The sequence below is a fragment of the Acinetobacter sp. Ver3 genome, assembly GCF_000632455.1.
GTDB lineage: Bacteria > Pseudomonadota > Gammaproteobacteria > Pseudomonadales > Moraxellaceae > Acinetobacter.
The window spans coordinates 57672-161693 of record NZ_JFYL01000001.1; the positions used below are offsets into that span (position 1 = coordinate 57672).

General features: G+C 38.6%; 99 protein-coding genes, 2 pseudogenes and 1 riboswitch (1 of these 102 cut by a window edge). Of the genes and pseudogenes, 40 read left to right on the forward strand and 61 right to left on the reverse strand.

What is annotated here, in order from left to right; genetic code table 11:
• The 8 genes from CL42_RS00295 to rpiA form a co-directional block, all read right to left on the reverse strand.
• Positions 1 to 243: the 5' portion of an MFS transporter gene (locus CL42_RS00295; protein ID WP_035263684.1), read on the reverse strand. 1050 nt of this gene lie to the left of the window's left edge; the window shows 243 of its 1293 coding nt (coding positions 1-243); the start codon lies at positions 241 to 243; the stop codon falls past the left edge of the window.
• A 216-nt stretch (positions 244 to 459) separates the two neighbouring features.
• Positions 460 to 813 carry a YnfA family protein gene (locus CL42_RS00300; protein WP_035263685.1) on the reverse strand — a complete coding sequence of 118 codons (354 nt, stop codon included), beginning with the start codon at positions 811 to 813 and terminating at the stop codon, positions 460 to 462.
• 61 nt (positions 814 to 874) lie between these two features.
• Entirely contained in the window at positions 875 to 3151 is a 2277-nt protein-coding gene (gene clpA / locus CL42_RS00305) for an ATP-dependent Clp protease ATP-binding subunit ClpA (RefSeq protein ID WP_035263687.1), read from the reverse strand.
• A 9-nt stretch (positions 3152 to 3160) separates the two neighbouring features.
• Positions 3161 to 3574 (reverse strand): ATP-dependent Clp protease adapter ClpS, encoded by a 414-nt coding sequence (clpS, locus tag CL42_RS00310; protein ID WP_035263688.1) that lies wholly within the window; start codon positions 3572 to 3574, stop codon positions 3161 to 3163.
• 16 nt (positions 3575 to 3590) lie between these two features.
• Positions 3591 to 4340 carry a DUF6776 family protein gene (locus CL42_RS00315; RefSeq protein ID WP_035263690.1) on the reverse strand — a complete coding sequence of 250 codons (750 nt, stop codon included), beginning with the start codon at positions 4338 to 4340 and terminating at the stop codon, positions 3591 to 3593.
• A gap of 76 nt (positions 4341 to 4416) precedes the next feature.
• Complete coding sequence (argC, locus tag CL42_RS00320) at positions 4417 to 5466, reverse strand: N-acetyl-gamma-glutamyl-phosphate reductase (protein ID WP_035263691.1); 1050 nt, start codon at positions 5464 to 5466, stop codon at positions 4417 to 4419.
• A gap of 646 nt (positions 5467 to 6112) precedes the next feature.
• Positions 6113 to 6796 carry a M48 family metallopeptidase gene (locus CL42_RS00325; protein ID WP_035263692.1) on the reverse strand — a complete coding sequence of 228 codons (684 nt, stop codon included), beginning with the start codon at positions 6794 to 6796 and terminating at the stop codon, positions 6113 to 6115.
• A 112-nt stretch (positions 6797 to 6908) separates the two neighbouring features.
• Positions 6909 to 7580: a ribose-5-phosphate isomerase RpiA gene (rpiA, locus tag CL42_RS00330; RefSeq protein ID WP_035263693.1), complete on the reverse strand. Its 672-nt coding sequence runs from the start codon at positions 7578 to 7580 to the stop codon at positions 6909 to 6911.
• A 104-nt stretch (positions 7581 to 7684) separates the two neighbouring features.
• Between rpiA and ilvA the strand changes: the two genes are divergently transcribed.
• The 4 genes from ilvA to CL42_RS00350 all read left to right on the forward strand — a co-directional run bounded on the left by ilvA (position 7685) and on the right by CL42_RS00350 (position 11798).
• Positions 7685 to 9223: a threonine ammonia-lyase, biosynthetic gene (gene ilvA, locus CL42_RS00335; RefSeq protein WP_035263694.1), complete on the forward strand. Its 1539-nt coding sequence runs from the start codon at positions 7685 to 7687 to the stop codon at positions 9221 to 9223.
• Between the two features lie 114 nt (positions 9224 to 9337).
• Positions 9338 to 9685, forward strand: coding sequence for a hypothetical protein (locus CL42_RS00340; RefSeq protein WP_035263696.1), 348 nt, complete (start codon positions 9338 to 9340; stop codon positions 9683 to 9685).
• Positions 9686 to 9792: 107 nt separating this feature from the next.
• Positions 9793 to 10449, forward strand: a complete 657-nt coding sequence (locus CL42_RS00345) for a potassium channel family protein (RefSeq protein ID WP_035263698.1) — start codon at positions 9793 to 9795, stop codon at positions 10447 to 10449.
• Entirely contained in the window at positions 10449 to 11798 is a 1350-nt protein-coding gene (locus CL42_RS00350) for a TrkH family potassium uptake protein (protein ID WP_035263851.1), read from the forward strand. The genes CL42_RS00345 and CL42_RS00350 overlap by 1 nt, the downstream gene beginning before the upstream one ends.
• A gap of 241 nt (positions 11799 to 12039) precedes the next feature.
• On the opposite strand, the gene CL42_RS00355 is transcribed toward CL42_RS00350, so the two are convergent.
• The gene (locus tag CL42_RS00355) at positions 12040 to 12363 is read right to left on the reverse strand and encodes a hypothetical protein (RefSeq protein WP_035263700.1); all 324 of its coding nucleotides are present in this window, start codon (positions 12361 to 12363) and stop codon (positions 12040 to 12042) included.
• Positions 12364 to 12549: 186 nt separating this feature from the next.
• Between CL42_RS00355 and CL42_RS00360 the strand changes: the two genes are divergently transcribed.
• From CL42_RS00360 to CL42_RS00380, 5 genes are all read left to right on the forward strand, one after another.
• Entirely contained in the window at positions 12550 to 13449 is a 900-nt protein-coding gene (locus CL42_RS00360) for a LysR substrate-binding domain-containing protein (protein WP_035263702.1), read from the forward strand.
• An 85-nt stretch (positions 13450 to 13534) separates the two neighbouring features.
• Positions 13535 to 14620: a tRNA (uridine(54)-C5)-methyltransferase TrmA gene (gene trmA / locus CL42_RS00365; protein WP_035263704.1), complete on the forward strand. Its 1086-nt coding sequence runs from the start codon at positions 13535 to 13537 to the stop codon at positions 14618 to 14620.
• 242 nt (positions 14621 to 14862) lie between these two features.
• Entirely contained in the window at positions 14863 to 15096 is a 234-nt protein-coding gene (locus CL42_RS00370) for a hypothetical protein (protein ID WP_035263705.1), read from the forward strand.
• Between the two features lie 114 nt (positions 15097 to 15210).
• The gene (locus tag CL42_RS00375) at positions 15211 to 15447 is read left to right on the forward strand and encodes a hypothetical protein (RefSeq protein ID WP_035263707.1); all 237 of its coding nucleotides are present in this window, start codon (positions 15211 to 15213) and stop codon (positions 15445 to 15447) included.
• A 147-nt stretch (positions 15448 to 15594) separates the two neighbouring features.
• Positions 15595 to 16182, forward strand: coding sequence for a lecithin retinol acyltransferase family protein (locus tag CL42_RS00380; RefSeq protein ID WP_051586486.1), 588 nt, complete (start codon positions 15595 to 15597; stop codon positions 16180 to 16182).
• A 218-nt stretch (positions 16183 to 16400) separates the two neighbouring features.
• Here CL42_RS00380 and CL42_RS00385 read toward each other — a convergent pair whose 3' ends face one another.
• Positions 16401 to 18122 (reverse strand): glutamine--tRNA ligase/YqeY domain fusion protein, encoded by a 1722-nt coding sequence (locus tag CL42_RS00385; RefSeq protein WP_035263709.1) that lies wholly within the window; start codon positions 18120 to 18122, stop codon positions 16401 to 16403.
• A 165-nt stretch (positions 18123 to 18287) separates the two neighbouring features.
• Between CL42_RS00385 and CL42_RS00390 the strand changes: the two genes are divergently transcribed.
• From CL42_RS00390 to nfsB, 4 genes are all read left to right on the forward strand, one after another.
• Complete coding sequence (locus tag CL42_RS00390) at positions 18288 to 18797, forward strand: peptidylprolyl isomerase (RefSeq protein WP_035263711.1); 510 nt, start codon at positions 18288 to 18290, stop codon at positions 18795 to 18797.
• Positions 18798 to 18914: 117 nt separating this feature from the next.
• Complete coding sequence (locus CL42_RS00395; RefSeq protein ID WP_035263713.1) at positions 18915 to 19646, forward strand: UDP-2,3-diacylglucosamine diphosphatase; 732 nt, start codon at positions 18915 to 18917, stop codon at positions 19644 to 19646.
• Positions 19647 to 19781: 135 nt separating this feature from the next.
• Entirely contained in the window at positions 19782 to 20201 is a 420-nt protein-coding gene (locus CL42_RS00400; RefSeq protein WP_035263715.1) for a hypothetical protein, read from the forward strand.
• Positions 20202 to 20314: 113 nt separating this feature from the next.
• On the forward strand, positions 20315 to 20968 hold the full coding sequence (nfsB, locus tag CL42_RS00405; RefSeq protein WP_035263717.1) for an oxygen-insensitive NAD(P)H nitroreductase: 654 nt from the start codon (positions 20315 to 20317) through the stop codon (positions 20966 to 20968).
• Positions 20969 to 21010: 42 nt separating this feature from the next.
• Here the strand turns inward: nfsB and CL42_RS00410 are convergent, their stop codons facing one another.
• From CL42_RS00410 to CL42_RS00440, 7 genes and pseudogenes are all read right to left on the reverse strand, one after another.
• Positions 21011 to 22255 (reverse strand): D-amino acid dehydrogenase, encoded by a 1245-nt coding sequence (locus CL42_RS00410; RefSeq protein WP_035263719.1) that lies wholly within the window; start codon positions 22253 to 22255, stop codon positions 21011 to 21013.
• Positions 22256 to 22394: 139 nt separating this feature from the next.
• Positions 22395 to 22483, reverse strand: a riboswitch (glycine riboswitch).
• A 396-nt stretch (positions 22484 to 22879) separates the two neighbouring features.
• Positions 22880 to 24014: pseudogene (gene rodA, locus CL42_RS00415) on the reverse strand (rod shape-determining protein RodA).
• 82 nt (positions 24015 to 24096) lie between these two features.
• Positions 24097 to 24822 carry a 2-C-methyl-D-erythritol 4-phosphate cytidylyltransferase gene (gene ispD / locus CL42_RS00420; RefSeq protein WP_035263723.1) on the reverse strand — a complete coding sequence of 242 codons (726 nt, stop codon included), beginning with the start codon at positions 24820 to 24822 and terminating at the stop codon, positions 24097 to 24099.
• Positions 24788 to 25177: a cell division protein FtsB gene (ftsB, locus tag CL42_RS00425; protein WP_035263725.1), complete on the reverse strand. Its 390-nt coding sequence runs from the start codon at positions 25175 to 25177 to the stop codon at positions 24788 to 24790. The genes ispD and ftsB overlap by 35 nt, the downstream gene beginning before the upstream one ends.
• Positions 25178 to 25442: 265 nt before the next feature.
• Positions 25443 to 26732, reverse strand: a complete 1290-nt coding sequence (eno, locus tag CL42_RS00430; protein WP_035263727.1) for a phosphopyruvate hydratase — start codon at positions 26730 to 26732, stop codon at positions 25443 to 25445.
• Positions 26733 to 26778: 46 nt separating this feature from the next.
• Positions 26779 to 27636: a 3-deoxy-8-phosphooctulonate synthase gene (kdsA, locus tag CL42_RS00435; protein WP_035263729.1), complete on the reverse strand. Its 858-nt coding sequence runs from the start codon at positions 27634 to 27636 to the stop codon at positions 26779 to 26781.
• 32 nt (positions 27637 to 27668) lie between these two features.
• On the reverse strand, positions 27669 to 29309 hold the full coding sequence (locus CL42_RS00440; RefSeq protein ID WP_035263731.1) for a CTP synthase: 1641 nt from the start codon (positions 29307 to 29309) through the stop codon (positions 27669 to 27671).
• A gap of 227 nt (positions 29310 to 29536) precedes the next feature.
• Here CL42_RS00440 and CL42_RS00445 point away from each other — a divergent pair, with 227 nt between their 5' ends.
• On the forward strand, positions 29537 to 29935 hold the full coding sequence (locus tag CL42_RS00445; RefSeq protein ID WP_035263733.1) for a hypothetical protein: 399 nt from the start codon (positions 29537 to 29539) through the stop codon (positions 29933 to 29935).
• A 95-nt stretch (positions 29936 to 30030) separates the two neighbouring features.
• Here CL42_RS00445 and CL42_RS00450 read toward each other — a convergent pair whose 3' ends face one another.
• The 3 genes from CL42_RS00450 to CL42_RS00460 all read right to left on the reverse strand — a co-directional run bounded on the left by CL42_RS00450 (position 30031) and on the right by CL42_RS00460 (position 33761).
• A complete protein-coding gene (locus tag CL42_RS00450; protein ID WP_035263734.1) occupies positions 30031 to 31131 on the reverse strand; it encodes a YheT family hydrolase in 1101 nt (366 codons plus the stop codon).
• Positions 31132 to 31182: 51 nt separating this feature from the next.
• A complete protein-coding gene (locus tag CL42_RS00455; protein ID WP_035263736.1) occupies positions 31183 to 31590 on the reverse strand; it encodes a nuclear transport factor 2 family protein in 408 nt (135 codons plus the stop codon).
• Positions 31591 to 31736: 146 nt separating this feature from the next.
• Entirely contained in the window at positions 31737 to 33761 is a 2025-nt protein-coding gene (locus CL42_RS00460; RefSeq protein WP_035263738.1) for an NADPH-dependent 2,4-dienoyl-CoA reductase, read from the reverse strand.
• Positions 33762 to 33899: 138 nt separating this feature from the next.
• On the opposite strand from CL42_RS00460, the gene CL42_RS00465 reads away from it, so the two are divergent.
• The 3 genes from CL42_RS00465 to CL42_RS00475 are packed head-to-tail and all read left to right on the forward strand — an operon-like array spanning position 33900 to position 36160.
• Positions 33900 to 34442 carry a PadR family transcriptional regulator gene (locus tag CL42_RS00465; protein ID WP_035263741.1) on the forward strand — a complete coding sequence of 181 codons (543 nt, stop codon included), beginning with the start codon at positions 33900 to 33902 and terminating at the stop codon, positions 34440 to 34442.
• An 11-nt stretch (positions 34443 to 34453) separates the two neighbouring features.
• Positions 34454 to 35380, forward strand: a complete 927-nt coding sequence (locus CL42_RS00470) for an alpha/beta fold hydrolase (protein ID WP_035263743.1) — start codon at positions 34454 to 34456, stop codon at positions 35378 to 35380.
• Positions 35381 to 35437: 57 nt separating this feature from the next.
• Entirely contained in the window at positions 35438 to 36160 is a 723-nt protein-coding gene (locus CL42_RS00475; protein WP_035263745.1) for an SIR2 family NAD-dependent protein deacylase, read from the forward strand.
• A gap of 9 nt (positions 36161 to 36169) precedes the next feature.
• On the opposite strand, the gene CL42_RS17185 is transcribed toward CL42_RS00475, so the two are convergent.
• The 4 genes from CL42_RS17185 to CL42_RS00485 all read right to left on the reverse strand — a co-directional run bounded on the left by CL42_RS17185 (position 36170) and on the right by CL42_RS00485 (position 38682).
• Positions 36170 to 36583 (reverse strand): hypothetical protein, encoded by a 414-nt coding sequence (locus CL42_RS17185; RefSeq protein ID WP_171076721.1) that lies wholly within the window; start codon positions 36581 to 36583, stop codon positions 36170 to 36172.
• Between the two features lie 12 nt (positions 36584 to 36595).
• Positions 36596 to 36838, reverse strand: coding sequence for a hypothetical protein (locus tag CL42_RS17190; protein WP_171076722.1), 243 nt, complete (start codon positions 36836 to 36838; stop codon positions 36596 to 36598).
• A gap of 54 nt (positions 36839 to 36892) precedes the next feature.
• Entirely contained in the window at positions 36893 to 37096 is a 204-nt protein-coding gene (locus CL42_RS17195; protein WP_171076723.1) for a hypothetical protein, read from the reverse strand.
• 128 nt (positions 37097 to 37224) lie between these two features.
• On the reverse strand, positions 37225 to 38682 hold the full coding sequence (locus CL42_RS00485; protein WP_035263747.1) for an aspartate ammonia-lyase: 1458 nt from the start codon (positions 38680 to 38682) through the stop codon (positions 37225 to 37227).
• A 368-nt stretch (positions 38683 to 39050) separates the two neighbouring features.
• Between CL42_RS00485 and putP the strand changes: the two genes are divergently transcribed.
• On the forward strand, positions 39051 to 40565 hold the full coding sequence (gene putP, locus CL42_RS00490) for a sodium/proline symporter PutP (RefSeq protein ID WP_035263749.1): 1515 nt from the start codon (positions 39051 to 39053) through the stop codon (positions 40563 to 40565).
• 45 nt (positions 40566 to 40610) lie between these two features.
• Here putP and CL42_RS00495 read toward each other — a convergent pair whose 3' ends face one another.
• Positions 40611 to 41102: an Lrp/AsnC ligand binding domain-containing protein gene (locus CL42_RS00495; protein WP_035263751.1), complete on the reverse strand. Its 492-nt coding sequence runs from the start codon at positions 41100 to 41102 to the stop codon at positions 40611 to 40613.
• Between the two features lie 200 nt (positions 41103 to 41302).
• On the opposite strand from CL42_RS00495, the pseudogene putA reads away from it, so the two are divergent.
• Positions 41303 to 44977 (forward strand): annotated as a pseudogene (gene putA / locus CL42_RS00500) (trifunctional transcriptional regulator/proline dehydrogenase/L-glutamate gamma-semialdehyde dehydrogenase); the annotation flags it as partial.
• 52 nt (positions 44978 to 45029) lie between these two features.
• Here putA and pepN read toward each other — a convergent pair.
• A complete protein-coding gene (pepN, locus tag CL42_RS00505; RefSeq protein WP_035263754.1) occupies positions 45030 to 47639 on the reverse strand; it encodes an aminopeptidase N in 2610 nt (869 codons plus the stop codon).
• A 304-nt stretch (positions 47640 to 47943) separates the two neighbouring features.
• On the opposite strand from pepN, the gene CL42_RS00510 reads away from it, so the two are divergent.
• The 3 genes from CL42_RS00510 to thiM all read left to right on the forward strand — a co-directional run bounded on the left by CL42_RS00510 (position 47944) and on the right by thiM (position 50449).
• Positions 47944 to 48207 (forward strand): hypothetical protein, encoded by a 264-nt coding sequence (locus tag CL42_RS00510; RefSeq protein WP_035263756.1) that lies wholly within the window; start codon positions 47944 to 47946, stop codon positions 48205 to 48207.
• Positions 48208 to 48406: 199 nt separating this feature from the next.
• Positions 48407 to 49567, forward strand: a complete 1161-nt coding sequence (locus CL42_RS00515; protein ID WP_035263758.1) for a hypothetical protein — start codon at positions 48407 to 48409, stop codon at positions 49565 to 49567.
• A 9-nt stretch (positions 49568 to 49576) separates the two neighbouring features.
• A complete protein-coding gene (gene thiM / locus CL42_RS00520; RefSeq protein ID WP_035263760.1) occupies positions 49577 to 50449 on the forward strand; it encodes a hydroxyethylthiazole kinase in 873 nt (290 codons plus the stop codon).
• Between the two features lie 34 nt (positions 50450 to 50483).
• On the opposite strand, the gene CL42_RS00525 is transcribed toward thiM, so the two are convergent.
• The 3 genes from CL42_RS00525 to CL42_RS00535 all read right to left on the reverse strand — a co-directional run bounded on the left by CL42_RS00525 (position 50484) and on the right by CL42_RS00535 (position 54776).
• Positions 50484 to 50852 carry a 5-carboxymethyl-2-hydroxymuconate Delta-isomerase gene (locus CL42_RS00525; RefSeq protein ID WP_035263762.1) on the reverse strand — a complete coding sequence of 123 codons (369 nt, stop codon included), beginning with the start codon at positions 50850 to 50852 and terminating at the stop codon, positions 50484 to 50486.
• Between the two features lie 52 nt (positions 50853 to 50904).
• Positions 50905 to 52620 (reverse strand): AAA family ATPase, encoded by a 1716-nt coding sequence (locus tag CL42_RS00530; RefSeq protein ID WP_035263764.1) that lies wholly within the window; start codon positions 52618 to 52620, stop codon positions 50905 to 50907.
• A gap of 113 nt (positions 52621 to 52733) precedes the next feature.
• The gene (locus tag CL42_RS00535; RefSeq protein ID WP_051586487.1) at positions 52734 to 54776 is read right to left on the reverse strand and encodes a hypothetical protein; all 2043 of its coding nucleotides are present in this window, start codon (positions 54774 to 54776) and stop codon (positions 52734 to 52736) included.
• 229 nt (positions 54777 to 55005) lie between these two features.
• Between CL42_RS00535 and CL42_RS00540 the strand changes: the two genes are divergently transcribed.
• From CL42_RS00540 to mdh, 3 genes are all read left to right on the forward strand, one after another.
• Entirely contained in the window at positions 55006 to 55836 is an 831-nt protein-coding gene (locus CL42_RS00540; RefSeq protein WP_035263766.1) for an SDR family oxidoreductase, read from the forward strand.
• Between the two features lie 39 nt (positions 55837 to 55875).
• Positions 55876 to 56853 carry an alpha/beta hydrolase gene (locus tag CL42_RS00545; protein WP_035263768.1) on the forward strand — a complete coding sequence of 326 codons (978 nt, stop codon included), beginning with the start codon at positions 55876 to 55878 and terminating at the stop codon, positions 56851 to 56853.
• Positions 56854 to 57159: 306 nt separating this feature from the next.
• A complete protein-coding gene (gene mdh / locus CL42_RS00550) occupies positions 57160 to 58332 on the forward strand; it encodes an iron-dependent methanol dehydrogenase (protein WP_035263769.1) in 1173 nt (390 codons plus the stop codon).
• A 202-nt stretch (positions 58333 to 58534) separates the two neighbouring features.
• Here the strand turns inward: mdh and CL42_RS00555 are convergent, their stop codons facing one another.
• Positions 58535 to 59710, reverse strand: coding sequence for a transcriptional regulator (locus CL42_RS00555; protein ID WP_035263771.1), 1176 nt, complete (start codon positions 59708 to 59710; stop codon positions 58535 to 58537).
• 204 nt (positions 59711 to 59914) lie between these two features.
• On the opposite strand from CL42_RS00555, the gene CL42_RS00560 reads away from it, so the two are divergent.
• A complete protein-coding gene (locus CL42_RS00560; RefSeq protein ID WP_035263774.1) occupies positions 59915 to 61426 on the forward strand; it encodes an aldehyde dehydrogenase family protein in 1512 nt (503 codons plus the stop codon).
• Positions 61427 to 61485: 59 nt separating this feature from the next.
• Here CL42_RS00560 and CL42_RS00565 read toward each other — a convergent pair whose 3' ends face one another.
• The 3 genes from CL42_RS00565 to CL42_RS00575 form a co-directional block, all read right to left on the reverse strand.
• Positions 61486 to 62538: an NAD(P)-dependent alcohol dehydrogenase gene (locus tag CL42_RS00565; protein WP_035263776.1), complete on the reverse strand. Its 1053-nt coding sequence runs from the start codon at positions 62536 to 62538 to the stop codon at positions 61486 to 61488.
• A gap of 101 nt (positions 62539 to 62639) precedes the next feature.
• Positions 62640 to 63242: a 2-hydroxychromene-2-carboxylate isomerase gene (locus CL42_RS00570; RefSeq protein ID WP_035263778.1), complete on the reverse strand. Its 603-nt coding sequence runs from the start codon at positions 63240 to 63242 to the stop codon at positions 62640 to 62642.
• Positions 63243 to 63264: 22 nt separating this feature from the next.
• Positions 63265 to 64035 (reverse strand): SDR family oxidoreductase, encoded by a 771-nt coding sequence (locus CL42_RS00575; protein ID WP_035263780.1) that lies wholly within the window; start codon positions 64033 to 64035, stop codon positions 63265 to 63267.
• Between the two features lie 86 nt (positions 64036 to 64121).
• Here CL42_RS00575 and CL42_RS00580 point away from each other — a divergent pair, with 86 nt between their 5' ends.
• The 3 genes from CL42_RS00580 to CL42_RS00590 all read left to right on the forward strand — a co-directional run bounded on the left by CL42_RS00580 (position 64122) and on the right by CL42_RS00590 (position 66200).
• Positions 64122 to 64694 carry a TetR/AcrR family transcriptional regulator gene (locus tag CL42_RS00580; protein ID WP_035263783.1) on the forward strand — a complete coding sequence of 191 codons (573 nt, stop codon included), beginning with the start codon at positions 64122 to 64124 and terminating at the stop codon, positions 64692 to 64694.
• A gap of 83 nt (positions 64695 to 64777) precedes the next feature.
• Entirely contained in the window at positions 64778 to 65479 is a 702-nt protein-coding gene (locus CL42_RS00585; protein WP_035263784.1) for a glutamine amidotransferase, read from the forward strand.
• Positions 65480 to 65573: 94 nt separating this feature from the next.
• Positions 65574 to 66200, forward strand: a complete 627-nt coding sequence (locus tag CL42_RS00590; protein WP_035263786.1) for a LysE family transporter — start codon at positions 65574 to 65576, stop codon at positions 66198 to 66200.
• 47 nt (positions 66201 to 66247) lie between these two features.
• On the opposite strand, the gene CL42_RS00595 is transcribed toward CL42_RS00590, so the two are convergent.
• Positions 66248 to 66835 (reverse strand): YceI family protein, encoded by a 588-nt coding sequence (locus CL42_RS00595; RefSeq protein ID WP_035263856.1) that lies wholly within the window; start codon positions 66833 to 66835, stop codon positions 66248 to 66250.
• A 312-nt stretch (positions 66836 to 67147) separates the two neighbouring features.
• Between CL42_RS00595 and CL42_RS17475 the strand changes: the two genes are divergently transcribed.
• Entirely contained in the window at positions 67148 to 67675 is a 528-nt protein-coding gene (locus tag CL42_RS17475; RefSeq protein ID WP_035263788.1) for a nuclear transport factor 2 family protein, read from the forward strand.
• 60 nt (positions 67676 to 67735) lie between these two features.
• Here the strand turns inward: CL42_RS17475 and CL42_RS00605 are convergent, their stop codons facing one another.
• Together CL42_RS00605 and tkt are read right to left on the reverse strand one after the other, a co-directional pair.
• On the reverse strand, positions 67736 to 67951 hold the full coding sequence (locus tag CL42_RS00605; protein WP_035263790.1) for a hypothetical protein: 216 nt from the start codon (positions 67949 to 67951) through the stop codon (positions 67736 to 67738).
• Between the two features lie 114 nt (positions 67952 to 68065).
• Entirely contained in the window at positions 68066 to 70054 is a 1989-nt protein-coding gene (tkt, locus tag CL42_RS00610; RefSeq protein WP_035263792.1) for a transketolase, read from the reverse strand.
• A 443-nt stretch (positions 70055 to 70497) separates the two neighbouring features.
• Here tkt and metK point away from each other — a divergent pair, with 443 nt between their 5' ends.
• Positions 70498 to 71664, forward strand: a complete 1167-nt coding sequence (gene metK / locus CL42_RS00615; RefSeq protein ID WP_035263794.1) for a methionine adenosyltransferase — start codon at positions 70498 to 70500, stop codon at positions 71662 to 71664.
• Positions 71665 to 71709: 45 nt separating this feature from the next.
• Here the strand turns inward: metK and CL42_RS00620 are convergent, their stop codons facing one another.
• Complete coding sequence (locus tag CL42_RS00620) at positions 71710 to 71952, reverse strand: hypothetical protein (protein ID WP_035263796.1); 243 nt, start codon at positions 71950 to 71952, stop codon at positions 71710 to 71712.
• Between the two features lie 307 nt (positions 71953 to 72259).
• Between CL42_RS00620 and CL42_RS00625 the strand changes: the two genes are divergently transcribed.
• Positions 72260 to 72469 (forward strand): hypothetical protein, encoded by a 210-nt coding sequence (locus CL42_RS00625; protein WP_035263798.1) that lies wholly within the window; start codon positions 72260 to 72262, stop codon positions 72467 to 72469.
• Here CL42_RS00625 and CL42_RS00630 read toward each other — a convergent pair.
• Together CL42_RS00630 and CL42_RS00635 are read right to left on the reverse strand one after the other, a co-directional pair.
• Positions 72413 to 73054: a LysE family transporter gene (locus tag CL42_RS00630; protein ID WP_035263800.1), complete on the reverse strand. Its 642-nt coding sequence runs from the start codon at positions 73052 to 73054 to the stop codon at positions 72413 to 72415. The genes CL42_RS00625 and CL42_RS00630 overlap by 57 nt on opposite strands.
• Positions 73055 to 73160: 106 nt before the next feature.
• The gene (locus CL42_RS00635; protein WP_035263802.1) at positions 73161 to 73745 is read right to left on the reverse strand and encodes an FxsA family protein; all 585 of its coding nucleotides are present in this window, start codon (positions 73743 to 73745) and stop codon (positions 73161 to 73163) included.
• A 122-nt stretch (positions 73746 to 73867) separates the two neighbouring features.
• Between CL42_RS00635 and ruvC the strand changes: the two genes are divergently transcribed.
• On the forward strand, positions 73868 to 74413 hold the full coding sequence (ruvC, locus tag CL42_RS00640; RefSeq protein WP_035263804.1) for a crossover junction endodeoxyribonuclease RuvC: 546 nt from the start codon (positions 73868 to 73870) through the stop codon (positions 74411 to 74413).
• Between the two features lie 23 nt (positions 74414 to 74436).
• Here the strand turns inward: ruvC and CL42_RS00645 are convergent, their stop codons facing one another.
• Both CL42_RS00645 and CL42_RS00650 read right to left on the reverse strand, forming a co-directional pair.
• On the reverse strand, positions 74437 to 74715 hold the full coding sequence (locus CL42_RS00645) for an acylphosphatase (RefSeq protein ID WP_035263805.1): 279 nt from the start codon (positions 74713 to 74715) through the stop codon (positions 74437 to 74439).
• Between the two features lie 15 nt (positions 74716 to 74730).
• Positions 74731 to 76242 (reverse strand): bifunctional ADP-dependent NAD(P)H-hydrate dehydratase/NAD(P)H-hydrate epimerase, encoded by a 1512-nt coding sequence (locus tag CL42_RS00650; protein ID WP_035263806.1) that lies wholly within the window; start codon positions 76240 to 76242, stop codon positions 74731 to 74733.
• A 19-nt stretch (positions 76243 to 76261) separates the two neighbouring features.
• Between CL42_RS00650 and queG the strand changes: the two genes are divergently transcribed.
• Positions 76262 to 77365 carry a tRNA epoxyqueuosine(34) reductase QueG gene (queG, locus tag CL42_RS00655; RefSeq protein WP_035263807.1) on the forward strand — a complete coding sequence of 368 codons (1104 nt, stop codon included), beginning with the start codon at positions 76262 to 76264 and terminating at the stop codon, positions 77363 to 77365.
• Positions 77366 to 77655: 290 nt separating this feature from the next.
• Positions 77656 to 78645: a biotin synthase BioB gene (gene bioB / locus CL42_RS00660; RefSeq protein ID WP_035263808.1), complete on the forward strand. Its 990-nt coding sequence runs from the start codon at positions 77656 to 77658 to the stop codon at positions 78643 to 78645.
• 47 nt (positions 78646 to 78692) lie between these two features.
• Here the strand turns inward: bioB and CL42_RS00665 are convergent, their stop codons facing one another.
• Positions 78693 to 78902 carry a hypothetical protein gene (locus tag CL42_RS00665; RefSeq protein WP_035263811.1) on the reverse strand — a complete coding sequence of 70 codons (210 nt, stop codon included), beginning with the start codon at positions 78900 to 78902 and terminating at the stop codon, positions 78693 to 78695.
• 196 nt (positions 78903 to 79098) lie between these two features.
• Here CL42_RS00665 and CL42_RS00670 point away from each other — a divergent pair, with 196 nt between their 5' ends.
• Positions 79099 to 80418 carry an acyl-CoA dehydrogenase family protein gene (locus CL42_RS00670; RefSeq protein ID WP_035263813.1) on the forward strand — a complete coding sequence of 440 codons (1320 nt, stop codon included), beginning with the start codon at positions 79099 to 79101 and terminating at the stop codon, positions 80416 to 80418.
• A gap of 161 nt (positions 80419 to 80579) precedes the next feature.
• Here the strand turns inward: CL42_RS00670 and CL42_RS00675 are convergent, their stop codons facing one another.
• On the reverse strand, positions 80580 to 81842 hold the full coding sequence (locus CL42_RS00675; protein WP_035263815.1) for an acyl-CoA dehydrogenase family protein: 1263 nt from the start codon (positions 81840 to 81842) through the stop codon (positions 80580 to 80582).
• 13 nt (positions 81843 to 81855) lie between these two features.
• The gene (locus CL42_RS00680) at positions 81856 to 83106 is read right to left on the reverse strand and encodes an SfnB family sulfur acquisition oxidoreductase (protein WP_051586488.1); all 1251 of its coding nucleotides are present in this window, start codon (positions 83104 to 83106) and stop codon (positions 81856 to 81858) included.
• 206 nt (positions 83107 to 83312) lie between these two features.
• On the opposite strand from CL42_RS00680, the gene CL42_RS00685 reads away from it, so the two are divergent.
• Positions 83313 to 84728, forward strand: a complete 1416-nt coding sequence (locus CL42_RS00685) for an LLM class flavin-dependent oxidoreductase (protein ID WP_035263817.1) — start codon at positions 83313 to 83315, stop codon at positions 84726 to 84728.
• Between the two features lie 49 nt (positions 84729 to 84777).
• Here the strand turns inward: CL42_RS00685 and CL42_RS00690 are convergent, their stop codons facing one another.
• The 5 genes from CL42_RS00690 to CL42_RS00710 form a co-directional block, all read right to left on the reverse strand.
• Complete coding sequence (locus CL42_RS00690) at positions 84778 to 85683, reverse strand: cation diffusion facilitator family transporter (RefSeq protein WP_035263822.1); 906 nt, start codon at positions 85681 to 85683, stop codon at positions 84778 to 84780.
• Between the two features lie 75 nt (positions 85684 to 85758).
• The gene (locus tag CL42_RS00695) at positions 85759 to 88902 is read right to left on the reverse strand and encodes an efflux RND transporter permease subunit (RefSeq protein WP_035263824.1); all 3144 of its coding nucleotides are present in this window, start codon (positions 88900 to 88902) and stop codon (positions 85759 to 85761) included.
• Complete coding sequence (locus CL42_RS00700; RefSeq protein ID WP_035263826.1) at positions 88892 to 90109, reverse strand: efflux RND transporter periplasmic adaptor subunit; 1218 nt, start codon at positions 90107 to 90109, stop codon at positions 88892 to 88894. Before CL42_RS00700 ends, CL42_RS00695 begins: the two co-directional genes overlap by 11 nt.
• Position 90110: 1 nt before the next feature.
• Positions 90111 to 91430: a TolC family protein gene (locus CL42_RS00705; RefSeq protein ID WP_035263828.1), complete on the reverse strand. Its 1320-nt coding sequence runs from the start codon at positions 91428 to 91430 to the stop codon at positions 90111 to 90113.
• Between the two features lie 46 nt (positions 91431 to 91476).
• Entirely contained in the window at positions 91477 to 91914 is a 438-nt protein-coding gene (locus CL42_RS00710; protein WP_081403212.1) for a cation efflux protein, CzcI-like, read from the reverse strand.
• A gap of 240 nt (positions 91915 to 92154) precedes the next feature.
• Between CL42_RS00710 and CL42_RS00715 the strand changes: the two genes are divergently transcribed.
• Positions 92155 to 93099 carry an ABC transporter permease gene (locus CL42_RS00715; protein WP_035263861.1) on the forward strand — a complete coding sequence of 315 codons (945 nt, stop codon included), beginning with the start codon at positions 92155 to 92157 and terminating at the stop codon, positions 93097 to 93099.
• Positions 93099 to 93992 carry an ABC transporter ATP-binding protein gene (locus CL42_RS00720; RefSeq protein ID WP_035263830.1) on the forward strand — a complete coding sequence of 298 codons (894 nt, stop codon included), beginning with the start codon at positions 93099 to 93101 and terminating at the stop codon, positions 93990 to 93992. The genes CL42_RS00715 and CL42_RS00720 overlap by 1 nt, the downstream gene beginning before the upstream one ends.
• 91 nt (positions 93993 to 94083) lie before the next feature.
• Here the strand turns inward: CL42_RS00720 and CL42_RS00725 are convergent, their stop codons facing one another.
• The 10 genes from CL42_RS00725 to CL42_RS00765 all read right to left on the reverse strand — a co-directional run bounded on the left by CL42_RS00725 (position 94084) and on the right by CL42_RS00765 (position 102884).
• On the reverse strand, positions 94084 to 94788 hold the full coding sequence (locus CL42_RS00725; RefSeq protein ID WP_035263831.1) for an ABC transporter ATP-binding protein: 705 nt from the start codon (positions 94786 to 94788) through the stop codon (positions 94084 to 94086).
• The gene (locus CL42_RS00730) at positions 94781 to 95992 is read right to left on the reverse strand and encodes an ABC transporter permease (protein WP_035263833.1); all 1212 of its coding nucleotides are present in this window, start codon (positions 95990 to 95992) and stop codon (positions 94781 to 94783) included. The genes CL42_RS00725 and CL42_RS00730 overlap by 8 nt, the downstream gene beginning before the upstream one ends.
• A gap of 2 nt (positions 95993 to 95994) precedes the next feature.
• The gene (locus tag CL42_RS00735) at positions 95995 to 97164 is read right to left on the reverse strand and encodes an efflux RND transporter periplasmic adaptor subunit (protein ID WP_035263863.1); all 1170 of its coding nucleotides are present in this window, start codon (positions 97162 to 97164) and stop codon (positions 95995 to 95997) included.
• Between the two features lie 20 nt (positions 97165 to 97184).
• Complete coding sequence (locus CL42_RS00740; protein ID WP_035263835.1) at positions 97185 to 97433, reverse strand: TIGR03643 family protein; 249 nt, start codon at positions 97431 to 97433, stop codon at positions 97185 to 97187.
• A 271-nt stretch (positions 97434 to 97704) separates the two neighbouring features.
• The gene (locus CL42_RS00745; RefSeq protein WP_035263837.1) at positions 97705 to 98721 is read right to left on the reverse strand and encodes an ABC transporter substrate-binding protein; all 1017 of its coding nucleotides are present in this window, start codon (positions 98719 to 98721) and stop codon (positions 97705 to 97707) included.
• Positions 98718 to 100526 carry an allophanate hydrolase gene (gene atzF / locus CL42_RS00750; protein WP_035263839.1) on the reverse strand — a complete coding sequence of 603 codons (1809 nt, stop codon included), beginning with the start codon at positions 100524 to 100526 and terminating at the stop codon, positions 98718 to 98720. Before atzF ends, CL42_RS00745 begins: the two co-directional genes overlap by 4 nt.
• 11 nt (positions 100527 to 100537) lie before the next feature.
• Positions 100538 to 100981, reverse strand: a complete 444-nt coding sequence (locus CL42_RS00755; protein WP_035263841.1) for a CopG family ribbon-helix-helix protein — start codon at positions 100979 to 100981, stop codon at positions 100538 to 100540.
• Positions 100974 to 101099, reverse strand: a complete 126-nt coding sequence (locus CL42_RS17630; RefSeq protein WP_265596978.1) for a hypothetical protein — start codon at positions 101097 to 101099, stop codon at positions 100974 to 100976. Before CL42_RS17630 ends, CL42_RS00755 begins: the two co-directional genes overlap by 8 nt.
• 253 nt (positions 101100 to 101352) lie before the next feature.
• Positions 101353 to 101985 carry an NAD(P)H-dependent oxidoreductase gene (locus CL42_RS00760; RefSeq protein WP_035263843.1) on the reverse strand — a complete coding sequence of 211 codons (633 nt, stop codon included), beginning with the start codon at positions 101983 to 101985 and terminating at the stop codon, positions 101353 to 101355.
• 41 nt (positions 101986 to 102026) lie between these two features.
• The gene (locus CL42_RS00765; protein WP_035263845.1) at positions 102027 to 102884 is read right to left on the reverse strand and encodes an SDR family oxidoreductase; all 858 of its coding nucleotides are present in this window, start codon (positions 102882 to 102884) and stop codon (positions 102027 to 102029) included.
• Between the two features lie 128 nt (positions 102885 to 103012).
• Here CL42_RS00765 and CL42_RS00770 point away from each other — a divergent pair, with 128 nt between their 5' ends.
• Entirely contained in the window at positions 103013 to 103390 is a 378-nt protein-coding gene (locus CL42_RS00770; protein ID WP_051586490.1) for a winged helix-turn-helix transcriptional regulator, read from the forward strand.
• Here CL42_RS00770 and CL42_RS17695 read toward each other — a convergent pair whose 3' ends face one another.
• Together CL42_RS17695 and CL42_RS00775 are read right to left on the reverse strand one after the other, a co-directional pair.
• Positions 103391 to 103510, reverse strand: a complete 120-nt coding sequence (locus CL42_RS17695) for a type II toxin-antitoxin system RelE family toxin (RefSeq protein WP_416202001.1) — start codon at positions 103508 to 103510, stop codon at positions 103391 to 103393.
• A 108-nt stretch (positions 103511 to 103618) separates the two neighbouring features.
• Positions 103619 to 103825 (reverse strand): hypothetical protein, encoded by a 207-nt coding sequence (locus CL42_RS00775; RefSeq protein ID WP_228133215.1) that lies wholly within the window; start codon positions 103823 to 103825, stop codon positions 103619 to 103621.
• Positions 103826 to 104022: the final 197 nt, after the last annotated feature.

A 104022-nucleotide genomic window follows, 5' to 3' on the forward strand; every position in this document is an offset into this window, starting at 1 on the left:
TGCAATTCGACCAAAAAGCCAACTACCGATAGGTCTCATAAAAAAGCTTGCTGCAAATACACCCCACACATAGATGGCTTGGGTAGAACTATCCATATCTGGCGCAGTTAAAGCTTGGGTAAAATATACAGCAAATACTGCATATATATAAAAATCAAACCATTCAACTAAATTACCAGAAGCTGCACCAATAATTCCTTTGATACGGCTGGTTTTTTCTTGCTTGGAATATATTGTAGACAAATGAAAAATCCTTATTCTAATTACATCGTTTATTGTCGAATAATGATGAAACTCTGAAGTATTTCAAAATTTCAGGCAGAAAATATATGCCTATTTCATGCCAATTTAAAAAGCCTTTATGTAAATTTTATTAAATAGGCTTATAAATTTTTCTCAAATATATTTAAGGTCGATTTATTATTAATTTAATTAAAACAGACTTCCTCCTATGACAACTCACCGAATAAAGCCTTGTGGCTGTAAAATGATAATCAGCGCCCCGAAAACAACCACTCCGCCACCAATGATATCCCATTTAGTAAGATCCATTTGATCCACAAACTTTAACCACAACAATGCCGAACAAATATAAATACCTCCATATGCAGCATATATTCGACCTGATGCTGCTGGGTGCAAAGTCAATAACCACACAAAAGCAGCGAGTGCGACAGCAGTGAGGAACCACAACCATTGTGAACGCCCTTGATTTAGGATCAAATATGGAAAGTAACACCCTAATATTTCCATCAGTGCTGTTAGAAAAAATAAAGCTGTCGTAGATATTACTTTTGTAACTTGTATGTCCATACTTTCACCCAAAAATTAAAGCCCGTTTAAATAAACGGGCTTTAATACAATTAATAACACACTATGCTGGTTCAGCTGCAGAATCTTCAAATACTTCCAACTTTAATCCAACAGCTTTGCCATCTTCTTTTTTAACTGTTACTGCTACATTACCGCCGTTTTCAGCCAGCTCACCAAATAAAATCATTTCAGCAAGCGGCTTTTTCAAATGCTCTTGAATCAAACGCTGCATTGGACGAGCACCCATCAGACGATCATAACCGTTTTCACTTAACCAATCTCGTGCAGACTGATCTACTTCTAAAACAACTTTTTTGTCATCAAGTTGAGCTTGAAGTTCTGTAAGGAATTTATCTACTACAGAATCGATTACTGTCGTAGGTAGAGCTTTAAATTGAATAACCCCATCTAAGCGGTTTCTAAACTCTGGTGTAAATGCCTTCTTCATTGCTTCCTGATTATCACGACTATTATCTTGCTCTGTAAAACCAATACTTGTACGGGAAATACTTTCAGCGCCAATATTCGTTGTTAACACTATAATGACATTTCTAAAGTCTGACTTACGACCATTATTATCAGTTAATGAACCATGATCCATGACTTGCAGCAATAAATTAAACACATCAGGATGTGCCTTTTCAATCTCATCCAATAACAATACACAATGTGGATTTTTATGTATTGCGTCAGTCAGTAAGCCACCTTGATCAAAACCAACATAACCTGGAGGTGCACCAATTAAACGTGAAACCGCATGGCGTTCCATATATTCAGACATATCAAATCTGACTAGTTCAACACCGAGTAGTTTTGCAAGTTGTTTTGTTACCTCAGTTTTACCTACACCAGTAGGTCCTGCAAATACAAAACTACCAACTGGCTTATCTGGTGCTTTAAGCCCAGCTCGTGACAATTTAATTGCAGAGGATAATGCGGTAATCGCCTCATCTTGACCAAATACAACTCGTTTAAGATCACGCTCTAAGTGCTCAAGTACAGATTTATCATCTTTAGACACAGTTTTAGGTGGAATTCGTGCAATTTTCGAAACAATATCTTCAATATTTTCAACTGTAATCAAAGTGTTATCTTGATCAGCTCTCAAACGTCGTTGTGCCCCTGCTTCATCTATTACGTCAATCGCTTTATCTGGGAGGAAGCGATCATTGATAAATTTAGCCGATAACTCAACTGCAGAAACAAGAGCTGCATCATCATATTGAACTTTATGAAATTCTTCAAATTTAGACTTGAGTCCACGAAGAATATCAATTGTTTCATTAATTGATGGCTCATTAACATCAATTTTTTGGAAACGGCGTGATAATGCATGATCTTTTTCAAAAACTTGACGATATTCTTGAAACGTTGTTGAGCCAATGCAACGTAAAGTACCATTTGCCAATGCAGGTTTGATTAAATTCGATGCATCCATAGTGCTACCCATACTTGAGCCTGCACCAATGATCATATGAATTTCATCTATAAACAAAATTGCTTCGGGCTTCTTCTTTAGGGCATTTAACAATTGCTTTAATCGTTTCTCAAAGTCACCACGGTATTTTGTACCTGCAACAAGTGCACCGATATCCAAACTATAGACTTCCGCATTCAGCAGTGGCTTTGGTGCTTTATTGTTAACAATCAGCCAAGCCAAACCTTCTGCTATGGATGTTTTACCCACACCTGGATCACCCACCAAAAGCGGATTGTTTTTACGACGTCGACATAGAATTTGAGCTGCACGCTCAATTTCTTTTTCACGACCAATCAAAGGATCGGTTTTACCCTTTAAAGCTTCTGCATTGAGATTTAGGGTATAAAGTTCTAATGGACCTGCATTTGCTGAGGCTGAGTTTTCACCATCTAAGTCATCCGTTTCTTCTTCAGCTGGAACATCTTCCTTACGCGCACCGTGTGAAAGATATTGAGTTAAAGTAAGACGATTGATTTGGTGGCGTTTTAGCAAATAAACCGCAAATGAATCTCTTTCTGAGTACATTGCAACCAGTACATCTGCACCTTCAACTGTCCGATCTCCACCACTAGACTGAACATGGAAAATTGCACGTTGCAATATACGATCAAAGCTTTCTGTAGGATGAGGCGCTTGCTCAGCATTATCGCCTAATTTAGGCGTATGTTGCTCTACATACTCTTCAAGTTCTTTACGCAAACTGACAATTTCTGCACCGCAGGCTTTTAGTGCATTCACGGCAGAATCATTATCTAAAAGTGCGAGTAACAAATGTTCAACTGTAAGAAACTCATGTCTCTTTTGACGAGCCATGCTAACAGCCAAACGCAGTGATACTTCTAATTGACGACTGAGCATGTGATCCCCTTATTCTTGTGGCTCGATCTGGCAAAGCAATGGATGACTTTGAGAGCGCGCATAATTGTTGACTTGATTCGCCTTGGTTTCAGCAATGTCTCTAGGATAGACACCTGCGATACCTTTCCCTTGATAATGTACTGTTAGCATTACTTCGGTAGCTTGGTCAAGATTCAATGCAAAGTATTGTTGTAAAATTTCAATTACAAAATCCATTGGCGTGTAATCATCATTCAACAATACCACATTGTATAAGGGAGGTCGCTTAAATTGCGGTGGTGCTGTTGCTACAGCTAAATCGCCATCGGCTTCATCATTTTGTGCATCACTCAATCGTGGATTGAAGTGCCAATCCACCAATCCAGATTGTTGAAATGATAATTTAATGTCATTGAGACATTTATGACGTTTATTACTTCGCATAGCACTCTATAATCTATTATTGAGAATTTGCCGCAGCTTGCGGTACTTCAGCTGCAAATGCAGCAGTTGATTCGATTGCTTCACCACGTTGCCAACTAAAGCGCTTGGTTTGAGCACTTGAGCCTTTTACACGGATTTCAATAAATTGGGGCGTAAAGCCTTTTGGCATGGTCCAACGACCAGTTAATCGCTGATAATGGTCGAAATTGAATGATTTTTCTGAAATTGGAACAACCAAGACTTCCGTACCTTGAATTAATCTGATTTCAATTTCACCAGATGCTTTACGTTTATTCGGACTGACTTGAACTAAATCAACCTGATATTCATATACATTTTCTGGAAGCGACTTAACAGCTAAATTTTGCACAGTTAAACTCAATCCACCACGTTGTCTCAGCACTTCTCGGAAAATCGCACTCTGACCTTCAATTTGAAGTTTTTCAGCGTTGGCTTGATTTAATGCAGCATACATATCGTTTGAGTTAGTTACAGCAACATCACGTTCTTGAACTGAGGTATTTAATTTCTTATTCAGCTCAGATAATTCTTTTTTTTGTTTTTCGACAACTTCAACCAATTGTTCCGCGTCAGCATCATAACCAACTACAGTTAGACCTTGACGATGACCAACCGTATAGCCCAGAAGTAAACTGCCTGCACATAAGATGATCCCACCCGCCATAAGGGGTTTATTCGATTGAAAAAAACCGATATTTTTTTCATCTTTATGCTGTGACGTATTATTTGATTCTGAGTTTTGCATCGTCATCTCTAATTTATAAAATCAAAACACACATTTAACTGCAAAGTTAAATGTGTGTGAAGTCAAAAAAGGTTTTTTATGGTAATAAACCAATCACGTTAAGGCCTGCATTTTCCGCAAATTCAAACATTAAATTCATGTTTTGAACAGCTTGTCCTGCTGCACCTTTCACCAAGTTATCTTGGGCAACTAAAATGACTAACTTTGTTGGTTGTGGTTTATACAACGCAATACGTAAATCATTTGATCCACGAACAGAACGAGTTTCTGGTGAACTTCCTGCCGGCATAACATCAACAAACTGCTCGTTTTGGTAGAACTGTTCGTAAATTGTTTGCAAATCGGCTTGCTGACCTGCTTCTGTTAAGTCGATATATATTGTAGATAACATGCCACGAATCATCGGCACCAAATGTGGAACAAAAAGGATATTGTCAAATACACCTTTCTGTCCTGATATATTTTCAAGCGCTTCAACAATTTCAGGATGATGGCGATGCCCTGCTACACCGTAGGCTTTGAAGTTATCAGCATTTTCAGTATAGATCATGCCTAAACTTGCTTTGCGTCCAGCTCCAGATACACCAGATTTTGCATCAATAATAATACTTTCAGGTTTTACCAATACTTCTGAAGATCTCAGTACAGGCGCCAAACCAATTTGAACTGTCGTTGGATAACAACCAGGATTACCAATCACTTGGGCTTGTTTAATTTTTTCACGATTGAGCTCAGAAAGCCCATACACTGAATTTTTAAGTAGATCTGGACAAGCATGCTCCATACCGTACCATTTTTCAAATTGCGCTAAATCCTGCAAACGAAAGTCAGCGGCTAAATCGATTACTTTTGTATTCGCTGCTACTAATTCTTCAGCGTGTTTCATCGCTACACCATGTGGTGTTGCAAAAAACACAACATCGCATGACTTTAATAAATCTAAGCTTAAATCTGAAAACTCTAGATCGGTATGACCACGTAAACTTGGAAATATATCATCGACACGACGACCAGCCTCAGTACGAGAAGTCAGTGCTTTCACTTGAACATTTGGGTGTCGCAGCAAAAGACGCAAAAGTTCAACGCCTGTATATCCTGTACCACCAACAATACCAACTGAAATCACGATATCCACCTCTAAATGACTGTATTCGTTACAGGCAGTAGTATGACAGGAACTTGTGACTTTCTGAACCCTTTCATATGGGAATGCTGTTATTTTGTAAGTTTAATAATTTAGATGGCTCTGTTAAGCATCTAATAAAGTCTATCATGTGACTTCATTGATTTTCTTGCCAACTCAAATAGCATAAATACAGCGCAAATATGAACCCTGGGAGAGCAAGAAATACGATCGGATCCTGTTTCACAACAAAAGGAGTTACCCCCCATACCGAACATAACCCTCCACTCACGGAAAGCAATTTAGAAATCCTTTTTTGATTTATCCATAAAGTTGCCATGATCGATAATATCAACCACGCTATAGCCCCGCCAAAAAGCGATAAATAGTTCGTCCAATGATAGTGAATAGTATTACTCGGGTTCAGTAGAATATACATGAGGATGCTATAAAGCATTAAAGCAGGTACAGACAAAATTAGAATCAAAAAACACACACCAATTCGTCTTATGAGCATATTAGAGACAAACTAACCAAACAGAGCAATCATGATAGCCAAAATTTAGAATACCAGTCGCCAGATCAGACTAATTGACTAGCGCTAAACAATTGATTTTTTAATATCGACAAAGCAATCCCAGCATAAAAATTAATTATGCATCCACCAATATGGCAACGGCGTTATTTTTAATTTTTTTCGGTTAAGTTTAAAATCTGGATCATACTTCGCCACTTCCTCCCAAAACTGAGCACTATGATCAAAATGCTTTGTATGTGCTAATTCATGCACACAAACATAGCGTGTTATTTCCTGAGGAAAAAGTACCAAAGCACTATTCAACATAATGTCATGACGTGCTGTACAACTTCCCCACCGCGTTTTTGGCTGACGAATCTTACAGCCATGATAAGCTAAACCACACTGATCAGATACTTGAGCCAGATATACAGGCAGATGCTGTTTAGCATAATCAATAACAAAGGCTTTTAAATATTGTTCAGGCTGACGATCACTCACACACAGCTCATTCATCACTGAATCAAACTTATAGTTGAATTTCTGCTGAATATATTGAATTTGAATAGGATTTTCTAAATTAAATAACTGTAAAGATAAAGGTAAAACGCGATCAATCTGTTGAATTTTACTTTGTTGTGCCTGCCAAGTTTGAACAATCCAAGCTTCTGAATCTTGAACAAACTGTTGTATTTGTTTATGGGTACAAAACCATGGCGCAGTCACACAAATTGACGTTCCATCTATACGTAGACGTAGTCTTTTCGATCGAATACTTTTGGTGATTTCAATATCAGGAAGGTCGGATAAAGTCATTGTTATTCTTTAATTATTAAATCCCCATCCCCCCCCTTTAAGAAAGGGGGAAGAAAAGCCCTTCTATTTAAAAGAGGGAGTTTGGGGAGACCAGCTCGTCAAGGAGTTAAAATTAAACTGCTGTACGCTCTTCAATACCATTGTTGGTCGCAACAATCGCAATGTCTGCTTTATTCAAAGCAAAGATACCGTTGCATACCACACCAGGAATATCATTCAATGTTTTTTCAAGCTCAAGTGCATTTAAGATATTTAAGTTATGCACGTCTAAAATCACGTTACCATTGTCGGTCACTACACCTTCACGGTACGCTGGGTCGCCACCTAAAGAGACAATTTTACGTGCAACAGCAGAACGTGCCATTGGAATCACCTCAACAGGAAGTGGAAAATCACGCCCCAACTGATCTACCCATTTAGAATCATCTACGATACAGACGAATTTTTTTGCAATCGATGCCACGATTTTTTCACGTGTCAATGCCGCACCACCACCTTTGATCATGTGCATATGACGATCAATCTCATCTGCACCATCTACATATGCATCAAGACCACCCACTGAGTTCATATCTACCACTTCAATACCCAGCTTCTTCAAACGCTGCGCAGTCGCTTCCGAACTTGCAACTGCAGCTTCTAATTGAAGTTCAGGAAGTAAATCAATCAAAAAGTTAACAGTACTGCCTGTGCCTACGCCTAAAATGCCCCCTTTCGGTAAGTGTTTTAAAGCTGCTTGTGCTGCTGCTTGTTTTTTCTCATCTTGGGTTGCATATAGACTCATGACTTCACTCAACTAATTTGGACTTTTGCAGTTATTTTAAACCGCTAAGCCTTATGGTTTGTTACAATAAGCGCCTATTTTAAACTGTTAGATGGAAAATTAACATGCTGTCTCGTTTGGTTCGACAAATTTTACAAGCAACGGTATACGACGTTGCTATCGAAACCCCACTCGAAGCGGCACCACGAATTAGTGAACGTCTTAATAATAATATTCGTTTTAAACGTGAAGACCTACAACCCGTATTCTCTTTCAAACTCCGCGGTGCCTACAACAGAATCAGCCAACTTCCTAAAGCTCAACTAGAACGAGGTGTCATTACCGCTTCTGCTGGTAACCATGCTCAAGGTGTAGCTCTCTCAGGAAAAAAATTAGGAATTCGCGCGATTATTGTGATGCCTAAGACAACACCAGACATTAAAGTCCAAGCAGTAAAGCGCTTAGGTGGCGAGGTCGTACTTCATGGTGATTCTTTTGACATCGCAAATAAATACGCAATTCAACGTGCGCAAGATGAAGGAATGACTTTTATTCCGCCTTATGACGATGAACTCGTTATGGCTGGTCAAGGTACAATTGCCAATGAAATTTTACGTCAATGGCGAGATGTGGATTATGTATTCGTTGCCGTTGGGGGTGGCGGTTTGATTGCAGGTGTTGCTGCTTACCTTGGTGATGTTGCACCGCATGTAAAAGTTATTCCTGTGGAATATGATGAGTCAGCTTGTTTAAAAGCCGCTTTAGAAGCAAATGAACGTGTGATTCTGCCTTCAGTTGGTTTATTCGCGGATGGTACAGCCGTGGCGCAAATCGGTGAAAAACCTTTTGAAGTGATTCGTCTGCAAAAATCTGACAATTCAGGTCCAATCGTAGAACCAGAAGTTGTTCTTGTGAATACTGATGAAATATGCGCAGCAATTAAAGACACCTATGATGAATGCCGTAGTATTGTTGAGCCGTCAGGTGCGATGGCACTTGCAGGGATTAAAAAATATGTGGCTGAGCACGGCTTAGAAGGTAAAAACATCGTTTCAATTGTATGCGGTGCAAATATGAACTTTGACCGTTTACGTTATATTGCAGAACGAACTGAATTAGGTGAACGTAAAGAAGCTATTTTTGCTGTCACGATTCCTGAACAAAAAGGTGCATTCCTCAATTTCTGTCGTGCCCTTCAAGGTCGAAATATTACTGAATTCAACTACCGTTCAAGTAGTGCGACTGCAGCGCAAGTATTTGTTGGAATTAGTTTAAAGAGCGGCGAAAAAGAACGTCAAGAAATCTTCGAGACATTAAAGTTTCAGTACGATGTGGATGACTTATCTGATGATGAAGTAGCCAAATTACATATTCGCTACCTGATCGGTGGTCATGCTGATATTGAAAATGAACGTTTATTCCGCGTTGAATTTCCTGAACGTCCGGGTGCATTATTAACATTCTTGGAACGTCTTGGTCCAACGCATAACATTACCTTGTTCCATTACCGTAACCACGGTGCAGCAGAAGGTCGTGTATTGGTCGGTCTTGAAGCGGAAGATGCACAACAAAACCCTGATGGTTTAGTTGAAACATTAGAAAGTATCAATTATCCATACGAAGAAATTACCAATAATCTTGGTTATCAACGTTTCCTTAAATAAAATCAATACAGCCTGTCATTTTTGACAGGCTTTTTTAATTTAATAATTGATATACAATTAAATCGAAAGATAGAAAAAACAATCACTTTAAATTTTTAGATATTAAGATAAATCATGCAAATATGGTTCAGTTTTGTAGTTATTCCTTTTCTCATGTGGATCATCTTTTCCGCAATTCTGTTTATTTCGAAATATCTATATCCTGAAGTTACCACCTTAAGCAAATTCCTCGAAGTTTTTATTTTTTTAGGTTATGCAGCACTCCCCTATATCATGTTGGGATTAGCACCTATTTATCGCTATCGCATGACCTTGGTTTATATGATGGCAATTGTGATCACAACAAGTTTCGTTCATGCTAACTTTATGATTGATCATATTCATTTAACTTATATTTACTTAGCACTTTCATGGACATTGATTTCAATCACGATTTACTATTTTTATAGTGATCACAAATAATCCTCAACAAATGAATTGAATCAACTCAGATCAACAAGATAAACTCACTCAAAGCGAAATTAAAATCAAATCATCACTTTCTGATCTTTAAAATTTTAGGATATTCAATGGCGCTATTTGCAGTAATTGGCTTAGGCAGCTTTGGTGGTACAGTTGCATTAGAACTCACTCAATTAAAACATGATGTAATTGGAATCGATACTGAAAAAAAATACGTTGAAAATATCTCTGATAACATCAGTCATGCTGTCATCGCCGATGCCACAGATGAACATGTACTTCGAGAACTGAATGTACAGAATTGCGATGCCGTCGTTGTCGCAATTGGAGAAGATATTGAGGCCAGTATTCTATGTGTCCTCAACCTCAAAAACTTAGGCGTAGAAAAAATCCTAGTAAAAGCAAAATCGAAAGCCCATCATATGATTTTGACGCATCTCGGTATTGGTCAAATTATTCATCCAGAAGAAGACATGGGTATTCGCGTTGCACAATCATTAAGCTATCCAATGGTTAGACGCTATATGGCGTTGAATGATGACCGTTATATTGTCAAAGTGGAAGTGGGTGAAAAACTACAAGGTGTAGAATTTAAAGACATCATGGAGCACAGCGACGGCGTACAAACATTATTATTACAACGTGGCACACATGTAATTTATGACATTGCACCTGGTACATTGCTGCAAAAAAATGACATTTTAATTGTTGAAGGTCCTGTCAATCTTTTACGTAAACTCTCATCGAGATTTATTTCGAAATGATGAAATTTTATGATCAATTGATCAATAAAAAAACGCAAAGTATTAATTTGAGTCCACCTAGTTTGCTCGCTTTGGGCTTTCTCAGTTTTATTATCATTGGAACATTACTACTAAAGCTTCCCTTTGCACACGAAGGAAATGTCTCTTGGCTAGAAGCCTTATTTACCGCCACATCCGCAGTGACAATTACGGGACTTTCTGTGGTCAATATTGGCGAAGCATATACGACTTTTGGTCAGTTCATCATTATGCTACTCATCCAATGTGGTGGCTTAGGATTCATGACCTTCGCAATTTTGGCTGCTTTAAGCCTTTCTACTAAACTTGGTTTAAAGCAACAAGTGATGGCTCAAGAAACAATTGGTCAAACCAGTTTAGCAAGGGCCTCTTTCACTGTTAAAGCCGTCTTATTGTATTCTCTATTTTTCGAAGGGATTGGAACATTCATCCTGACATTTACGTGGCTTCAATACTACGATTTTAGTGATGCTCTGTTTTATGCAGCCTTTTATAGTATCTCAGCATTTAATAATGGTGGTTTCTCTCTTTTTCCAGACAGCTTAATGAGTTTTTCAGGCCAATATGCTGTAACTCTGACCATCAGTATGTTGTATATCATTGGTGGAATAGGTTTTGTGGTACTTATGGATATCAAACGCGCTCATAAGTGGAAAAAACTCTCAACCAACAGCAAACTGATTCTTTCTACTATCGCGGGACTCAATCTATTTGCCTTTATTATGATTTGGTGCTTAGAAGCAAATAATCCATTGACCCTCGCCCCAATGTCAATTGGAGACCAAGCATTAAATGCTTGGTTTCATGCCACAGTACCACGATCCTCTGGATTTAATAGTATTGATATGGCCAGTATGAGTGATCCAGCAACCTTGGTGACTATGCTATTAATGTTTATTGGAGGCGGATCTTTAAGTACTGCTGGTGGTATTAAAGTAGGTACATTTATTATTGTTGTATTGAGTGTGATCACGTTTTTGAGACGAGCTGACGAAGTCACTGTTTTTAAACACTCGATTCCCGCAACGGTCACCTATAAAGCTCTTGCGGTCATTAGCATAACTGCTATGCTCATTTTCATTGGTTTCTTTACGCTGTTAATTTTAGAGCCTAATAAACGTTTTCTAGATTTACTATTTGAAGCTGTTTCCGCGGCTTGTACAGTCGGATTATCTAGAGGTATTACTTCAGAATTACAACCTGCAAGTTTATATATGCTCATGATACTGATGTTTGCGGGTCGTCTCGGTCCTTTGACATTAGCATATTTAATTGCAACCCCTAAAAAAAGCAGGTTGAGTCATCCTAATGCTGAAATCCAAGTGGGTTAAATAGAATTCACTTGGATCTAAGGTGAAGTTGATCGATAAAACACGAACCAATCCAAAAGTAGATCAGATGTTTATAGCCATAAGTGCATTTTATGATAGCCGTGATTTATTAATTCAAAGCATTGAACTTATCATGAATTAACACAAACTTAGAACTTTGCAATCAATATCAAAATACAATGAAATTAAAAGACTCAAGGAAACCCCAAGTCTTTTCACCATATGCGTGTGATTAAAAAAATTATGATTGGAAACCAATATAACGATTGAGGTTTTCGACACCCAATGCAACTTTATAAATTTTAAACTGAGCTAAATCAGAACGTGTAATCTCAGTAAACACATCCGAGTTTTCATCATCTGCATGAATTTCATCTACTGTGCGAGGCATAGTTGCTTCAAATTCATCCGAAATAAATTCAAATCCCAAGTCCATGGCAACAAACAATGTATGCTCACAAGGTTGAATATATTGCTCTTCATTCCAGTCGATAACAGCATGTTGACAATGCGGGCACTGTACATTTTCTTGAGGATCTTGAAGTTCAATTGTTGTATAAGCCATGTCAACCTTAAGTATTACGCGCTATAAAACATAAGTTTAACCATTGCTTTTAGATTTTTAAATAGCCCTGTTTATTCATTACTACATATAGCAACCTTAGATTTTTGAGAAAACACAGCAACTCAATTGACTATTCAGAACAATAATGTATTTTTTAACAAAACGTCGCATATATGGAATGAATCCATGCTTTCAGATTTAGATGATTTTTATTGCTTTGCCCTTGTTGTCGAACATGGTGGTTTTAGCGCTGCCGAACGAGCAACCGACATTCCCAAATCAAAATTGAGTCGACGTGTTTATAATTTAGAAGAAAATCTCGGTGTAAGGCTTATTCAACGTAGTTCACGTCATTTTGCTGTCACTGATATTGGAATGAACATTTATCGCCATGCGCAAGTAATGATGAATGCTGCCCAATCTGCTCATGATTTGGTAGATCATTTAAGTGAACAACCAAGAGGCTTAATTCGTGTTAGTTTACCCGTATCAATTGCTCAGCATGAAATGACCAAAATACTGCCAAATTTCCTTAAGCAGTATCCTGAAATCAAAGTTCAATTGATGGTTACTAATCGACGTGTCGATATCATCAATGAAGGAATTGATTTAGCGCTTCGTGTTCGCTCAAGTTTGGATGATGACCCAAGTTTGGTCATTCGAAAATTTGAAAATATTGAACAACATCTTTTCGCCAGTCAGGCTTATCTTAATGAATTTGGATCTATCAAAAAGCCTGAAGAACTCTCAAATCATCGAATATTAAGTATGGTTGATGAACATACTGATCAACAACTCGTTCTACATGATTCAAACAACAAATCGATTAAAGTCAAAGTGAGTCCAGTCGTGATGGGCTCTGATCTACTTATGCTTGCACAACTTGCAAGTGACAATTGTGGGGTAGCATTACTCCCAGACAGTATTGTTGAAGATTATATTAAAGATGGGCGTCTTGTTAAGGTTCTGCCTAACTGGAATGCACCACACGGTATTTTTCATGTGGTTTACCCTTCTCGCCGTGGTTTATTACCAGCTGTACGTGTGTTCATCGACTACTTAGTTGAGCACCTCACCAAAAGATAGTCACAACAGCACAAAGATTTAGAAGAATGTTGGCTTATTATTTGCTACCATTCACTCTGCTTTGTGCTAGTTTTTTTAGATTTTTATGACTTCTATTTATCAACAACAACTTGATGCAAAAATTGAACGTATCCGCAATCAATTTGCTGAATATCAACCACCTGAACTAGAAGTTTTTTCATCTCCTGAAAAACATTTCCGTATGCGAGCTGAGTTCCGTATTTGGCATACAGAAGATGATATGTTTTATGCCATGTTTGAACGCGCGGAAGATGGTATTCAAAAGAAAGTTGTACGTGTTGATGAGTTTCCAATCGCGGATAAATCTATTAATGATTTAATGCCAGTTCTCCTGTCTGAACTAAAATCAAATGCAGTGCTCTCTAAGCGTCTGTTTGAAGTACATTTTCTTTCTACGTTGAACGGTGAAATGCTGGTTTCATTGATTTATCGTTGTCCGCTTGATCAAGACTGGGAACAACTAGCAAAAAATTTATCTTCAAAACTCAATATTAAGATTATTGGTCGCAGCCGTGGTCAAAAAATTGTATTGACGGATGAATATGTAGTTGAAGAATTACAAGTATTTGACCGTAAATTCAAATATAAGCAAATTGAAAGTAGCTTCACGCAACCTAATGCGCAAGTTTGTCAAAAAATGCTGGAGTGGGCATGTAATGCAGCTCAAACCAGTGATAAAGATCTTTTAGAGCTTTATTGCGGTAATGGTAATTTTACCCTTCCATTATCGCTAAAGTTTAATCGCGTTCTAGCAACGGAACTGGCTAAATCATCAGTTTATGCAGCGCAATGGAATATTGAGCAAAATCAAATTAATAATATTCAAGTTGCTCGCCTTTCAGCTGAAGATTTTACCTTAGCATTCAATGCAGAACGTGAGTTTAGACGTTTACAAGAAGCCAATATTGATATTCAAAGTTATGACTTCGATACTGTATTTGTAGATCCACCTCGTGCAGGCATTGATGATGATACCTTGAAGCTGCTTCAACGCTTTAAACGTATTATTTATATTTCATGCAATCCAGATACTTTGCACGACAATTTAAAGATGTTATCGGAAACTCATAAAATCACTAAATTTGCGCTGTTCGATCAATTTCCTTATACCCACCATGTCGAGTCAGGCGTTCTTTTAGAGAAAATTTAAACAATTTATTTCTTACTAAATGGACAGTTCTTACACTGTCCATTTTTTATGCTTTTTGAATTTCACTTAAAAATCATATAAATAAAGAAAAATCTAATTTTTCAATGTCATAATTTCGTTAAACTTTAGGTTTATCATCGAAATATTTATTTTAAAATGTGCCTTAAATCACGATTACAAACTTGCATTAAATTTTAAATCGACTATATTTCGACCTATCTTTGGTTGCAAATGAAGGCTCTATGAGTTTTTGGCAAAAGCTGTTTTCATCAGATTCGCAGCAGAACGAGCATAAAAATCAAATTGCTTGTGTTGAAAATGATTGTTCATGTAAGACTAACGATCAGTTGATCGAGGCTTTACAAAAGGCATCAGATGAAGATGTAATCCGCGGAATCAAAAAAGTTCTTATTTCGCGTGGCTATTCAAAAAAAGATCTTACTGATTTATTGAGTAACAAAATCACCCTTCAGTAAAGAAAAAAAGCACTGCATAGACAGTGCTTTTTTTATGATAAATTTTCTGTTCAATTTAAAAATGTTCAATTAAGATAAGCTCATAGGATAATTAAAAATACATTTGGGGATTCAATGAAAAATATTCTATTCATTATTTTAGGGGCGACTTTCATATCGCTTAGTGGTTGTAATAAGCTACCTTCAGCATGTGAGGAAGTTTGGGGCAACATTGAAAAATTAGCGAAAGAGAGCGGTATTCCTCAAACTGCCATAGATCGTCAAAAAAACGAGTTTGAAGAGCAAATTAAACAGCTTCCTAAAGAAGATGCAATTAAAAATTGTGAAGCACAAAATGCTTTCTTCTCATAACTTCATTTGAGTTGAATAAAAAATTTAGGCACCTTTTTTAGAGTGCTTATATTGTATTTATACCTCATTATTTATTTCCAATTGGGTTATACTGTGGACTCTCTTTCAATAAATGTACATCTGTAAAGTTATTGGAATATTTTATAAATGCGGCATAAACACGTCAAAACATTCCCTCTTGGTGCTCACTTAATTGTTAAGCATTTTGGTTATTCACATCATGGTATTTATGTGGGTAAGGGTCGTGTTATTCATTATTCAGGTTTTGCTCATCTCTTTAAAAAACATCCGATCGAAATTACATCTCTGCAAAAATTTGCACATGGCAAAAAAATTACGATTCGGCATTATAGCACCCCCAAATATTCAGGTCGTGCTGTCGTAAGACGAATGCGCTCTCGAATGCATGAAAATAACTATCATCTCATTATTAATAATTGTGAACACTTATGTTCTTGGGCGATCACGGGCATCGAAAGTAGCCCACAAGTCATCAAAATGATGAATAGACTCACCACTATTGGTTATATCAGCTCACTCATGAGCTACTTAAATAGTCTTCTTTTAACTTTAGCAACCACCTGTTTTGCTTTGGTATTTTATATTAAGAAAAAGTTAAATGATCAGCGCAAACTGAAAGGCCCTGTGTATATCGCTTTACAGCAACATCAGAAACTAAAGCAAAAAAAAGCCCCGCTTAAGCAGGGTTTCGAGGAAAACAAAGTTTCAAATTAACCTTTCGGTTGAATTAAATATGCGCTTGAAAATCTAAATAGTCAAATATATATTTGAAATATAATGTTATTTTAGTTTTTATTTATAACTTATTAAATTATTCTTAAATACTCACCTTTATCTAATCATGTGAATTTAATCACAAAAATTATTTATTAACCTAAATTTGAATAAAAAAAAGCCTGAATCAATCAGGCTTTTTTTGATATTACCAAACTTTATTTTGCAGGCTTAAAACTATCTTTTAAATCCAAAATACGGTTAAAGACAGGTTTTTCAACAGTATGATCAAATTGATCAGCGACAAAATAACCTTCACGTTCGAATTGGAATCGATCTTCAGGTTTCGCTTGAGCTAAAGCAGGCTCAATTACCGCTTGAACAATTTTTAGAGAATCTGGATTTAAATTCGCTAAGAAATCATCGTCCGCATCAGGTGCGGCTTCAGTAAATAGACGATCATAAATACGAACTTCAGCAGGAATCCCTTTATTTGCAGATACCCAATGAATAACACCTTTGACTTTACGACCTTCTGGATTCTTACCTAAAGTATGCGGATCGATAGAGCATTTCAGTTCAACAACTTCGCCATTTTCATCCTTAATCACTTCATCACATTTAATCACATAAGCATGACGTAAACGGACTTCACCACCAGGAATTAAGCGTTTAAACCCTTTAGGCGGCTCTTCCTCAAAATCTTTACGATCAATATACAATTCAGAAGTCAGTGGAATTACACGATCACCCATATCAACATTTGGATGGCGTGCGTGTGTTAAATCCATATCCTCTGGAAGGTTGGTCAATGTCACTTTAAGAGGATTCAATACCGCCATACCACGTGCAGCAGTATTTTCTAATGATTGTCGAATGCAGAATTCAAGCATTGCAACATCGACAATACCATCAGTTTTAGATACGCCCACACGCTTACAGAAATCACGTAAGCCTTCTGGAGTAAAGCCACGACGACGCATTCCCACGACTGTAGGCATACGTGGATCATTCCAACCATTGACGTAACCACCTTCGACCAGCTTACGTAATTTACGTTTTGAGGTGATGGTGTAATCAACATTCAAACGGCTTGATTCGTACTGGCGTGGAACTGCTGGAGAATTTACCTTAGCGACAACCCAATCATAGAACGGGCGATGGTCTTGGAATTCAAGCGTACATAACGAGTGCGTAATGCCTTCAATCGCATCAGACAAAGGATGAGCATAGTCATACATTGGATAGATTTTCCACGTATCGCCTGTTTGATGATGCTCAGAATGTAAAACACGGTAAAGAATTGGATCACGCATATGTACGTTCGGTGATGCCATATCAATCTTGGCACGAAGTACTGCTTGGCCTTCTCCAAGCTCACCATTACGCATTTGTTCAAAACGTGCTAAGTTTTCTTCAACCGTTGCATCACGTTGCGGAGAATTTTTACCTGGTTCTACAAAATTTCCACGATTCAGCTTAATTTCTTCAGGAGATTGCAAATCGACATATGCATCACCTTGTTTAATTAATTGAATCGCCCATTGATACAATTGATCAAAGTAACTTGATGCGTAGCGTGGTTCACCATTCCAGTCGAAACCGAGCCATTTAACATCGTTCGCAATACCATCTACATATTCTTGTTCTTCTGCATCTGGATTTGTATCGTCAAAACGAAGATTACATAAACCAGAAAATTCTTCTGCAATACCAAAATTCAGGCAAATCGCTTTAACATGTCCAATGTGTAAATAACCATTAGGCTCTGGTGGAAAGCGCGTCACGACTTTATCTGTACGCCCTGCTGCAAGATCTTCTGTAATTACTTGACGTACAAAGTCTAAGCCCGGTTGTTGTTCTTGCTGCGCAGCATCGACTGATGGATTGTTAGTCGTCGGGGTATTTGGCAGGGATGAAACAACATCATTCGGCTTCATAGTTGATAAATCACTTCTATAAGATAAAATAGGATAATTAAAACGCTATCTTCATATTATTAACAAAGAAAATAACGTTTTTGCTTGCCTTGTAGTTTACAGTTTGCTTATGCTTCTCTCAACCACAAACCCATGGCTTTTTGTCCATGATCAGGAGATTATAGAATGAGTTTTCCTCAAGTCGAATTAAACACCAATAAAGGACGTATTGTTCTAGAGCTTAACTCTGAAAAAGCACCTAAAACTGTTGCTAACTTTTTAGAGTACGTTCGTGATGGTTTTTATGATGGCGTAATTTTCCACCGTGTAATTGACGGTTTCATGATCCAAGGCGGTGGCATGGATGAAAACTTCAAAGAAAAAGCAACTCGCGATTCTATTGAAAATGAAGCTGACAACGGTTTAAGCAATGACGAAGGTACGATTGCCATGGCACGTACTCAAGCTCCTCACTCAGCATCTGCACAATTCTTCATTAACGTGAAAAACAATGCTTTCCTTAACCATACGGGTAAAACAGCTCAAGGCTGGGGTTATGCAGTATTTGGTAAAGTTGTAGAAGGTATGGACGTTGTTAATGAAATCAAAGGCGTTCGCACTGGTAACCGTGGCTACCACGCTGACGTTCCACTAGAAAACGTTGTGATCGAATCTGCTAAAATTATCTCTGAATAAAAAACCTACCCCTTAACTTATTAAGTTTTCAAGCACTGCTTTAAAACGAATATCATGTTCAAGGGATTGTTTCCCCATCTAAAGTTGATGGGGATGTAGGCAAATAAGGAATATTAAGTGACCTATCTGTTTATTTCAGATTTACACCTGTCACCTGAACACCCTCGACTCGTTCGAGGGTTTTTAGATTTATTAGATCATTATCAAGACCAGCAAACCCAACTCTATATTTTAGGTGATTGGTTTAATGCATGGATTGGTGATGACTATACAGCTCCTTGGCTCGATGAAATCGTTGAACGCTTAAAAAGATTTACTGCTCAGGGAAATCAAGTTTTATTTTCTGTCGGCAATCGTGATTTTGCGCTGAATCAAATTTTTTTAAATAAATTTGGTGGCATCTTATTGTCCGAAGTCTCTAACTTAAAAATAAATGACGTCCAAATTCGTATAGAACATGGTGATTCACTATGTACAGACGATGTCGCCTATCAACGTTTTAAAAAAATAATCAGAAATCCACTCATCATTTGGATACTGCGGAATACCCCACTTTCTTTTCGTACTCAACTTGCAAATGGATTTAGAAAAAAAAGCCACGAATCAAAAGAATTTAAATCTTATGATGTCATGGATGTAAATCAAGATGCTGTCCACGATGCATTGAAAGAAGTTGATTTACTAATTCATGGTCATACGCATCGCCCTCAAATCCATATCTCTCAAGATAAAAGAAGAATTGTTTTAGGCGACTGGCGTTTGGATCAAGCTCAAATTTTGGAAATTAATCAATCGAAATTCTCTAAGCAGTCAATCAATGATCTGACACTGAAAACATGGTCTTATTAGTTCCTCTATTTTTATAATGATCTCATCAACCTTTAAATTGAAATTTCACTCAATGTTTGAATATTAATCAGTATGTTTTGCTTTAAGTTTTTTTGCATATGATAATAACGACTCAATTCAATTCGTGAGTTTGTCATGTCTAATTTCAGCAATATTACTGTTCAACACCATGAAGATGATAAAGTGTCATTATTAATCGATGGTAAAGCAATCTCTGAACGTTATGATGTACGCCTAGATGCCACAATTATTGATGAACTCAAAAATCTTGCTGATGGCGCCGCATTGACAATCTTTGAACAATTTATATTTTCCCATCAAGATCTCAACTTTGAGCATTCATATCAATATGTGACTAACATCGTAAACCATAATAACGATTACGAATTGATCACCCACCTTGTCTACAAAATTAAGGCCGCAGACCAAGCACCGATCGAACATAATATCAGCAAGAATGGTCAACCTATGACTGAAGAAGATGTGCGCGCATTTATCAACCAACAAATTGCAATGTCATTAGAAAAATATACTGATTTAAAATATGCCTATTGATTTAAAGACAAGTCAGATTTTTCATATCATTTAGCATCAACTATAGAAAATATTTAAGTTCAGAGTCATTTAAAATTTTTAGATGAATATATTGTGAATAATCGGAGGATAATATGGATTTGTTAAACATCTCCCAATCTCGCTACACCACCAAAGCATACGATTCTTCAAAAAAGATCCCTCAAGAAAAGTTTGAAAAATTATTGGAATCTTTAAGGCTCGCACCTTCATCTATCAATATTCAACCGTGGCATTTCTTTGTCATCGAAACTGATGAAGCCAAACAGCGCATTGCTAAAGCACTGGTTGGTAAGTATGTTTATAATGCACCCAAAGTCCTTGAATCTTCACACACAATTCTGTTTTGTACGCATAAAGACATTACAGACTCTCATCTAGATCGATTATTAAATCAAGATGAAATCAGTGGTCGTTTTAAAGATGACCAAGCAAAACAAGCTCAAAAAGATACGCGCTTAGGCTATGTTGATTATTATCGCAACGAAAAAGGCGATATCCAGCGCTGGTCTGAAAATCAAACTTTTATTGCACTTGGGCAAACCTTATTTGCTGCAGGTTTAGAAGGTATCGATGCCACTCCAATTGGAGGATTCGATGAAAAAATTATCGCTGAAGAGTTAAATCTTGACGCAAAAGGCCTGATTCCATCAGTGCTATTGGCACTTGGTTATCGAAGTGAAAAAGATTTTAATGCCAAATTACCTAAATCTCGTTTGAATGCAGATCAAGTTTTCACTCGACTATAAATGTATTTGCCACAATAGTTTTCACGCTATTGTGGCTTTTCATTAAGCCGCTATTTTCTGTGAAATTTCTAAACAGATCATTGCAGCAGTTGCAGCTGACAGCGTCCAACCCAGATGCCCATGACCGGTATTATAAAAGACTCTCGGATGCTTCCCTTGTCTTACCACTGGCATCATATTCGGCATCATCGGTCTTAATCCAGCCCAAGGGACACAATGCTCAGTTGAAATATCAAAATTACGATTCACCCAATGAACCAAAGGTTGTATGCGATCCATACGGATGTCTCGGTTATAGCCATTAAATTCTGCAGTACCAGCAATTCTTAAACGATCTCGACCTAATCTCGACGTCACAATTTTTGCACTTTCATCCAATAAACTTACCCATGGTGCATGTTGTTGGCTATGTTCATCATTCAACTGAACTGTAATCGAGTACCCTTTCACTGGATAAACATTGACACGATCTCCAGCCTGTTGTGCTAAATGATAGCTTCCAACTCCACCACAAATGACCATTGCATCAGCTTGAATAAATCCATCGGGTATATCTCTACTTTTAGGATCACAAGCGCGATATTTAGCTGAAACTTGTTCTGTTGAATGATCCAGATTTAAATCTTCAACTTCTACACCGTATAAAAATTTCCCACCTTTATTCGCCACCACTTGGGCTAAATGCGTGGTGTATTTGTGTATATCTCCTGTGGCATCGTCAGGACAATAAAAACCACCGTAATATTCTCCCTTCAAACTTGGTTCAATACTGTGAATTTCTCCATTTGTAACAGCGTGACGCTCTAATCCACCTTTGCATAACAAATCATTCACTTTTATTGCTACATCATAATCCTGCTGATTATGATAAAAGTGCAAAATTCCACGCTTTTCCAAATCGAATTGAATATTTTCTTTCTGTGCAATTTCGAATAGCCGTTTTCTTGCCAATAATGCCAGCCTTACCGTTTCTTGTGTGTTGGCTTCGTAATGCTTGATATTACCCATAAATTCAATCAGCCAAGCGTATTTATGCAAATCAAAAGATGGGTTGAGTAATAATGGTGCATCTTTTTGGGTCATCCACTTGATACCCTTCAGTACCGTTGCTTTCTGATTCCACACCTCTGCATTACATGCAGAGAGTTGACCTCCATTCGCAAATGAAGTCTCCATTGCTGGGTATAAGTTTTTATCAAGAATCGTGACTTGATAACCAAGTTCTAACAATTCGTAGGCAGTGGTTATTCCTGTAATGCCAGCACCAATCACCATAATATGTGACATAAAAGCTCCTTGAAAATTTTATATTTTCAATGCCCCATCTGTCACGGTACCTGAGAGCTTCGGAAATCTTCATAACATATGATTATTTCCATCCCCTTCGGTGAGTCTAAACATCATTAGACTTCTCTCCAGATGATTGAGAATAATTACAGTCCTTTTGCCTGAGAGATTCCGGGGTCGTTGCTCCTTCGGCGGATCTACAGAAGACCTCTCTCCTGCAATATTCGTTTAATTCTTATTCAGCAATTAATATGCCATAGTTAATTTTTTTATACATCTACGAAAATCAATTTTAAAAAATATTTTTATACAAATGGATAACCAAGTTTAAGACAACAGCTAAGACAGGAATTTTTAGCTTGGGAAACGTTACAAAGATCATTGTTTAGCTCAAATTTTCTCAACCATCGATAAAATTTAGTTATTACAAAAAAATGAGGAAATAAGTTAATTTTTTTAGTAGTTACTCTCTCAAATAGCATAGATCAACCTCCATCTACACTTTCATCTTCTTCAGCATAAAAGTGTAATGACTGATTAGAGCAATCATTGAAGCTCAAAGTTTCAATAGATGTGAGAGTAAGCAGAATGTGAGTTGAAAATTTGCTGTCAACCCCAGATGTTTTAGCGATGAGTATGTATAGACATTACAATGCCCATACCTGCAAGCGTTGCAATGACTGCCGTACCACCATAACTCATGAGTGGTAATGGATCACCCGTTACTGGAAGTATTCCACTCACCATTCCACTGTTCAAAAACACAAAGAAAAAGAAAGTTAAACCTGCCGCACCCGCATAAAGACGTCCAAAATTATGGAAGCTGTTCATGGAAATAATCAAACAACGAATAATGATCGCAGCAAAAATAACAAATAATACGAACACACCAAAAAAGCCAAATTCCTCTGCATAAGCAGACATAATAAAGTCTGTATGATGTTCGGGGAGATAACCTAAATGAGACTGTGTTCCTTCATTAAAACCTTTACCAAATAGTCCACCAGAACCAATCGCAATTTTAGACTGAATGATATTCCACCCTGCACCTAGCGGATCTGATTCAGGATCAAATAAAGTTAAAATTCGCTTTTTTTGGTATTCCTGTAGAAAGAAATTCCATAATAATGGTGCAACCACTGCAAACCCAGCGACCACAGCCCCAATCAAACGCCAAGAAATACCACTTAAAAAAATGACAAAAATTCCGGGAATAATTAATCCAATGTTTAAGTCAGGCTGTAATGCGACTAAAACAAAAGGAATCATCATCAGAAATAATGCAAAGAGAATATGCATCAATTTGGGTGGTAAAGTCCGCAGACTGAAAAACCAAGCCATCATGAGTGGCATCGTAAATTTCATAAATTCACTGGGCTGCACACTCCCTAATCCAGGAATAGAAATCCAGCGTTTTGCGCCTAAGCGGACATCACCAATTAGCAATACCAAAAGCAGAAGCACAATCGAAAATGCATACAGATAAGGACTGACAATTTGATAAACTTTTGGAGGAATTTGTGCACAAATAAACAGCAAAATAAAACCGATACCAAAACTGGTCGCCTGACGAATCACCATGTTTGAATCATGATTGGTTGCACTATAAACAACCATGAGTCCAAAAGCTGCGTTTAATATCAAAACCAAGTAACCATGGATCTAAATGTAATTTAGTCCAACGTGACGAATCATGTTTGATTGTTCGTCCATCTCTCAAGGCATGACGCAAAAAACGGTACTGTTGTGAAGGTATCATTGGCTGAATTGCATATTCTAAGTGGCGTTATTATAAGACAATGTTTTGGCTATTTAAGCAAAGTCCCAAACATAAAACTAAATTATTTCGAGTCAGACTGTGACTGAAGAATCAGACGAGCAAGTTCTAAATCTTCAGGATAAGTAATTTTAATATTATCAGATCGTCCAATCACCACATCTACTGGATGATGAGCATATTCAAGCGCACTCGCTTCATCCGTGATTGTGATCTTGTGAGTTAATGCATGTTCAATCGAGGTTTTTAGCAATTTAATGGTCGACAATTGTGGAGTTTGTGCTTGCCACAATGCACTTCGATCAACAGTTTTTTCAATTGCACTCGACTGATCTACTCTTTTTAAAGTATCACGTACAGGCGTTGCTAAAATTGCGCTATGCTTAGATTCGATAACATGGCGAATCAAAGATTCTAAATTACTCAAGCTCACACAAGGTCGAGCAGCATCATGCACAAACACCAGATCATTTTCATCTGCAATATTGGTTAAATACTTTAAACCATTAAGTACAGAATCAACCCTCTCCTGACCACCTAAGCAGAAATGAAGGATTTCGGATTTAGCAAATTGAAGTGTCTGAGCAAATTTATCATGCTCTGAGATGGCCAATACATAGCCAGCAATAGGCAATTGAGCAATACGTTCCACAGTATGCTCAAGTACAGTTTTATTCTGGATAATTTGATATTGCTTTAACGCTGATTTGGAAAATCGACTACCAGAACCTGCTGCCGGAATAATAGCCCATAATTTACGGTTGTTCAGATTCAGGTTGTCTAGACTCATTGGTTCTTAAATCTACGTTAGCATTTGGGTCGATGTAAATCGGCTTGTAATTCGTACTGATGGTACTCATTTGAATAAAAGTTTCATGAGGCTTAATTAAGCCAAGATCTAAACGTGCATGTTCTTCAATCGCCTCAACACCATTTTTAAGATCATACACTTCAGCAGCCAGAATACGATTACGCTCTTTTAACTCTTCATTTGTTTCAGCTTGTTGATTCATTTGCTGAAGTAGCGCCTGATGAGGGAAATATCCTCCTTCACCGAGCCAAAAGCGATATTGAAAGATGGCAATTAAAATTATTGCCACCAGCAAAATCACTTTACTTGAAGTAGTTTTAAAGACGTCTAACATTATATTTGAGGCTTAGTTAACATCATGAAATTAGAGCACTAATATACCCTAAAACAAAGAAAGGTAGTATGTGTAACTGTGTTAAATATGCAAATGTTAAACAAATTCACATTGATTGATTTCTTTTAAAAATACTTACTGATAAATATCAAAAGTTATTGAATATTCAAGAGTCATTATATTTACACTTTTTATTTCATAGCTTAATAACAAAAAAACCACTCTTTAAAGAGTGGTTTTTTAAAATTCAAAATAATCTAAACGATTAATTTAAACCTTTAAACTCAGCTTTACCGCGGTAAATAGCATTCGTCAATTCTTCGATACGAAGCAATTGGTTGTATTTCGCTACACGGTCAGAACGGCAAAGTGAACCAGTTTTGATTTGACCAGCACCAGTACCTACTGCAAGATCCGCAATTGTAGAATCTTCAGTTTCGCCAGAACGGTGAGAAATCACTGTAGAGTAACCATTTGCTTTAGCAAGATAGATCGCATCTAAAGTTTCAGTCAACGTACCGATTTGGTTATACTTAATCAGGATAGAGTTACCAACTTTTTCGTTGATACCACGTTGAAGGATTTTAGGATTTGTAACAAACAAATCATCACCAACCAATTGAATCTTGTCGCCAAGAATCGAAGTTAGGTAAGACCAACCTTCCCAATCAGATTCATCTAAACCATCTTCAATAGAGATAATTGGATATTGGTTTACGAGACCTGCAAGGTAGTCAGAGAATTGGTTGTTTGTGAATGCTTTATTGCCTTCACCAGCAAGGATGTACTGACCATCTTTATAGAATTCTGAAGATGCACAGTCAAGCGCAAGCATAATGTCAGAACCCGCTTTGTAGCCAGTTTTTTCAATTGCTTCAAGAATAACTGTAATTGCTTCTTCGTTTGAACGTAAGTTCGGCGCGAAACCACCTTCATCACCAACAGCAGTATTTAAACCTTGTTTCTTTAAAACTGATTTTAAAGAATGGAAGATTTCTGCGCCTGCGCGAAGTGCTTCAGAGAATGAAGTGAAGCCAACTGGCTCAATCATGAACTCTTGGATATCAACGTTGTTGTCCGCATGTGAACCACCGTTTAAGATGTTCATCATTGGAACAGGCATTGTTAAAATGCTGTTGTTACGAAGGTCTGCGATGTATTGGAAAAGAGGAGTTTTCTTTTCGTCAGCAGCAGCACGCGCAGCAGCCAAAGACACTGCCAAAGTTGCGTTCGCACCTAATTTTTCTTTGTTTTCAGTTCCGTCTAAAGTGATCATCGTATTATCGATGTCTTTTTGTTCGAATACTGATTTACCCACTAACGCGTCACGGATTAACGTGTTTACGTTGTTCACAGCTGTTTTAACACCTTTACCTAAGTAACGTGCTTTATCGCCATCACGAAGTTCTAAAGCTTCACGAGAACCAGTTGAAGCACCAGATGGTGCACATGCACGGCCAACTACGCCAGATGCTAAGATAACGTCTGCTTCGATGGTTGGGTTACCACGAGAGTCCAAAATTTCACGTGCACGAATGTCAACGATTTGGCTCATGAACAATTCCTCAGTTGATTAATAAAACGATGCGTCTAACGCTGCATCAGTGTGTATCTAATTTTTTGAAACCTTTAACCAAGGTATCCAATTCTTTAAGCTGAGCTAAGAATGGCTCAAGTTGAGACATTCGAAGAGCGCAAGGTCCATCACATTTTGCTTTTTCTGGATCAGGATGTCCTTCCAGAAAAAGACCTGCTAGACCTGTAGCCATACCCGCACGCGCTAATGTCGTAATTTGTGCGCGACGACCACCTGCTGAATCTGCACGACCACCTGGGGTTTGAAGTGCATGTGTCACATCAAAGAAGACTGGCACATTCATTTCTTTCATGATGTCGAAACCAAGCATATCGACAACTAAGTTGTTGTAACCAAATGCTGAGCCACGCTCACATAAAATCAGCTTGTCATTCCCGGCTTCCAAACATTTATGCAAGATATGACGCATTTCATGCGGTGCTAAGAATTGCGCTTTTTTGATATTGATAATGGCTTGAGTTTTTGCCATTGCCTCAACAAGATCTGTTTGACGGCTGAGGAAAGCAGGTAATTGAATGATGTCAGCCACTTCAGCCACAGGTGCTGCTTGATATGGTTCATGAACATCTGTAATGATGGGTACATTAAAATGTTTTTTAATGTCAGCTAACCACTCAATTCCTTTTTCAAGACCAGGTCCGCGGAAAGAATTTAAGCTCGAACGATTTGCTTTATCAAAGCTTGCTTTGAAAACATATGGAATATCCAAACGTTTGCAAATATCAACATAAGTTTCTGCAATTTCAAAAGCTAAATCTTTTGATTCAAGTACATTCATTCCGCCGAATAATACAAATGGCAAATGATTTGCCATTTGTATATCGCCTAAACGTACAATTTCTTGTGCTTTTAATTGTGACATTTAAACTTCCTAGTTATGTCCTAAGACATTCATTATTTCGATTTTTGATACTGTTTTTTAGCAGCATCAATAAAACCAGCAAATAATGGATGACCATCACGTGGAGAACTTGTAAATTCCGGGTGGAATTGTACAGCAATAAACCAAGGATGTTGAGGAATTTCAACAGTTTCAACTAAACGTTGGATTGGTGAATAACCAGAAATTTTCATACCTTTTTCTTCTAAAGTAGGAATATAACGATTATTCATTTCGTAACGATGGCGATGACGTTCAATAATTTCTACTGAACCATACACTTCTGCAGTTTTAGTGCCTTCAACCAATTCTGATTTTTGAGCGCCAAGACGCATTGTTCCACCAAGATCAGAATCTACAGAACGTTGTTGTACTTCACCACGTTCGTCTAACCATTCCGTAATCAAACCAATTAAAGGCGATTTAGTTGAACGGTTAAATTCAGTTGAAGTTGCATCTACGATACCAGCAACATTACGTGCGTATTCAATGACCGCAAGTTGCATACCCAAGCAAATACCAAGGAATGGAATTCCATTCTCACGTGCGAATTTAATCGCTTGCATCTTACCTTCAGTACCGCGCTCGCCAAAACCACCAGGAACTAAGATTGCGTCAGCATCTTTCAACACTTCCGCTACATCTTGGCTTTCTAGTTCTTCAGCATTGACATAATCAATTTGAACTTTAACGCGGTTTTGGATACCCGCATGTAAAAGTGCTTCGTTCACAGATTTATAAGCATCTGGAAGTTCAACATATTTACCCACCATCGCAACACGAACAGTGTACTCAGGGTTTAATAATGCTTCTACGACATTATCCCAATCTGAAAGATCGGCTTCTGGTAAATCGTTATAACCAAAACGCTCGCAAATTAAATCATCAACGTCTTGTTCATAGAACGTACGTGGAATTTCGTAAATTGTGCGTGCATCTTTACACACCACAACTGCACGAGCTTCTACGTTCGTGAACAACGCAATTTTACGCTTTGTATCAGCATCAACATCGTGTTCAGTACGACAGATCAAAATATCTGGTTGAATACCGATTGAGAGTAATTCTTTCACTGAGTGCTGAGTTGGTTTTGTTTTCAACTCTGCAGCTGACTTGATATATGGCAACAACGTTAAATGCATCAGCATTGTGCGTTTGTGACCAAGTTCAACCATTAACTGACGAACAGATTCCATGAATGGGAGAGATTCAATGTCACCTACTGTACCGCCAATCTCAACAATAGCAACGTCATAGCCTTCGCCAGCGCGAAGAACACGTTCTTTAATATTGTCTGTAATGTGTGGAATAACTTGAACTGTTCCACCAAGGTAATCACCGCGACGCTCTTTATTTAAAACGTCTTGGTACACGCGACCAGATGTAAAGTTATTAAGCTTGGTCATTTTCGCACGACGCAAGAAACGTTCGTAATAACCCAAGTCTAAGTCAGTTTCCGCACCATCCTCTGTGACAAAAACTTCACCATGTTGGAACGGGCTCATCGTCCCTGGATCGACATTAATATATGGATCCATTTTCACCATGGTTACTTTTAATCCACGGGCTTCTAAAAGTGCAGCAACTGAAGCAGCTGAAATACCTTTACCTAGTGATGAAACAACACCACCAGTAACGAAAATAAAATGGGTCATTGGGTTTCTCGTACAATCGAGCCTAAATCGGCCTGCAATGTTGCGCAATTTTACTTTACTCTGTACCTATAAAGCAAAGTCAATCCGCATCAATTCAAAGAACAATAAACAATTGGTTATTCTATCATCATTTCCAATAAAGATTCACGCACACTTTCAGTGATTTTCATCTGTTAATTTGCTGTTATACTACGTCAGTCGATCTAGCTAGTTTGTTTTGAGCAACTATGAATAAAAAACTTTTAATCGGTGGTGCAATCTTATCTGCACTCCTCGTTACTGCATGTGTAAAAAAAGAAGCGCCTAAGGAAGAAGAACAGGAACAAACTGTTGAAACAACTGAACAGGCAGAACAAATTGAGAACATAGAGATTTCTGAACCTGAAATCGAACCTGAGCCACCAACTCAAGTTGAAATTGAGCATCAGGAAACAAACAATACGTCAGCGACTATTCGTCGTGAATATCGTGATGCTCCTGCACAAACGAATCCTGCGCCAGCACCAACTGTTGAAAATGTAGAACGCCCTACACCTTCTCCAAGTGCATCAACAGGTGGTTCTCAATCTGAAGATGATGCTGTTGCCGCTGCTATTGCTGCTGCTACCCCTGCTTTAGAAAACTAATTTTCGAATTAAAAAACCGAGTGACAAGACTCGGTTTTTTTATGTCAACATGAATGAAAGTCAAATTGTTATTCATTTATAAACAACAAAAATTGTCAGGCTTTCTCTAATTCTAAAAAAAATTCTGCAATTAATTTGTGTGCCCAAGATTCTGGATTTTTATTACCTTCATAGAAACAGCAATGGCTTCCTTTTTTTGTGGTCACTACTGCCATGTTCGGCATATGTTGAATCACTTCTTTATAAGGCTCTAAATTGCGGATATGGCATACTGGATCGTCTTCCGAATTTAAAATCATCAACGGCACTCTAATCTTCTCAAAGACATAGATGGGATTTGTCGCTTTACAATATGCGTCATAATTTTCAAATCCAGCGAACTGATAATATGTTTTTTCAAAATCAAATAAATCTTTAGCAACACTCAGTTGCTTTAAACTTTCTAAATTTCGCCAATGTTGCTCATAAGGTTTTAAAAAATGTGCATTTAACTTTTTTGCCATCAAACGGCTATAAAAAGGATGAACATTTGAAAAACCAGTTTCCGTATTGTATCCAGGACAAAGTGCGAAAGCCGCTTGAATTGGTGTGGAGCTTTCTTCCTCACCTAAATATCTAACCAATAATCCAGTTCCTGCTGAAGACCCAACTGCATACAATTTAGAATATGGTAAGCGCTGTTGAATATGTTCAATCTGCTCTCTTAGATCTTGCGTGTTTCCAAAAAGATTAATTTTAGGAACTGAAAGTGGTAGACCTGCATGCCCTCGTCTTAAACACAATGCGATACGCCAACCAGTTACTTGATGTAAGTCTCTGACCAATTCTCTCATACTGGCTGGGCTTCCAGTAATGGTATGCAGCACTAAAATAGTAGGTGTTTCCGCAGGCAGATGCATACCATACCAAGCAATACCCGTCGTTCCCCCATCAGACATTGTTAACTGTTCAATGAAGTCATATTCTAATTTTACGGTTTTCTTTCGAATTTTATCAAAATACACCAAGTGAGCATGCGTATTCGAGAGCCACGGCGTTGGTCTATATTTATAATGCAAACGTTTCAAGTTTGAAATCACATGCGCTAACTCACCTTGCGGATTAAAATAGATTGAAGGTATAGCTGCACCAGTAAAATGATCAAGTTGGGTTTGAGTGAATTCCTGCACCCACTTGAAACGCTGATTAAGATTCATACAGACTCCGAATTTACTTACTCCAATTCATAAGCCAAAAACATGCCTAATTTATTTTGGTAGAAATTGAGCCATACGTTGGCCCATTTGCAACGCCAAAGCTTCTAAACCACTTTTAGGCCGAATCATCACCTCAAAGTCAATAATTTGACCTTGCTCATTAAACTGGATCATATCAATGCCTTTTAATGTTTTTTCACCCACATTTGCGGAAAATTCAAGCACAACACTGAGCCCATCTGCTGTATAGAACTCACGGTGATAACGAAAATTTTCAAAGATCTCAATCACATTGGTCAAAATAAAAGTAACAACTTGTTTGCCTGGATAAGGCTTAAATGCGACGGGTGATTTAAATACGACTTCTTCAGACAAAAGCTCATTCAATAGACTTAAATCACGCGTTTCAAGCATATGGTGCCAACGTTGAATAGATTTTTGTGTGGTTTCGAGTGTCATTTTTATGTCCTTTTTGTTGTATCAGTCCAATCTTTTAGAAGAAAAGGGAGAATACTGCGTCAAGGAGAGGTCTCATTCAATTAAGTACCCTCTCCAAATCCTCTTCTTGCACTTTCATCTAGAATACAGGAGAGAAATTTTCTGGCTTAAATCTTGGCAGCCAATTCAGCGCCTTGACGAATCGCACGTTTTGCATCTAGCTCACCCGCCTCTTTCGCCCCACCAATTAAATGAACTTTTTTACCTACCTGCTCGAGTTGATCAAACATAGCCGTATATGATTCTTGACCTGCACAAATCACCACATGATCCACGTCTAATACGGTAGTTTGTTCATTGATTGTGATATGTAAACCTTGGTCATCAATCTTGTTATACGTTGCACCTGGAATCATTTTTACTTCGCGATTTTTTAATCCAGTACGATGAATCCAACCCGTCGTTTTACCCAAGCCTGCACCAACTGAAGTGGCTTTACGTTGTAATAAGTAGATTTCACGTGATGGCTGTTCTACTTGAGCAGGTTTTAAACCTCCTACATTAGAATATGATGTATCAATTCCCCATTCATCATAAAATTTTTGAGGATTCAAGCTTCCACTTTCCCCCTCATGGGTTAGATACTCAGCAGTATCAAAACCAATACCACCAGCACCAATAATCGCAACACGCTGTCCGACTGGTTTTTTCTCTCTTAAAACTTCGATATAAGACAACACTTTTGGATGATCAATTCCTTCAATATCTAAATGTCGAGGTGTCACACCTGTAGCGACTACAATTTCATCAAACTGATCTGTATTGAGCTCTTCAAAAGTTGCAGTATGGTTAAGTTTTAATTGAATTAAAGGCTGCAACTCAATTTTTCGCTTAAAGTAACGCAATGTCTCATAAAACTCCTCCTTTCCTGGAATCGTTTTTGCAATATTAAATTGCCCCCCAATTTGATCGGCTGCTTCAAAAATGGTGACCTGATGACCACGGTCAGCTGCATAAGTAGCAAAACTCAATCCTGCAGGACCTGCACCAATGACAGCAATTTTTTTAGGCGTATGGGTTTCTTTAAAAATGAGTTCAGTTTCATGGCATGCACGTGGATTAACCAAGCATGACGCAATTCTGAGTGAAAAAATATGATCCAAACACGCTTGGTTACAGCCAATACACGTGTTGATTTCGTCACTTCTACCCTGTTCAGCTTTTAGTACAAATTCTGCATCTGCAAGCATTGGGCGAGCCATAGAAATCATATCTGCATGACCTGAAGCTAACACGTGTTCAGCCATTTCAGGGGTATTGATACGATTTGAGGTAATCAATGGAATCTTAACTTCACCTTTTAGCTTTTCTGTCACCCATGTAAATGCTGCTCGAGGTACTTTCGTTGCAATCGTGGGTATACGCGCTTCATGCCAACCAATACCTGTATTAATGATAGTCGCGCCGGCTTTCTCAATTTCTTTTGCAAGATGGATGACCTCCTCAAGCGTTGAACCGCCCTCAACCAAGTCGAGCATCGAAAGTCTATAAATGATAATAAAGTTTTCACCCACCTCTGCACGGGTACGTTTTACAATTTCAATCGGCAAACGAATGCGGTTTTCATAACTCCCACCCCATTCGTCATCACGGTGATTGGTACGTGCTGCGATAAACTCATTGATGAGGTAACCTTCAGACCCCATAATCTCAACACCATCATAACCTGCATATTGAGCCAGCTTTGCACAGTTGGCAAAATCATCAATGGTTTGATGAACTTCAGCCGAGCTTAAAGCATGAGGTTTAACTGGATTAATTGGTGCCTGAATTGCTGATGGTGCAACATTTTCAGGCTGATATGAATATCGACCAGTATGCAAAATCTGCATTGCAATCTTACCACCAGCATCATGTACCGCTTGCGTAATGATTTTATGTTTCTCAGCTTTAGCAATCGAGTCTAATTTTGACCCTCCAGCAAAAGTCACACCAGCATCGTTGGGTGAAATTCCCCCCGTCACGATAAGACCGACCTGTCCTTGAGCACGCTCAGCATAAAATGCGGCCATACGTTCATAGCCACCTTCAACCTCTTCTAAACCTACGTGCATTGAACCCATCAATACACGATTTTTTAAAGTGGTAAAACCTAAATCTAGTGGTGCAAGTAAGTTTGGATAATTTGACATTCTGACCTCATGGCTCGCGTTTGCTTGCTATTATTGTGTGCTTCATGCAACTTGTTGCATAAATATATATTCTAATTTTGCTTTTTATGCAACATGTTGCATAATAAAGTTGATTCAAGATTTTACGATATATGATTTATGTCTTTAGCACATGTTTTGTTGACCAGTCTCATTGAAAAACCAAGTACAGGTATTGAACTTGCGCGTCGCTTTGACCGTTCTATGGGATTCTTTTGGAATGCAACTCATCAACAAATCTATCGTGAACTCAATGCTATGCAAAAAAAAGGTTGGATTTCGACTATTGATGAAGGTGATCCCAACTCGAGAAAGAAAAAATATAAAGTTGATGCTCTAGGTCGAACTGAACTTGCCAATTGGATGGTACAGCATAGTGAGCCTGCCCAACTCAGAGAAGAATTGATGGTGCGTTTAAGAGCTGAAGCACAACTAGGTGGTAATAATGTGTTGAAAGAATTGGAATCTCATTTAGAGATTCATAAAAATAAGTTAAAAATATATCAAGCGATTTACGATAAAGATTTTGCTAATAAAGATAATGATGACCGTACACTCTATATTCACAAAATGATTCTTCAATTAGGCATTGAATTAGAGCAAGGTTGGATCAGTTGGTTAGAACGTGTAATTCCACAATTGAAAATAATGAATACAAAATAAAGGATATATCTATGCCATTTTATACTATGCAAGATGACGAAAAATTATATGTTCGTGAAATTGGTCAAGGTGAACCTGTTTTGGTGCTATCTGGTTTAGGAATGCAAAGTTGGCAATGGATTCCTTTTTTTGCATTTAATTTAAAGAAATATAAATTCATTATTCCTGACTGGCGGGGTTTTGGTGGGTCTAAGCATTGTAAAATTCCAGATACTGATGCTATTTCAAGTCACTGGAACGATATTCAGGCATTGATCAGTCAACGCCCTAGACAACAATATAGAGTGATTGCTTATTCTATGGGGGCAACTACTGCCATGCATGGTATGCAATATGGTCAATTTGCTGATCAAATCCAAGCATACTTGCATATTGATCAAACCTCTAAAATACCTTCTGATGAAACTTGGAGTTTCGGGCTATTGGGCGATCGCTATCCAGAGTTCAAAAAGCTACTCATCGAACTTTCTTCTTTTTTACATCAACATGAAAATTATCAAAACCTGAGTGAATTACCTACTCACTTAAGCCGCGAATTAGTCGAGCTTTGGGTTAAATTTTTATCTTTACAAGATAATCATCAATTGAGCGCTAAAATTTTTAAAACAACACTCAATCAACCGAAAATTCAAAAGTTAATCCTCCCTATGCAACGTCTCGACTATATGCGTTGGTACATTGACAACTATCTAAAGCATAAAGAAGATTACAGAGCGGCGATCTCAAAGTTAGAATGTCCAGCAACTTTTTTTATCGGCGCTAAATCCGCACTCTATCCAGCGCAAGGGCAAAAGCTCATTGCTGAATCGGTTAAAAATCATCGTATCGTACTGTTTGAGCGCTCAGGGCATACGCCTTTGATCAATGAACCCATTAAATTCGCACAAGAAATTTCTAAATTTCTGAATCAAACTATATTAGCTCTAATGAATATTTGAATATTAAGTTGATCCAGACGTCATACGTGGGCATAAAATCAATAGGATGGAGATTGGATGAATCAGTCTAAAACAAAGCTTGTGATTTTTTCGGGTGCTGGTATGAGTGCTGAAAGTGGTATCAATACATTTCGAGATAGCGATGGACTTTGGGAAAACCATCGCATAGAAGATGTCGCAACGCCCGAAGCTTGGCGTAACAATCCTGTTTTAGTACAGCGCTTTTACAATGAACGGCGAAAAAAAATTTTAGCATCTGAACCTAATGCAGCACATCTTGCGATTGCAGCACTTGAACAACATTATGATGTACATGTGATCACGCAGAATATTGATGACTTACATGAACGAGCTGGAAGCAAAAAAGTACTACATCTCCATGGAAATATAAGACTGGCAAAAACCTCAGGGCCAGATGCTCAATTCACAGACAAATTTTACACAATTGAAGGTACTGAACTGGATATTTCTCGTGACTTCTGTGACGCTGGATATCCGCTTCGTCCACATGTCGTATGGTTTGGTGAATCCGTTCCCGCTTTTGAAGAAGCAGAAGTGATTTGCCAGCAAGCTGAAATCTTTGTTGTGATTGGAACAAGCTTAGCTGTTTATCCTGTTGCAAGCTTAGTACACAGTATTTCACCAAGCTGTGATGCGTATTATATCGACCCTAAAGCCGATCTCGGCCGTGTGCCACAACACTATACATGTATCTCAAAATCAGCAACCGAAGGAATGCAAGATTTGGCTAAACTTCTTTCTTCAGTTCAGCCAAATTGAGGCATGGGCTTATTTGAGTTTATCAAAATAAGGTTTTAACCATCGATATAACAAGAAGCCAATTAAGACAATCAAATAAAAAGGCCAAATCATTAATAAAAACACCAAAAGATCGAGCACAAATTGCCAGCCATATTTGATGCTATTCCAAGCACGCTGAATAAAGTGATCACCATTTAATCGCGCCACTGCATCAATATCAATATCAACCCTTTCTCGGACCAGTGTTGGTTGATTCAGTTGTAAACTGATCGTACTGAATTTAACACGGTCTTGAACTTCGAGTTGAGTGAGCCGTGTGATTTCATTCAAATGAGCTGGTCGTGCTTGACTTGAAATAGTCTGTGCTTGATTCATTTTTTCTTGAAGAAGCTTCAATTCAAAACGTTGTGCACTATAGCGTTGCTGATTCAGAAAAAACATTAAAGGTAAAAGTTAATTAACAACATGTGGGGCACGCTCACTCGGTACACGTAGCACCATAAAAGATATAGGTTCAACTTTTTCAAATACTTTTACTTTACCTTCTGAAATATTCTGACGTTTAAGATCAACCACATTGAAATCAATATCTTTTCTTTCAATAAATCCGCCTGCTTGAAGGGTTATTTTTTCAATCTCTAAACTGCTTTTCACCACATCTTTAACGGTAAAGTTAACTTGCGCCTCTCGAACCATACGACGAGTAAAATCAACCGAATTAACCTCTTGATTTAATATGACCTCAGGTTTTTACTCCTGGACGGGCAAAGTATTTGGTTCAGCCGCTTCTTGCATATCAACTTGCGTATCAGCAGTGTTTTCTTGAACTGCTTCAGCAGAGTGTTCCTCTATTTTTTTGAACAGGATGCCAGCATCATCGAACACAGCAGCGTGCTTATTACTATTCTTTTCATTCATTTTCTCTAAATTATAATGTTTGTATTGATGGCTCAAAATTTTAATTATTATAAACATTCAATTAAGAAATTATACTTAAAAGTTTCAATGAAAATGGCATACCTCATTGAATGAAATATGCCATCAATTCATATTCAATTGACTTTCAGATTCTACCTACTCTATTAGCTTACTTTGTCCATGTTCATATCATCGACAACATGACCAGCGATCTCAGACACTAAATTTTCAAAAGAGAAAATTTGATTTAACTGCTCTTGCGTCAAAAGATTCTGCTCAATGACAACTTGCTGAATGGTTTTATTTTCTGCAAGACAAACCTTCCCAATTTCATCACATTTGGCATGACCTAAGATCGGATCTAATAATGTGACGATACCAACACTTCGCATCACTGCATCGTAACAAGACTGTTCATTTGCAGTAATACCTTGAATACACTTGTTTTCCAGTGTTTGCATTGCTTGAATTAATAAATTGGTTGATTCATTTATGGTCAGTGCAATTACAGGTTCCATGACATTTAATTGTAATTGCCCCGCTTCAGCTGCCATGGTCACTGTCAAATCATTACCAATGACTTTAAAAGCAATTTGATTCACTACTTCAGGAATAACTGGATTGATTTTCGCAGGCATAATGGATGAGCCAGCTTGTAATTCAGGTAATCTAATTTCAGCTAATCCCGTACGAGGCCCTGAACTTAATAAGCGCAGGTCATTACAAATTTTTGAGAGCTTGACGGCTAAACGCTTTAAAGTACTTGATAGAATAATAAATACGCCACAATCACTGGTGGCTTCAACATAGTCTTCAGCACCTTGTAATTTCAATCCAGTAATTTGAGAAAGCGTTTGAACCACTTCTAGTGCATATCCATGAGGTGTGTTCACACCCGTTCCAATCGCAGTCGCACCCAAATTTATTTCTAGCAGTAAATGACGCATCTTTTGGATGAGGCGATAGTCTTCTTTTAATAGCGTCGCAAATGCACGAAACTCTTGTCCGAGTGTCATGGGTACAGCATCTTGGAGTTGAGTTCGCCCCATTTTAATTACGTGTTGAAATTCAGATGCTTTGATCTCAATAGCAGCGATTAATGAGCGAACTTGAGACAATAAATCTTCTAAACTGTAATATGTTGCTAGTCTCAATGCAGTTGGATAAACATCATTGGTCGATTGCGATTTATTCACATGGTCGTTTGGATGAATTACATCATATTGACCTTTAGGCAAGCCGAGATGCTCGAGTGCAAGGTTAGCCACCACTTCATTACTATTCATATTAATAGAAGTTCCAGCCCCACCCTGATAAATATCAATTGGAAATGATGATTTCCAACTTTCAGGCTGCTCAATCAGTTGATCACAAGCCCATTGAATCGCTTGGCTGACATCTTGACTCAATTTGGAAAATTTTAAATTTGTCTGTGCTGATGCTTTTTTTACCTGTGCCAATGCACGAATAAAATGTATGTTTTCACCTATTTGTTGATGCGAAATCTGAAAATTCTCCATCGCACGCAGGGTATGAATCCCATAGTAACGATCGAAAGGAACCGCTTTTTCACCGAGCAGATCATGCTCTATTCTTGTTTTATCAAATTGAACCGTAGACACTTTTATTACTCAACAATAATGCACCATTATCGTGCAATATCGATAATAGGCTTCATGCTTATTTTCACTATTGATTTAATACTTCTTTATGCAATAAAAAATTACAACTTCGCTGTTTAAGTGACAAATGTAACTTTATGTTAAAAATAATCATTTATAGAATTGTTTTAAACCTCAAAGTAAACTTTTTTGAAAAAATAGTCTTTGTAACCAAAATTACATTCAGTTTCACTAAACAACTATAAATCTCACTCAAATGTAACAGAGCGTAATTTTCAAAACGTGCTTGAATCAGCTCCTCGAATAATTCGATTAAAAATTCATCTCGGAAAGATGGTCATTTAGGACAGACAAAGGATGGCATAGCAATGAGCCAATTAAATCCTACGCTAATCACATTTATTTTTTATATTGTGGCGATGCTTGGCATTGGGCTTTATGCCTACAAAGCCACGAATAATTTTGATGATTATATTTTAGGTGGTCGGAGTTTAGGCAGTGTCGTCACTGCATTATCCGCAGGTGCATCAGATATGAGTGGCTGGTTACTCATGGGCCTACCTGGTGCAATTTATCTCTCAGGTTTATCCGAAGCTTGGATTGCCATTGGTTTAATTATCGGTGCTTGGTTGAACTGGCTGTTGGTCGCGGGTCGTCTACGTGTTCATACCGAAATACAACATAACGCATTGACTCTCCCCGACTATTTCACCAGCCGCTTTGGTGATCGGAAAAAAGTTCTTCGTATCATCTCAGCTTTTGTAATTTTGATTTTCTTTGCAATTTATTGTGCCTCTGGCATGGTCGCAGGTGCACGTTTATTTGAAAGCCTATTTGGTTGGGATTACAACACAGCCCTGTGGATTGGAGCAGTAGCAACGATTAGTTATGTCTGTATTGGTGGTTTTTTAGCCATCAGTTGGACAGATACATTCCAAGCAGGCCTGATGATCTTTGCGCTTTTACTTGCTCCAGTAATGACTTATTTAGCCATTGGTGAAAATGCTCAGCAAGTTAGTGTCATTGTGGAATCCGCACACCCATTAGCGAATAATTTACTTTCAGATCTCAGCACTGTAGCAATTTTATCTTCAATGGCATGGGGACTTGGCTACTTTGGTCAACCACATATTCTTGTGCGCTTTATGGCAGCAGATTCCGTGAAGTCTATTCCAGCAGCACGTCGAATTGGAATGACATGGATGATTCTATGTCTTGGTGGTGCAGTCGCTGTCGGTTATTTCGGAATCGCTTACTTTGATACGTTTCCTCAACTCAGTGCTGCAGTCAATGCAAATCCTGAAACTGTTTTTATGGAATTAACTAAAATTTTATTTAATCCATGGGTTGCAGGAGTGATTCTTGCAGCGATTCTTGCTGCAGTAATGAGTACCCTAAGCTGCCAACTATTGGTATGCTCTACCACGCTTACAGAAGACTTATACAAAGCATTTATTCGTAAATCTGCCTCACAAACCGAGCTGGTTTGGGTAGGTCGTTTGATGGTATTAATCGTTGCGATTATGGCGATCTTCCTTGCAATGAATCCGAACAGCAAGGTACTCGGTTTAGTTGCTTATGCATGGGCTGGCTTTGGTGCAGCATTTGGACCACTGATTATCCTTTCTCTCTTCTGGAAGCGAATGACCATCAATGGTGCATTGGCAGGTATGATTGTTGGTGCTGTTACCGTCATTGTATGGAAAAACACCATGGCTGATACTGGCGTCTATGAAATCATTCCTGGCTTTATTTTATCTTGGGTGAGTATTATGGTGGTGAGTTTATTAGGCCGCCCGCCAGCGCAAGATGTGACTGACCGTTTTGATGAAGCTCAACAGAAATATGAAATTGAAATGCAAGAAATCAAAAATGGAAGGTAATGAGAAATAAAAAATTAAGGGGCTTATAGCCCCTTTCTTATACATTTACTTTTTAAATGTTTGCTTAAGTTGCACTTGCGAAGATTCCTTAATAACTTCCATCACTGGATAGCTACGGGTTTCTTTGATGCCAGGCAGTTGCCATAAAACCTGTCCAGAGATCTTACGAAACTCTTCCATGTTGGCGCAACGAATTTTAACTACAAAATCAAACCCACCGCTGATCATGTGACATTCAACAATTTCAGGGTAACTTCTGACTGCATCAGAAAATTCTTCTAATACATTTGGAGTTGTTTTATCTAATAAAATTTCGACAAATACCACAAAACTTCGATTCAGCAGATCTGGATTTAACTTGGCTTCATAACCTGTAATATATCCATCTTTGGTTAGTTTTTGTACTCGAGCAAGCGCTGCTGTGGGAGAAAGATTGACCATTTCAGCAAGTTTTATATTTGATAGACGCCCATCTTTTTGCAAGATATCTAAAATTTTTAAATCTGTACGATCCAAGGTCATCATTTGAGTCTGCATGCGAATTATTCTCTAAATTTAACTCTAATTATAGTGAGTTATGCACCATATTTTCTGTAATTATAAATTAAATAAACCTTAAAGATAAATCTATTTCATTGTCACAGGACGCTGGCGTATATCTCATGGAACAACTTAGCTCACCCCTTTCTCGCCCAATAGACATTCAAGACATTACTGAATTTAAAGATAAATCAGATCTAGAATTAGAAATAAATCGTGCATGGCGCCGTGATGAATCTGAATGTGTCGAAACACTTCTCGAACAGACCGAGATTGATCAAGAAATTTCAGACAAAATTTATCAATTAGCCTTCAATTTAGCGCATTCATTACGTGAACGTAAAGGGTCAGCGGGCAAAGCAGGCATTGTACAGGGTTTATTACAAGAATTTTCATTATCTTCACAAGAAGGTATTGCGCTCATGTGTTTAGCTGAAGCGCTGTTACGTATCCCTGATAAAGCAACACGTGACTTATTGATCAAAGACAAAATCAACCAAGGTAATTGGAAAGATCATTTAGGTCAAAGCAGCCTAATGTTTGTAAACGCGGCAGCATGGGGCTTAATGTTAACTGGTAAGTTAATGGAAACACCTAAAGCAAATAGTCTATCTGGTCTTCTCACAGGCATCTTGGCACGAAGTGGTCGTGGCATTATTCGTAAAGCCGTTGATGTTGCTATGCGTATGATGGGTGAACAGTTTGTGACAGGTGAAACCATTGATGAGGCGTTAAATAATGCCGAACGATTAGAAGAACAAGGCTTTCGTTACTCATATGATATGTTAGGTGAAGCAGCGCTTACAGATCATGATGCAGAGCGCTATTATCAAGATTATACAAATGCGATTCATGCGATTGGTAAGGCATCATCCAACAAAGATGTTTACGAAGGCCCTGGGATCTCAATCAAACTTTCGGCGCTTCATTCACGTTATCAACGCTCGCAAATTGACCGTGTACACGATGAGCTTTATCACAAAGTCTTTAATTTAGCGGTTCTAGCGAAACAATATGATATTGGTCTAAATATCGATGCTGAAGAAACTGATCGGCTGGAAATTTCATTGGAACTTCTTGAACGCTTATGTTTCGAACCAAAATTGAATGGCTGGAAAGGCATTGGATTTGTGATTCAAGCTTATCAAAAAAGATGTTTTTACGTGGTCGATTACATCATTGATTTAGCTAAGCGTAGTCAAAAACGTTTAATGATTCGTTTAGTCAAAGGCGCCTATTGGGACAGTGAAATTAAGAAAGCACAAGTTGAAGGCATGACCGATTATCCTGTCTTTACTCGAAAAGTGCACACAGATTTATCTTATATTGCATGTGCTCGCAAACTTTTAGCCGAACCAGACTTTATTTATCCACAATTCGCAACACATAATGCACAAACCTTAGCCACTATTTATCATTTGGCAAATCCTGAACAATATTATAAGGGACAATACGAATTCCAATGTTTACATGGCATGGGTGAACCACTTTATGAACAAGTCGTCGGTTCTAAAGCAGATGATAAACTTGGCGTACCTTGCCGAATTTATGCACCTGTCGGAAATCACGAAACCCTTTTGGCTTATTTGGTTAGACGATTGCTTGAAAATGGGGCAAACACGTCTTTTGTAAATCGTATTGCTGATAAAACACTCAAAATTGATGAGTTGATTGAAAATCCACATCAAACCATTGATGTCACAAGTCGAATCGAAGGCAAAGTTGGATTAAAGCACCCTGCTATTCCATATCCGAAACATTTATATGCTGATCATCGCCCTAACTCTCTTGGAATTGATCTTGCAAATGACCAAGACCTTGAACATTTGAATCATACTTATCAACAATGGTCTAAAGTTCAAATTAAAGCCACCCCAATGGGTCTGAGATTAGATGAATCCGTACACGATACAGAGTCAATGGCAATTCTCAATCCTGCGAACCATCAAGATATTGTCGGTGAAGTGACGGAGACTCATGCCATGCAAGTGGAAATGGCGTTAGTTAATGCGACTGAAGCACAGCAGGATTGGCAAAATTTAGAAAAAGATCAACGTGCAGAATATTTAATTACAGCATCCAATGTGATGGAGTCTCGACTTGAAGAGCTAATGGTTCTGCTCAGTCGCGAAAGCGGTAAAACATTTGCCAATGCGATTGCTGAAGTACGCGAAGCAGTAGATTTCTTACGCTACTACGCAGCACAAGTGAAAGATCTAGAACACAAAGCCGTTATTCAACCCTTAGGTACAGTACTGTGTATTAGTCCTTGGAACTTCCCATTGGCAATTTTTACAGGTCAAATCGCGGCGGCACTTGTAACAGGGAATACTGTAATCGCCAAACCAGCGGAGCAGACTCCTTTAATTGCCTCAATTGCAGTTCAGATTCTTTGGGAATCTGGCGTACCACAATCTGTCTTACAACTCTTGCCAGGACGTGGTGAAACAGTGGGTGCACAACTCAGTAGTGATCATCGTATTCAAGGCATTATGTTTACAGGGTCCACTGAGGTTGCGAAAATTTTGCAGAAAACCGTTTCAAAACGACTGAATCAATTTGGTCAATCAATACCTCTCATTGCAGAGACTGGCGGTCAAAATGCCATGATCGTAGATTCTTCTGCCCTGACTGAACAAGTGGTATTAGATGTTGTCAGCTCAGCATTTGATAGTGCAGGTCAACGTTGTTCAGCACTGCGAATTTTATGTGTTCAAGAAGATAATGCGCATACCGTGATCAAAATGCTCAAAGGTGCGATGAAGCAATTGCGTGTGGGTATTCCAAGTTTATTAAAAACTGATATCGGTCCTGTAATTGATCGCGAAGCAAAACAAACCATTGATCAACATATCAATAAAATGAAATCTTTGGGTTATCCTGTTCAACAACTCATGCGGGATCAGGATGATTCCCACCTCAATCAAGGCACATTTGTTAAGCCGACTTTGATTGAGTTACCACATTTAGATGATCTTGAACGTGAAGTTTTTGGTCCAGTACTGCATGTCATTACTTATAAATATGGCGAACTTGATCGACTTATTGATCAAATCAATGCCAAAGGCTATGGTTTGACTATGGGCTTACACACGCGTATCGATGAAACCATACAAACCGTAATTTCAAAAGCAGAAGTTGGAAATCTCTATATTAACCGCAACATTGTAGGTGCTGTTGTGGGTGTACAACCCTTCGGTGGAGAAGGTTTATCTGGTACAGGTCCAAAAGCTGGTGGACCAATGTACATTTATCGATTAATGCATGAATGTACACATAAAAAAATTGCACAACCTTATGCAACGAGCCAAGGCGTTGAATTGACTGAACATCAAAATTTATTGAATCAATATAAAGATTGGGTCAATAAGTCATTTCCGCATTATCAAATGAAGGCGTTGCAACCAAGTTGTGTCGGACATAGCTATGAATTACAAGGACCAACAGGTGAAAGTAATCAATATGTTGTGTTACCGAGACATCGTGTTTTAAGCTTGGCAGATCAAGAAATAGATCAGATTCATCAACTTCATGCCATTCTCGCGGTTGGCTCTCAGCCAACTGTTCTAGGTGAGAATACGTTTGTTTTAAAATACTTACCGTCTATGCCTAAAGAAGTCGCTCAACGTATCGCCATCATTGCTGATATTGAGACAGGTAGTTTTGATGCAATTCTACATCATGGCACCAAAAATCAACTGTTAAAATTGCAAGATAAAGTGGCTCAGCGACAAGGTCCGATCATCGGAATTACACATCTAGAGCCTAGTAATTATGACATTCCTTTAGAACGCTTCTTTATTGAACGTGCAATTAGTATTAATACCGCAGCTGCAGGTGGTAATGCAAGTCTAATGACCATGCAAGCTTGATTCTGTTGAGTCAAAAAAAACCAGTGCATTGCACTGGTTTTTTATTTGTGATTTAAACAGCAAGCATACTATTTAAAGTTTCCGATACATTTTTAGATTTCACGATAGGTTTCAATGCTTCGAGTTTCGCTTTGACTTCGGCTTGTTGAGGTTGGGCTAACGTGTACCAACGTGACAAAAGTTGTAACAAACGTGAGCCTACAATCGGATTCTTTTCATCCAAATATTGAGCCAACTGAATAATGTGATCTACCCCAAAACTCCAAGTATTCACAGGGTTTGAATTTAAACCACCAGTTACAGCACGGATTCGATTAGGTACTTTAAGATCGTAATCAGCATGTGATGTCAGTTTTTGAATCGTCTCTGCTGTCGCTTTCGGATGAGCTGCTTGGATCATAAACCACTGATCCATTGATAGAGCTTCATCTTTAAAACGCGCATAGAAATCTTCTAAAATCTCAACAGCTTGCGGTGCATCATTCCACACTAATACTTTTAAAGCACCTAAACGTTCAGACATATTACGTGTTTGACGATACTGTTGCTCAGCTAAGTCAAATGCAGCTTCATCTCCTTGACGCGCAATAAAAGAAAGCATGATGTTCTTTAAAGCACGTGTACCCATAGCTTGGGAAAAATCTGACTGTGTTGCTGGATCTAAGGATAAATAGGTCTCTTTAGCAAAATCACCTAAACGGCGAGACAAAGTATCTAATAGAGCATTACGCTTTTCATAGATCGCTGTCGGTTGATAATCGTGGTCAATACGGCTACCCAAATAACCTTCACTCGGAACATCAAATAAACGTGAAGCTAACAGCGGATCTTGCTGAATTACTCTAGGTAGCGTTTTTAACATTGCTTCAATATATATATCAGCAGGTTGGTCATTTAATAAGATGCGCTCAAGCAATGTTTGCGTCGCTTGCCACTGATTAAAGCCATTGGTTTCGTACTGTAATAAGAACGCAAGCTGTTCATCAGTATAATTAAACTCTAAATTCACGGGTGCAGAGAAATTTCGTAATAGTGAAATTACAGGCACCTTCACCACATTTTTAAACTCGATCGTTGCTTCATCATTCGTGAATAAGTAAACACCATCTTTGACTTGATCTTCAACCAAAGCCGAGCATTCAAGTTGAAGTTGCTCACCAGTGTGTTCATCAAACAAAGCCAAAGCGACAGGAATTGGAACCGCTTTTAAGTTTGGATATTTTGGATGTGGTTTTAAACTTTGCTTAAAATTCAAACGATAAGTTTTCTGCTCAGCATCATACTCACCTTTGGCTTCAAGCTTAGGTGTACCCGGTTGGTTATACCAAGTTAAAAATCCTGATAAATCCACACCAGAACCTGCTGATAATGCAGCAACCCAATCTTCCACAGTCACAGCTTGACCATCATGGCGACGGAAATACTCATCCGTTCCTTTACGGAATTTTTCTTTACCTAATAAAGTCGCCATCATGCGGTTAATTTCTGCACCTTTTTCATACACAGTCGCTGTATAGAAGTTATTAATTTCTACGAAATGATCTGGACGTGGAGGATGAGACAATGGGCCTGAATCCTCAGGGAATTGATGCGCTTTAAGCACTGCCACATCATCAATTCGTTGAACAGCAGCAGACTGCAAATCCTCAGAAAAAGATTGATCACGGAAAACGGTTAAACCTTCTTTCAGACAAAGTTGGAACCAGTCTCGGCAAGTAATACGATTACCCGTCCAGTTATGGAAATATTCATGAGCGATAACAGATTGAACACGCATAATCGCAGCATCAGTCGTGTATTCTTCATCAGCTAAAACACATGATGTGTTAAAAATATTAAGCCCTTTGTTTTCCATTGCACCCATATTGAATGCACTGGTCGCGACAATCATATAATTGTCTAAATCATAAGGTAATCCATAGTGTTCTTCATCCCAACGCATAGAATGTTTAAGTGCTTCCATGGCAATATGGCACTTCGGAATATCTTTTTCTTCAGCATAAATTTCTAGAGCTACGTCACGACCTTCAGACGTGACGTAACGATCTTTTAATACCGCTAAGTCTCCAATGACACATGCAAAGAGATAGGCTGGTTTCTTGGTTGGATCTTGCCAAATGGTATAATGACGTCCTTCGCCCACTTCACCCGCTTCAATTAAATTACCATTCGCCAGTAGGACTGGAAATTTCTTATCCGCTTCGACACGTGTTGTGAAAACAGACAGCACATCTGGACGGTCTGGATAGAACGTAATTTTACGAAAGCCTTCTGGTTCGTTCTGTGTAACAAACAGATCAGATGCTGCTTGGTATAAACCTTCAAGTTGTGTGTTTGATTCAGGATGAATTTTAACGACTGTAACGATGCATGCATCATCAGGTACAGCTTTAATCACCAATTGTTCATCATCTAGATAATATTGCGAAGAATTTAACTCTTGACCATTCAGTGTAATTGACTTCAACTCAAGATCACGACCAAGCAAAACCAAATCACCTTCAGTCTGACGTTGCATTTTTAGTGTGCCTGTCACCATCGTATGATCGTCATAGACTTGGATATTTAAATCAATCGAATCCACGACAAATGCTGGCTTCTGATAATCTTTCAAAAAAATCGTTTGATCTGCTTCGATCACTGGATTTGCCGCGATATTCATAACTCGTCCTATAAGCTGTTCTTTACAGCGATTATGCTTTTATGTGAAGTCAATTGATCATAGGTCAAAATTGACGAATTGTCTGTGTTTGACGCTCTATTTAATATGGGTCTATTCATGTTTTTTTCAATTTAATTTATTTGTATTAACAACAGTTTGTTTCTTTATCACCCACTTCAATTATCTTGTCTATACACAATAGAAATGTAACAAAAATTCACTTCTTTATTTTCAAGCATAATTATTGCTTCAGTTTAAGAGCGGTAATCATCAAAAAACTTATAAATCATAAATGAGGTCAAATATGCTCATCAGGGACCACATAGTCAGAGTAGAAAACATCAAAACCATGCAGATGATGGATGCTGCTAAAATTGATCATCGCGTGATTGCAGCATTTTTAACCAGTGAGGGAATGCCTATTGAAACATCAGAAGTCACAGCTGTATTGAAAAACTATGATGCACTCGGAATCAAGAGATTATCTCAAAAGAAATCTCAGGTACTGATCCAAGCTAAAATGCAACATTTTTCCGATTCAGAGCTCCCTTGCCCTTTAACCTATTAAATCCTCTATCTAGGTCGATCTAACACTTGAGGAAATGATTTTCCTGTTCGATCTATTCATATATTTCACATAAGCAGGCATTCACCTGCTTATTTTATTGATCGCAACACCAGTCAGATTTGTTTTCAATACTGACTCAATCAAGCGATGTTGAACAATCGTGTGTATAATTCTTTCATCTTGAAATTAAAGTGCTGCCATGTTGCAAATTCTCCAAAAAAATGCTGATGAAAGTAGTTTCTGTCCACTTTGTCAGGCCAGTATGTACTTTATTGAAGCAGAAGAATTTGATAAAGAAATCCTATTCCATCAATGTTCCCATTGCCACCATCAAGTCTTTCAAGATGAAAACCGCAACTGCCATTGTGAGCGCTGCACAGCAAAACGAAAGAAATTGATGCAGGAAACTCGCATTCAAGAACAACGTAAGATTGCATCGAAGAATAAAGACATACAAGAACTCGATTTGCATCAACTGAGCTTTATGCACAAGTTGTTTTTACTCTCAATATTAGATCAACAAGTCCATGAGCATACCCAACATCAAGAATTCATCGATTGGGAAAATATTAAATATCATACCATTACCCCAAGTTATTTATTTCAAAATCATTTGATGAAACAACTTTTGAAAGACAATATTCTTGTCCCACGTGACTTTTCGAGTGAACTCAGTCAATACTATATTAATGTCCGTCTTGACGGCTATTCTGAGCCGAGCTTGTTTAGTATTACTCAAGCGTTACGTCAGCTCTTTTATGAAAATCTGAGCCAAGGTGTACCATTTAAAAATAGTGATGAAGTCAAAAGTGCACTCTATACTCTGTTGTACCAAGAAATTATTCAATTTGCGCAATACTACTGTCGTACTTGGGGCGTTCAAATTGCTGGAAATCAGAGTTTTCAAACCTTTTGTTTTAGATTATTAGACTCTCTTGCTGTGGGTCAAATCTATTATTTAGTTCAAACTGCGCTTGAGTATTTGCACCATCAGAAAGCACTCCAAGCCCGTAATGAAAATTTTATCAATACCAACCTTTTAAAAAAGACCTTACAGCAATATCGTGAACGTTCTTTAGCTGAAAAATGGGAAACCTCAACACTGCCAAGGCTACCTAACTTACCTTTAAGTAAAATGAGCGAAATCTTATTTTTTCATTTTCTAGGCTATGATGAATCAATCTTTTTTCAACCTGTTTGGCGATCGTGGAGTAAAATCGAGCCACGTTTAAATTTCTACTCACAAAAACGTTGTATGAATTGTGGCTCGAATGAACTTACTGTGGATTATGACGCAGATGACTATGTCAGTTTAATTTGTCGTAATTGCAATCACCAAGACCACTATTTTACACGCTAGCGAACGACTATGAATCATCCAGAAAACTTGATAGCAAATGCTCCAAAAGATATTGAGGTTCAAACCCAAGAGATTCTTAAACAGGTCATTGAAGCATGGCATCTGTTAAAAACCACTCGACCTTTAGTGCATTGTATGACCAATCAGGTTGCTGCCAACTATGTCGCAAATGTACTGTTAGCTGCTGGTGCTTCACCTGCCATGATTGATAATCCTTTTGAAGCTGAAAGTTTCGTGGGTATTAGTCAAGCTTTAAGTATCAATTTAGGGACACCTCATACAGAACAAGTTGCCGCAATGAAAATTGCCACAGAAACTGCTCACAAAAAAAATATACCTTGGGTATTAGATCCTGTTGGCTATAGTGCTGTTTTGCCATGGCGTACTGAAATTACAAATGATCTATTGCGGTTTAAACCTACCATTATCCGAGGTAATGCTTCAGAAATTGGGAGCTTAGCAGGACAACAAAATCAATCTAAGGGTGTAGACAGTACCCTCGATAGCGCTGCCGTAGTAGAACAGGCAAAAACTTTATTAGATTTCTCTGAATGTATCGCAATTTCGGGCGAATCTGATTTTATTCTTTCTAAGTCATATAGATGTATGGTTAAAATTAATGGAGGTTCGTATTTACAGCCAAAAGTTACCGCTACAGGATGCGCCTTAGGTGCATTAATTGCAGCTTATGCTGGCGTAACAAACCCAACCATTGCATGTATTGCTGCCCATGTACACTTTGCTATCGCAGGAAAACTCGCTTATACGCAGGCTCAAACTGTCGGAAGTTTTAATGTCGCTTTTATCGATGAACTCTATAGCTATTCGGCTGAAAAAATTCAAAACAGTGCAGATATCGAAATACTGACTTTTGCTGCATAACAAAAGGCTGAAGATCACTTCAGCCTTTTTTGTCTTACTTCTGAACTCTACCTTTACGATAATGCTCTTTTGGCATTTCCGCTAACTCAATGATCAATTGAACCGTTAAGCCTTGAGCATGATAACCATTAAAGCTATGAAGATACTCATTTAAGCGATCTGAAATAAGATTCTTTTGCTCTTCATTACGCCCCGTCATAATCCCTAAACGAACATGAATATAGGCTTGAGGCTCTTCGCCAAAACCAATCAGAAAATCACTATTAGCACGAATACGTGATTTGATATCAGAAGGATGCCCCACTAGACCTGTATCAAATAAAGCGTGGTTTAAGCCTAAAAGTAACGCTTGCGCATCTAAATTTTGAATATTATCCGAATACTCAACGATCATCTGTGGCATCTTAATTCCCTTTGCTTGTGTGTTAAAAAATCAATTTCAAATGCGTAACTCATTATTCAATGAATAATAAGGCTAATCTCACTTGGTCATAGCCCATACGCGGATTGGTATTTTCCACGATCGGACGCAACTTGATCGCACCATCTTCACCGAAATGTTCAGGACTCTGTCTTTTAAGTAATTTTTTATAGATTTTACGTACTTGTTCAACGACTTCATCCCCAGGATGAGCAACCGAGATATCTAACCCCTGCTCACGATGGAGTTTGCCTAAGTGGTTAATAATGGTTGCTGGCGTTAAACCACGCTCAACCGCAATATCCTGAATTTCATAACCATTTTCAAAGAGTTCGCGAGTTTCATCGAGAGTCGCGGTGGCATAATTGGCTTTGCCTGCATTTTTGGCAATTTTTTTCTCATTACGACTAATCTCAAGCTCATTGAGTGTGCCACCACAGTGCCGAATAAATGCCTTATGTTGCGCTTCTAAATCAGCATCACCAAAATGCGCTTCTGCTTCATCAGAGAGTTCTTGAAATCTTCGGTCGGCTTTAATTGCTAAACTGTCTAATTCTAATGCTTGCTCATTGAAGCCGAGCAACCTCAGACCATCAATAGATTTCAAACGAGATAAGGCGACATAGCCCTGACCCTTTTCAAAGGTATTCGCCAAATTGATTTCCGCCGCCGATAAAGTCATCCCTTGAGACTTATGAATAGTAATCGCCCAAGCTAACCGCAAAGGAACTTGGGAAAAACTCGCGATTGTCTTTCCTGCATCATTATCAACAGACCAGGTTTCAGGTTCAACCACCAGAACAATGCCGTCTGTTAATTTCACTTTAGGTAATACCCCGTGATCATCTACTTCTTCAAAGCCAATGACTTCACCAAGGCTGCCATTGATATAACCCACATCAAAATTGTTTTTTACAAACATGACTTTGGCATGTTTCTTTAAGGTCAATTCTTCTGGTGCACGTACGGAAGATTTTAATGTCTCTATTAATTTTTCATTACCATCCATTTGTGCACAAAATTGATGACCATCCCCATCAATCTCATTTAAATGACGGTAATTAATGGCATCAACATCCATATTATGGGTATACAAACGTGTAAATGTTTCACCAATATCTTGCTCACGCGTTTGTTGTAAAGCTTGAATATGCTCGGCTTGAATATTTTGTGCACGGATTGCATTCAAAATATCATTCAAGGCTGAGTCATCTTGTCGATGTTGTTCAGTTAAATAACAAACACGAAATTTCGCTTCTACCCAAGCCTGGGACATAAAACAGAATTTATCTCGATTTTTTTCGTCATTGCGTCCGACTGGTGGTAACTGGAAGAAATCTCCGGCGGCAATCACCTGTATGCCACCAAATGCTTCATCAGACTCTTTAAAAAACTTAAGCACTTGATTAACTAAATTAAGCTGCTTCGCATGTAGCATCGAAATCTCATCGATGATCAATACCTGCGCATTTTCTAAATGCTCTTTGAGATATTTACGCTCTTTCATGCGCTTTAGATCATCATCTGATAAAAAATCTTTGATCCCGATCCCCGCCCACGTATGAATGGTCATCCCATTCATGTGTGTGGCTGCAATGCCTGTAGATGCGGTAATGGCGACTGAAACTTTTCGTGCCTTAAGATAATTAATATATTGATTAAGCGTATACGTTTTTCCTGCACCCGCAGAACCTGTCAAAAAGACATTTTCTCCTGCTTTCATTAACTTCAGTGCAGTTTCTTGTTTCATATGTGCTTAACCTAATTTGAACGCTCATAGCCTAACGACATTTCATCAAAAAGTTAAGCCAAAAATCAGCCTTGTGATCATGTTAACGCTTGAATACGTCAATTTAAGGCGCATCAGCTGTTGATTTGTTCAGGATCTCCAAAATTCCAAATCAACATTTCATTGACTTGATGTACAAACTCTTTAGCTTCCCTCACAACCTTAGGATCAGCAACTTCGTTATTGGGCAAACGCAGTTGGTCAAAATGCAACTGATCGAATTTAAAAAAACACCCGAGTGTCAAATGCTGTGAGGGATCATGTAAATTTGACATATGGAACGCCACATATTCACCATCAATAATTCTTTGGGTATAAGATAAAGCTAGACAATGTTTATAATTTACAGACTCTTGAATAATTTGCTCTAATTCATTCAACTCCTCAAATTTCCAATTCTCTGTATACATAACTGCTTGCGGTGATACTCGTTTCCAATGACTCTCAGCATGTCGCAATTTCAAAGTCGTCAATGTATCAACATAATGTAAATGTTGATGCCAACGTATTGCTTGCTGATACCATGCAGACCAAGTCATGTTTTTCGCAATGGTTCGATCTTGTTGAAAAAAATCAATGAGATAATCTGCGATATAAGAGTCAAAAATACTATTGCTGCGGTTATATTGAGAATTTGGATGCTTAAAGCGCTGCCTAAACTCATCTAGATTGATATGATACTGCTGCATTAAGAAATGAAAATGCGTTTGATGTTGTGTTGAGGGCTCAATAAATTTGATGATTTCATCAGGCAGATCTTTAACTAAGTCATTTAAAAACAACATATAAGACTGCATCACTTGAGAAATACGTTTAAAGACATATTTCACTGAACTCAATCCTTGCTGATCCAATGACCATAACAAGTCCAACCATTCCTTGAGATATAAAATAGAAGCCGTGAGTGGCTGTGATTTTTTAAAATCTTGAGCATTTTGTGCCTCATTCAATGCATATGAATGATGCTCAGCAGATAGTTCAAACCATGCTTGTTGCTGTGAAATACGTAAACACTCAGAAATAAATAAACGACCGATAACCTGTTCAAAATATTGAATCGAGAGTTGTATGACATGCGGATGTACTTTAGAGCAATCCACAAAACTTAAAGCGGTGACGGCCAATCGAATATTCGGATCTTTTAAATTTTCACTTACCCAGTCGATGACAAGATAATCTTGTTTAAATAACCAATTCACTGCTCTTTTGTGTATAAACAGTGGCGACTGTTGCGCTATATCTTCTACCCAATACTGCACATCTTTATTTAAAAAATTTTGTTTATTGAAAATATCTTGATACTGCCAATACCCTCGTTTGATCCAACGTGTAAAACCTAATAAATGCGGTGTTTGCTCGTTATGCTGTTTGAGTAAATTGAAATCAGGCTCTAAGTCTACCAATTGAGATAAGCTAAATTGTTCTTCGAAAGAAATTTGTGCCATACGATATAACCGTTTTGGCAACATTAATTCTGCTGAAGTGCTTAACCGATCGTATACTGGGATCAATTTTTGCACTGCAAGAAAATTATCTCCCATGACTGAATTGACCAAGCACAGATGTTTAAAATTCAGTTCAACTTCCAAAGGTATTTCAGCACCAAATCGACTGAAATTCAGCAAATGAGGTTCATCATAATACTCACTTTGCATCATGATTCGATCTAACTGCATCGCTTGCTGATCGGTCAAATTATAAAGGCATTGTTCAACACGATTTTCTCCATCGACCCATTTAAAGACTTCTTCTACCAACATTTGACGAAATAACTGCACTTTCGTTTTTAAATATAGAGAATGATGTGAGGCCTTATGATTAAAGATAAAACAAAAATCATTGAACATAAAATCCGCAATTTTTTGAATCTCGACATTTGCGTGGGATGTATAAAATTGAATTTTATAATCATAGATACACTCAACTGTGAGCAGTCCATCTGCGATAACTAAGCTATTATTTTCCTGATCAATTACGAATAAATTTTCAGGCGTAATCGTCCATAGATATAACCACTGATCCTGAAATACGGCTTTGAGTGTATCGCAATGATCAATTAATGCCTGTGCAGTATATTGATGACGTTGCTTTGGATTTTGCGGAGGACACGCCAGCATACAGTTTGCCTAAATATGAAAGACTGGAAGATTTTTAAAAATAACAACGATATAACCACATTATTCTATCTTAAAATGAGTTGTGCTATTCAGATTCTGTAACTTTTGTATGAGTCACATTAGCAGTTCGTATCATGCAGCAATTATATGAAAATTTCTTGAAAGTAGGTTTGACTCACTGCTCTGACTGTATTAAAACAATCTCATACTAAGAACTTTAGAGACAATAATGAAAACAGTGGTGATTACAGGTGCAAATACAGGAATTGGATTAGCGACAGCAAAAAAATTTGTTGAAGATGGTCATCACGTCGTGCTTGCTTGTCGTAATTTGGATAAAGCTCAGAAAGCTAAAGCAGAAATCAGCACCAAAGGTCATGGTCAAATTGATATTGTAGAATTAGATTTAAATGATTTAAATCAAGTCAAATCTGCAGCACAAACTTTAAAAGAAAAATATTCACAGATTGATATTTTGGTCAACAATGCAGGTCTGATGACGCCTAAACTAGAAGAAACGGCTAATGGTTTTGAAAAACAAATAGGTGTCAATTATCTAGGACATTTTGTGTGGACAATACAATTGTTACCTTTACTTCAAAACGCGCCTTCAGGCCGTATCATTCATCTTGCATCCATGATGCATGTTCTGGGTAAAATTAACACACATCAATTTAAATTTCATTCTGTTAAAAAGTATAACGGTGTACTCAGCTATGGAAATAGTAAATTAGCAAATTTACTATTTAGTCATGCCTTAGCTGAAAAGCTCAGAGGCACATCTATCACCAGTAATGCAATTCATCCAGGTGGTGTGGATTCCGAAATTTATCGCGAGCTTCCTAACTATCAATATCGCGCTTTAAAATTGTTCTTAATCTCAACCAACAAACCAGCAAATCTTATTCATCAAATTGCGTTATCACCTGAATGGTCTAAGAAAACAGGTCAATACAAAAGTTTGCAAACACCAGCTTTTCAATCTGCACATGCGAAAAATCGTAGTTTAGCTCAGCGATTGTTTGACGAGACAGAACAACTTTTAAAAGAATATTTATAATCAACCTAAACAGTTTTGAATCAGGGAATGAATCAATAGATGATCGAAAAAAAGAGTGCTGAGACCACGCTACACTACCAACCCGACATTTTAGGTGAAAAATTTGAGCAACATATTTTCAAATTTTCGCCTGATTATGATGGTGAGGTTATTGCAACATTAGTACGTCGTCCATCAGATATTCCATCAACTAAAGCTGTGCTGTATATCCATGGCTTTATTGATTATTTCTTCCAACAAGAAATGGCGAAAAAATTTAATGCCCAAGGTTTTCATTTTTACGCCATTGACCTTAGAAAATACGGTAGATCACTACTTCCGCATCAAAAACCTTATTTTGTGAAAGACCTAACCGAATATGATGAAGATATTCATGCCGCATTGAATGCAATTCAAAGTGAGGGGAATGAATCGGTATTATTATGCGGTCATTCTACAGGCGGTTTAACTGCCACTTATTTTTCAATTCGACACCCTGATCATCCGTTGATTAAAGCAATCTGGGCCAACAGTCCATTTTATGATTTCAATATGAATGTCTTGAAAAAGAAATATGCGCTTCCAATGATTGCAAAATTAGCTCAGCAATTTCCGTTGATGCAATTACCAAGTGAATTAAATAAATTTTACGTGAAGAGTTTGCACGAAAATTTAAATGGCGAATGGAGTTTTGATCTCAAGCTTAAACCTAAAACCTACACCAAAGTGTATTTGAGTTTTATCGGTGCTGTTGTGAAAGCACAACAGAAAATCCAATCTGGTCCTAAAATTTCAGTTCCGCTTCTTGTTATGCACTCAAGTCGCACGACCAATCCCAAGAAATATAACATTGATGCTCAGACCTCTGATGTGATTTTAGATGTAAAAACGATCGAAAAATATGCAAAAGCATTTCAAGGTGATGTCACTGTAATGACAATTAAAGATGGTCTGCATGATTTGGTTCTTTCAAAAAAACTGGTTCGTCAGCAAGTATATGACCAACTCTTCGCTTGGCTTGCTTCAAAAAATCTCTAAATTCTGTTCATCTAAGACCTCATTTTACTGGTCTTGATTGTTAATGTGTATTGATCAAGTTGAATGGACTTTCTCTTGGTCATACAATATTTCTATTCTTCGACCTTCCCATCTCTTCACAGACCTTTGCGACCAATCTCCTTTTCACCCATTTGAAATATTATTTCTTGCTTTCTGTTTCTTGTTTTGAGCCATGGAGAAATTGGGTTGGTATTTGGTAGGTACACATCTTCTCAAGCGTGTCCAATACTGCAAACACGGTAAATATCGCCGAACACAACAATAAATGGTAAAAGGAATCTCACCATGGCTTTTAAAAATATTGCAGACCAAACAAACGGGTTTTATATCCCTTGTGTTTCACTTTTCGGACCAGGTAGTGCTAAAGAAGTTGGAAGCAAAGCTCAAAATTTGGGCGCTAAAAAAGCACTGATTGTGACTGATGCAGGTTTATACAAATTTGGTGTCGCAGATATCATCGCTGGCTATTTAAAAGAAGCGCAAGTGGAGAGCTACATATTTGCAGGTGCTGAGCCTAATCCGACTGATATTAATGTTCACGATGGTGTGGAAGCCTACAATAATAATGCTTGTGATTTTATTATTTCTTTAGGTGGTGGCTCTTCACATGATTGTGCTAAAGGTATTGGTTTAGTGACTGCAGGTGGTGGGCACATTCGCGACTATGAAGGAATCGATAAAAGTACCGTTCCGATGACACCTCTTATTGCAATCAACACAACTGCAGGAACTGCTTCGGAAATGACGCGTTTCTGTATTATTACCAATACAGAAACTCATGTAAAAATGGCAATCGTCGATTGGCGTTGCACTCCACTCATTGCCATAGATGATCCTAAACTGATGATCGCAAAACCTGCAGCATTGACAGCTGCAACAGGTATGGATGCGCTTACTCATGCAGTCGAAGCCTATGTTTCAACAGCAGCAAATCCAATTACAGATGCCTGTGCTGAAAAAGCCATCAGCATGATCAGTCAATGGCTGAGTCCTGCAGTTGCTAATGGTGAGAATATTGAAGCACGTGATGCAATGAGTTATGCACAATATTTGGCAGGCATGGCATTTAATAACGCCTCATTAGGTTATGTACATGCCATGGCTCACCAATTAGGCGGTTTTTATAATCTTCCACATGGTGTATGTAACGCGATTTTACTCCCTCATGTCTGTGAGTTCAACTTAATTGCCTGCCCTGATCGTTATGCCAAAATAGCTGAATTAATGGGTGTAAATATTGAAGGATTAACCATTAATGAAGCTGCATATGCAGCAATTGATGCGATCAAAATCCTCTCTCAGTCCATTGGCATTCCAACAGGATTAAAAGAGCTTTCGGTTAAGGAGGAAGATTTAGAAGTGATGGCTCAAAATGCACAAAAAGATGCCTGCATGCTCACTAACCCACGTAAAGCAGATCTCCAACAAGTTATCAATATTTTTAAAGCTGCAATGTAAACTTTTGATTTGCTAGATCTAAAAGAGAATCTGGATATACTTCAGATTCTCTTTTTTATTCTTTGATTCTCAATCGAATTCAATACTGCATTACATCAGGAATGGCGGCGTTAAATTTTTGTAGGTATAAATAAATGAGGATAAAATACGTTAACAATACGAAGAATATGCTTTAGGCCGTTGTGTTTTACTTTAATTCGGCTCAATTATGATAGTGCTGTAAAAGTTGTTGCGTTGAATGAACTTGCGGTGATAACTCCATTAAACGCTCCATTGCATCAACTGCGTCAGGATTTCGTGCAATGTATTTTAAAAGCACTTCAACATCACAATAGTTAAAAATTGCTTCACTCAAACGCGAATCTAGACAATTTCGCCAAGAACATAAGAATGGGCTTTCAGTTTTTGCGAGCATTACACCATTGACCTGCTGTAAAGCTTTATCAACAAATCCAACGTCTAAAGCATTTTCGATTTGGAGGAAATCAGCTTCAATATGCGCCAGTAATTTATAGGGTCTTGAGCCTAACATTCCACCCAATAAATCTCGAAGCTGGGACATTTCAGCTTTTAAAGTTCCCATGCTTACCTTTCGCTCCCCATACAAAGCTTGATGAAGCGAATCTAAGCTAAGCCCTTGAGGACATAATGCCAATATTGTCAAAATTTCAATCTGTCTAGGGGTAACCACCAAGGTACGTCCGTTAAATATGACTTGAGGAATTCCAAAGGTACGAATAAATAAATGTTGGCGTTGATAATTCAGTAATGCTGATTGTATTAAAGATGCACAACGTTCTGCTGCGAGTAGTCCAAAACTATTGTGATGATCCCATGTCGTTGATAAATCTAATACACCAATGAGTTGCTTCGAAAATGGATCAACAATTGGCGCTGCATAGCACACCCAATCATGAATAGACTCCATATAGTGTTCATTTGAAAACACACAACTTGATTTTTCAGTTTTCAAGGTTAATGCTAAAGCATTGGTTCCAACCACTTCCTCCCGCCATTGACCGCCTTCAATAAAGTGAACACGTTCTGCAGCCTTACGCATTTGTTGACTAGCTTCCGTCCAAATAATGGTGCTGTTGATATCGCCTACCGCAAGTACCATAGATGATTGTTGTGCAACATGTTTTAACTCTTGTTCACATATTTTCAATGCTTGATTTAGGCTGTTACTTTCAACAGTACTCGTTGTGATCAACGGCGCTACCATTCGCTCTTTCGGAATTTCTGCCAACTTCGATCTTTGCCAAGACTTTAAAATATGCTGACCAAGTTGTTTCGCCTGTACAGTTGAAAGACTGATTTTCTCTCTAAGTGTTTCTATTTGTTGTCTTTGCTTGATTAGAGTCTGCATTGAGTTCATTCCTTATTATCTCAACATTTCCCAATATGCATGTGTTGTACTTATTATAGTTATAGTATTTGTTGATCAGTTGTAAACCTTCATCATTCCAACCTTTTTCCAACCTTATAGTGGTTATGTTAACTCATCAATAATAGAAGATATCTAATACCAAAGACGAAGATATTTTCCATAACTTTATAGCACAACCAAAGGATGGACACTATGCGCTACGCTGATCCCAATCAACCAGATTCTAAAGTTCAATTTAAAGCACAATACGAAAATTTCATTGGTGGGAAATGGGTTCCTCCAGTAAAAGGTGAGTATTTTGATAATCTTTCTCCCGTAGATGGGAAAGTCTTTACTCGAGTTCCCCGTTCTTCAGTCGAGGATATTGAACTCGCTTTGGACGCAGCTCATGCCGCTAAAACTGAATGGAACAAAACGTCTGCAACAACTCGCTCTAACATTTTATTAAAAATAGCAGATCGCTTAGAAGAGAATCTAGAATTACTTGCTGTGGCAGAAACATGGGACAATGGTAAACCTATCCGTGAAACCTTAGCTGCAGATATTCCACTGTGTATTGACCATTTCCGCTATTTTGCTGGCTGTATCCGCGCACAAGAAGGTGGTATTTCAGAAATCGATGAAGATACTATCGCTTACCATTTTCATGAGCCGTTGGGTGTCGTTGGACAGATTATTCCATGGAACTTTCCGATTTTAATGGCGGCGTGGAAACTTGCGCCTGCATTAGCAGCGGGGAACTGTATTGTCTTAAAACCAGCTGAGCAAACTCCTGTCAGTATTCTAGTTTTAGTTGAACTGATACAAGATATTTTACCACCAGGTGTGCTGAATATCGTCAATGGTTATGGTGTTGAAGTAGGACGCCCTCTTGCCACAAATCCACGTATTTCAAAAATTGCATTTACTGGCTCAACTGCCGTTGGTCAATTAATTATGCAATATGCCACCGAAAATATTATTCCAGTGACATTAGAACTGGGTGGCAAATCTCCAAATATTTTCTTCGAAGACATCATGGATAAGGATGATGAATATCTAGATAAAGCGCTTGAAGGTTTTGCCATGTTTGCCCTGAATCAGGGAGAAATTTGTACTTGTCCATCACGCGCTTTAGTCCAGGAAAGTATTGCTGATAAATTCTTAGAGATGGCTGTAGAGCGCGTGAAGCGAATTAAAACGGGACATCCACTTGATACAGAAACCATGATTGGTGCTCAAGCCTCGCAAGAGCAACAAGATAAAATTTTAGGTTGTATTGCGACAGGTCGTGAAGAAGGTGCTCAAATTCTTACGGGTGGTCAAGCACGTGAAGAAATTGGACAAGGTTTTTATATTGAGCCGACGATTTTCAAAGGCAATAACAGCATGAAAACATTCCAAGAAGAAATTTTTGGACCAGTTTTGGCTGTGACAACATTTAAAGATTTCGACGATGCTATCAACATTGCCAATGACACCATTTATGGATTAGGTGCTGGTGTTTGGTCACGATCAGCGCATACTTCATATCGTGCAGGACGTGCAATTCAATCAGGTCGAGTCTGGACAAATTGCTACCATATCTACCCTGCTCATGCTGCTTTTGGTGGTTATAAAAAATCAGGGATTGGTCGTGAAAATCATAAAATGATGCTGGATCATTACCAACAAACTAAAAATTTATTGGTGAGTTACTCAACTAAACCAATGGGTTTCTTCTAAAACAAAAGCTAAAGAAGCGGCTGATTGCCGCTTCTTTTCTGCTACAGGAGCTTAATGGATTAGCTGGCTTGTAGACTTTTCATATCAATCACAAAACGATATTTCACATCACTTTGAAGCATTCGCTCAAATGCCTCATTAATATTTTGCATATCAATGACTTCAACATCTGACACGATATTGTGCTGACCACAAAAATCAAGTAGTTCTTGAGTTTCTTGAATCCCACCAATCACCGATCCAGCGATTGATTTTCTTCCCATAATCATGGGCACGGAATTGCTGCTAAATTCTCCGAGATAGCCTACCAATACCAGTGTCCCACTCAATGCAAGTGTCGGAATATAAGGCTTTAAATCATGATCATAAGGCACAGTATCAATAATTAAATCAAACTGATTTTTCACTGATTTCATTTGTGTTGGATCTGTTGATAACACGACATGATCTGCACCTAAATCACGTGCATCCTGTTCTTTATTTGCTGATCGTGTAAATAAAGTCACTTCTGCACCAAGTGCATGAGCAAGTTTAATCGCCATATGACCTAAACCACCGAGTCCAACAACAGCCACTTTAGAGCCTTCACCGACATTCCAATGTTTTAATGGCGACCACGTCGTGATCCCAGCACATAAGATGGGTGCAATGGATTGTGTATCTAAATTTTCAGGTACTTTCAATACAAAATCTTGGCTCGCAATGATCGTTTGTGCGTAGCCACCATAAGTAGGTGTTTGATCATGACGATCTAAACTACCATACGTTTGTGTATTGCCAGCTTCACAATATTGCTCCAAACCTTGGTGACAAGCAGAACAAGTACGACATGAATCTACCATACACCCGATTCCGACCAGATCTCCAACCTTAAACTTCGTTACCGATGCTCCGATGCTTTTTACGCGACCAATTACTTCATGACCAGGTACAATTGGGTAACGACTAAAACCCCAATCATTACGCGCTTGATGTAAGTCAGAATGACATACACCGCAGTATTCAATATCAATAATGACATCATCGGGGCGAGCTTGACGTTGCTGAAACGTATATGGAACCAATGGACTTTTAGAATCAAGCGCTGCGTAAGCTAAAACATTATGGGTCATCGTGACTCCCTCAAGCTGTTAATTTCGTACTCTCTTATTCGTTATATCACATCAATATTTTTAATAAATTTAGCTGAGTCTCAATTTAATTTCTTTTTCACTTATTTTTGTAATTCGCGCTCTACAAAATGCAAGCGATCTTGCCCCCAGTACATATTTTCCCGCAAAAAAAATGTAGGTGCTCCGAATACCCCTCGTTGTACGGCATTGTTTGTTTCATCAATCAATTTTTGTTTTACCACCGGATCTTGGCTTAAATCCAAAAGTTGCTGACCGTCGATTGCATCACCTTGAAATAAATTTATCAGAACTTCTGGATCGGCTAAATTCAAGGGCTTTCTAAACATCGCATCAAAAAGCTTGGTCAAAATCACTTCAAAATATTCATCATGATAGATTTTCACTGCCGTTAATATACGCATTAAAGTCAATGTATTCATTGGAAAATATGGATTCATCTGCATCGGGATCTGATAATAATCTGACCAACGACTTAAGTCTTGCATTGAATAGATCCCTTTAACAGGCACCTCAATTGGACTCTTGTTACCAGTCGACTTAAAAATTCCACCCAATAAAATTGGTGTGTAATCAATCACTGCATTATATTTTTTGGTGATTTCTTGTAGCTTATAAAAAGCCAAATAACTAAATGGACTGCCAAGATCGAAATAAAATTCAACTTTTTGTTGTTGTGTAGTCATGTCTTATCCTTATTAAATATGATTACCACTGTTCAGACCATGGTCGCAAATCCAATTCATGTGTCCAAGCATCTCGTGGTTGATGAGCAATATGCCAATAGTTATCAGCTATATGTTGAGGATTCAAAATACCGTCATGCTGTTTTTTTTCATACAAATGAGGGAAAGTATCTTTAATAAAATCAGTATCAATCGCCCCATCAATAATGATGTGCGCAACATGAATATGATGAGGCCCTAACTCTTTTGCCATACTTTGGGCTAAGGCTCTTAACGCATGTTTAGCGCCAGCAAAAGCGCTGAAATATGATGAACCACGGATGCTTGCTGTTGCACCAGTGAAAATGATAGTGCCGCGCTGCCTTGCGACCATCCGTTTAGCGACTTCACGACCATTTAAAAAAGCACTAAAACAAGCCATTTCCCAGATTTTAAAATATTTACGTGCTGTTTCTTCTAGAATGCTACACGGCACATTTGCTCCAATATTAAAAACCAATACTTCAATCTGACCAATGTCACGTTCAATTGTGTCAATCAGTTGAATCACTTGATCTTCTTTTCTTGCATCTGAAGCAAATCCATAAGCTTTACCACCGTGTGCTTCAATCTCTCGGATGACAAGTGCAAGCTTGTCTGCATTGCGTCGAGTCATACAAGCAGTATATCCACCTCGTGCAAAGCGTTTTGCGATCTCACTGCCTGTGGCATCTCCTGCACCAATGATCAGTGCGACCTTGTTATATGTTGATTTTTCTTCTGAATGATTAATTTCTGACTGCTGATCGTTCATCATCTCTCCATTAAATAACGATCGTTATTATAACGATCACTATGTTATAGTTTTGAGGCACAGTCAATGGTTATTGAATATTCAATATGAGATATAAAGCAGGATACAAAGAAGAAAAACGTCGCGAAATTTTAAAAACCAGTGGTGAACTCGCAAAAAAACAAGGTTTTAACAATACTGGGGTTGATGGTTTTATGCACGCTGCAAATATGACCAGCGGTGCTTTCTATTCTCACTTTTCTTCAAAAAACGACTTATTTAAAGCCTTAATCGAATCTGAAATCGGAGCAAGTATTCAACAGTGGGAAATGAATCCTCATCAAGATCCAGAATCTTGGTTAGATTTTGAAATGAACCGATATCTTTCTCTATTACACGTTCAACACCCAGAAAAAGGCTGTGTTTTACCCTCACTTGCTGCTGAAGTTTCACGCGCTGATGTTGACATTAAACAATGTTTTGAAAAAGAACTTCAGCGTGGTTACAAACTATTTGCGCAGCATGCTCCAGAACCTGATTTCGCTTGGGCAATACTCTGTCAAATGGTGGGCTCCGTACTATTAGCACGTGGAGTTCAAGATGAACGCTTAAAAAAAGATATTCTCAATTCTAGTCTAGCTATGCTCAAGACATTATTAAAAAATGGGATTGCGAAATAAATCGTTTTATATTGTTTTATGGACGAAACCTTAGTTCCAAAAGCTCTATAATTTCCTCATCATTCTTTTAAGAACGTCACATCATGAGAAAGCTTCCTGAAACAGTATATGCAATACAGCATTTAGCCTTTGAAGATCTAGGTTCTTTTGAGGAGACACTATATCAACTGGGTTATCGGGTCAGATATTTTGATGCAGGTGTGGATGATCTTTCAGTAGCATTAAACTACGAAGGTCTGACCATTATTTTGGGTGGACCGATTGGTGTTTATGAAACAGAAGATTACCCTTTCCTACAAACAGAAATAGACTTACTTAAAGAAAGATTAAAACTTCAACGCCCTACGCTTGGCATCTGTCTAGGTGCTCAACTCATTTCAAAAGCCTTGGGTAGTGCAGTATATGCCGGCCACACCAAAGAAATTGGCTGGAGTACGGTAGATATTATAAATGAGCAAGACAACGTTCTAAATTCTTTAAATGGTGTGCCAGTTTTGCATTGGCATGGTGATACCTTTGATCTTCCCTCGCAATCGAAACTTCTGGCGAGCACTCAAATTTATAAAAATCAGGCTTTTCAAGTTGGATCTAATATTTTAGCACTCCAGTTCCATCCTGAAGTGACCTCAGATAGTTTAGAGAAATGGTTGATTGGTCATACTTGCGAATTGCGTAAAGCGGGTATAGATATTACTCAATTACGTGCAGATAACCATCGTTATGCTGAAAAACTTGAATCTGTAGCAGGTTCAATCTTAAGCCGTTTTATTGAACAGATTAATTGATTTTGATTTGATTGCCTTCAACCCAACTGTAGATCAGGATATTGGATTGTGCTATACCTAAATTCAATATCCAAAAATTATAATGAAGATATAAATGTCACCACTGTTCAGTTTAGCCATCATTCATTTCTTTGCACTTATTAGTCCTGGACCAGATTTTTTATTTGTCACGCAAAGTGCGGTTCGACAGTCTCGCATACATGCACTTTTTGCAGCATTAGGAATTTCTCTTAGTATTTTAGTTTGGGCAATTTGTGCTATGAGTGGATTACACTATCTATTCCAAAAAATGGCTTGGCTCCAAACAATTATGATGATTTTAGGAGGGGTTTATCTCATTTATTTAGGCATTCAACTCTTTAAATCAGGGCTAACGAAATTAGAACCTGCTTCAGCTTACGTTACAAAAGGCATAGTCAAGAAAAAATACAGTTCTTTACTGATTCAAGGCTTTCTCACCAATATGGCAAATCCTAAAGCATTAGTTTACTTCAGTAGTGTTTTCGCGCTTGCGATGAATAGTGATGCAACTCTGATACAGCAGAGTTCACTGTTAATGTTAATTTTTGTTGAAAGCTTGATTTGGTTTGCGATAGTTGCTTTTATTTTTTCTGCTAAACAAGTAAACACAATATATCAAAAAATCAGCAAGAAGATTGATCTTATAACAGGTAGTATTTTTATCAGTTTTGGATGTTTCTTAATTTTTAATCGTGATTAAAAAAGCACCCGTAGGTGCTTTCTAAAATGTACTGTTTTTGAAGAATATTATTTCTTATCAGTTGCGACTGAAGCTTCAGTCGTAATATTCACCGTGATTTTGTCGCCTACATTAGGCACATATGCGCCTACACCGAATGCAGAACGGTCAAATGAAGTCGTTGCATTGAAACCAATAGACTGCGCTTTCGTCATAGGATGTACGGCTTGTTTATTCAAAACAGCATCTAGTACGACAGGCTTAGTAACATTTTTAATCGTTAGATCACCTGTGATCTTATACTTGTTCTTACCATTTGGTTGAACTTTAGTACTTTTAAAAGTGATATTCGGATATTTTTCAGCATCAAAGAAATCTGGTTTCAATAAATGTTCATCTAATGCTTTAACATTTGTATTGATACTTGAAAGTGGAATTGTAACATTCACTGCTGAATTCGCAGGCTTTTCATTGTCTACTTTGATCGTCCCTTGGATATCGCTAAAATTACCTGATGGTGTAGAAAAACCAAAATGATCCCAAGTAAATACTGTCGCTGTATGAGTTGGATCAATTTTATACTCAACTGGTTTAGCAACTGAAACTGTTGCTACAGAAAGTACTACGGCACTTAACGCTATTGTTTTAAAGTTCATCAATTTTTCCTCAAATTTTTTAAAAACATTAATGTATAGCATTCTGAAATTCTTGCATCAGTACAGATAGAACAGTTTGTTGCAAGATTAGAACGCACCTTAAGAAAGTGCCACTTTTATCAAATCAATTTGATCAGATTATGACTATCACTTGTGTATAGATCATGTTTTTCATCTTTAAGCTTTCTCCTAATAAGCAGTTAACATCAACACATATCTTAAATATGAGATTAAATTAAACATTTATACAATATAATAATATTTTGTCTCATTTATAATACTAAAATTACCACTTTGAACTGGAGAATAATGATGAGTGAACAACAACAAGCGATTGATAAAGCGCTTAAAACTAAAGCACCTAAAGATGTCGTATTGGCTTTTTTATATAATACTGATAAATCAAGAGTAGCGATTGCTTCAGAAAAGTTAGTGGCTGAAGATGCCATTTATACTTCGCTAAATTTTAATAATCCTGAACTTAAACAAATTGAACCTTGGGCTGGTACTTCTACAGGTCGTGATGTCTACATTTATACTTTTTCTAATGTCGGAACTTATTGGACGATCGATGATTTTCAAATCACAGATATTTTAGCTGAAGATGAAACAGTGGCTGTATTCGGTCAATTTACTTATACATCTGTTTACGCTAAGCGCACTTTTACTTCACCTTTTTCAATTAAAGCAATAGTTAAAGATGGCTTAATCACGTATTTCCAGTTTATGGAAGATACTTATGCTTCAGCAGCATCTTTCAGAGTAAGTGGTGAATGGACAATTCAACAAAATGCTGATCCAAAATTAAATTTTACCGTGTCAGAAACTACGGCTAATTAACTGTAAAATAATAAAAATAGGATAATAAAAAAGCCTCATAAGAGGCTTTTTTTATGACTGTTAAAGCTTTTCAATCAGAATACGATCAATCTGTTTTAATCCTGAAGTTTTTTCACGATTTTTTCGACGTACTTTAATGATTTTCTCTTCAGCCATATCTTGTAGCAATAATTCTACTGCTACCATCGCTTCAAGTGGTAAGTCTTCACCAATCCACTTTTGCTCACCCGCATCCATTAAAGTAATTTCATCACTAATTTGCTCGTACAAACTCACTGCGCTACTCACTTCTAATCTGAAATTTAGGGAATGAATGTATCTGTATAGATACATAAAAATAAAAAGACGCCCCACAGTTGGGACGCCTTTTAAAACACTTAATTCTAAGAATTAAGCAGCAATTTCTTTCACTGCTGCGACCACTGCTTCAGTCGTAATACCGAAGTGTTGGAATAAATCTTTTGCAGGAGCAGATTCGCCATACGTAGTCATACCAATCACACGACCATCAAGACCTACGAATTTCCACCAGTAGTCAACATGAGCCGCTTCAACAGCAACACGTGCACGAATGTTAGATGGAAGAACTGCTTCACGGTAAGCAGCATCTTGCTTAACAAATTCTTCAGCACATGGCATAGACACAACACGCACACCTTCAAGCTGTGCATAAGCTTCCATTGCCAATGCAACTTCCGAACCTGTTGCAATGATAATCGCTTTCAATTCGCCTTTTTCTTCAGCCAATACATAACCACCTTTCGCAACATCAGCGATTTGTGCTTCTGTGCGTGTTTGGAATGCTAAGTTTTGACGAGAGAAGATCAAAGCAGTTGGACCTTCAGAACGAGTTAACGCAGATTTCCAAGAAATTGCTGCTTCAACTGTGTCACATGGGCGCCATGTGTTGAGGTTTGGTGTACCACGTAAAGATGCGATTTGTTCAATTGGTTGATGCGTAGGACCATCTTCACCCAAACCAATAGAATCGTGTGTGTAAACATGAATCACACGTTGTTTCATCAATGCAGACATACGTACTGCGTTACGTGCATATTCCATAAACATGAGGAATGTTGCTACGTAAGGAATGAAACCACCGTGAAGTGCAACACCGTTTGCGATTGCAGTCATACCGAACTCACGTACGCCATAGTGTACGTAGTTACCTGCAGCATTGTCTTGAACGCCTTGTGCGCCTTTCCAAAGTGTTAAGTTAGAACCTGCTAAGTCAGCAGAACCACCTAAGATTTCAGACAGCATTGGGGCAAATGCTTGGATTGCATTTTGGCTTGCTTTACGTGTTGCGATAGTTTCAGCTTTTGCGTTTACTTCTGCAATATACGCATCGGCTTTTGCAACGAAGTCAGCAGGTAATTCACCGCTTAAACGACGTTTAAGATCAGCCGCTTCAGTTGGATATTTTGCTTCATATTGTGCAAATACTTCGTTCCAAGCGGCTTCTGCTTGTTGACCTTTTTCTTTCGCGTCCCATGCAGCATAAACGTCAGCGGGAATTTCGAATGGACCTTCAGTCCAACCCAACGCTTCACGCGTTAATGCGATTTCGTCGTTACCCAGTGGTGCACCATGGCAATCTTCTTTACCTTGTTTGTTTGGTGAACCTAAACCAATAATCGTTTTACAGATAATGATTGTTGGTTTCTTCGTTTCAGCTTTAGCTTCTAAAGTTGCCGCACGTAATGCATCTGCATCGTGACCATCAACTTTCAATACTTGCCAGCCATAAGCTAAGAAGCGTTGTTCTGTATCGTCAGAGAACCAACCTTCTACTTCACCATCAATTGAAATACCATTGTCGTCATAGTAAGCAATTAATTTACCTAGCCCCAAAGTACCTGCCAATGAACATGCTTCATGAGAAACACCTTCCATTAAACAGCCGTCACCTAAGAAACAGTAAGTGAAATGATCAACGACTTTAATGTCTTCTTTGTTGAATTGCGCTGCTAAGGTTTTTTCAGCCAAAGCAAAACCAACAGCATTCGCGATACCCTGACCCAATGGACCAGTGGTTGTTTCGATACCAGGTGCATAACCTAATTCTGGGTGCCCCGGTGTTTTTGAGTGCAATTGACGGAATGCTTTTAAATCTTCAATTGAAAGATCATAGCCAGTCAAATGTAATAATGCATATTGAAGCATTGAGCCATGACCATTTGATAATACAAAACGGTCACGGTTAGCCCACTGAGGGTTTGTCGGATTGTGATTTAAGAATTCACGCCATACAACATCAGCAATATCAGCCATCCCCATTGGTGCACCTGGATGTCCAGAATTTGCTTTTTGCACAGCATCCATTGCAAGTACACGAATTGCGTTAGCAATGCGACGTTCATTCAGCGGGGTTGTCATAGATCAGTGTCCGATAAATTAAAGATGGGAAATGAATAAAATTCAAAAACTGGGTGTATTGTCTTAAAAAAATCAAACAGCGTAAAGCCCAGAAACGTATATTTCAGCCCTAAAGCGAAAAAATTCATACAATGCGAGTCGGTTTTATCAATATTCAATTCAATCCAATATTTTTTAGTCGCTTGGCCTTTTTTTAAAGTACTGATGTTGAATCATATATTCACATTCTTTCGTACCCACTTAAGCTGTTTTTTATTTCAGCTCAGTCTTAAAAAGAATAAGTCTTATACAAAAGTTTTCACTTATCAATTTAACAGATGATGATATCAATTAAAAAAACACAAAAATGACATAAATTCATGCTTTTTAGTCAGGTTAAGCTAGTCCTTAACGTTAAGTCGATGTACCATATTGCGTCTTTAGAAATAACTGTGATAGGACTTATGCGCGAGTACGCTGTATTTACTTCAGAATCTGTAAGCGAAGGCCATCCAGATAAAATGGCTGACCAAATCAGTGATGCTATTTTGGATGCAATCTTAAAAGAAGACCCATATGCGCGGGTTGCTTGTGAAACGCTTGTAAAAACAGGTGCTGTTGTTCTTGCAGGTGAAATCACAACAACTGCAAATGTAGACTTTGAAGCAATTGTACGCCAAACCGTAAATGGCATTGGATACCATCATTCTGATTTAGGTTTCGATGGTTCAACTTGTGCTGTTATCAACATGATTGGCAAACAATCTCCTGAAATTGCTCAAGGTGTAGATCGTCAAAAACCTGAAGATCAAGGTGCTGGCGATCAGGGCTTAATGTTTGGCTACGCAAGTCGCGAAACAGATGTTTTAATGCCTGCTCCTATTTCGTATGCGCACCGTCTTATGGAAAAACAAGCAGAACTTCGTCGTAACGGAAGTCTGCCATGGTTACGTCCAGATGCGAAAAGCCAAGTGACTTTTGCATATGAAAATGGCGTACCTGTTCGTTTAGATGCGGTCGTATTATCGACTCAACACGATCCTGAGATTTCACAGACTGATTTAAAAGAAGCTGTCATTGAAGAAATCGTGAAAAAAGTGATTCCAGCAGATATGTTCCATGCGGATACCAAATTCCATATCAACCCTACTGGTATGTTTGTGATTGGTGGTCCAGTCGGTGACTGTGGTTTAACAGGTCGTAAAATCATTGTAGATACATATGGTGGTATGGCTCGTCACGGTGGTGGTGCTTTCTCTGGTAAAGATCCATCTAAAGTAGACCGCTCTGCTGCTTATGCTGGTCGATATGTTGCAAAAAATATTGTTGCCGCTGGTTTAGCCGATAAATGTGAAATTCAAGTGTCTTATGCGATTGGTGTTGCTGAACCAACATCTATCTCAATCAATACATTCAATACTGCTAAGGTTTCTGAAGAATTGATTATTGCATTGGTACGAGAGCATTTCGATTTACGTCCGTATGGTATTACACGTATGTTGAATCTCATTCAACCGATGTATAAGCAAACTGCTGCATATGGTCACTTTGGTCGTGAAGGTTCTGATACTGCATTCACTTGGGAAAAGACAGACAAGGTTGAAGCGCTTAAAGCATCAGCTGGTTTGTAATTTCCAAATAAAAAAGCCCACATTGATGTGGGCTTTTTTATAGATTCAATTTGCTTTATCACTTTGATGAAGCGTGTCCAAAAACGACTGCTTCACAGGGACATTTTGGTTATCTTGTAAATATAAATGGGCCACTTTAAACACAATGGCTGCGGCTAAACACGCAATGATACAAAATATCCAAAAACCATAAGGTGTTCTGATATTTTGTGATCCGCATTCAGAACACACTTTGTCTGTCGAAGCAACCACCTTGTCGCAACACGCACAATGATACTGATACAGCATACTCATCCTCCCGATTTGACTGTCTTTTTATTTTTATCTACATCACCTTAGAGGCTAATATTTATACTATATAAGCCTTCACCAATAATCAACCTCATGATGTAGCTATAAAACAGCAACCATCTATGTCTTCATTCAATATCTTGTATTATCAGATATCTATATGAATTTTTTTTGACAACCTGCTCTATCATTCTTTTTTCTTCTAGAGATTATCCATATTTTATTCACGCATTCGCCCATCATATCCGCATGGAAATCATAAATTGAAGTAAAATAAACGTAGTGAAAAAATGATGATATGACGATGGTTCAATTAATTAAGAAAGGCGGCTTGAGAGAAAGAGCAAACAGAAGTCGCTCTTATCAAGGTTCTGAAAATACTGAAGCAACTTTGCGACCAAGACGTTATCAGCAAGACACGCTCGTTCTGACTCAAACAGAAGAGTTAGATCAGGATTCAGTTAAGCAAAATAAGCGCATCTATCCACAACCAGACTGCAAAGATCAAAAATAGACCACCCGATGCCATATCTATGTAATGCCCTGAACGCTGGTAGAGCTGTTTAATTTTAGGTCGTGCTAAAACGACCATCAAAAACGTAAAGGTTAAAAACGTTTGAATCGGAATAATGACTGCCAGTTGTATTTTCAACATCTCTGGTGCTGAAGCAGTTAAGGCAAGTGAAAATACACTACTAAAATAAATCAGTGTTTTAGGATTGGATAGGTTTGTAAACAACCCCATCAGAAAGTATTTTTCAGCTTTTAAAGGTAACTGATTTTCATCAATTGCATCAAGTTTGAAAGACTTATAGGTTTGCCAACCACCCTTTAGCATCGCCCAGCCCATTTTTGCCAAAAATAAACCACTGACTAACATTAAGACTTGTTGAATCCATGGGAATTGGGCAATCAAAAGTGCAAAACCTGATAAAGTTAAAATCACCCAAAATAAAATTCCAATAGAAATACCTAAAATAACTTTCAACGTGTTTGCGATTGTGGTTGACGCTGCGCATTTGGCAATCAACAAAATATCAGGTCCAGGACTCAATTGAGCAACAAGATGTAGGACACAGATGGTAAGTAATAGAGACATAAATCAAAAATGAATAAAAATTGTTTGAATTATACTGTTTTTTAGGAAAATCGAGATACAAAAATAAAAAAACCAGACATTACATCTGGTTTTGAACATGCGCAATTTACTTTTGATTAACGTCTTTCATTTCAATTTTCTTTGCTTCAGGTGTAATTTCTCTTGCTTCACCATCAATGATAGTAGAGTCATTTGAACCACGACCGTGCTGCTGGCTTTGCATTTCTTGCATTTGGCGCATTAAATCTGCAAATGGATTCTGACCATTTGCTTGACCACCCATGCCACCCATATCTCCCATCATACCACCCATCATTTTTTCCATCATGGCTTGCTGACGCTTCATCATGGTTTTCATCATCACCGCTTTAAATGCTGTTTGAACAGGTGGAATTAGAATAAGTAAGGCGAATAGATCGGAAATTAACCCCGGAATCAAAAGGAAAATACCCGCAATAATTTTAGGTAAGTTATTGGTCAAATTCGGATCAGCACTCATATGACCTTGTTGCATTTGCTGCATCTGTGGCATTAAACCTGATGCATGAGAACGAACCATATTTAAACCAATAAAGAATGCAGCAATAAACCAGAAGAATACATACCACATACTTCCGACTAGATCACCCACACCGACCCATACGAAGATTTCAAGGACTATACCGATTAAAACAATAAGAGCTAATTTCATGAAATGTAATCTAATCTCAAAAATTTAAATATAGGGTCGTAATCATCTGCTCAATCTGTATCAAGCTTTTTTCATACGCTTATGTAACAATATGGGCATTATTTTATTTTTAAAGTCATGGAATGTCATTAATTATCGGAATTGATCCTGGTTCACGTCTAACAGGTTACGGTATTATTCAAAAAGAGGGGCAAAAACTCACTTTTGTTGATGCTGGAACAATTCGCACTGAAACACCTGACATGCCTGAGCGTCTAAAACGAATTTTTTCAGGCATTGAAAGAATCGTTAAATTTCATGGTCCTACCGAAGCTGCTGTGGAACAGGTATTTATGGCGGTCAATCCTGACTCTGCCTTAAAACTTGGTCAAGCACGCGGTGCAGCTATAGCGGCATTGGTCAATTTAGATCTACAAGTGGCTGAATATACTGCGCGTCAAATTAAACAATCTGTTGTTGGCTATGGCGCTGCTGATAAAGAACAGGTTCAAATGATGGTTATGCGCATACTTAATTTAAGTATTAAACCACAAGCCGATGCTGCAGATGCACTTGCCGCAGCAATTTGCCATGCACATGCCTCTGGCAGTATGAGTAAATTGGCTGTCTTAAATGCTTTAGGTGGAATGGCACGTGGACGAAGCCGCAGCAGTAGTCGTCGACGTTAAAAGTCTCTCGACACTCAATGCACTTATTGGCGAATTTGAAAGTTATCGAAATCACGCTCTTTGATGTCAATTAAGTCTTCATAGAAGATTTGCTTAACTTTACTATTATGAGGCCCTGCCATGGCCAGTTTGATCATGTCATTTACATCTTGATATGTGCCAACAATGATAGCTTCCACATCCCCATTATCCATATTTTTAACGTAACCAGTTAAATGCAACTTTAAGGCTTGTTCCATAAACCAGCGACGAAATCCGACCCCTTGAACAAGACCTTGTATCGTTAATTTTAAATATCGCATATCTATCCCTGAATTTTATTTTAGATTTACTATTTGATAAATCGCTTGAGCCATATTCTGAGCTAACAAACCACGTTCACCCTGTTGAGCCAATACATCACCTGCCATGGCATGTAAGTTAACAATTTCATGAAGTTGAATGGAATTAGACAATTGTCCTTTAAGACTAGCAATCATTCCTGCAAGGATATCCCCCATTCCACCTGTACCCATTCCTGGATTACCTTGGGTGCAAATCCAAATGGTTTGCTGCGCGTCAATCGTTAAACTTCCTGCACCTTTTAATACCCATTCACCAGCATAAAGTGTTTGTAATCGTTTAATTGCTTTGATGCGGTCATGCTCAACTTCCGCCACGCTAGAGTGTAAAAGTTTTGCAGCCTCACCAGGATGTGGCGTTGCGTAAGTTTTCTCATTGAGTCTGATAGGCTTTTCAGATAAGAACCACAATGCATCAGCATCGAGTACAGTCGGTTTATTCGTAGAGGGCAGAATACACATCCAGTGATCATATTGCTCAGCCGCCCAATCATCGCGTTCCAACCCCATTCCAAAACAAATCGAATCGACTTGCTGTAGCAAATTTTTTCGTTGTAATGGATCGAAACGATTAATATCCTGCACCATTACATTGGGAGATCGTGACAAAATTGTTGAATGATGTTTAGCATCACACACGATCGTGACTTTACCCGCCCCAGCGGCAAATGCAGCTTCAGCCGCCATAATCACCGCACCTCCCATTTGTGCATGACCGCCAATCACGAGCACATGCCCATACGTCCCTTTATGTCCTGTAGAGTGTCGTCGCGGCAAAATTGTTTTGACTGGGCTTAATCGGGCCACAGGTTTTAAATCAGAATCAAATGGTAAAATGGGAATGAGTTTTAGATGACCCATAAAATCCTGTGCACGCCCTACAAATTGCCCTACCTTATATGCGAGTGCGGTAAGCGTATGCTGAGCATGAATAGCCATTGGTAATGGTTGACCTGTATTTGCATCTAAACCACTCGGCATATCAATCGCAATTTTAACGCCATCTTGCTCATTAATATGATGGATAATTCTCTGCCAGTCTTCACTTAAAGTACGATTAATTCCAATTCCAAATAATGCATCAATATAGACATCATAACCCTGACACAGGTTCAGATCGGTGAACTGCTTAAATGGTACGGATTGACTCATTTTATAAGCACTCTGTAAGGAGTCAGCCGAGTGATGATCGACTTTTGAAAAAGAAAAAATATCGATTTCTAGATTTTGGTTAAATGAACAATGTTGTGATAAAGAGTGCTGTGCTAAATAGTACGCAATAAGATAACCATCCCCAGCATTATTTCCTTTACCACAGCATACTGCGATACGGATTTTCTTTTTTTCAATACCTTGAAGAATTGTGATGATTTCTTGTGCCATCATCCAAGCAACTTGCTGCATAAGACCAAAAGCACTATTTTGATCGTCAAACCAGCGCTGTTCCCAAGCTTGTATCTCACTGCTGTGATAAACTTGTTGATGCATTATCGTTCCTTTTTTATTTATGACTCAATCTCTCTCATCTATACCAGCTCGTATTCCAACACAGCAATTTGATCCTCATGCGCTTAAAGCTTGGATTAAATCTCAAGCATTGGAACTGGGCTTCGCTGATTGTGTCATTGCCCGACCTGATGCTCAAGATGAATTACCTCGATTAAAAGCATATTTAGATCAAGGATTTCATGGTGACATGAAGTTCCTCGAAGAAAATTTGGAAAAACGTGCTAATCCAACACTGTTGGTTCCCCATACAAAAAGTATTATCTGCGTCAGAATGAATTATTTGGTTGAACGACCTCAACCTCGAACAGTACCTGATTTCCCTAATTCTGCTGTTATTGCGCGATATGCACGCGGACGGGATTACCATAAAACCATGCGCGGTAAATTAAAAACACTTTCAAACCTTATTCGTGAAAAAGTCGGTCCGTTTGAATCAAGACCTTTCGCCGATTCAGCCCCTATTTTTGAAAAATCACTCGCTGAATCTGCAGGTATGGGTTGGACAGGTAAACATACCCTGCTCATCCACAAAAAATCGGGTTCGTTTTTTGTACTCGGTGAACTGTTTAGTTCTCTTGAATTACCCTTTGACGAGCCTGCCAGTGCACATTGCGGATCATGTACAGCATGTATTGATATTTGTCCAACGCAGGCGATTGTAGCGCCATATCAATTAGATGCCCGAAAATGTATTGCCTATCTGACGATTGAATACCAAGGGGTGATTCCTGAAGAACTACGCCGTGGCATAGGTAATCGCGTATTTGGATGTGATGATTGCCAGCTGATTTGTCCTTGGAATAGTTTCGCACAAACCACAACAGTTGCTGATTTCCATCCCCGTCATGGGCTGGATCGTCTTTCTTTAATAGAATTATGGCAATGGGACGAAGCAACATTCTTAGCCAACACAGAAGGCAGTCCACTGCGTAGAACAGGCTATGAAAGCTTTATGCGGAATATTGCGATTGGAATCGGGAATGCACCGTATCATCCAAACAATATTGAGCAATTGATACTAAAAAGAAATCAGTCTAGTGAGATTGTGCAAATCCATATTGACTGGGCAGTACAAGAACAACACTCAAAAAGAAACAATTAACACTACTTTTCCAAGATGACTTGACAAGACAAAATCACCATTTTGAGCATGATCTGAAATTTTAAGCACACGTTAGCAACAAGTTCTCAACATCAAGTTCCCAAAAAATAATTTTGCGGCGAAAAACGCATAAAAATAGTCAAGTTTGTAACTAAATCCACAATGATTAATTTCTATTGAGTTGGCAAATTTGATAATTTTTTTGAGTCATTATTGTCATATTTTACGATTTTGCATTATTAAAATTACAGTATGATCAAATAAGTAGCTTTTTAATTGATGGATAAATTATGCAAGTACGCAATGATTGGACGCGTGAAGAAATACAAAAACTCTATGAACAACCCTTCATGGACTTAGTTTTCGAAGCACAACGCGTGCATCGTCAATACTTTGATGCAAATACCATTCAGGTCAGCACATTACTATCAATCAAAACGGGTAAATGTCCTGAAGATTGTAAATACTGTTCTCAATCTGCACGTTATGATTCCAAACTTGAGGCCGAAAAAAGAATTGCTGTTGAAAAAGTAATTAATGAAGCCAAAGAAGCTCTCGCTTCTGGATCATCTCGTTTTTGTATGGGTGCTGCATGGCGAAATCCTCATGAACGCGATATGCCTTATGTACTTGAAATGGTACGTGAGGTAAAGGCCCTAGGACTTGAAACTTGTATGACCTTAGGGATGCTCAATCAATCACAAGCGGAACGTTTAAAAGAAGCAGGTTTAGATTATTACAATCACAATTTAGATACCTCTCGTGAGTACTATCCAAATGTGATTACCACACGCACTTATGATGATCGTTTAAATACTTTAGACTTTGTACGCCAAGCAGGCATGAAAGTGTGTAGCGGTGGAATTGTTGGCTTAGGTGAAGATACTCAAGATCGTATTGGTCTATTACATGAACTTGCGACCTTAGCTATTCATCCAGAATCGGTACCAATCAACATGCTTGTGCCGATCGAAGGCACACCCTTAGCAGATGTTGAAAAACTCGATGTGACTGAATGGATTCGCACTATTGCCGTAGCGCGTATTATCATGCCAAAAAGTTATATAAGACTTTCAGCGGGTCGTGAATCTCTTTCTGATTCTGATCAAGCTTTAGCGTTTATGGCAGGTGCTAACTCTTTGTTCTCAGGTGAAAAGCTTTTAACGACACCTAATGCTGGTGAAGGCAAAGATAAGCAGTTATTCGATAAGTTAGGTCTAAAAGCAGAAAAAGCGAAGCCGACTGTATCAGAGCTGACTATAGATGCAATGGCAAGTTAATTTCAAAGCTTCACTCAATTAAAAACCGAAGCTTTGCTTCGGTTTTTTTATGATGTGATCAATATGCCATAACTGGCATTAAGATACTGTCCTGGCTTAATTTCATCTGTTCCATTGGCATGGTGTACCGTTATTTTTTGACTAAATGCATCAAACTCAAAGCGATCATAACTATCTTGGTGGTGCATCAACCAATAAATCGTATCTATGGCATGATCATCACAAATATAAGTATTTGATTTAAAATCTTTACCCATTTAATTTAAATCCTTTTTCTAGTCACAATATGATTATATCTCAATTCATTTTATTGAATATCATTTTCTTTATTTAAGATAATATCTAATTTTTTATTAATCCAATATATTATATTTACATATCACAATAAATCGATTTCCACACATTTTATAAGCGCTATTATTTTATTTTATTTTAGAATAAAGACTGATTATTATGAGTATTATTAATTTAAAACCTCAAACTGCATTGCAACACCGCCCTAGCGCACTGACCACACAAATTAATGCTGTATGGGGACAAGGACCATCTTCACGTTATGAAAGCCTCGCCTCGTTATTCAGACCTACATTTGAAAAAATCAAAGCTTCGCGATCAGAACGCGAAGAAAAGCGAATTTTAGCTTTTGAACAGATTCAATGGTTAAAAGACATCGGTTTTACGAGACTTCGCTTACCCAGTTCGCAAGGGGGATTTGATGCAACTATTCCAGAATTATTTAATCTATTAATCGAACTTGCCGAAGCTGATGCAAATTTACCGCAGGCACTTCGCGTACATTTTGGCTTTGTGGAAGATTTACTGCTCAGCCGCGACCCACAGTTTAAATCTATATGGCTTCCTAGAGTGGCTCAAGGTCAAATTATTGGAAGCGCATGGTCTGAAGGTGGAAATGAGTCCATTCATGAATTTAAAACGAGACTTTCCAAAGATGCTGAGGGACGCACGATATTGAATGGACAAAAATTTTATACCACAGGAAGCTTGTATGCAGACTGGATTGATGTGGGTATTACTGATTTGTATGGAGAATCAGCCAGTATTCTAATCCCTCGACATGCTGAAGGTGTTGAGATTGTGGATGACTGGAATGGTTTTGGTCAAATTCTTACAGCAAGTGGTACTACTAAGTTCACTGATGTTGTTGTGAATCAACAAGATGTCATCGGAGACCAACAGCGCTTTAAATATTCAGCAGCATTCTATCAACTGATTCAATTGGCAATTATTTCAGGGCTTACAAGAGCAGCAAGCTATGAAGTATCAGCTGAGGTTTATAAACGTGAAAGAAATTATACGCATGCCAATGCTTCCTTCGTCCGTAATGATGCTCAAATCCTACAAGTGGTGGGTCAAATTCGTGGTGTAGCGTACACCACTGCAGCAATTATTGGAAAAAATGCACAGGCTATACAACGTGCTTTTGAAGCTGGGTTGAATGATAATGAACAACTCGAAGCAGATCAAAATGCCATAGCTGAATTAGAGGTTGCTCAATCTCAAACCATTATCACCACACTTGCATTAAATGCTTCGACCATCATTTTTGATGCTCTAGGAGCATCAGCCACTGATAAAAACTTAGCTTTAGATCGTTTCTGGCGAAATATTCGTACGCTCGCATCACACAACCCAAGAATTTATAAAGATCGGATTGTCGGAGATTTTAGCGTAAATGGCACATTACCCCCTTATCAATGGCGTATCGGAAAAGTTGATGAATCAGGGCTTCTGCAAACAGATAAGGCTTCTTGAGCTCGCTTTAAATCGTTAAGACACTATTCTTTAGTGTCTTTTTTTAGTGTTTTTTAAAGTGATCTATCTAAATCGCTTAGGCTATTAGAGCTCTTATTTACGAACCTAGTAAAAAGGTCCTTAACAGGACCTTCTTAGCAGCATCATCGAAATTACATCAATTAAGCCACTTGAGCTTTCAAGTGTTTCGCCAAAGGACTATTACCAATTTGCCATACAAATGGCAATTCAGTTTGATTCACGACAAAAGCACCCACCACTTTCTCCTTATAAATAATCGGATTATGTGAGGATACGACTCGTGCATTACGCCAGAAACGATCTAACTGCTTCGATGAAGCGCTGGCTGAAGCACCCAAACTATTGAATAGTTTAGTTGTTAAATCAAGTACAAGATCTGAAATGACTACCTGCCCTTGAGCAGATTCTAGTTCCGCAATTTGGTTAATCTCATGATCTTTTTCAGATGAAGCATTAAAGTGACTTAAATATGCATCATCCAGTGCTGCAGCTGTTTTTAAAGTAATGGCTTGACTGGCAAATGCTTGGGAAGATGCCTTACCAATCACTTGTAGAATCTGAGCATCATCACGGACCAGATCAGCATTCCCGTGGCTAAAGATTCGAGTACGCTTACGCACTTCCTCACTAAAGGTCTCCACCGCAGAAAATGCGATGCCGGTCAGTGTTGCTAGATGTACAACTTGATAAAAAGCTGTTTGATATTTAAAACGCTGATCAAACGGGTAAATATGATCTCGTTCAATCGACACTTGGTTGATTTTTAGCGTCCCGCTTCCAGTGGTTTTTTGACCAAATCCATCCCAATCATCATGTACTTTAATTCCATTAGCTTTAGTTGAGACCGCTGCAATCACATGCTGATCAGTGGTCTCATCATAGGCAAAAAGATCAATCCAATCGGCAAAAATAGTACCTGTAGAATAGAACTTTTCTCCTGAAACTTCATATTCGCCTTGTTGATTTTGTTTCACTCGGGTAATGACGTCGCCTATCTCAACATTACCGACTTCTGTCCAAGCGTTTCCTGCGATTTCACCATTTACAAATCGCTTAAACCAAAACGCTTGTGATTGATCTTTATGGGCCACTAAACGGTCTTCGACAAATGCAAAATGTCCACGTAAAGCTTGCACAATATTTGAATCCGCTGTCGCCAACTCGATTAAGATTTGGAAAAGTTGCTGTTGGGTAAAACCTGCACCGCAATATTTTTTTGGTACACGTAATGCACCAAAACCGGCATCGTTTAACCATTTAATTTGTTCATGAGGCAAAACACGATCGGTTTCTCGTTGAACGACCCCTTCTGCAATCCGCTTAAAAATCGGTCGAAACTTTGCTGCAACCTCTTCATAGTTGGCACCAAGTGAAAGTTCTTCATTCTGATTTAATATAGTCATAATAAATTTCTCATTAGCTCCATGGATGACGTGGTGGTGGGACATCATTTAGAAAATAATTTCCTACAATGTTGTATTTCCAACGCACGGGATCATGCAAAGTGTGTGTTCTGGCATTGCGCCAATAACGATCTAAATTTAATTCTGATAAGGTCGAACGCGTACCAGAAAGCTCAAATAATTTATTCGCTGCTAAAATCGCAATATCAGTCGTCAAGACTTTTGCTTCAGCCACGAGCAATGTTGCTTCATTAATGTGATCTTCGGTCGGTTGTTCAAGTGCTAAATCAATCGCTAATCCTGCCAAATCCAGAACCGCTTCAGCAGCACGCAGCTTAATTTTCAATTCACCAATATTGGCAATGGTATATGGATCTGAACTTGCTTTATCTAAACCTGAATCAATCCATGGACGTGCAAAGTTACGAACGTAATGAATCGTTTCTTGAATCGCACCACGCGCAATCCCAGCATCTACAGCAGCTTGAATAAATTGAGAAATTGCTCCAGCTGCAGTCGGTCTTACAAAAGCTTGATAAATTGGAACGATAAATTTTGCATCTACTTTAACGTTGTTTAATTCGACTGATCCACTGACCGTTGTACGCTGACCAAACCCACTCCAATCATTGATAATTTTTACACCTTCTGTCCCTTGTGGCACGATTGCAGCAAATGGTTTTCCTTCAGCATCAATCGCAACAACCGGAATGCGGTGTGCCAGTAAAGCTCCAGTCGCAAAGAATTTTTGACCATTCACAATCCCATTGCCAGAAGCATCAAATTCGATTTTTGTGGTGAGATCGGCAACCGTCTTAGACCCTTTTTCTGAGAAAGCATTCCCCAAACGCTCTCCACCCAGTACGGCTTTAAAAAAGAATTGTTTTTGTTCTTCGGTGGCATCTAAACGGATATGCTCTAGAAACACCCAATGATTTTGTGCGATTTGACCTAGTGATGGATCAGCGCTAGAAATGGTTTTAACAACTTCAGCGAGAGTCTTGTAGCTCGCTCCTGCACCGCCATATTGCTTTGGAATGTTAATTGCCCAAAGCCCTGATTGAGAGTACTTATTAATTTCACTCAAAGGTAAACGGCGTTCGTGATCACGAATGGAGGCCTCCTTTGCAAAATCTTCAGCGAGCTGTTGTGCGATTTGAATCGCTTCTTCATCTGTCTTAATCACATGCGCTGGCTGATGAATTTGGTAGAATTCTTTTGAAATTTCAGCTTCATGCAATTTTATATCTATTTGTGCAGTCATTTTATTCTCTTCAAAAAATTGAATAAAATAAAATTAGCACTAATTATTTTAATTTTTTATACGATTATTTTATTTACTAATCTAATTTCAAACAAAATAAATCATTTATTTTTTTATTATGTATATTGCAGTTTTTCTCATTAAATAATAAGTATGATATTTCATATAATAAAAATATAACCATTTAATTATTTTATATTTTAATTATGACTAAACATATACGATTTAATGCTTTTGAAATGAATTGCATTGCACATCAGTCTCCAGGCTTATGGCGTCATCCGCTCGATCGCTCTACGGAATATAAAGATTTGGAATATTGGACTGATTTAGCAAAAATATTAGAAAAAGGTATTTTTGACGGTATTTTTCTTGCAGATGTTTTGGGTATTTATGATGTGTATCATCAATCGGCTCAACATGCTTTAAATGGTGCTGTTCAAGTTCCTGTGAATGATCCAATTCAGATTGTTCCAGCAATGGCAGCAGTCACCCAACATTTAGGCTTTGGTGTAACCACCTCTATTTCATTCGAACATCCTTATCCCTTCGCACGACGTATGAGCACGTTGGATCATCTCACCAAAGGTCGCGCGGGTTGGAATATTGTGACTTCATATCTAGAAAGCGGATCCAAAAACTTAGGTTTAAAAACCCAAGTGAGTCACGACAATCGTTATGATATTGCAGACGAGTATTTGGAAGTTTTATATAAACTTTGGGAAGGTTCTTGGGAAAATGATGCGGTACGACGCGACAAAGCCGCTGGTATTTTTGCGGATCACACCAAAGTTCATCCAATCCAACATGAAGGTAAATATTTTAGCGTGCCAGGTATTCATATCTGTGAACCTTCTCCGCAACGCACACCTGTATTATACCAAGCAGGTGCATCAAAGCGTGGACAGAAATTTGCAAGTCAAAATGCAGAATGCGTATTTATATCTGCACCAACGAAAGTTGCTGTAAAAAAGTTAGCACAAGGAATTCGCCATAATCTTGTTCAAGAAGGTAAAGATCCAAACGCTGTTTTAATTTATACGATGCTTGCGATTGTGGTCGATGAAACTGATGAGAAAGCGCAGGCTAAATTTGCAGAGTATCAATCTTACGGAAGTTATGATGGTGGATTAACACTCGCTTCAGGGTGGTCTGGTGTAGATTTTTCACAATTCAAAGCTACAGACCAGATTGAATATATTCATACCAATGCTATTCAATCTATGTTGCAATCTTACGTAGAAGCAGATCCAGACAAAGTTTGGACCATTGAAGAAATTGCAAAATGGACCAGTGTAGGTGGAAATGGACCCGTGATTGTCGGCTCACCAAGCACAGTTGCCGATCGTCTTCAAGAATGGGTGGATGAAACTGGCATTGATGGATTCAATTTGGCTTATATTTTGGCACATCAATCTTTTGAAGACGTGGTCGAATACGTCATTCCTGAGTTACAACGTCGCGGTGTTTATCCTACAGAATATACCAAGGGGACACTGAGAGAAAAGTTGTTTGGTCATGGACCATTACTTCCCGATGATCATCGTGGTGCTCAATACCGTAAGTCATCAACGAATGGGCTGCACACCACAACCAAAAACGCAACACTTGAATCTGTGTAGATCCATTTAAATTCTCTAAATCTAAAAAAAGCCCCTTTCGGGGGCTTTTTTAATGCTGATGTTCTAGTTCATGGTGATATGCATCATCTTCTATCTGCAAGGTCATTTCAGTAATATGATGATCATGACTTAACATTTCAAAAGCTTGTTGATGTAAACGTTTAGGATCGACATTCGGTGCAACCAAATGAACTGTGAGCATGACTTTTTTGGATGTGATCGCCCAAACTTTGAGTTGGTGAATATCCGTGACTCCTTCAAGCGATAATAAATCTGCACGGAGCTTTTCAATATCAATTTCATCAGGCACACCTTCGAGCAGGATGTTGACACTTTGCTTGGCGAGAATCCAAGCACGGGGTAAAACCCAAAACCCAATGAGGACTGCAATAATCGTGTCAACGAGTACCCAACCTGTAAAATAAATAATCACAGCGCCGATGATCACACCCACAGAACCAAGTGCATCACTTAATACTTCTAGATATGCCCCTTTGATATTGAGGCTGTCCTGACTACTTGAGAAAAGAATCTTCATCGAAATTAAATTAATGATTAAGCCAATGACGGCAACAATCATCATTCCAACACTTTGAATTTCAGGCGGATTACTTAATCGATGAATCGCTTCTACCAAAATATAAATTGCAACGATAAATAACATCACCGCATTAAATAGAGCTGCCAAAATTTCAAACCGTTGATATCCAAAAGTTCTCTTGTTGTCTGCAGGTTTTTGACCAATCTTAATTGCAACCAACGCGATGGCTAAAGCGGCAGCATCAGTAAACATATGTGCAGCATCAGACAATAAAGCTAAACTTTGGGTAAGGAATGCTGCAACGACCTCAACAATTAGAAAGGTCGTGGTTAAAGCGAGTGCAAAAGTCAGTTTCTTTGCGTTGCCTTTACTGACTTCCACATGACTGTGATCATGATTATGCGAACTACCCATTTTATACTCCTCATCAGAAACCTCACTTAAAATAAAGTGAGGATCTGATTCATATACATAATGCTATTGTTTAATTTATTGTTCTGCTTTTGCTTGATTCATCCACCTATACAATACAGGTAAAAGTAGTAGCGTCAGTATTGTAGACGAAATTATTCCACCGATAACCACTGTCGCAAGCGGTCGCTGTACTTCAGCACCCGTACCCGTAGCGAGGGCCATTGGAACAAATCCTAAAGACGCCACAAAAGCCGTCATCAGCACAGGACGTAATCGCAACACTGCACCTTGCCAAATGGCATCTTTTAAACTGTATTCACTTCTTAGCTCCTTAATAAAGGTCAACATAACCAGTCCATTCAGAACAGCGACACCTGATAAAGCGATAAAACCAATACCGGCAGACATTGAGATAGGAATATCACGTAACCATAAAAATAAGACTCCACCCGTGAGAGCAAAGGGTACGCCCGTGAACACCAATAAACTTTCTCTGATATTTTTGAATACAGCCATCAGCAGGATAAAAATCGTAATCAAAGCCAATGGAATCACGATAGTCATTCTAGCTTTGGCAGATGCCAAATTCTCAAACTGTCCACCATACTCAATCCAATAGCCGCTCGGTAATGCATATGTCGTGAGGCTAGATTGCAACTCTTGGACAAATGAACCCAGATCTCGCCCTTCAACATTTGCCGTCACAATAATCTTACGCTTGCCATTTTCACGACTCACCTGATTCATACCATCAATATTTGACACTGTAGCCACATCTGCCAGTCTTACTGTCCCACCATTGGGGAGTTGTATGGGTAATTGTGCAATCCCCATGACTGTCCGATCTTGATCAGTAAGTCGAATAACAAAATCAAAACGGCGGTCGCCTTGTAGAATTTCACCGACTTGTTGACCACCGATACTTGAAGCGACTAAATTTTGTATTTCACGAACCGAAAGACCATATTGCGCTGCTAAAGAACGATTTACATCTATATTTAACAAAGGTAAACCTGAAGTCTGTTCTACTTTGACTGCGGTACTGCCACTGATTTTTTGCACAATCCTGGCAATTTTGGCAGCCTCATCGTTTAACACCTGCATATCATCGCCAAAAATTTTTATACCTATGTCACTGCGGACTCCAGAAATGAGCTCATTAAAACGCAATTCAATGGGTTGAGAAAATTCACTATTGTTGCCAGGCAAAGTCTCCAAAAAAGCTTCAATACGTGACCTTAAATCATCTAAGCTTTCTTTGGGATTCGGCCACTCTTGACGAGGTTTCAACATAATGAATCCATCTGAGATATTGGGTGGCATCACATCTGTCGCCACTTCAGCAGTACCAGTTCGTGCGAAAACATTTTTAATTTCTGGAAAATTTTGAAGCAAAAGTTTCTCAGTCATTTCCTGCATTCTTAACGATTCTTCTAAGCTGGTACTGGGTGAACGCATTTGTTGAATTGCAAAATCACCTTCGCTTAATTGCGGTGCGAATTCACTTCCTAAACGTGTCGCCAACAACCCTGTTAAAACTAAAATACTGACTGCGAGCGTTAACATGACCGTTCGATATAAATAAGTCATATCTAATGCTTTTAGATATTTTTCCTTCATCCATACCATCCAACGCCCTTCTTTCTCCTTCACTTCACCTGTTACAAATAAGGCTACCGCTGCAGGAACAAAAGTGATGGATAAAATGATCGCAGCAATAAGTGCTAATACTACGGTGAGTGCCATAGGGTGAAACATTTTTGCTTCAACACCACTCAACGCAAAAATGGGCAAGTACACCACTAAAATAATCGTTTGACCAAAAATTAAAGGACGGCGTGCTTGACGAGCAGCAAGGAATACTTCTTTGAAGCGCTCTGAACGGGTTAAAGGTCGTTTAAACTGTTCTTGGGCATGAGCTAATCGGCGAATACAGTTTTCGACAATTACCACCGCGCCATCTACAATAATTCCGAAATCTAGCGCACCTAAACTCATAAGGTTGGCACTAATTTTCTGCTGTGCCATACCTGATAATGTAAATAACATCGAAAGTGGAATCACGCATGCTGTAATTAAAGCTGCTCGAATATTTCCCAAGAAAATGAATAAAATCACAATCACCAAAATTGCACCTTCGACTAAGTTCTTTTGAACTGTCTTAATGGCTTTCTCGACTAAGGTGGTACGATCGTAAACAGTTTCTATTTTTACGCCTTGGGGCAGTGTGGTTTGGATTTCCTGAATTTTTTGATCAACCGCTTGTGCAACGCTACGGCTGTTTTCACCCATCATCATCATGGCGATGCCGAGTACGGTTTCTTCTCCATTATAGGTAGCTCCACCTGTTCTAAGATCATGTCCAATCGACACTGAAGCAATATCTGAAACACGGACAGGATTTCCATTTAAGGTAACCACCGTTGTATTTTCAATATCCTGTATCGTATTCAGTGTTCCAGGAACTCGTACTGTCAGTTGTTGACCTCCATCTTCAATAAATCCTGCTCCACGATTTTCATTGTTCTCAGTAAGAACTTGTTGAAGTTGCGTCAAACTGACTTGTAGTTGTTGCATACGATTCAAGTCTGGCGAAACAACATATGTTTTATTGAATCCTCCAATAGTATTCACCTCTGCAACGCCTTTTACCCGTTGCAATTGTGGACGCACAATCCAATCTTGAATTTCGCGTAAATCCATTGCTGTGTATGAAGAACCATCAGGTTTTTTAGCCTTTGGCTCAGCTTTTAGTACCCATTGATAAATTTCACCCAGCCCCGTAGATACTGGAGACATGGTAGGTGCGATATCATCAGGTAATTCGGATTGAACCTCTTGCACACGCTGATTAATTTGTTGACGTGCCCAGTAAATATCAGTGCTATCTTTGAAGACAATGGTGACCTGAGATAAACCATACCTAGAGATCGAACGGGTTAATTCAAGATCTGGTATCCCCGCCATGGCATTTTCAATTGGATACGTAATGCGTTGCTCAACTTCGAGCGCAGTAAATCCATTGGCTTGGGTATTAATTTGAACCTGTGTATTGGTAATGTCTGGAACTGCATCAATTGGCAATTTTTGATAACTATAAACTCCAACAGCAATCCAAGCACAGGCAAACAGCATGATCCAAATCGCATGTTGAATTGAAAACTGAATAATTCGCTCAAATAGCCCTTCAGCCTTCGGCATGTCATGATTAGTGCCCATGGTCAGCTTCTCCTTTTTCTAACTCCGATTTCAGTAAGAAGCTGCCTTGATTGACATATTTTTGCCCCGCTTGAAGACCAGACTTAATTTCTGCCCATTGACCATCTGAAGACATTTCACCTACTTCAATGGGTTGTGCTTTAAAGTGGAGTTTTCCATTTTTTTGTTCTGTAACAATAAATATTGCTGATTTACCTTCGATTTGTTGCACTGCATTTTTTGCAACGCGTAATACATTGGATGCATCGGGACTTTGAAGTTCAACATTTACCATCAAATTTGGTCTTAACTCACTTGCCTTTCCTTGAACTTTAGCGCGAACAATCAAGCGACCAGTCTGCGCATCTGCTTGCGACGTTAACGATTGCACAACTGCTGTATACGTCTGACCTGATTGTAAAGATTTGAATTGAATATTTTGTTGTGCACGAATTTGATTACTCGCATCTGCAGGTAACACAAATTCGAGCCATAAATCTTTTAATTGTTCGATGATGAAAATCTGATCTGCAAGTTGCACATTTTCACCTACCACGATGTCTTTTTGGCTGATCACGCCCGAGATAGGCGAACGAATGGTAAAACGCCCATTCGAACCTGCTGAAGCTCCCAAAGCTTGTAAACGTGCATTGGCACTTTGCACTGTGATTTGTGCTTGACGATATGCATTTTCAGCACGTTGCAAATCCTGTTTTGCGGAGATCCCCTGCGACCACATCCGTTGTTCACGTTGCAAATCTTGGCGTGCCAAATCTAAATTGGATTGCGCCATTCTCAAATTCGCTTGTTGGTCAATGAGCTCTGGGACACTTAATACTGCAAGTACTTGACCTTTAGTTACTTCTTGTCCCAGTGCTACATTCACTTGTTCAACATGACCAGCAAAATTAGGGGAAGTATGCGCTTGTTGATCTGTATTTACCATCAATTTTGCAGGCAAGTTTGTGTATCGCGGAATTGCACCTAATTGAGCTGATTCTATTTTTATACTATGTTCGACTAGCTGTTTAGATGTGAGTTCAATCTCACCTTCTTCTGCATGATCAGCTTCTGCGCCATTCGACGTTTCAGCTTGCTCTTCACTCTCGACAATTGCTGTTTTGTTATTATCTTTGAAAACAATCCAAATCCCGATAACTACCGTCACCCCAATAATCAGGGCGATGAAGAATGCTTGGTTTATTTTTCCTTGTTGTATAGATCTCATTTTATTCTGCCCCTATATTGATGAAATTTTCTGACTGTGACACAGCCTCTTTGAGTAATTGGGTATAGGCATCCGAACGACTAATTTGTTCATAACTGGTACCAATACTTAATGCCTCAGCAGCAAGTGCGGTTTGCCATGCCTCTCTTAAGAGCTGAATTTGACTGAGCCGAATATTTTGTAATTGTGTCGTTGCTTGTTGCACCTCAGTGATTGAAAGTTTTCCATTTTTAAAACCGAGCAAAGAGCGCGTCTGTACTTTTTCAGACAAGCCTTTCTGTCTCAGTACAGCGTCATACTGTAGTTTTAAGCCTCGCACCTGATGAAATGAGTTTGCAATCTCTAAAATTTGTTGTTTGAGTTCTCTTTGTTGTTGACGCTCAAGTAGAGATTGCTGACGTTGGGCAAGCGGAATTTGGTATTGCTGACGATTAAAAATATTGAACGGAATATCTACACCCACAGATAAACTAGTATCGTTTGTCTCATTGGGCGCTTTTGTTCGCGTCATCCCTACATTCAAATTTGGATTTGGTTTTGCTTTTACTTTAAGTTGCTCAATTCGTTGATTAGCCTGTACAACATTGAGTGCATAAAGCTTTTCTAAATAACCTGCAGAAATATAATTTTGAACATTCTGTTCAACTTGGTCAGGCCAATAAATCCGATTTGAATCAACCTTCACCTCTGCTTCAGTTTCTCCCCAGAGATTAGAAAGATTACGTTTTGCAATTTCTTTATTTAAAATGGCTTGCTGATAATTGCGTTCATTTTCTGCCGCTTCAATCTGCGCTCGTTCATACTCAACCAAGGCTATGCTTCCTGCCTGATATCGTTTTTTAGCGCTGTCTAAAGTTTCACGACTGACTTGCAGTTGAGACTTTTGAATTTGTGCTTCAGATTGCGAAATTAAAAACTGTGACCAAGCATACTTCACGATTAATTGGCTTTGTGCTTCCCACAACTTTTCTTGCAATTCATTTTGTTGACCCGCCAAACGCGCTATATTTTTTTGAATCCGTCTTTGACCAAAAATGTCGATCGGCTGACTAATACCTAGACTTAACTCTTGATCTTGATTCGAGCCAAAGCCATCTCGAGACAGAGTGATGGTCGGGTTTTGCCAAAGTCCACTTTGCTTGACTGCAAGTTCTGACATTTGTTGTCGTTGCTGCCAAATCTGTTCTGATTGTTGATATCGAGACACTTGAACGAGTGCTTGTTCAAGCGAATTGACTGTCATTGCTTGAGCATTTGCACCCAAACTAAGCGAACCTAAAACCAGCCATAATCGAATGGAATGTTTTAATTTAAAAGACATGTGAATTTCCCACTAATTTAAAAATAAGTGGTGGGAAATTTTTAGGCTACCCCACCAATAGCGGGGTTAATTCAGGAGGCGGAGGGATTTTACCTAAATGAGGCGATTGATAGGCATTAATCCAAAGAAAGTGATTTTGGTAAATCTTTTCGATGTGTTGTGATGAAGGCAAATTCTCGTTTACAGCAAGAATAAACTGAGACATCGACGGCAGATGATCTTGATGATCCAAAACATCGATTTGCGCTTTTTCTTCTAGCGTCACGCTTTGATCATCGCTAAGCACTAAATATTTTTCAATTTGGGACTTCGGACTTTGATTTGAAAGATCGGCTTGGCAAAGTACAGGTTGATGATGACCAAAGTGAAAACTTTGTGTCGATGTTGAGTCGCTTTCATGAACACAAAAAGCCGCCGCCACATTCCAAAGGCTTTGGAACATGAACATACATGCTAAGAATGTCACAAATTTAGCCGATCTCATTTAAGCAGGCTCTCATCTTTTCTATCTGCATTTAAAACGTGATAGTGATCACAATCAAGTGAAGAGTTGTAATTCTCCATCATATTTTGATGATCGAAACCTTGATATTGAAATAATGTACATAAGAAAAATGAATGAAAACTTAAAAATTTAGCGCTTTTAAAGCACGCTTCGAAAATGGCATCGATTTTGCTACCTAATCATACGAATTTTATTTTTTGTATTACTGAGGTGGCAACAATGAGCTATGTTGCACGAGAATTGAGTCAAAAGCATAAATTTTTGCTTGGTTTTGGATCGTTTTTAATTCCAATTTTAATCTGGTGTGCAGTAAGTTATTTGCCTTTTATTTGGCATCCCCAAGTTCAAATCACAGATTCTGGTAGCACATCATTTTTACAAGTCGATAGCCGTGTCAGTAGAGAAGTTTATTATGCTGAAGCGCAATCGGCAGTCGATCAAGGACTGCCACCACCTCGGGGAATTTTGGTCAATCCCATTTATCTACCCGCACCAGATGAAGTCGCTACAGCCTTAGTGACCACATTTACAACGTCACCCGCTCAAGCAAATGCACCATGGTTTCATGAAAGTTTATGGCACAGCATTAAATTGGTGTTTACCGCATTTTTTATTTCTTCTTTGATCGGTATTCCTTTGGGTATTCTTTGCGGTTTTTCTCATAAAATTTCTCAATTAACTGAACCTTTTGTAGAGTTCTTTCGCTATCTGCCTGCACCAGCCTTTGGCGCTCTTGCTGTTGCGATTTTGGGCATTAATGACGCACCTAAAATTGCCATTATTGTGATTGGGACCTTATTCCAACAAATTCTTATTATTGCCAATACCACCCGTCTGGTCGACCGCAGTCTTGTTGAAGCTGGATTCACCTTAGGAACCAATAAAATCAAAAGTTTATTATATGTGGTCATCCCTGCTGCACTCCCAGAAATTTATCGAAACCTTCGTGTACTTTTAGGTTGGGCTTGGACCTATTTAATCGTTGCAGAACTCATAGGAAGTACATCCGGTATCACGTGGTTCATCACTCAACAAGCTCGCTATCAAAACTTTGACAATGTTTTTGCCGCAATTTTGATTATCGGTTTGATTGGTCTGATTTGCGACGTGATTTTAATGAAACTTGGACAGCACTTATTTAAATGGAAAACGGGAGCTCGCTAATGTCTTCACTAATTCAACCCTCAGATTTTGATGCCCGCGCTTACTTTGACAAAATTTACGCTCGTCCCGTCATTTTAGAAGCGAAAAATCTCACCCAAAAGTTTAGCCACGGAAAAACTGAGCGCACCATTTTAAATGCTTTAGATTTAAAAATTCATAAACGTGAATTTATCTGTGTTATTGGTCCTTCAGGATGCGGTAAGTCTACCTTTAGCCGTATTGTGGCAGGTCTTGATCCATATACCAGTGGTGAATTACTGGTAGACGGTGAAACCATCACAGGACCGAGTCCAGAGCGTGGCATGGTTTTCCAAGGCTACACACTGTTTCCATGGAAAACGGTAAAAGAAAATGTCATGTTTGGTCCACTCATGCGAGGTGCCAGCAATGCTACAGCTGAGGCGCAAGCCCGTGAATGGATCAACATTATCGGACTTGAAAAATTTGAGCAGCAATACCCTCATGAACTTTCTGGAGGGATGAAACAACGCGTTGCCATCGCTCGCGCGCTCGTGAATCAGCCGAAAATTCTTTTGATGGATGAACCCTTTGGGGCTTTAGATCCTCATACGCGTCAAAAAATGCAAAAGCATCTGATCGATCTTTGGGCCAATATTGATATCACGATTATTTTTGTGACACACGATATGGACGAGGCGATTTTACTGGCCGATCGGATTGTGGCATTGAAGGCCAATCCTGGCGAAATTAAGGAAATCATTGAGGTTGATCTACCAAGACCACGTCAGCATGAATTGATGCTCACTGAAAAATTTAAATCGTTAAGACAACGTGTAGATGCTTTGGTACATGCTGAAGAAGATGAACTTGATCCAGCACTCGCCGACTTACCTAAAATTCCAAGAATGACCAAGGTCAGTCATTCTAAATAAGGCGCTACATCCTGATCACACTAACGGTCAGGATAAAGCATGCAACATCAATCCTTTTGACCACACCATTTTAAATGCAGCCTTGGATTAATCACGACTTCATTTCATCACGTTCAATTCGTCCATCTACCAATTGAATGGTTCGATCACATGTAGCGGATAATCGTGGATCATGGGTCACTAACAATACCGCACAATTTTGTTGCTCATTTACTTCACGAAACAGCTCAAAGACTTCGCTCGCTGTTTGACTGTCCAAATTACCTGTAGGTTCATCAGCGAGGAGCAAAGCAGGCTGAGTGATTAAAGCTCTGGCGATTGCGACACGTTGTTGCTGCCCACCAGAAAGTTGACTGGCTTTTCGTTGTGCAAATTGACTCAATCCTACCGCTTTTAACAAATCATGTGCTCGATCTAAAGCTTGTTGATTGGGTTTGCCATGCGCCAACATTAGAGGCATCAAAACATTTTCAATAACGGTGAACGCTTGAATCAAATGATGAAACTGAAACACAAATCCTATGCTCTTCCCACGCAATTCCGTTCTTTGTTGATCTTCCATTTGACTGGTTGGTTGACCAAGTAAATAAATTTCACCACTGGTGGGTTGATCCAGTAAACCTAAAATATTTAATAACGTACTTTTACCTGAACCAGAAGGTCCAATTAACGCAGCAAAATCTTGACGATGTATCGCAAAATTAATCCCATGCAGCACTTCTATTTCATTGGGTTGTCCAATGTTATAAGACTTTTTCAAAGCCTCTAAACGTAGTACTTCATCGTGATTAGACATGACGGATTGCCTCCACAGGATCTAAACGCGCTGCACGACGGGCAGGAATCGCCGCTGCAATTAAACCGCTCAATGTTGCAAGTAATAAAGCGGATCCAATCAAATAGGGTGAAATTGGAATGTAGAATAACCCTGGGCCAAATTCATTAAATGACCAAACCAATGCATAACTGGTCAGGATTCCAACAATAGAACCAAGTAAGCCGAAAATCGCACCTTGAATGAGAAAGATCATCAAAATTTGTTCTCGGCTCGCACCTGTAGCACGCAAGATTCCGATCTCACGTGTACGCTGTACCACTGTAATGGAGAGTACGCTGGCGATCGCAAATGCAACAGATATTCCAACAAATATAATTATCATATTGGTTGAAAGACTTTGCGCTGAAATCGCATTCATCAATTGCGCATTACTTTCAATCCAACTTTCAGCTTTTAATCCAGTGAGACGATGAATTTGCGTTGCGACCTGATCTGCGGAGAAAATATCAGAAATACGAAGATCAATAATGGTAACCCCACCCGGCAAACCCAATAAAGACTGTGCCCGCTTTAGATCGATATACATATAGCGTGAGTCTAGTTCTTTGACCCCGAGTTCAAAAATACCCGTTACATTCATGACGGCGTTAATATCTTGACCGTTATCAACGCGAATTTTACTGCCTACGCGCACACCAAGGTCTTTGGCCAACTCACTTCCGATGAGTACATCATCTGCTTTTAAACGAAGCTGACCAGTTTTAAGATACTCTTGCAAAGGTACAATACGTTGATAACGTGGTAAATCAATCCCCATAATCGCAACTGACTGAATCGCTTCCCCCCGTTTTACCAGTGCAGGTCCTGAAACCATGGGAGAAACGGCATTGAGCGTCTTGATATTGTCTAGATTTTCAAGAACTTCTTGCCAGTTATTGATCGACTTGAGTCTTTGAGCCCTTTGATCTTCATGGATGATGTGTGCTACGCCCTCAGGCACTTTAACGACGCGATTGACCTCATCTGGTGCATGTAAACTAATATGTGCCTGAGTACCCAACGTACGCTCAATCAAATTGGACTGAAGCCCCTGAATTAATGCACTAATAAAGACAATAACGGCAACACCAATAGCAACACCACCAATAATCATCAGTGTTTGACTGCGACCCTCGCGTAAAAACCCAACAGCGATGAGCCAATTGGTCCATAAACGCTTCATCTTCAAAGTGCTTGTACCTGCTTAGTTCTGACACGCTGATCCGCTTTTACTTGATCAGGCTTTATAACGACCTGATCATTGTGATCCAACCCTGATAAGATTTCAGACATGGCAGTCCCACGCAACCCTAATTTTACAGATTGACGTTGGACCTTGCCCTCTCTTACCACCATAACTTCAGCTTGCGTGGTTGAAGGGTCAATAAGCGCGTCATTGGCTATTACTTTGGTTTTATTTCGACGTGCTGTTTCGACATTCACTGAGACTGTCATATCTTGCTTCAAAAAATTGGGTACAGAGTTCACCGCCAATTTGACTTCAACCGTACCACGTTGAGGATCAATATTAGGTGCAATAAAGTTAACTTCAGCTGGAAATGCTTGCTCTGGATAAGCATCTGCAATCACTTCCGCTTTTTGACCCAATTTCAGATAAGGTAAATTTTGCTCATCCACCGCCACTTTAATTTGCGTTGGACTATCAACTGCGACTGTAAAGAGCACCTTTCCAGGTTGAATCGCATCCCCTTTTTCGACTTCACGCGTCAAGATCGTACCCGATACTTGTGCCCGAATTTCACTTTTTGCCAATTGGGCACGTAGTGCATTTAATCTTTCACTTAAGGTTTTTTCTTCCACTTGACCTGGAGCAAGGCTTTGCGCCTTCAGTTTTGCCGCAGATAATTGATTTCTCGCTAAGCGTTCAGCTTCTAAGGCTTGTTCTTTTTCCTCTACAGAAAGCACTCCCGGTTCCGTTTGCTGACGACGTCTTGCTTCGCGACTGGCTTGTTGTAATTGGAATTCTGCCGTTTTCAATTCAACCTGCGCTTGTGGATAGCGAATTTTCCGCAATTCCTCTAGCGCAACTTCTGCTTCACGGACTTGTGCTTTTAAATCATCAGATTGAATAATTAACAGTACATCTCCTGCTGCTATTCGTTGACCTTCTTGCACGCGTCGCTCAATCACCACACCTGAAATTTCACTTCCAATTTCACTACGTGCTACATTTTCAGCACGACCTGAAGCGACCACTGTTTGAATCAGTGGTTTTTCTTCGATTAGGTAAGTTTCGACTACAGGACCTTGCCACCAACGGAAAATGAAATATATCCCACCCATCGAAATGAGCAGAATGAGAATCCACCATTTTCGTTGTTTTAAAATACGCAAAGCTTTATCTCCCAATAGGCCTACTTCGGTTTATATTGTCGAGTACAGTAAGCTCTTAAAATATCTGGTGAGCGCTTGTGAAGATGCTTGGTATTTCGCCCCGCAACACGTTTACGCCACATTTCAAAACTACTTTTTTTTAATTGTTGTCGCATCAATCGAATGACTGCACTTTCGTTTAATCCGTATTCCAGCAGAATGGCTTCGAAGGGTGTCCGATCTTCCCACGCCATTTCAATAATTCTGGAAATATCAGCTGTTGTATACAACGCACATGATCCTTTTTCATTCGCATCAAACGTTGATGTTAAGCGTTCATTCGTGAAAAATATGTGATTTTTTGTTGATTTATAGACACTTCATACACGCTAACGCATTCATTGTATAAAACGATTGATTTTATGATTTTAATCCGTTTCCTAGTTTTTCCATTTTTATCTATTGTTAATACATACAAGGTAGGCAACTCTGTTGCTCTACCGACCAATCATTCAGTCCAACTTTGTGCCCAGTGCAAGCCCCTCTGCACTGGGCTTTTTTTTATTTAAATGATTCAACCAATTTTGGATAAATCAGCCCATCAATATCTAGTTTTACCGTATAAACTCCATTTTCAAGATTAAACTTATTGACATGATAAGTTGATCCATAAATAGAATCTAAAGTTGAAGAGCGTTTAAATACCTTTTGATTTGCCTCAAGATCCAACAAATGTGTGCCTTGAATAAATTGTTCATATTGCTCAGGATCTACACCAACACGTTTGGACATAATCATCAAAGCATCGTTTCTCGTCACAGGATCTTGAATATATTTGACGGTTCGATCCCATACTTGTAGCACTTTTTTCCACTCTGCTTGATGCCTAGATAAATGCGTCATATTTACCGTCAACGTATCATAGATCAATCCTGGTTTATCTTGAGAACTATAGATAATTTTGGACCCAGCTACGCTTTTTAAAGCTTGATTTGCTACAGGTTGCCATACAGCGATGGCATCCACATCTGGGCTGCTAAACACTTGGGGTAATTCGTTGGTTGCTGCATTAATCAATTTGATTTCATTGGCTGATATATTTTGATCTGAAAGTGCGGTGTTCAATAAATTATGATCGACCAGCCCTTTTTCGACTGCAATCGTTTTACCCTTAAGATCTGCCACACTATGAATGCCCTCTTTTGCAAGAATGACATCATTCCCTGATGAATAATCAGTTGCTAAAATCATAATGCCACGCGTTCCACCTGAGGCGATGACCAAATTATCCCCATGAGAAACAGAAACCGCATCCAATTGGTTTGCTGCGAAAGCATTCATAGAGGCTGAATAATCAAACCATTTAAACTCTACGTTTAATCCAGCTTCTTTAAACCACCCTTTCTCAATAGCAACTTGCCATGCCACCCATCCCGGCCAATCACTGTAACCAATCCGAATCGGTTGCATTGATTTTTCGGCTTGAGCATGTTGACTTGGTTCTGGAATTTTTGCGGTTTTATCACAACCCACGAATAACAGTACAGTTCCAATGACTCCCCATACCATCGTTTTCATTGCACCACCTCACCAATGCTCGTGCACTTAAATTTAGTATTGGTAAAATTTGAGGCTTGAATATAATCACGCCATCCACCAAAGTGACTGATATCAAGTGCATCTGCTAAAGCATGTTTTTCACATATAAAGCCTTTCACCCACGTTCCATCAATGAGTTGGACATTGCCAATACCAAGTGGTGCTGGGACTTCAGCAACAATGTCACCGAACAATGCTCTTGGTACATCCCACACTTCCACTTCAATAGAATGACCTGATGTATCTCGTTGTAGCCCCGGCTTAGGTGGCTGAGTATTTTTTAAAGCAAATAGTTTGTAATACGGCGCAGTACGCGTTTTTTTAACCAAGGTGGCTTGTCTGCTCGTTAACTGAAAATTCAGCGGCATGCCTGTAAGATGTGCTCCCACCACTGCTAATTTAATGGTGTGCTCAGATCCTATTGATTTATGAATTTGATAGCCTTGCTTTGACGTTGCTAAATTTAATCCTGAAGTCGCTTGCCATTGCTGACCGAAGTGTGCCAAAGCTTGATCCATCCAAGCGCCAGCAACTAAAGTGATACCACTTGGCAAACCATCATCACGGATGACATTTGGGAGTGCCAATGCTGATAAATCAGCAAAATTAACAAAATTGGTATAAGCCCCCATATGCGAATTCTTTTGGATCGGATCTGCTTCAACATCTGCAATGCGATAAATCGTAGGAGCTGTTGGCACCATCAACGCATCATAATTTTTTAATTGAAGATTGATCTGCCTAGCCCATTCTGCACGCTGATACTCATCTTGCATCACATCTACAGCATTGAAGTGATCAGCTTGATCAATAATTTGCTTAATTACCGGATGACATTGCTCACGTCGAACTTTGTGTTCGACGGCATGCGTACGCTCCGCAACCCATGAGCGGTTATACAATGCAGCAGCCAATTGATTAAATACTGTGAAATCAATCTCTTTAACTTGAAATCCGAGCGATTTCATTCGAGCAATGGCTGTTTGAAATGCTTGCTCACTTTGAGTATCACCATAAAATTCTAAGTGATCTGGGATTGCAATCTTGCCCTTCGAAAATTGTGTCGGGACTGTTCTCGGATGCTGTCTTGAATAAGCATCGGTCGCATCATAACCTTGCATCAATTGTGCTACCGTCCAAGCATCCTCTACTTGAGTTGCAAAAATTGAGATCACATCAATACTTCGACATGCAGGGATTAAACCTGTGGCTGAAAACCAGCCTTTGGTTGGTTTGAGTCCGACAATATTATTGAAACCCGCGGGAACTCTGCCAGAACCTGCTGTATCAGTGCCGAGGGCGAATGGTACATACCCATTTGCTACTGCAACCGCTGAGCCAGAGCTTGATCCACCGCTGATATAATCCGGATTGAAACTGTTTTTTACTGCCCCATAGGGTGAACGTACGCCAACCAATCCCGTGGCAAATTGATCTAGATTGGTCTTGCCCACCACGATTGCACCAGCAGATTTAAGCTTAGCCACGACGGTTGCATCTTGCGTTGCTAAATAAGCCGCGTCTGGGCACGCCGCAGTGGTATAAAATCCAGCAACATCAATATTGTCTTTGACAGCAAATGGCACGCCATATAACGGAAGATCAGCGATATCCTGATGGACCAATGCATCAATCTGCGCCTGTATTTGCTCTGCACTGGCTATTGAAATCCAAGCGTGATCATCATTGCAGAGTTCAGCAACATAACGCTTTAAGTCATTCAACTGAATAGTTTGATTTGTATAAGCCTGTTGCCAATCTTGTATAGTCCATAATGTCTGCACGACGGTGCTCCTTATACGTGTTCCGAATTTTGAGGAATAGGTGGCATGACTGCATCCATCAGCTCTAAATGCCCCTTAATTACCCCTTTTAATGCTTTAAATTGCTCACTTATGGCTTTTAGGTCACTGCTGACCCCTTGCATCAACATCACCTGCATGACTTTGTCATCATCTAATTGGATATGTAGTGAACTAATCACCTGAGTCAAAAACTGTTGCTGTAAATCAATAAGTTGTGTTCTTAATGGCTTTAAACTGACGTCATACAATAAGGTTAAAGTACCGACCATGACTTCATTGCGGCTAACAAGGTCATTGATCAAATGGTGGTTAATCATGTCAACAATGGCTTGAGATCGGCTTTCATAATGTTGATCTACAATTTTTTGATCCATAGCCTGCAATGTATTTTCAGGTAAGGTGATGCTGATCCGCGCCAGCTTCTGTTTAGGCACGTTTGAGCTCCTTAGGTTTTTGAGATTGTTGTAGGTGTAAACCCGCACGGACACTCATCAGTTCAATGAAGAATTGAAGGATGGGATGCTTCGATTGTTTGTATTGATTTGTCGTCATCTGCAGCACCTCTAGGTATTACAAAAAAAAGAATTGGTAATACTAGGTAAATGCAGAAAACGTGCCAAAACTTTTCTTGAGATATATAAAAGAGAGCTAGGAAAAAGTCGTCGGAAAGATTCAAAAATGTGCATGAATCAAAATTGTGCACTTGATTTGTTCAATGTTCAGAAATGCAAAAAGACCGCCTTTCTGGAGATAGACGGTCAACTCGAATAGTTATTATTTTGTCTTCTTGTTCTAATGAAATACTTTACTGGATATCAGTGACGAACTCCTCACGCGGAATACGGAATTTCTTCAATCCAATTAACCAATCTTTTTCTGGATTACGGCGACCTAGTGCCAATAGCACCACAGACTTTAAGCCTTTTTCTTTTAAACCTAATAATTCATCCAGACCATCTTTATCAAAACCTTCCATTGGCGTTGCATCTACACCTAACTCAGCTGCTGCCGCAATTGCCATACCAAAGCCAATATGTGCTTGTTTTGCAGTATGGTGGTATTGCTGCTCTTCAGTAAACGTCGAGAACAGGTTCTTTAAGTTTTGCACCACATCCATGGTCGTATCTAAAGGTAAATGACGCTCACGATTCATTGCGTTATAGCGTTCATCGATACGCTCGTCTGGAATCGTATCCCAAGCCGTAAATACCAAAAGATGCGATGACTGGGTAATTTGCGGTTGATTCAATGCAACTGGTGAAATTTTCTCTTTAAGTTCTTGGTTGCTGATCGAGATAATATGGAACGGTTGTAAGCCCGCTGAGGTCGGTGCTAAACGCGCAGCTTCAAGAATTTGATCGACTAATTCTTGCGGTAGTTTTTCACCAGTCATTTGTTTGGTTGCATAACGCCACTGTAAAGCTTCTAATAATTTCATGTATTTACCTATAATATTTAAATGTGAATATTTTTAATTCTTTAAGCGTATAAACTCGCCAACATTGATTTGAGTGATTGGCTTGGACGACCTAAAAGTTTTTCTAAATCTTGGCTTTGAACTTCATACTGTCGATGTTTAATATCTACGACTGTGCCATGTGTGAGATAGATCAGAAATTCGGGCAAACCGATTCTTTTTAACAACTGTTGATAGGCTTCTTCAGTGAGATCGTGATATTCCACTGGTATTGTTTTGAGTTGACTTAGCTCATCAGCAATATCTTGATAGCTATAAGTTTGGCTGCCGACTAACTCATAGACCTTATTCTCATGATCATTTTGAATTAAGGCATTTGCTATTGCTTCTCCTAACTCTGCTCTTAGCACATAAGGCACTTTTCCCGCTCCTCCAGAGAGCTGGATGCCTGTATCGATGACCCTTTCACCGATAATTTGTGGAATCGCTTCTGCATACATGGTGTTGCGTAGGAGTGTATATTTCAGTCCGCTTGCTTTGAGGTAATCTTCAGTTTGAAAATGACTGATCATCAAATCCTTCACTGCTGAATTTTCAATATTTTGAATGGATAAACCTGTGTAATACACATGTTGAACACCTGCTTCACGCGCAGCATCGATGACATTCTTATGTTGTTCAAAGCGATTCATTTCCATCGTTGAAATAAGAAGTAGCTTGTCGACACGCTGAAAGGCTTTGATCAAACTTTCAGGTTGATTGAAATCTCCTTCACGGACTTCAATATGTTCATTGACATAAGGTTTGGCTTTTTCTAAGTTTCTCGCCAATATAGCAAATTCATTGTTTTGTAGCTGTTGCTTTAATTGTTGCACTACGCTTCGCCCTAAATGGCCAGTAGCACCAGTAACTAAAATCATTCAATAACCTTGGATTATTTTTGCAATGATGTAATTTATAGGCGAGTTAAAAAACGAGATCACTATACTGTTGTATAGTGAATTTAGGATTTCATTTGATTAAATTTTGTGACGAGATGGGAGGATAGATGGCTGATTTTATGAAAGAGAATGCAGAAACATTAAGCGAGGATGACCAATGTAATTTGATGTTTATTGTGGCACTTAAAAATGCCATGAACGTCATTAATGGCAAATGGAAACTTGCGATTGTTGCAACCATGATTAAACAGCCACGCCGTTTTAATGAGATTGAACGTCTGCTGCAAGGCATTACACCCAGAATGATTTCTAAAGAGCTCAAAGAACTTGAATTGAACAATGTTGTTGAAAAAATTGAGTCTCATGATGAAACCACGGGTAAAACGACCTCAATGTATGATCTGACGTCATCAGGTCGGAGATTAGAAAAGTTAATGGTGCAAATGGCGGTTTGGGGACAAGAGCATAAAGAGAGTTTGAAATAATTATAATTTTTTATAAGTCGTATCAAGGCGGTCTAAGTCTAAGACCAGTACCACAATTTTTGCATCGGTGACTTGATAAACCAAACGATAGACTGCTGACCTGAGTTTTACATTATACAAATCGACCGATCCACTGAGTTTGTTTTTCGGAATCTAGGGATTGTCTAAAATGGCATCATATTACGAATAAACTGTTCCACTTTTTTTGGATTAAGCTTATCGAACTTTTTAAGCGTGGTTTTTATGAACTCGAGCTCGTAGCTCGTCTAAAGTGAGTTTAATCGTTTTTTGCCCTTTAGCTTTTTCTGCTAGTTTTGTTAAATGCACATCTTCCCAAAGACAATCGTTCAAAATTATTTTTGCATTTTCCATAATTCGCTTTTGACTTTCAGGACTACGCTCTCTGATGAGGTCTTCAAGTTTTTTACCCATCATTGAATTCTCTTTTGTTGAGAGATATCGGTAAAACTAGTGACAAAGCGTGAATGAATAATATTGTTCATATTCGTAATGTCCTAGATATGTAAATAACAGACAAATAATGACCAATTTAGAGACCTTTTAAAAGACCTGTTTTTCGGTCTTTAAAATTTTACATTCCTGTTTTAATGAAATTATATTTTGGTTGCAGT

Excerpts from the sequence above, each read along its gene's own strand:
- CL42_RS00440 (WP_035263731.1), bottom strand. The coding sequence starts at position 29,309 with ATGACCCATTTTATTTTCGTTACTGGTGGTGTTGTTTCATCACTAGGT.
- CL42_RS00545 (WP_035263768.1), top strand. The coding sequence starts at position 55,876 with ATGATCGAAAAAAAGAGTGCTGAGACCACGCTACACTACCAACCCGAC.
- CL42_RS00325 (WP_035263692.1), bottom strand. The coding sequence starts at position 6,796 with ATGACTTTATCCGACCTTCCTGATATTGAAATCACCAAAAGTATTCGA.
- CL42_RS00620 (WP_035263796.1), bottom strand. The coding sequence starts at position 71,952 with ATGCTGTATCAGTATCATTGTGCGTGTTGCGACAAGGTGGTTGCTTCG.
- CL42_RS00410 (WP_035263719.1), bottom strand. The coding sequence starts at position 22,255 with ATGTCACATATTATGGTGATTGGTGCTGGCATTACAGGAATAACCACT.
- eno (WP_035263727.1), bottom strand. The coding sequence starts at position 26,732 with ATGAGCCAAATCGTTGACATTCGTGCACGTGAAATTTTGGACTCTCGT.
- ilvA (WP_035263694.1), top strand. The coding sequence starts at position 7,685 with ATGCTGTCTCGTTTGGTTCGACAAATTTTACAAGCAACGGTATACGAC.
- CL42_RS00515 (WP_035263758.1), top strand. The coding sequence starts at position 48,407 with ATGTTGCAAATTCTCCAAAAAAATGCTGATGAAAGTAGTTTCTGTCCA.
- CL42_RS00775 (WP_228133215.1), bottom strand. The coding sequence starts at position 103,825 with ATGATGGGTAAAAAACTTGAAGACCTCATCAGAGAGCGTAGTCCTGAA.
- CL42_RS00705 (WP_035263828.1), bottom strand. The coding sequence starts at position 91,430 with ATGTCTTTTAAATTAAAACATTCCATTCGATTATGGCTGGTTTTAGGT.
- CL42_RS00695 (WP_035263824.1), bottom strand. The coding sequence starts at position 88,902 with ATGGGCACTAATCATGACATGCCGAAGGCTGAAGGGCTATTTGAGCGA.
- CL42_RS00625 (WP_035263798.1), top strand. The coding sequence starts at position 72,260 with ATGGTTCAATTAATTAAGAAAGGCGGCTTGAGAGAAAGAGCAAACAGA.
- CL42_RS00530 (WP_035263764.1), bottom strand. The coding sequence starts at position 52,620 with ATGAAACAAGAAACTGCACTGAAGTTAATGAAAGCAGGAGAAAATGTC.
- CL42_RS00475 (WP_035263745.1), top strand. The coding sequence starts at position 35,438 with ATGAATCAGTCTAAAACAAAGCTTGTGATTTTTTCGGGTGCTGGTATG.
- CL42_RS00510 (WP_035263756.1), top strand. The coding sequence starts at position 47,944 with ATGCTCATCAGGGACCACATAGTCAGAGTAGAAAACATCAAAACCATG.
- CL42_RS00370 (WP_035263705.1), top strand. The coding sequence starts at position 14,863 with ATGAGTTTTTGGCAAAAGCTGTTTTCATCAGATTCGCAGCAGAACGAG.
- CL42_RS00745 (WP_035263837.1), bottom strand. The coding sequence starts at position 98,721 with ATGAAAACGATGGTATGGGGAGTCATTGGAACTGTACTGTTATTCGTG.
- CL42_RS00575 (WP_035263780.1), bottom strand. The coding sequence starts at position 64,035 with ATGAACGATCAGCAGTCAGAAATTAATCATTCAGAAGAAAAATCAACA.
- CL42_RS00570 (WP_035263778.1), bottom strand. The coding sequence starts at position 63,242 with ATGACTACACAACAACAAAAAGTTGAATTTTATTTCGATCTTGGCAGT.
- CL42_RS00720 (WP_035263830.1), top strand. The coding sequence starts at position 93,099 with ATGTCTTCACTAATTCAACCCTCAGATTTTGATGCCCGCGCTTACTTT.
- CL42_RS00375 (WP_035263707.1), top strand. The coding sequence starts at position 15,211 with ATGAAAAATATTCTATTCATTATTTTAGGGGCGACTTTCATATCGCTT.
- ftsB (WP_035263725.1), bottom strand. The coding sequence starts at position 25,177 with ATGTTAGACGTCTTTAAAACTACTTCAAGTAAAGTGATTTTGCTGGTG.
- CL42_RS00585 (WP_035263784.1), top strand. The coding sequence starts at position 64,778 with ATGAGAAAGCTTCCTGAAACAGTATATGCAATACAGCATTTAGCCTTT.
- CL42_RS00770 (WP_051586490.1), top strand. The coding sequence starts at position 103,013 with ATGGCTGATTTTATGAAAGAGAATGCAGAAACATTAAGCGAGGATGAC.
- CL42_RS00315 (WP_035263690.1), bottom strand. The coding sequence starts at position 4,340 with ATGCAAAACTCAGAATCAAATAATACGTCACAGCATAAAGATGAAAAA.
- ispD (WP_035263723.1), bottom strand. The coding sequence starts at position 24,822 with ATGAGTCTAGACAACCTGAATCTGAACAACCGTAAATTATGGGCTATT.
- CL42_RS00525 (WP_035263762.1), bottom strand. The coding sequence starts at position 50,852 with ATGCCACAGATGATCGTTGAGTATTCGGATAATATTCAAAATTTAGAT.
- CL42_RS00465 (WP_035263741.1), top strand. The coding sequence starts at position 33,900 with ATGTCTTTAGCACATGTTTTGTTGACCAGTCTCATTGAAAAACCAAGT.
- CL42_RS00345 (WP_035263698.1), top strand. The coding sequence starts at position 9,793 with ATGGCGCTATTTGCAGTAATTGGCTTAGGCAGCTTTGGTGGTACAGTT.
- CL42_RS00715 (WP_035263861.1), top strand. The coding sequence starts at position 92,155 with ATGAGCTATGTTGCACGAGAATTGAGTCAAAAGCATAAATTTTTGCTT.
- clpS (WP_035263688.1), bottom strand. The coding sequence starts at position 3,574 with ATGCGAAGTAATAAACGTCATAAATGTCTCAATGACATTAAATTATCA.
- CL42_RS00590 (WP_035263786.1), top strand. The coding sequence starts at position 65,574 with ATGTCACCACTGTTCAGTTTAGCCATCATTCATTTCTTTGCACTTATT.
- CL42_RS17190 (WP_171076722.1), bottom strand. The coding sequence starts at position 36,838 with ATGGTTCGAGAGGCGCAAGTTAACTTTACCGTTAAAGATGTGGTGAAA.
- CL42_RS00650 (WP_035263806.1), bottom strand. The coding sequence starts at position 76,242 with ATGCATCAACAAGTTTATCACAGCAGTGAGATACAAGCTTGGGAACAG.
- CL42_RS00730 (WP_035263833.1), bottom strand. The coding sequence starts at position 95,992 with ATGAAGCGTTTATGGACCAATTGGCTCATCGCTGTTGGGTTTTTACGC.
- bioB (WP_035263808.1), top strand. The coding sequence starts at position 77,656 with ATGCAAGTACGCAATGATTGGACGCGTGAAGAAATACAAAAACTCTAT.
- CL42_RS00355 (WP_035263700.1), bottom strand. The coding sequence starts at position 12,363 with ATGGCTTATACAACAATTGAACTTCAAGATCCTCAAGAAAATGTACAG.
- CL42_RS00540 (WP_035263766.1), top strand. The coding sequence starts at position 55,006 with ATGAAAACAGTGGTGATTACAGGTGCAAATACAGGAATTGGATTAGCG.
- CL42_RS00360 (WP_035263702.1), top strand. The coding sequence starts at position 12,550 with ATGCTTTCAGATTTAGATGATTTTTATTGCTTTGCCCTTGTTGTCGAA.
- CL42_RS00630 (WP_035263800.1), bottom strand. The coding sequence starts at position 73,054 with ATGTCTCTATTACTTACCATCTGTGTCCTACATCTTGTTGCTCAATTG.
- mdh (WP_035263769.1), top strand. The coding sequence starts at position 57,160 with ATGGCTTTTAAAAATATTGCAGACCAAACAAACGGGTTTTATATCCCT.
- CL42_RS00560 (WP_035263774.1), top strand. The coding sequence starts at position 59,915 with ATGCGCTACGCTGATCCCAATCAACCAGATTCTAAAGTTCAATTTAAA.
- CL42_RS17630 (WP_265596978.1), bottom strand. The coding sequence starts at position 101,099 with ATGACGACAAATCAATACAAACAATCGAAGCATCCCATCCTTCAATTC.
- CL42_RS17185 (WP_171076721.1), bottom strand. The coding sequence starts at position 36,583 with ATGTTTTTTCTGAATCAGCAACGCTATAGTGCACAACGTTTTGAATTG.
- CL42_RS00455 (WP_035263736.1), bottom strand. The coding sequence starts at position 31,590 with ATGACACTCGAAACCACACAAAAATCTATTCAACGTTGGCACCATATG.
- pepN (WP_035263754.1), bottom strand. The coding sequence starts at position 47,639 with ATGAATATCGCGGCAAATCCAGTGATCGAAGCAGATCAAACGATTTTT.
- CL42_RS00400 (WP_035263715.1), top strand. The coding sequence starts at position 19,782 with ATGTCTAATTTCAGCAATATTACTGTTCAACACCATGAAGATGATAAA.
- CL42_RS00380 (WP_051586486.1), top strand. The coding sequence starts at position 15,595 with ATGCGGCATAAACACGTCAAAACATTCCCTCTTGGTGCTCACTTAATT.
- CL42_RS00385 (WP_035263709.1), bottom strand. The coding sequence starts at position 18,122 with ATGAAGCCGAATGATGTTGTTTCATCCCTGCCAAATACCCCGACGACT.
- CL42_RS00760 (WP_035263843.1), bottom strand. The coding sequence starts at position 101,985 with ATGAAATTATTAGAAGCTTTACAGTGGCGTTATGCAACCAAACAAATG.
- CL42_RS00350 (WP_035263851.1), top strand. The coding sequence starts at position 10,449 with ATGAAATTTTATGATCAATTGATCAATAAAAAAACGCAAAGTATTAAT.
- CL42_RS00725 (WP_035263831.1), bottom strand. The coding sequence starts at position 94,788 with ATGTCTAATCACGATGAAGTACTACGTTTAGAGGCTTTGAAAAAGTCT.
- CL42_RS00635 (WP_035263802.1), bottom strand. The coding sequence starts at position 73,745 with ATGAAATTAGCTCTTATTGTTTTAATCGGTATAGTCCTTGAAATCTTC.
- CL42_RS00645 (WP_035263805.1), bottom strand. The coding sequence starts at position 74,715 with ATGCGATATTTAAAATTAACGATACAAGGTCTTGTTCAAGGGGTCGGA.
- rpiA (WP_035263693.1), bottom strand. The coding sequence starts at position 7,580 with ATGAGTCTATATGCAACCCAAGATGAGAAAAAACAAGCAGCAGCACAA.
- tkt (WP_035263792.1), bottom strand. The coding sequence starts at position 70,054 with ATGACAACCCCGCTGAATGAACGTCGCATTGCTAACGCAATTCGTGTA.
- CL42_RS00460 (WP_035263738.1), bottom strand. The coding sequence starts at position 33,761 with ATGTCAAATTATCCAAACTTACTTGCACCACTAGATTTAGGTTTTACC.
- CL42_RS00670 (WP_035263813.1), top strand. The coding sequence starts at position 79,099 with ATGAGTATTATTAATTTAAAACCTCAAACTGCATTGCAACACCGCCCT.
- CL42_RS00710 (WP_081403212.1), bottom strand. The coding sequence starts at position 91,914 with ATGAGATCGGCTAAATTTGTGACATTCTTAGCATGTATGTTCATGTTC.
- CL42_RS00495 (WP_035263751.1), bottom strand. The coding sequence starts at position 41,102 with ATGCAGACTCAAATGATGACCTTGGATCGTACAGATTTAAAAATTTTA.
- CL42_RS00700 (WP_035263826.1), bottom strand. The coding sequence starts at position 90,109 with ATGAGATCTATACAACAAGGAAAAATAAACCAAGCATTCTTCATCGCC.
- CL42_RS00665 (WP_035263811.1), bottom strand. The coding sequence starts at position 78,902 with ATGGGTAAAGATTTTAAATCAAATACTTATATTTGTGATGATCATGCC.
- queG (WP_035263807.1), top strand. The coding sequence starts at position 76,262 with ATGACTCAATCTCTCTCATCTATACCAGCTCGTATTCCAACACAGCAA.
- CL42_RS00535 (WP_051586487.1), bottom strand. The coding sequence starts at position 54,776 with ATGCTGGCGTGTCCTCCGCAAAATCCAAAGCAACGTCATCAATATACT.
- CL42_RS00300 (WP_035263685.1), bottom strand. The coding sequence starts at position 813 with ATGGACATACAAGTTACAAAAGTAATATCTACGACAGCTTTATTTTTT.
- CL42_RS00595 (WP_035263856.1), bottom strand. The coding sequence starts at position 66,835 with ATGAACTTTAAAACAATAGCGTTAAGTGCCGTAGTACTTTCTGTAGCA.
- thiM (WP_035263760.1), top strand. The coding sequence starts at position 49,577 with ATGAATCATCCAGAAAACTTGATAGCAAATGCTCCAAAAGATATTGAG.
- CL42_RS00555 (WP_035263771.1), bottom strand. The coding sequence starts at position 59,710 with ATGAACTCAATGCAGACTCTAATCAAGCAAAGACAACAAATAGAAACA.
- CL42_RS00690 (WP_035263822.1), bottom strand. The coding sequence starts at position 85,683 with ATGGGTAGTTCGCATAATCATGATCACAGTCATGTGGAAGTCAGTAAA.
- CL42_RS00340 (WP_035263696.1), top strand. The coding sequence starts at position 9,338 with ATGCAAATATGGTTCAGTTTTGTAGTTATTCCTTTTCTCATGTGGATC.
- CL42_RS17475 (WP_035263788.1), top strand. The coding sequence starts at position 67,148 with ATGAGTGAACAACAACAAGCGATTGATAAAGCGCTTAAAACTAAAGCA.
- kdsA (WP_035263729.1), bottom strand. The coding sequence starts at position 27,636 with ATGTCACAATTAAAAGCACAAGAAATTGTACGTTTAGGCGATATACAA.
- CL42_RS00470 (WP_035263743.1), top strand. The coding sequence starts at position 34,454 with ATGCCATTTTATACTATGCAAGATGACGAAAAATTATATGTTCGTGAA.
- metK (WP_035263794.1), top strand. The coding sequence starts at position 70,498 with ATGCGCGAGTACGCTGTATTTACTTCAGAATCTGTAAGCGAAGGCCAT.
- CL42_RS00565 (WP_035263776.1), bottom strand. The coding sequence starts at position 62,538 with ATGACCCATAATGTTTTAGCTTACGCAGCGCTTGATTCTAAAAGTCCA.
- ruvC (WP_035263804.1), top strand. The coding sequence starts at position 73,868 with ATGTCATTAATTATCGGAATTGATCCTGGTTCACGTCTAACAGGTTAC.
- CL42_RS00450 (WP_035263734.1), bottom strand. The coding sequence starts at position 31,131 with ATGAATCTTAATCAGCGTTTCAAGTGGGTGCAGGAATTCACTCAAACC.
- clpA (WP_035263687.1), bottom strand. The coding sequence starts at position 3,151 with ATGCTCAGTCGTCAATTAGAAGTATCACTGCGTTTGGCTGTTAGCATG.
- CL42_RS00685 (WP_035263817.1), top strand. The coding sequence starts at position 83,313 with ATGACTAAACATATACGATTTAATGCTTTTGAAATGAATTGCATTGCA.
- CL42_RS00765 (WP_035263845.1), bottom strand. The coding sequence starts at position 102,884 with ATGATTTTAGTTACTGGTGCTACTGGCCATTTAGGGCGAAGCGTAGTG.
- putP (WP_035263749.1), top strand. The coding sequence starts at position 39,051 with ATGAGCCAATTAAATCCTACGCTAATCACATTTATTTTTTATATTGTG.
- nfsB (WP_035263717.1), top strand. The coding sequence starts at position 20,315 with ATGGATTTGTTAAACATCTCCCAATCTCGCTACACCACCAAAGCATAC.
- CL42_RS00675 (WP_035263815.1), bottom strand. The coding sequence starts at position 81,842 with ATGACTATATTAAATCAGAATGAAGAACTTTCACTTGGTGCCAACTAT.
- CL42_RS00445 (WP_035263733.1), top strand. The coding sequence starts at position 29,537 with ATGAATAAAAAACTTTTAATCGGTGGTGCAATCTTATCTGCACTCCTC.
- trmA (WP_035263704.1), top strand. The coding sequence starts at position 13,535 with ATGACTTCTATTTATCAACAACAACTTGATGCAAAAATTGAACGTATC.
- CL42_RS00580 (WP_035263783.1), top strand. The coding sequence starts at position 64,122 with ATGAGATATAAAGCAGGATACAAAGAAGAAAAACGTCGCGAAATTTTA.
- CL42_RS00680 (WP_051586488.1), bottom strand. The coding sequence starts at position 83,106 with ATGACTGCACAAATAGATATAAAATTGCATGAAGCTGAAATTTCAAAA.
- CL42_RS00390 (WP_035263711.1), top strand. The coding sequence starts at position 18,288 with ATGAGTTTTCCTCAAGTCGAATTAAACACCAATAAAGGACGTATTGTT.